Origin of the sequence: Microbacterium sp. HMH0099 (assembly GCF_049384025.1) — a bacterium.
In the GTDB taxonomy this organism is placed as follows: domain Bacteria; phylum Actinomycetota; class Actinomycetes; order Actinomycetales; family Microbacteriaceae; genus Microbacterium.
Genome location: NZ_JBMRJR010000003.1, coordinates 393,024 through 505,041 on the forward strand (window position 1 = coordinate 393,024; position 112,018 = coordinate 505,041).

Sequence of the window (112,018 nt, forward strand, 5' to 3'; positions counted from 1 at the left end):
TCGGCAACGCGATCGACTCGATCGTCTCGCTCGGGTCGGTGCTGTCGGGCACGCACCTGGAGCGCAGCGTCGTCGGACCGTGGGCGCTGGCCGGCGGCGGCTCGACGATCACCGACTCCGTCCTCTTCGACGGCGTCCAGGTCGGGGCGGGCGCGCGCATCCACCGCGCCATCCTCGACAAGAACGTCGAGCTCGCACCGGGCGCCACGATCGGTGTCGACCGAGAGCGCGACCTCGCCCGCGGCTTCACCGTGACCGACACCGGGATCACCGTCGTCGGCAAGGACGTGCGCGTCGACGCCTGACGAGGGATGCCACGAGGGCCGGTGATCCGTCGGGATCACCGGCCCTCGTCTGTCCGCGGCGGTGCGGCGGTGCGATCGGGTATCGCGGCGGTGCGTGCGCGGGTCAGACGCCGACCCGCTGGAACGCGTCCTGACTGATGCCCTGCTCGAGCACGAGCTTCGACCACTCGCGCGCCGTGTGCAGGCTGTGGTCGCGGTAGTTGCCGCAGCTGAAGGCGTCGGTCCCGGGGACGTCCTCCCACTCCACCTCGGTGGCGATCGCGCGCAGCGAGTCGGTCACGGCGGCGACGAGCGCGGCCACCTCCGGCTCGCCCCACATGATCACGTGGAAGCCGGTGCGGCATCCGAAGGGCGAGATGTCGATGAGACCGTCGATCCGGTCGCGCAGCAGGCTCGCGAGCAGGTGCTCGATGGTGTGGATGCCGGCCGTGGGGATCTCGCCCTGGTTGGGCTGCACGAGACGCAGGTCGAAGTTCGAGATCACGTCGCCGCGGGGGCCGGACTCGGTCCCGATCAGGCGGACGTAGGGCGCCAGAACGGCGGTGTGGTCCAGGGTGAAGCTCTCGATGTCGGCCATGGTGGCGGTCTCCCTCAGTTGGTGCGGCGGCGGAGAAAGCCTACGCGGCGCACGGCGGCAGGGGGCGGGGCGGCGACCACGGGCGTCACGCGGCCCGCGTGTCGTGCGGCGGCGCGCTAGGGTCGAGCGCGTGCCCGCGCCCGTCCGCTTCCTCGTCGTGCTCGACGCCGACTCCACCCTGATCCGCAACGAGGTCATCGAGCTGCTGGCCGACGAGGCCGGCCGCGGTGCCGAGGTCGCCGCCGCCACCGAGGCCGCGATGCGCGGGGAGGTCGACTTCGCCGCCAGCCTCCGCTCGCGAGTCCAGGCCCTCGCGGGGGTCCCGGTCTCCGCCTTCGACCGCGCCGTCGCGCGCATCGAGCCGACCCCGGGCGTCCGCGAGCTGATCGACGCCGTGCACGAGCGCGGCGGACGCGTCGGCGTCGTGTCCGGCGGCTTCCACGAGGTGCTCGACACGGTCGCGCCCGAGCTCGGGGTCGACGTCTGGCGCGCCAACCGCCTCGCCGTCGCGGACGGTCGGCTGACCGGCGAGGTCGAGGGCGACATCGTGGATGCCGCCGCGAAGGCGCGCACGCTGGGGGAATGGGCCGCGGAGGCCGACGTGCTCCCGTCGCAGACCTTCGCGATCGGCGACGGCGCGAACGACCTGCAGATGATGGCGGTCGCGGGGCTCGGACTGGCGTTCAACGCCAAGCCCGCCGTGCGCGAGCGCGCGGACCTCGTCATCGGCCCGGTCGACCTGCGCGAGGTCATCGCCCTGCTCCCCCGCTGACGCGGGGCCGGAAACCGAAGCCCGACGGCGTTCAGCGGCCGGTGGAGGCGGTCCTGTCGAGACGGGCCTGGTCGATGTCGGAGGCCGGCTCTACGCTCGGGCCATGGACGTCATCCTCATCCCGGGCCTGTGGCTCGACGCCTCCTCATGGGACGCCGTCGTCCCCACCCTGACCGCCGCGGGCCATCGCGCGCACCCGATCACCCTCCCCGGTGCCGACGCCGGCGACATCGGCATCGCCGACTGGGTCGCCGCGGTCGTCGCCGAGATCGACCGCACCGAGGGCCCCGTCGTGCTCGTCGGGCATTCCGGCGGCGGCAACGTCGCCTGGGGTGCGGCCGACGCCCGCGCCGACCGTGTCGCTCGGGTCGTGTTCGTCGACACCGTGCCGCCGCCTCCGGGGGCGATGATCTCGGAGTTCCCCGTCGTGGACGGGCGCGTCCCCTTCCCCGGCTGGGACGCGTTCGACGAGCCCGACATCGCGGACATCGACGACGAGACCCGTCGGCGGATCGCCGCGGGCGCGGTGGACGTACCCGGACGCGTGCCCACCGACGGCGTCGCCCTCACGGACGACCGTCGTCACGGCATCCCGGTGACGATCCTGTCGGGTCAGCTCGACGCGCAGACGCTCCCCGCGGTGCTCGCGGAATGGGGGCCGTTCGCCGAGGAGTTCGGCCGGGTCGCCGACGTCGAGGTCGTCCGGCTCGACTCGGGCCACTGGCCGCAGTTCTCGCAGCCCGAGAGCTTCGCCCGGACGCTCGCGGCAGCCGTGCGCTGACGCGCGCGGGAACCGCCGTCGGTCAGTGCCCCATCCCGAGGCCGCCGTCGACGGGGATGACGGCGCCGGAGATGTAGGCGGCGTCGTCGCCGGCCAGCCACGTCACGACGCCGGCCACCTCATCGGGCGAGGCGAAGCGCCCGGCGGGGATGTTCTTCTTGTACTCGGCCTGCGTCTCCGGGGCCAGCTCGGCCGTCATGTCGGTCTCGATGAACCCGGGCGCCACCACGTTCGCCGTGATGCCGCGTCCGCCGAGCTCGCGCGTGAGCGAGCGGGCGAACCCGACCAGCGCGCTCTTGGACGCGGCGTAGTTGATCTGCCCCGCCGACCCGTAGAGGCCCACGACGCTGGAGATGAGGATGACGCGGCCCCAGCGCGCCTTGAGCATGCCCTTCGAGGCGCGCTTGACGACGCGGAACGCGCCGCCGAGGTTCGTCGACACGACGCTGTCGAAGTCGTCCTCGCTCATGCGCAGCAGCAGGGTGTCCTTCGTGACGCCGGCGTTGGCGACGACGACGGCGATGGGACCGAGCTGCGCCTCCACCTCCGAGAACGCCGCGTCGACGGCGGCGGCGTCGGTGACGTCGGCGCGGACCGTCAGCGAGCCCGCGGGGCCCTCGCCCGAGCGCGCGGTCACGGCGACCTTCCACCCCTCGGCGACGAACCGTTCGGCGATGGCGCGGCCGATGCCGCGGTTACCTCCGGTGACGACGACGACACGGTCCTGTGACATGGGTGAGACTCCTGCGCTGCGAGGGACGGGACCGGCCCAGCCTACCGAGCCCGGCCGGCCCGCTTCGGGCCCCGGTGACCGGCCCGGCTCGCGCCCGCCCCGCCGTTTATCTCGATGGCGTCGGATTACGTCTTCCGTGAGACGCTGGGAGGCGCCCGGTCGGGATGCCGGGCGTACCCTGGAAGGACTGTGAAGTCATCGCACCGCGCTCAGTCTGCGACATCGCTCCCTCAAGCACCGAGGGAGGACGCCGACTCCCGTTTCACCAGGTACATGGTGATGATGGGCATCCGCATCGCGTGCTTCATCCTCATGGCGGTGGTGACCCCCTACGGCTGGTACACGTGGGTGTTCGCCGCCGGCGCGATCTTCCTGCCGTACCTGGCCGTGGTCACCGCGAGCGTCAGCCCCGACGCGCCCCGCGCGGCCGCCGAGAACCCCGAGCGGGTGCTCGAGGCCCCGTCGGCTGCACCGACGGCGCCGGTCTCGGACACGCCGACGGTCATCCGGATCTCCGAGACGCCGCGCGTGGAGCCGCCCCGGGACGAGCGCCCGTGAGCGACGCGACGGCCGAGTGCTCCCGCGCCGGCTGCCGCGACACCGCCGCCTGGGCGATCCTCTGGCGGAACCCCCGGATCCACACCCCCGACCGTCGCAAGACGTGGGTCGCCTGCGACGCGCACGTCGGCTACCTGCGGGAGTTCCTCGCGGCCCGCGACTTCCCTCTCGAGGTGCGCAGCCTGTCCTCGGACACGGATGCCGCCTCCTCCGGCACCGCCCCCGTCGCCCCCTCGCCCGCGGGGACCGTGTCATGAGTCGCCGCGATGCCCCCGCCGCCGTCCGGTGGAGCGCCTACATCGGGATCGCCGTGCTGTTCGCGATCGCCTGCGGCTTCCTCTCGCACTGGCAGTTCTCCCGGAACGAGGAGCGGTCCGCCGCCCTCCGCCTCGTCGCCGACAACTACGACCAGGAGCCCGTCGCCCTCGGCGACCTGCTCGCCCCCGGCGCGGAGCTGGACCCGCTCGACGAGTGGCGTCCCGTGCGTCTGAGCGGCCAGTACCTCGCCGACGAGGAGCTGCTCGTCCGCAACCGCGCCCACGGCGGGTCCGCGGCCTACGAGGTGCTCGTCCCCTTCCGCCAGGACGACGGCCGCGTCCTGCTCGTCGACCGCGGATGGCTGCCCCCCGGCGACCGCCAGTCCGAGCCGGACGCCATCCCGGCGCCGCCGTCCGGGAACGTCGACATCGTCGTGCGGGTGCGCCCGGGCGAGCCCGTGCCCGCCTCCGGCCGGACCGCCGAGGCGGGACAGGTCCCCACGATCAACCTGGGACTCGTGGCCGAGCAGACCGGTCCCCTCGAGCAGGGCGCTTACGGCCTGATCGTCTCGGAGGACCCCGCCGTCGCCGACATGCCGCTCACCATCGAGCCGCCCAGCGACGACCCCGGACCACACCTGTCGTACGCGATCCAGTGGATCCTCTTCGCCGCCATGGGCTTCGCGTTCATCGCCTACGTCATCGTCAGCGAGCGCCGCATCCGCCGCGAGGAGGCGGAGGAGGCGCGGGAGGCTCACGCCCGCGGCGAGGAGGCCGCCCCGAAGGGCGACGCCGTCGCCGCCCACCGCCGTCGCCGCCGCGTCCGCGACCGCGACGCGGACGACGAGGACGCCCTGCTCGACGCCCGCTGAGCCGACGCCCCGGGGCTTCGAAGGCGCGGGACTACGCCAGCGTGATCAGCTCGGCGTAGTCGCGACCCCAGATGTCTTCCACGCCGTCCGGCAGGATGAGCACGCGCTCGGGGTTCAGCGCCTCGACGGCGCCCTCGTCGTGCGAGACGAGCACGACCGCGCCCTCGTAGTGCGCGAGCGCCCCGAGGATCTCCTCGCGCGAGGCGGGGTCGAGGTTGTTCGTGGGCTCGTCGAGGAGCAGCATGTTCGCCGACGACACGACGAGCGTCGCGAGCGACAGACGCGTCTTCTCGCCGCCGGAGAGGACGCCGGCGGGCTTGAGCACGTCGTCGCCGACGAACAGGAATGAGCCGAGCACCTTGCGCGCCTCGGTCGCGGTGATGTGCGGGGCCGCCGACATCATGTTGTCGAGGACGGACCGGTCGACGTCGAGGTTCTCGTGCTCCTGTGCGTAGTAGCCGATCTTCAGGCCGTGGCCCGGCTCGAGCTGGCCGGTGTCGGGCTGGTCCACGCCGGCGAGGATGCGCAGCAGCGTGGTCTTGCCCGCGCCGTTCAGGCCCAGGATGACCACGCGCGAGCCGCGGTCGATGGCCAGGTCCACGTCGGTGAAGATCTCGAGCGACCCGTACGACTTGGACAGACCGGACGCCATGAGCGGCGTCTTGCCGCACGGAGCGGGCTTGGGGAACCGCAACTTGGCGACGCGCTCGTCCTGACGCACGTCGTCCAGGCCGGACAGCATCTTCTCGGCGCGCGCGACCATCTGGTGGGCGGCCGCCGCCTTGGACGCCTTCGCCCCGAACCGGGCGGCCTGCAGCTGCAGCGCAGAGGCCTTCTTCTCGACGTTGGCGCGCTCCTTCTTGCGGCGCTCCTCGTCGGCCACCCGCTGGCGCAGGTAGTTCTTCCAGTTCATGTTGTAGACGTCGATGATCTGCCGGTTGGCATCCAGGTAGAAGACCCGGTTGACGGTCTCGCCGACGAGCTCCACGTCGTGCGAGATGACGATGAGCCCGCCCTTGTAGCCCTTCAGGAACTCGCGCAGCCAGACGACGCTGTCGGCGTCGAGGTGGTTGGTCGGCTCGTCGAGGATCATCGTCTGCGCGTCCGAGAAGAGGATGCGCGCGAGCTCGATGCGTCGGCGCTGACCGCCCGAGAGGGTCTTGAGGGGCTGATCGAGGATCCGGTCCGGCAGCGAGAGGTTGTGGGCGATGGATGCCGCCTCCGCCTCGGCCGCGTACCCGCCCGCCGCTTCGAACTGCTCGGTGAGCCGGGCGTACTTCTTCATGGCCTTCGCGGCGACGGCGGGGTCGTCGTCCCCCATCGCCAGCGACGCCTCGTGCATGCCGAGCGCCAGGGAGCCCAGTCCGCGCGCGTCGAGGATGCGCGTGCGCGCGAGCATCTCGGGGTCTCCCGAGCGAGGGTCCTGCGGCAGGTAGCCGAGCTCGCCGCTCCGGTCGACGCCGCCGTTCGCGGGCAGCAGGTCGCCGGCGAGCACCTTGGTGAGGGTCGTCTTCCCGGCGCCGTTCCGGCCGACGAGACCGATCTTGTCGCCGTCCGAGACGCGGAAGGCGACGTCGGACATGAGGACGCGGGCGCCCACGCGGATCTCGAGGTCGTGCACGGAGAGCACAGCGAACGTCCGTTCTTGAGGCGGGAAGAGGGAGGTGGCCGATGGCCAATCACCCAGTATACGTCGCCGGTCGAACGCTTCCTGGGACCGTGTGCGGGTGCGCGCGACAGAAGCCGCCCGATGACTGCTTCACCGTCGAGACAACCACCCGGCGTCTCACCCGCCGGGTTTGCAAACCTCGCCTGGCCGTGATCTAAACTAAGCCTATCCTTACTTCACCTCACAGGAGGCTCTCCGTGTCCCGACTCCGCGCGCTGACGGCTCTGACCGTCGGCTCCGCCCTCGTCCTCACCGGCTGCGCCGGCTCCGCCGGCAGCTCCGAGGGCGGCTCGAACGCCGACGCGGGCGCGGGCTTCCCCGTCACCATCGAGCACGCCTTCGGCACGACCACGATCGAGGCCAAGCCCGAGCGCGTCGCCACGGTCGCGTGGTCCAACCAGGAGGTCCCCCTGGCGCTCGGCGTCGTGCCCGTCGGCATGGCGAAGGCGACGTGGGGCGACGACGACGGCGACGGCATCCTCCCCTGGGTCGAGGACAAGCTGGAGGAGCTGGGCGGCGAGACGCCGGTCCTGTTCGACGAGACCGACGGCATCGACTTCGAGGCCGTGGCGGACACGCAGCCCGACGTCATCCTCGCGGCCTACTCGGGCCTGACGCAGGAGGACTACGACACGCTGTCCAAGATCGCCCCCGTCGTGGCCTACCCCGAGGCGCCCTGGAACACGACCCTCGACCAGATGATCCGCCTCAACAGCGAGGGCCTGGGCATGGCGGACGAGGGCGAGGCCCTCATCGAGGAGATCAAGACCGAGTCGCAGGCGGCGTTCGACGCGCACCCGGAGCTCGCCGAGGTGGCGCCGGTGTTCGCGTTCACCGACCCGACCGACCTCAGCTCGATCACCTACTACACCGAGCACGACCCGCGCGCGGGCTACCTGTCCGAGTTCGGCATGCCGACCCCGGCGCAGGTCGAGACCGCGTCCGGCGAGACCGACGCGTTCTACACCGACATCAGCGCGGAGCAGGTCGACGCCTTCTCCGACGTGGGCCTGTGGATCACGTACGGCCCCGCGGACGGCTCGCTCCAGACCCAGCTGCAGGCCGACCCGCTGCTGTCGCAGGTCCCCGCCATCGCCGAAGGCCGCATCGCCGTCCTCGAGGACGGCACGCCGCTGGCCGCTTCCGCCAACCCGTCGCCCCTCTCCGTGAGCTGGGGCCTGAACGCCTACCTCGACGTCCTCAGCGCCGCGCTGCGCTGACCCGGACCGTCTCCGACCACGTCCCCGTGATGACCCGTACGCCCGTCGCCGACGCGCTCCCGGATGCCGCTGCCCTGCGGCGTCCGGCGGCCCGTCGACTCGTGTGGCTGCTGGTCCTCGCGGTGGGCGTGGTCCTGGCCGTCGTGGCATCCATCGCCTTCGGCACCCGCGACGTGTCGATCGGCGAGATCGTGTCGTCGTTCACCGGCGGGACCGGGGTCGGCGAGGCCGCGATCACCGCGCGTCTGCCGCGGACGGTCCTCGGTGTGCTCGTCGGGGCGGCGCTGGCCATGTCGGGGCTGACGCTGCAAGCGGTCACCCGCAATCCGCTCGCCGACCCGGGCATCCTCGGGGTGTCCGCCGGCGCGGCGTTGTTCGTCGTGTTCGGCATCGCCTTCTTCGGCGTCTCCAGCGCGCTCGGCTACATGGGCTTCGCGGTGGTGGGCGCCGCCGTCGCGGCGGTGTTCGTCTACACCGTCGGATCGCTCGGTCGCGGCGGGGCGACGCCGCTGAAGCTCGCGCTGGCCGGCGCGGCCACGACGGCGGCCTTCGGGTCCCTGTCCAGCGCCATCCTCCTCCCCCGCATCGACCTGCTCGAGGTCTTCCGCTTCTGGCAGATCGGCGGAATCGGCGGCGCGACCTGGGACCGCATCCAGATCGCGCTCCCCGTCCTGCTCGTCGGCACCGTGGTCGTCGTGCTGTGCGCGCGGGGCATGAACTCCCTCGCGCTCGGCGACGACGTCGCCACCGGGCTCGGCGAGCACGTCGCCCGCACGCGTCTGATCGCCACCGCCGGCGCCGTCGTCCTCGTCGGCGCCGCGACCGCGATCGCCGGCCCGATCGCCTTCGTCGGTCTCGTCATCCCGCACGTGTGCCGTCTGCTCATCGGGACGGACCACCGCTGGCTCGTGCCGTTCTCCGCCCTCGGCGGGGCGATCCTGCTGCTCGTCGCCGACGTCGTCGGTCGCGTCATCACGCGGCCGAGCGAGGTCGAGGTGGGCGTGCTGACCGCCGTCATCGGCGCCCCGTTCTTCATCTGGATCGTCCGCCGACAGAAGGTGCGCGAACTGTGACCGCCGTCCTCACCCCGCCGCCCGCCGCCGACGCCGCCCGTCCCGCCGCGGTGCACCGCCTCGTGCGCGGCCGTCGCGAGCGCGCGCGCCGCCGGATGCTGGTGTCCGCCGTACTCGGCGTCGTCGTGCTGGCCGTGTTCGTCGTCTCGCTCATGGTCGGTCAGACCTTCTACACCCCGGACGAGGTCGTCCGCGTGCTGTTCGGGCAGACCGTGCCCGGCGCCTCCTTCACGATCGGCGAGCTCCGCCTCCCGCGCGCCACGCTCGGCGTGCTCTCCGGCCTCGCGTTCGGCATGGCCGGCGTCACGTTCCAGACGATGCTGCGCAACCCGCTGGCCTCGCCCGACATCATCGGCATCTCCTCCGGCGCGAGCGCCGCCGCGGTCGTCGCCATCATCTTCTTCTCGCTGTCGGATGCCGCGGTCTCCGTCGCCGCGCTCCTCGGCGCCCTCGGCGCCGCCACCGCGATCTACCTGCTGTCCCGCCGCGGCGGCTTCGCGGGCGCCCGCCTCGTGCTCATCGGCATCGGCGTGGCCGCCATGCTCGACGCGGTCACGACGTACTCGCTCGCCCGGGCGGCGAACTGGAACCTGCAGACGGCGATGCAGTGGCTCACGGGGAGCCTGAACAACGCGTCCTGGGAACGGGTCCTGCCGCTCGCGCTGGCCGCCGCGGTCATCGTCCCGTTGATGATCGGCAACACCCGCGGCCTGGCCGTCCTGCGCCTCGGCGACGACTCCGCCGCGGCGCTCGGCGTGCGCGTGGAGCGCACGCGGGTCCTCCTCATCCTCGGGGCCGTCGTGCTGCTCGCCTTCGCCACCGCCGCCAGCGGCCCGATCGCGTTCGTCGCGTTCATGGCCGGACCGATCGCCGCGCGGCTCATCGGCCCCGGCGGCTCCCTGCTGCTCCCCGCGGGGCTCGTCGGCGCGGCGCTCGTGCTGGTGTCGGACCTCATCGGTCAGTTCGCCTTCGACAACCGCTACCCGGTGGGCGTCGTCACCGGCGTCCTCGGCGCTCCGTACCTCATCTACCTGCTCATCAGGACCAACCGCTCCGGAGGCTCCCTGTGATCTCGCCTGCCGCCCACGGCATCCATCCCGGCCTCTCCCCCGCGACCGCCCGCGGAGGTGCGCGATGACCGCCGACCGCTCGCTCACCGCCGAAGGACTCACCCTCGCCTACGGCGACCGGACCATCGTCGACGGCCTCGACCTCGTCCTCCCCCCGGGCCGGATCACCGCGATCGTCGGCGCCAACGGCTGCGGCAAGTCCACCCTTCTGCGCGCGTTCGCGCGTCTGCTCCCGCCCCGCGCCGGCCGCATCGTCCTCGACGGCAAGGCGCTGCACGAGCTCCCCTCCAAGGAGGTGGCCCGCATCCTGGGCCTGCTCCCCCAGAGCCCGCTCGCCCCCGAGGGCATCGCCGTGGCCGATCTCGTGGGTCGCGGCCGCCACCCGCACCAGCGCGCGCTCGCCCGCTGGAGCGCCCGCGACTACGAGGTCGTCTCCGAGTCCCTCGCCGCGACCGGCATCACCGACCTCGCCGACCGGTCGATCGACGAGCTGTCCGGCGGTCAGCGGCAGCGCGTGTGGATCGCCATGGCGCTGGCGCAGGAGACCGACATCCTGCTCCTCGACGAGCCCACCACCTTCCTCGACGTCGCCCACCAGGTCGAGGTGCTCGACCTGCTGACCGACCTCAACCACGAGCGCGGCACCACGACCGTCATGGTGCTCCACGACATGAACCTCGCCGCGCGCTACGCCGACCACATCGTCGCCCTTCGCGAGGGGCGCGTCGTCGCCGCGGGCACCCCGAACGAGGTCATGACCTCCGAGATGATCGCGGAGGTCTTCGGCCTCGACGCGCTCGTCGTCCCCGATCCCGTGTCGGGGTCGCCGCTGATCCTGCCCCGCGGCCGCCACCACGTCACCCCGCGGCTGCACGCCGCCGAGACCCCCCGGGAGACCCACGATGCCCTCCAGCCGTGAGACCTCGCGCTTCTTCCGCGTCCGCGTCGCCCGCATCACCGACCTGACCCCGAGCTTCCGCCGCTTCACGTTCACCGGCGACGACCTCGACGAGTACGGCGACCCCGGCTTCGACCAGCGCATCAAGATCGTCTTCCCCACCGACGGCGTCGGCATCGACGCCATGCCCACGGGCGACGACTGGTGGACCGCCTGGCGGGAGCTGCCCGACGACGGCCGTCCGCCGTTCCGCACCTACACGACCCGGGCCGTCCGCCGCGACGTGCGCGAGGTCGACGTCGACATGGTCGCGCACGAGGTCCTCGGACCGGCCTCCGCCTGGATCGAGAACGCCCGTCCCGGCGACGAGGTCCTCATCTTCGCCCCCACCGTCGCCCTGACCGAGGTGAGCTTCGGCGTAGACTTCGTCCCGCCCGCCCACACCGGCGACTTCCTCCTCGCCGGCGACGAGACCGCTGCCCCCGCGATCGCCGTCATCCTGGAGCAGCTCCCCCGCGACGCGACCGGGACCGTCGTCCTCGAGGTGCCCACCCCCGGTGACCTCGACTACCTGCCGCGGCATCCCGGCTTCCGGTTCCACCTCGCCCCCCGCACCGGCGCCGACCGGCACGCGCACCTCGTCGCCGCGACGCAGGCCGCCGCCGCCGTCCTCACCCCCGAGGGACACGGCGCAGAGGTGGAGGAGGTCGACATCGACGCCGGCATGCTGTGGGAGGTGCCCCGCACCGCGAAGGGCGGCGCCGCGCTGAAGAAGGCGCCGCTGTACGCCTGGCTCGCCGGGGAGGCGTCGGCCATCAAGGCGCTGCGGCGACACCTCGTCACCGAGCGCGGCGTCGACCGCCGTGCCGTCGCGTTCATGGGCTACTGGCGGACGGGGCGCGCCGAGGTCTGACGACGGACTCCGGATGCCACGGCCCCGAGGCCGCGGTCCGGTGTCGCGGTCCCGTCAGCGCCGGGCCAGCCGTCCGATGCGCTCGATCGCCTCGGTCAGCACCTCCGGCGCGCAGCCGACGTTGATGCGGACGTGTCCGATGCCCTCCACGCCGAACAACGGCCCGTGGTGCAGGGCGACGCCCGCCTCGCGGCGGATGTACGGCGCGGGGTTCTCGCCCCAGCCGTAGGCGGACACGTCGACCCAGGCGAGGAAGCCGGCATCCGGGATCCGATACCGCGCCAGCGGGAGGTGCTCCGCGAGCAGGTCGGCGAGCAGACGCCGGTTCTCGTCGAGCGCCGCGAGGAGGCCGTCCAGCCAGGCGTCGCTCTCGGCGCTGAACGCCGCACGATTCGCGATCACGCCGAAGAGCCCGGCGCGCCACTCCACCTCCCACGGCAGCGACCGGACGACCGCGGCGGTCTCGTCCGATCCCGTGACGATCACGGCGCACTTCAGCCCCGCGAGGTTGTAGGTCTTGCTCGCGCTGGTCACGGCGTAGCCCACCGCGGCGGCCTCGGGGGCGGCGTCGAGGAACGGCGTGAACACGGACGGCGCGTGGGTGAGCGGCGCGTGGATCTCGTCGCTGACGACGGTGGCACCGTACCGCGCGGCCAGGCGGGCCAGAGCGGCGAGGGACGCGCGGCTGTGGACGGTGCCCGTCGGGTTGTGGGGGTTGCACAGCAGGATCGAGCGCGCCCCCGCGGCCAGCGCCGCCTCGATGCCCGGCAGGTCCAGCTCCCAGCCGTCGCCGTGGTCGAGCAGCGGCACGAGCTCCACGACCGCGCCGGCCTCCTCGACGGTGTCGAAGAACGGCGGGTACACCGGCGGCGTGACCACGACCCGGTCCCCGGGCCGCGTGACCGCCCGCAGCACCTCCACGACGCCCATCATGACGTCACCCGTCCAGCGGATGCGCGCCGGATCCGGACGCCATCCCCAGCGCCGTTCCGCGTACGCGGCGAAGTCGAGGTCGATCCCCGGACGCGGCGGCGTGTACCCCGTGTCGCCGATCTCGACCGCCCGCGTCAGCGCCGCCGTGATGGCGGGCGCGAGCGGGAAGTCCGTCTCGGCCACGAACATCGGGATGACATCGTCCCCGTACGACTTCCATTTGGTGCTGGACCGCTGGCGCAGCAGCTCCAGCGGCAGGGCCTGCAGAGGGGGGACGCTCATCCTGCGAGCCTAACGAGGGACGATGGATGCCACCGGCCCCGACGTCAGACGGGGAAACACGAAAGCCCGTGTCCAGACGGGAAACACGAAAGCCCGCGTCGAACAGCGAACGCCCACCCCGTTGGGGTGGGCGTTCGCCAGAAGATCTCTCAGATCGCGAAGCCGAGGGCGCGCATCATGTCGCGGCCGTCGTCGGTGATCCGCTCGGGGCCCCACGGCGGCATCCACACCCAGTTGATGCGGAAGCGGTCCACGACGTTGTCGAGGGCCTGCGCCGTCTGCTCCTCGAGCACATCGGTCAGCGGGCAGCCGGCCGAGGTGAGGGTCATGTGGATGACGAGGGCGTCGTTCTCGTCGTCCCACGCGAGGTCGTAGATGAGCCCGAGGTCGACGACGTTGATCCCCAGCTCGGGGTCCATGACGTCCTTCAAGGCCTCGGTGACCTCGTCGTACTTCTCGGGAGCGAGTGTCGCGGTCATGGGACGATCCTACGCGTCGACCGGGGTACCGGCCTCGAGGAAGCGGTCGTAGCCCTCTTCCTCGAGTCGGTCGGCGAGCTCGGGGCCGCCCTCCTCGACGATCCGGCCCTTGACGACGACGTGGACGAAGTCGGGACGGATGTAGCGGAGGATGCGCGTGTAGTGCGTGATGAGCAGCACGCCCAGGTCGGTCTGCTCCTTGGCGCGGTTGACGCCCTCGGACACGATCTTCAGCGCGTCGACGTCGAGGCCGGAGTCGGTCTCGTCGAGCACGGCGATCTTCGGCTTGAGCAGCTCGAGCTGAAGGATCTCGTGGCGCTTCTTCTCGCCGCCGGAGAAGCCCTCGTTGACGTTGCGCTGCGCGAAGACGGGGTCCATGCGCAGGTTCGCCATCGACTCCTTGACGTCCTTGGTCCAGCCGCGGATCGCGGGGGCCTCGCCGTCGATCGCCGTCTTGGCGGTGCGGAGGAAGTTGGTGACGGTGACGCCGGGGATCTCGACCGGGTACTGCATCGCGAGGAAGAGGCCCGCGCGCGCCCGCTCGTCGACGCTCATCTCGAGGACGTCCTCACCGTCGAGGGTGATGGAGCCGCTCGTCACGGTGTACTTGGGGTGACCGGCGATCGTGTACGCCAGCGTGGACTTGCCGGAGCCGTTCGGGCCCATGATGGCGTGGGTCTCGCCGGTGCGCAGCGTCAGGGTGACGCCGTTGAGGATCGGGGTCGTGCCGTTATCCGTCTCGACCGTCACGTGGAGGTCGCGGATCTCGAGGACAGACATGGTGTTCCTTACTCGGTTGTTCGAAAAGCGTGGGGGGCGACCGTCAGGCCGTCGCCTTGGTGACGGCGGGATCGATGAGCACGTCGTCTCCGTCGATCACGACCTCGTACACGGGCACCGGCTCGAAGGCCGGGAGGTTCAGCGGACGGCCGGTGCGCAGCGAGAACGCGGAGCCGTGAGCCCAGCACTCCAGCGTGTCGCCCTCGACGAAGCCGTCCGAGAGCGAGATGTCGCCGTGCGTGCAGACGTCGCCGATCGCGTGGACGTCGCCGTCGCCGTCGAGGACGACGGCGATCGCGACGCCGTCCACCTCGACACGGCGGGCCTCGTCCTGGACCAGCTCGCTCAGACCGCAGACGCGGGACGCGCTCACGCCTCGGCTCCCTCGGCGAGCTCGCGCTCGATGGCCTCGACCAGCTCGGACTCCAGGTCCGGGATGCCGATGCGCTGCACGATCTCGCTCAGGAAGCCGAGCACGACCAGGCGACGGGCCTCGTCCTCGGCGATGCCGCGGGCCTGCAGGTAGAACAGCTGCTCGTCGTCGAAGCGCCCGGTGGCGCTGGCGTGACCCGCGCCCTGGATGTCGCCCGTCTCGATCTCGAGGTTCGGGATCGAGTCCGCGCGCGCGCCGTCGGTGAGGACGAGGTTGCGGTTCGCCTCGTACGAGTCGGTGCCCGTGGCATCCGGTCCGATGAGGACGTCGCCGATCCACACGCTCCGGGCGCTCTCGCCCTGCAGCGCGCCCTTGTAGAGGACGTCGCCGACCGTGTGCGGACCCTTGTGGTGCAGGTACACCTGCGACTCGAGGTGCTGGCCGGAGTCGGAGAACGACAGGCCGTACAGACGCCCCTCGCTGCCCGCGCCCGAGAGCTCGACCGACGGGTTCACGCGGACGACCCCGCCGCCGAAGCTGACGACGACGTGGGTGAGCTTCGCGTCGCGGTCGACGCGCGCCTGGTGGGCGGCGGCGTGGACGGCGTCGTCGTCCCAGCGCTGCACGGACACGACCGTGAGGTCCGCGCCGTCGCGCACGAGGATCTCGACGTTCTGCGCGTACTGCGCCGAACCGGAGTGGTACAGCACGATCGTGCCGCGGCTGTGGTTCTTCGCCTCGATGACGAGGTGGGCCGTGGCACGGTCGCCGGTGCCGACGAGGTCGATGCGCAGCGGCTCGACCAGCTCCTCCTCCGCCTTCAGCTGGACGTGCAGGGCGTCGCCGGCGTGCTTGTACGCGATGGCGCTCGGCAGGTCCTCGGGCTTGAAGTGCTCTCCGCGCACGTCCGATCCCGAGACCAGGTGCGCCTGGGCGGCTCCGAGCTCGTACCGGATGCCGCCGCCCGCCGCGTCCTCGAAGAGAGGCGCGATGCGGTCGAGCGGCGTGTGCTTCCAGTTGACCTCGCGGCCGGTCGGCACACCGAAGTCGGTGGGCTCGAACGACCACGGGCGGTCCGAACGGGTCTGGACCGGGACGACGGGCGCGCTGGCGTCGCCCCATCCTCCGTCGGTGTGCGCGGTGCTCCCCGGCAGGGGGGTGGTGGTGGACGACATCTAGCCGACGGATCCTTCCATGCCCATCTCGATGAGCTTGTTGAGCTCGAGCGCGTACTCCATGGGCAGCTCGCGGGCGATGGGCTCGATGAAGCCGCGCACGATCATGGCCATGGCCTCGTCCTCGGGAAGACCCCGGGACTGCAGGTAGAACAGCTGCTCCTCGCTGACCTTCGACACCGTCGCCTCGTGTCCGAGCTGCACGTCGTCGACACGGATGTCGATCGCCGGGTAGGTGTCGGAGCGGGAGATGGTGTCGACCAGGAGGGCGTCGCAGCGGACGGTGTTGGCGGAGTGGTGCGCATTGGCATCCACGCGCACCTCGCCGCGGTAGCCGGCGCGGCCGCCGCCGCGGGCGATCGACTTCGAGACGATCGACGACTGGGTGTAGGGCGCCATGTGGACCATCTTGGCTCCGGCGTCCTGGTGCTGGCCGGGGCCGGCGAAGGCGACCGAGAGCGTCTCGCCCTTGGCGTGCTCGCCCATCAGGTAGATCGAGGGGTACTTCATCGTCACCTTGGAGCCGATGTTGCCGTCGACCCACTCCATGGTCGCGCCCTCGTGGGCGACGGCGCGCTTGGTGACGAGGTTGTAGACGTTGTTCGACCAGTTCTGGATCGTCGTGTAGCGCACGCGGGCGTTCTTCTTCACGATGATCTCGACGACGGCCGAGTGCAGCGAGTCGCTCTTGTAGATCGGCGCGGTGCAGCCCTCGATGTAGTGGACGTAGCTGTCCTCGTCCGCGATGATCAGGGTCCGCTCGAACTGGCCCATGTTCTCGGTGTTGATGCGGAAGTAGGCCTGCAGCGGGATCTCGACGTGGACGCCCTTGGGGACGTAGACGAAGGAGCCGCCCGACCACACGGCGGTGTTCAGCGCGGCGAACTTGTTGTCGCCCGCGGGGATGACGGTGCCGAAGTACTCCTCGAAGAACTCGGGGTGCTCGCGCAGCGCCGTGTCGGTGTCCATGAAGATGACGCCCTGCTGCTCCAGGTCCTCGCGGATCTGGTGGTAGACGACCTCGGACTCGTACTGCGCGGCGACGCCGGCGACGAGGCGCTGACGCTCAGCCTCGGGGATGCCGAGCTTCTCGTACGTGTTGCGGATCTCTTCGGGGAGGTCCTCCCACGACTGCGCCTGCTTCTCGGTCGAGCGGACGAAGTACTTGATGTTGTCGAAGTCGATGTCGGAGAGGTCGGCGCCCCACGTCGGCATCGGCTTGCGACCGAAGAGCTGGTAGCCCTTCAGGCGGGTCTTGAGCATCCACTCGGGCTCGGACTTGAGAGCCGAGATCCCGCGGACCACGTCTTCATTGATGCCGCGCTGCGCGACGGCGCCGGCGGCATCAGTGTCGTGCCAGCCGAATTCGTAGACTCCCAGACCCTCGAGTTCTGGACGGTCGATGAGCACATCGGTCATGGTGGTCACTCTCCTTCTCGGGCCTCAACGGTGTCATCCGCCCCGGCATTCCGGACTCCGGTCGAAGTCCCAGGAATGTCGCTGGTGGGCCCGCTCGAAGACGCTGACGTCGCGCCTAGACTGTCACTGATGCGGAACGCGCGAGCGCCGCAGTTCCGGACCTTTCGATTCTACAGGCAACACCCGCCCCCGGCACGGCGACCATCCCCGCCGCGTGCCGGTCCGGGAGCCCGCCGCCAGGAGGCCGCGCGCATGTCCCCCGACACCTCCCCCACCCTCGCCGCCCGCGTCCGGGCGTGGCTCCCCGACCGGGTCGACCGCCGCGTCCGCGTCTTCGCCTGGCTCTCGTTCCTCGCCGAGGTCCTCATCATCGGCACCGGCGGCGCCGTCCGCCTGACCGGCTCCGGCCTGGGCTGCCCGACATGGCCGCGCTGCACCCCGGAGTCGATCGTCAACACCCCCGAGATGGGCATCCACGGGATCATCGAGTTCGGCAACCGCACCCTGACGGGTCTCGTCGGCATCCTCGCGCTCGCCGTCGTCGTGCTCGTGTGGCGGCTGCGGCGGGAGCGGCGCGCGCTCTTCGTCCTGGCGCTCGTCGTCCTCGGCGGCGTCGTCGCCCAGGCCCTCGTCGGCGGCGTCACCGTACTCACGGGGCTCAACCCGTTCATCGTCGGCTTCCACTACGTGGCATCCGTCTCGCTGGTCGCCGTGTGCGCCGCGTTCCTGACGCTCATGTACCTGCCCGCCGGCCGGCGCCACCTCGCCGTGCCGCGCTGGTTCGCCGGACTGACCCACGCCACCACCGCGGTCCTCGCGGTCACGATCGTGTTCGGCGTCCTCACCACCGGTGCGGGACCGCACTCCGGCGACGACGCCTCCGTCCGCAACGGCTTCGACGCGCAGCTGCTCGAGCACGTGCACGCGTGGCCCGGATACGCCCTGTTCGCCCTCACCCTGGCGCTCGTCGTCGCCGCGTGGCGCCTGCGCCTGCCGGTGCGTCGCTGGGCGACGGCCCTGCTGGCCGTCGAGGTCGTGCAGATCGCGGTGGGGCTCTACCAGGCGCGCAACGGCCTCCCCGAGCTCGCCGTGGGCACGCACATGGTCCTCGCCGCCCTCACGGCCGCCGCGATGACCGTCGTCGTGCTGCGCCTCAAGGAGCCGGCGGCCGTCGTGGTCGAGGCGTCCCGCGCCCGCGAGAGCGTCGCGCGCGGCTGAGCTCACGCGCTCGGGGCTTCATAGACGATTCATCGGGCTCACCGAGGAATCGTCCGGACCCGTGCGAGACTGTGGGACTTCCGGTGCGACCGCGCCGGCCCCCTGAAGGAGTATTCGCATGCGCACTCGTCCCCGCCTGATCACCAGCATCCCGTTCTGGGTGCTCGTCGCAGGCTCCCTCGCCGCGCTCGGCGCCGGCCTCTGGAACGTGTTCCGGGGCATCGGCGCCATGGAGCAGGTGCTGACCAACCCCAACGCGACGGTCGTCGAGGTGTACGTCGGCCAGACGTGGGCGTCGGTCGGTGCCGGGCTCCTCGCCGCCGGCGTCGTGGGACTGTTCATCGCCCTCGCCCTGGGCGCGGCCTCCGTGTTCGCGCACCGGAACGACGTCGCCGTCGAGACGATCGACTGGAACAGCGACGACGAGACCGCGGACGAGCCGGCCACCTCGGTCTTCACCCCGGCCGCCACGGGTGCCGCCGCCGGTACGGCCGCCGCCGGCACCGTCGCGACGCCGACCGCGTCCGCCGAGCCCGCCCCGGTCGCCGTCGAGGATGCCGACGTCGAGACCTCCTCCGACACCCCGGCTCCCCCGCAGGCCGCAGCCGCCGCCCGCGAGGACGCCGCCGAGGACCCCTCGCGTCGCTGAGACCCCCGCTGCACGATGAAGCCGCCCGCCCCCTTTCCGGGGCGGGCGGCTTCTCGTCGGTGACCTCGGCCCTCTGAGAAAGCCGCCCGTCCCCGTGCAGGGCGGGCGGCTTTTCGTCGGTGACCTCGGCCCTATGAGAAAGCCGCCCGTCCCCTTCCGGGGCGGGCGGCTTCTCGTCGTCTGGGCGGGAGGTCAGAACGGCAGCAGCGGGTCGACCGCGATGGCGACGAATAGGAGCGTGAGGTACGTGATCGACGCGTGGAAGACGCGCATCGGCCGCGGCTCGCCGCCGCGCACGGCCCGCGCGTAGAGACGGTGCGACTCGTAGACGAACCAGCCGCCGAAGACGAGGGCCGACACCGAGTAGACGAGACCCATGGATGCCACCGGGATCAGCAGCAGCGAGCAGGCCACGGTCGCCCACGCGTAGAGGATGACCTGCAGGCCGACCTGCGAGCCGCTGCGGGTCGCGCCCAGCATCGGTACGTCGACGTCGTCGTACTGCTGCGCGTACTTCATCGACAGCGGCCAGTAGTGCGGGGGCGTCCAGAGGAACACGAGCGCGAAGAGGATGAACGGCGCCCAGGCGAGCGAGCCCGTCACCGCCGACCAGCCGATGAGGACCGGGAAGCAGCCGGCGATGCCGCCCCACACGATGTTCTGCTCGGTGCGGCGCTTGAGGATCATCGTGTAGATGACCACGTAGAAGAAGATCGCTCCGGCGGACAGCGCGGCGGCTAGCGGGTTGGTGAACGCCCACAGCCACAGCGTGGAGATCACCGCGAGGGTCCAGGCGAAGATGAGCGCGTTGCGCGGGGTGACCTCGCCCGTCACGAGCGGACGGTTCTCGGTGCGCTGCATGTGCGCGTCGATGTCGCGGTCGAGGTACATGTTGAACGCGGCGGCCGAGCCGGCGCTCAGCGAGCCGCCGACGACCGTGGCGAGGATCAGCCAGAGGTCGGGCAGGCCGCCCTGGGCCAGGATCATGACCGGGACCGTCGTGACCAGCAGCAGCTCGAGGACGCGCGGCTTCGTCAGCGCGACGTAGGCGCGGAGGGTGCGTCCGACGGAGCGGCGATCGGTCGTCGCAGTCGCGTGCGACGTCGTCGAGATGTCCATCGTCCCCCGGGGTAGCGCGAGCAAATCCCTCCGATTCTATGCCATCGCCTCACCCGGCCCGGCCCGCTGCACCGACGTCGAGATACCGCCGACGCCGTCGCGCGACGGTTGCGGGGGTTCCGCGCGTGCGCCCGGACGGCAGCCCCGCGCGCACGAGACGGCGCCCACTTCGCGTTACCGCTCACATCCCCGGCGACACCACATCCTCCGCGACCTGTCCACCCCCCGTCACACGCGTGAAGCGCCCCCACCGATCTCGCTATGCTGGCCCTGAACGCGCGCCCTGCGCCGACCCCCTCCCCTCCCACCCCGACGGTGACGAGCGCGGGATTCGGACTCCTCCGGGCGCTGGCATCGAGAAAGGCGACCGTGTTGTCGGACTTCGAATGGGATGAGATCGATCGGCGCGCGGTGGACATTGCGCGCGTACTGGCCGCCGACGCGGTCGAGAAGGTGGGCAACGGCCACCCGGGGACCGCGATGTCCCTCGCGCCGGCCGCGTACCTGCTCTACCAGCGGGTGCTGCGCCACGACCCGGCCGACACCCACTGGCCCGGACGCGACCGCTTCATCCTCTCCGCCGGGCACTCGTCCCTCACGCAGTACGTGCAGCTCTACCTCGGCGGCTTCGGCCTCGAGCTGAAGGACCTCGAGGCGCTGCGCACGTGGGGATCCCTCACCCCCGGCCACCCCGAGTTCGGCCACACCGACGGCGTCGAGATCACGACCGGTCCGCTGGGCCAGGGCCTGGCCTCCTCCGTCGGCTTCGCCTACGCCGCCCGCTACGAGCGCGGCCTCTTCGACCCGGAGACCGCCGCGGGCGAGAGCCCCTTCGACCACTACGTCTATGTGATCGCGGGCGACGGCGACCTCCAGGAGGGCGTGACCTCCGAGGCGTCCTCCCTCGCCGGCCACCAGGAGCTCGGCAACCTCATCGCCATCTACGACTCCAACCAGATCTCCATCGAGGACGACACGAACGTCGCCTTCACCGAGGACGTCCAGAAGCGCTACGAGGCCTACGGCTGGCACGTGCAGACGGTCGACTGGAAGAAGACCGGCGAGTACGTCGAGGACGTCGCCGAGCTGCACCGCGCGATCGAGGCCGCCCAGGGCGAGACGAGCAAGCCCTCGCTCATCATCCTGAAGACAATCATCGGCTACCCCTCGCCCGGCAAGCAGAACACCGGCAAGATCCACGGCTCCGCCCTGGGCGCCGACGAGCTGCGCGCCACCAAGGAGGTGCTCGGCTTCGACCCCGAGAAGAGCTTCGACGTCGCCGAGGACGTGCTCTCGCACACCCGCGGGCTCGTCGAGCGCGGCGAGGCCGCGAAGGCCGCCTGGCAGGAGAAGTTCGACGCCTGGGCCGCCGCGCACCCGGAGCGCAAGCAGCTGTGGGACCGCATCCAGGCCCGCGAGCTCCCCGCCGACATCGCCGACGCGCTCCCCGCCTTCGAGGCCGGCAAGGACGTCTCGACCCGCGCCGCCTCGGGCACCGTCATCAACGCGCTGGCCGCGGAGCTCCCCGAGCTGTGGGGCGGATCGGCCGACCTGGCCGAGTCCAACCTGACGACGATCAAGGATGCCAAGTCCTTCATTCCCGCCGAGTGGTCGACCCACGAATGGTCGGGCGACCCCTACGGCCGCGTGCTCCACTTCGGCATCCGCGAGCACGCGATGGGCGCGATCCTGAACGGCATCGTCCTGCACGGACCGACCCGCCCCTTCGGCGGCACCTTCCTCATCTTCAGCGACTACATGCGCCCGCCGGTGCGTCTGGCCGCCCTGATGAACATCCCGACGATCTTCGTCTGGACGCACGACTCCGTTGCCCTCGGCGAGGACGGTCCCACGCACCAGCCGATCGAGCAGCTCGCGACCCTGCGCGCCATCCCGAACTTCGCCGTCGTCCGTCCCGCGGACGCGAACGAGACCTCGGTGGTCTGGCTCGAGATGCTGCGCCGCACCGCTGGCCCGGCCGGTATCGCGCTCACCCGCCAGAACATCCCCGTGTTCGCACGTGGCGACGGCGAGGCGTCCGGGGACGAGTTCGCCTCCGCCGCGGGCGCCGCGAAGGGCGCGTACGTGCTCGCCGAGGCCGCGAACGGCGAGCCCGACGTCATCCTCATCGCCACCGGCTCCGAGGTGCAGCTGGCCGTCGAGGCCCGCGAGACCCTGGCCGGCGAGGGCGTGCACGCCCGCGTCGTGTCGGCCCCCTCGCTGGAGTGGTTCGCCGAGCAGGACGAGGCGTACCGCGAGTCGGTTCTGCCCGCTGCGGTGAAGGCGCGCGTGTCGGTCGAGGCCGGTTCGGCGCTCAGCTGGCAGCGCATCGTCGGCGACGCCGGCCGCTCGGTGTCCATCGAGCACTTCGGCGCCTCCGCCGACTACAAGACCCTGTTCCAGAAGTTCGGCATCACGGCCGAGGCCGTCGTCGACGCTGCGCGCGACTCGATCGCGGCGGCGAAGTAATCCCGAGGAGATCCACGTCATGAGCACTCCCACCCAGCAGCTCTCCGCCGAGGGCGTCAGCATCTGGCTCGACGACCTGTCGCGTCAGCGCATCCAGTCCGGCAACCTCGCCGAGCTCATCGAGCAGCGCGACGTCACCGGTGTGACGACCAACCCGACGATCTTCGCCGGCGCGCTCTCGAAGGGCGAGGCCTACGAGGGCCAGGTCCGCGAGCTCGCCGCGCAGAACGCCGAGGTCGACGAGGCCATCTTCTCGATCACGACCGACGACGTCCGCGACGCGTGCGACATCTTCCTGCCCGTCTTCGACAAGACCGACGGCGTCGACGGCCGCGTCTCGATCGAGGTCTCCCCCGACCTCGCGCACGACACCGAGGGCACCGTCGCGCAGGCGAAGGACCTCGCCGCGCGCGTCGACCGCAAGAACGTCCTCATCAAGATCCCGGCGACGAAGGCCGGCCTGCCCGCCATCACCGAGGTCATCGGCGCCGGCATCTCGGTGAATGTGACGCTCATCTTCAGCCTCGAGCGCTACGCCGAGGTCATCGACGCCTACCTCGCGGGCGTCGAGAAGGCCCGTGACGCCGGGCACGACATCTCGACCCTGCAGTCGGTGGCGTCCTTCTTCGTGTCCCGCGTGGACACCGAGGTCGACAAGCGCCTCGCGGCGCTCGACTCCGAGGAGGCCGCCGCGCTCAAGGGCAAGGCGGGCATCGCCAACGCCCGCCTGGCGTACGAGCTCTTTGAGCAGAAGTTCGCCGAGGACCGCGCGAAGGAGCTGCTCGCCGCCGGTGCGACGGTGCAGCGTCCGCTGTGGGCCTCCACCGGCGTCAAGGACCCGGCGCTGCCCGACACCCTGTACGTCACCGAGCTCGTCGCGCCCGGCACCGTCAACACGATGCCGGAGAAGACCCTCGAGGCGACCTTCGACCACGCCGAGGTCGCGGGTGACACCATCACGGGCAACTACGCCGACGCGCACGAGGTGTTCGACCGCCTCGCCGCCGTGGGCGTCGACTTCGCCGACGTCACCCAGACGCTCGAGGACGAGGGCGTGGAGAAGTTCATCGCCTCGTGGCACGAGCTGCAGGACACCGTGAAGACCGCTCTGAACGCCGGAAGCGCACAGGCGGCGCAGTGAGCTTCGCCGTCAAGGTCACCGGCCACGTCAAGTCGGTCGTCGACGAGGAGTTGCCGGTCCTGACGGGCTCGCTCATCGCCTCCGGCATCACCGCGGGCGACGCCACGCTGTGGGGTCCCGCGGCCGAGGAGGAGGCGTCCCGCCGACTGGGGTGGGTGCAGGCGGTCTCCCTCTCGCGCCCCCTCGTCGCGGAGATCACCGCCCTGCGCGACGAGCTCGTCGCGCAGGGCGTGACCCGCGTCGTGCTCGCGGGCATGGGCGGCTCGTCGCTCGCCCCCGAGGTCATCGCGCAGACCGCGGGCGTCCCGCTCGTCATCCTCGACTCGACCGCCCCCGGGCAGGTGCTCGCCGCGATCGACGGCGACGCCGAGTCCGGCGGTCTCGCGCAGACCGTGCTCGTGGTCTCCAGCAAATCCGGCTCCACCCTCGAGACCGACTCGGCTCGCCGGGCGTTCGAGGCGGCCTACCGCGACGTCGGGATCGACCCGGCCGGGCGCATCGTGGTCGTCACCGACCCGGGCTCGCCGCTCGAGACGTCCGCCCGCGAGGCGGGCTACCGCGTCTTCACCGCCGACCCGAACGTGGGGGGCCGGTACTCCGCGCTGACCGCCTTCGGGCTCGTGCCGACGGGCCTGGCCGGCGTCGACATCGACGCGCTCCTCGACGAGGCCGACGCGACCCTGCTCGAGGTGGCCATCGACTCCCCCGAGAACCCGGCCCTGGTCCTGGCGGCCGCGATCGCCGGCGGCGGCGCCCTCCGGCGCGACAAGCTGGGACTCGTCACCGACGGCACGCACATCATCGGCCTGCCCGACTGGATCGAGCAGCTCGTCGCCGAGTCGACGGGCAAGAACGGCACCGGCATCCTTCCCGTCGTCCTGCTCCCGGTCTCCCCCGAGCTCGAGGACGTCCCCGACGACCTCCGCATCGTGCGCCTGGTCGACGACGCCGAGCAGTTCCACCTGTTCGAGCGTCACCACGACGAGGTGCTCGTGAGCGGCTCGCTCGGCGCGCAGTTCATCGTCTGGGAGTACGCGACGGCGATCGCCGGGCGCCTGCTCGGCATCGACCCGTTCGACCAGCCCGACGTCGAGTCGGCCAAGGTCGCCGCCCGGGGTCTGCTCGACGCCCGGCCCGAGCCTGCACCGCCCGCGTTCGCGCGCGACGGCGTCGAGGTCCGCGTGTCGGACCCGGCCCTCGCGGCCGGCGGGACGCTCGCCTCGGTGCTCGACGCCCTCTGGGCTCGCATCCCGGCCGACGGGTACGTGAGCATCCAGGCCTACGTGAACCGCCTCGAGGTCCCGCAGCTGGCGGGCCTGCGCGAGCTGGTCGCCGCCGACGCCGGTCGTCCGACCACGTTCGGCTGGGGTCCCCGCTTCCTGCACTCGACCGGGCAGTACCACAAGGGCGGTCCCGCGACCGGCGTCTTCCTGCAGATCGTCGAGCGCACGGACGTCGACCTGGAGATCCCGGGTCGCCCCTTCACCTTCGGACAACTCATCCAGGCACAGGCCGCGGGCGACGCCGGCGTGCTGGCGGACGGCCACGGCCGCCCCGTCGTCACGCTCACGCTCACCGACCCGCAGGTCGACGTGCTCTCACTCTTCGAGGCGGCACAGTAATGGTCGTAGACATCTCCCCCGGGCACAATCCGCTCCGCGACCCCGACGACCGGCGTCTCAGCCGCATCGCCGGGCCCAGCGCCCTGGTCATCTTCGGCGTGACGGGCGACCTGTCGCGCAAGAAGCTCATGCCGGCGGTGTACGACCTGGCCAACCGCGGGCTGCTGCCGCCCGGGTTCGCCCTCGTCGGCTTCGCCCGCCGCGACTGGGAGGACCAGGACTTCGCGGAGGTCGTGTACCGCTCCGTCAAGCAGTACGCCCGCACGGAGTTCCGCGACGAGACCTGGCAGGAGCTGCTGCAGGGCATCCGCTTCGTGCAGGGCGAGTTCGACGACCCCGAGGCCTTCCAGCGGCTGCGCGAGACCGTCGACAAGCTCGACACCGAGCGCGGCACGATGGGCAACCACGCCTACTACCTCTCGATCCCGCCGAAGGCGTTCCCGCTGGTGACCACGCAGCTCAAGGCGTCGGGTCTCGTCGGCGAGAACGCGGACGACACCACCGGCTGGCGCCGCGTCGTCATCGAGAAGCCGTTCGGTCACGACCTCGCCTCCGCGCGCGAGCTCAACGAGACCGTCGAGAGCGCGTTCCCGGCCGACTCGATCTTCCGCATCGACCACTACCTCGGCAAGGAGACGGTGCAGAACATCCTCGCGCTGCGCTTCGCCAACGAGCTGTACGAGCCGATCTGGAATCGCAACTACGTCGACCACGTGCAGATCACGATGGCCGAGGACATCGGCGTGGGCGGACGAGCCGGCTACTACGACGGCATCGGCGCGGCGCGCGACGTCATCCAGAACCATCTGCTCCAGCTGCTCGCGCTCACGGCGATGGAGGAGCCCATCAGCTTCAATGCCGCCGACCTGCGCGCCGAGAAGGAGAAGGTCCTCGCCGCGGTGCGGCTGCCCGAGAACCTGGCCGAGGCCACGGCCCGCGGCCAGTACGCCGGCGGCTGGCAGGGCGGCGAGAAGGTGAACGGCTTCCTCGACGAGGACGGGATGGACCCCGCCTCGTCGACCGAGACCTTCGCGGCCATCAAGCTCGAGATCAACACGCGCCGCTGGTCCGGGGTTCCGTTCTACCTGCGCACGGGCAAGCGCCTCGGCCGCCGCGTGACCGAGGTCGCCGTCGTCTTCAAGCGCGCGCCGCAGCAGCTGTTCTCGCGCAGCCAGACGCAGGAGCTCGGGCAGAACGCGCTCGTCATCCGCGTCCAGCCCGACGAGGGCGTCACGATCCGCTTCGGCTCGAAGGTGCCGGGCGACGGCACGCAGGTGCGCGACGTCACCATGGACTTCGGCTACGGCCACGCCTTCACCGAGGCGAGCCCGGAGGCCTATGAGCGCCTCATCCTCGACGTCCTCCTCGGCGACCCGCCGCTCTTCCCCCGCCACGAGGAGGTCGAGCTCAGCTGGAAGATCCTCGATCCGATCGAGGAGTTCTGGTCGGCCGAGGGCGGACCGCTCGAACAGTATTCGCCCGGGTCGTGGGGGCCGGCATCCGCCGACGAGCTCCTCGCCCGCGACGGCCGCACCTGGAGGCGCCCGTGATCATCGATCTGCCCGACACCACCGTCAGCGCCATCTCGAAGCGCCTTGTCAGCGTCCGGGAGGAGGGCGGCGCGGTCGCCCTCGGCCGCGTGCTGACCCTCATCATCGTCACCCGTCACGGTGCCGAGGAGGAGGTCATCGAGGCCGCGAACGACGCGTCCCGGGAGCACCCGATGCGCGTGATCGCCGTGCTGTTCGGCGACGACGACGAGGAGCCGCGCCTGGATGCGCAGATCCGCGTCGGCGGCGACGCCGGAGCCAGCGAGGTCATCGTCCTCCGCGCGCACGGCGCGGCCGGCTCGAACGCCGAGAGCCTCGTCACCGGACTCCTCCTGCCCGACGCCCCCGTCGTGGCCTGGTGGCCCGCCGAGGCGCCCGCCGACCCGGCGGCCTCCCCCATCGGCCGCATCGCGCAGCGTCGCATCACCGACGCGTCGTCGCAGGCCGACCCGGCCGCATGGGTGAGCGACCTCGCCGGGCACTACTCCCCCGGTGACACCGACTTCGCGTGGACGCGCGTCACCCGGTGGCGCGAGCAGCTCGCCGCGGTGCTGGACCAGCCGCCGTTCGAGCCGGTCACCGCGGTCGAGGTGCGCGGCGCCGGCGACTCGCCGTCGACGGTCCTGCTCGCCGCCTGGCTGGGCCTGAAGCTCGAGGTGCCGGTGGACTACGCCTACCTCCCCGCCGACGAGTGGAGCAGCGGCATCAAGTCCGTGCGTCTGACCCGCCCGAGCGGCGACACGCTGCTCGAGCGGCCGGCGCCGGGCGTGGCGGTGCTGACCCAGCCCGGTCAGCCCACCCACGATCTCGCCTTCCCCCGCCGCACGCTGCGGGAGTGCCTGGCCGAGGAGCTCCGCCGGCTGGACCCCGACCTGCTCTACGGGCGGGTCATCACCGAGGGTCACGACCTTCTGGCCGCGTCGGCCGACAGGAGCTCCGATGTCTGAGAACGGCAAGCAGGTCATCATCAAGAGCGACAACGCGTCGCTCGCCGAGTACGTCGCCACCCGGTTCATGAACCGCGTGGTCAAGCGGGTCGCCGAGGGCAAGCGCATGCACGTCTGCCTCACCGGCGGGACGATGGGCGGCGCCGTGCTGCGCGCCGCCGCCCAGGACCCGCGCGTGGGCGACATCGACTGGTCGCAGGTGCACTTCTGGTTCGGCGACGAGCGCTTCGTCGAGCGTTCCTCCCCGGATCGCAACGACACGCAGGCGCGCGAGGCGCTGCTCGACCATCTCGACATCCCCGCCGCGAACATCCACACCGTCGCCTCGACCGACGACGGCATCGACCTGGATGCCGCGGCGATCGCCTACGCCGACGAGCTGGCCCAGTTCGCCCCCGGCGACCGCAGCGAGACCGGCCCCTGGCCATCGTTCGACATCTGCTTCCTCGGCGTCGGCCCGGACGCGCACATCGCCTCGCTCTTCCCGGACCGTCCGGAGATCTCGGTGACGGACCGCGCGACGGTGCCCGTGCGCGAGTCGCCGAAACCGCCGAGCGAGCGCGTGTCCCTTACGCGGCCGGTCATCAACTCGTCCAGGCGCGTGTGGATGGTCATCGCCGGTGCCGACAAGGCCGCCGCCCTCGGGCTCGCCCTCGCCGGCGCGAGCTACCAGAGCGTTCCCGCGGCCGGGGCGAAGGGCCGCCGGCGCACGGCGTTCTTCGTCGACGAGGCCGCCGCGGACCAGGTGCCGCCGCAGCTCATCGACCGCGAGTACTGAACGCGCGACCGCGATCGAAGAGGGGGGATGGGTGCTGCGGCATCCATCCCCCCTTTTTTCCTTCCCCGGCCGTCATTGTGACCTTTTCGGCATTGTCGCCGCGCGACAGCCGACTTATCCTTCCCGCGGGGGGCATTTCCGGTCCGTCGGGATCACGGTTCCGACACCGACCGGCCGACGCAGTTGGGAGCGTTCGGATGCCATTTTTCGGTCGTCAACGAGAGATCTGGATCGCGCAGAGCATCATCGATTCGCGGGTGGGGGCCGCGTGCCTGTTCGTGGGAGGGCCCGGCGTCGGCAAGTCCGCACTGATGCGGCAGATCGCCGAGGAGCACGACACGGTCGTCGTGGTCGCCAGCCCGAACGAGCGGCTGTGGCCGTACTCCGGCCTGTCCGCGGTGGCCTCGGCGCTCGGCGGCGCACGCGGGGCGGCCGTCGACGGGCTGCTCGGCCGCGGGCGGGACTGGCCCGAGCATCTGCTCGCCGAGGAGCTCAGCCGCACGCTGCACCTCGTCCACGACGAGCCCTGCGTGCTGGTCGTCGACGACCTCGACGACATGGATGCCGCGAGCATCACGGTCCTGTCGTACGTCTTCGGCCGTCTGCGCGGCACCGGCATCAGCCTGCTGGCCACCGTCGGCCGGCTCGAGGGACGCCACGCCTTCACGGGACTCGCGCACGCGGAGATCGCGCCGTTGGCGTTCGAGGAGTCCGTCGACCTCGCCCGCTCGCTGCTCGGCCCGGGAGCGGTCCGAGCCGTGCTGCACATCGTCGCGGCCTTCACCGGCGGCAATCCGGGGGTGATCGGGCGCGTGCGGCTCACGCCGGACGAGGCGTCCGGCGCGGAGCCCCTCCCCCTGCCCCTCCGCCTGAGCGACGACGAGGGGGCGCGCGGGCGCCGCGGACGACGGTCGTCCCCCGCGGGCGTCGCGGGCGACGTGATGGACCTGCTGTCGATCGGGCCGGTGTTCGACCTCGATCGTCTGCGCGACGAGGCGGGCACGATGGACGCCGAGCTCGACGACCTCATCGAGAGCGGGGTCGTCGCGGTGCGGGGCGGCCTCGCGCGCATCGCCGACCCCGCCGAGAGGCTGCGGCTGCACGCCGCGCTGCCCGCGGAGGAGCGCAGGCGTCTGCACGCCCGGGCGGCGTCGGCCCACACGGTGGCGTCCCCCGCGACCCGCCGGTGGCACGAGAGCTTCCTCGCCCCCGCCGACGGCGCGGGGGTCGCCCTCCTGGAGGCCGCCGCGGACCTGGCCCGACTCGGGGACCCCTCGTCCGCGGTGGAGTTCGCCGAACGCGGCCTGCGGGACAGTCTGGACACGGACGGGCGGACCCGGTGCCTCGTCGACCTCGGCGACGCGCTGGTGCGGCACGGTCATTTCGTCCTCGGCCAGCACTACCTGCGGCGCGCCGACGACCCGGCCGACGCGCACGCCCGCGCCCGCGCGGCGCTCGCTCAGCTCCGGGCGACGGCCGTCGTGGACCACGTGGTGGACGACACCGTCGTCGACCACGCCCTCGGCGGCAGCAGCGCGGGGGACGCCGAGCGGATCCTCGCCGAGGCCGCCGGTCTGCGCATCGGCCGGGGCGAGCTCGACCAGGCCACCGAACGCGTCGCCGAGGCGCACGAACGCGGCGTCGCCTCGCTCGAGATCGCACTCCTGACCCGCATCCTCGAGGAGACGGGATGCCTCCCCCCGCCGACGGACGCCGCGGGCTCCGCCGCGATCGCCACCCCGGTCGGACCGGATGCGCCGATCGAGGAGGCGCACCTCATGATCACCGTCCACGAGCTGGCCGAGGACTACGCCGCCGCGCGCCACCTGGCATGGGCGCTGCTGGACCGGACGCCCCGGCTCCCCCCGCTCTGGCGCGAGCGCGTCCTGGCGAGGCTCGTGTCGACGGAGGTCCGCGCCGGCGACGCGTCCGCCGCCCGCGACGCCGTGTCCGCGTGGCGGCGCGAGTGGCTGCCGGGCCGTTCTCCCGACGCGGCGAGCGTGCTGCTGCTGGCGGGGGCCGCCGCGCTCGATCCGGACGGCGGCGACGTCGACGGCCTCGTCCGGCGCGGGCGGGCGCTGTGCCGACGGGAGGGGACGCCGGCCCTTCTCCCGGCCTTCGGGGTGATCGACGGCGGCCGGGCACTGGCCGACGGGCGGTACGCGGATGCGGTGCTCGCGCTGCAGGCCGCCCGCGACGCGTCGCCGTGCGACGACCCGTCGATGGTGCGCGTGGACGCGGATCTCATCGAGGCGCTGTGGCTCGACGGCCGCCGTGCGGAGGCCCGGGTCGAGCTGACGCGCTTCGAACGGGATGCCGCCCGCCACCCCCGCCGGTGGACCACCCTCGCCGTGGCTCGCGCCCGTGCCGTCTGCCGCTCCGCCGAGGCCGGATCGACCGCCTTCCGGGAGGCCGAGGACGTCTACCGCACGGACGACGCGCCCGACGAGCACCTGCGCCTGATCGCCGCGCGGGAGCGCTGCCTGCCGTCCGAGTCCCGCCGGCCCGCGCCCGCCGCCCGGGCGCCGCACACGCGCAGCCTCACCGCGCAGGAGCAGGAGGTCGTCATCCTCGTCGGCCGCGGCATGCGCAACCGCGAGATCGCCTCGACGCTCTTCGTGTCGCTGCGGACCGTCGAGCTGCGGCTGACGAACATCTACCGCAAGCTGGGGGTGTCGTCACGGGTGCAGCTCGTGTCGCGGGTGGGCCGCACGGCCGCCGAGGAGTGATCGGGCGCGGCGTCAGCGGGTCGGCACGGCGGGCGACGGTAGGGCGGGCGACGGCGCGGACGGCGACGGTGCGGCCGGTACGGCGGGCGATGGCACCGGGCCGCCGGACGGCGGCGGGGCCGGCGCGGCGTCCGCGACGGGGGCGCGCCGGTCGGGGCTCCGCCACCGGCCGTCGGAAGGACGCCCCAGCGCCGTGACCAGCGCCCGGAGGCACAGCACCGCATCCCACACCCGCATCGCGGGATAGAGCAGCATCGACGGCCGCGGCCGCTCGCGCGCGAGGACGCAGACGAAACCGGTCATCGTGAGGTCGACGAGCACGAAGCCCCCGGCGAGCGCCCCCGACGGGATCACCGCTGCGACGGCCGCCGCCCCCGCTCCCGCCGCGCCCGGCAGCATCGCCGCCGCGAGGGCGGCGAGAGCGTCGAACGCGATCACGGGGAGCACGGCTGCCAGCACGACGCTGGAGACGACGGTCTCGACGGCGAACACGCCCACGGACGCCCAGAACACCCCGCGGCGGAGCCCGTGACGCCGCACGGTCTGCCAGAACCCCAGGCTCCAGCGGCGCACCTGCGCCGAGTAGTCGCGGAGGACCGCGGGGTCCTGGGTCTCCGCGATCGCGCACTCCGGGTGGAAGGCGATCCGGCCGAGGCGCTTGGCGTGCACCTCGAACGTCATGTTGAAGTCCTCGATGGACAGGCCCGGCGCGTCGATGTCCACGCGGTCCAGGATGTCGGTGCGGTACAGGCTCGCGAACCCGGGCACGATAGCCACGGCATCCGTCGCCCGGGCCGCCTGGCCGAACTTGTGCAGATACTGGGTGCAGACGTACGTGCGCTCGCGGTACGCCGTGAGGAACGCGCCCATGCGGGTGGCGGGAGCGTCGGCCGCGGTGGTCGCGCGCCCCGCCACGGCCACGACGCCGTCGTCGGTGAACAGCGGCAGCCCGGTCCGCAGGTAGTCGGGGCGGGGCCGGGAGTCGGCGTCCAGCAGCATGAGCAGCGGGAAGCGCTCGGCGATGCGGAACTGCTGCAGGCCCGCGCGGATGGCGCCGGCCTTGCCGCGGTTGGGGAAGAGATCCCACGCGGTCGCCCCCGCCGCGCGGGCGACCTCGACCGTCGCATCGTTCGAGCCGTCCGACACGACGAACACGTTCCGGGCGGGCACCAGACGACGGGCGGCGGCGACGGCGTCGGCGATGACCAGCTCCTCGTCGTGCGCCGCGATGAGGATCGCGACCTCGTCGGCGCGGTAGTACATCGACGGGGTGAGCAGCCCCGGCTCCCGCCTCTCGCGCAGCAGCCGGCACACGGCGGCGACGCCCCACACCAGCGTCGACACGCCGACCGTGCAGACCGCGACGAGCAGGGCGAGGCCGGCGGTCATGGCATCCCTCCCTTCCGATCACGACGACGGTACGCGACGCCCGGCGCCGCGCGACCACAGAGGCGGTTGCGGTTTCACGCACGTCCGGATGCGGTCTTCGGCAACCCGCACGATGTGCCGGCGGACGTTGACCGCCGGCCGCTGACGGGATCAATGTGAGCGGCGGGCCGTCACCCGAATCGGACGGCCCCGCCGCATACCACCCGATCGTCCGAGGGGGCGCTGCTTTCCCCCGCGCTCCCTCGGACCCCGCCTGAAGGATGAGCATGTCCACTCTCGATGTCCGCGCCGACGTGTCGATCGACGCCCTGCCGCCCACCCTGACCGTCCGCGAGGCGTTCGACTTCGACGTCGCGATCGTCGGCCTCGGCTACGTCGGGCTCCCGACCGCCCTCGCGTACTTCGCGGCGGGGTCGCGTGTGCTCGCGCTGGACGCCTCCCCGAAGCGGCTCCGGGTCATCGCGTCGCGGGCGGCCGACCTCATCGACTCCGACCGGGGCCGGCTCGAGGACGCGCTCCGCACCCCCAAGGGGTTCCGCCTGACCACCGACGCGACGGAGCTGTCGCGCGCCGCGGCCGTCATCGTCTGCGTCCCCACCCCCGTCGACCACCAGCAGGTGCCCGACCTCGTGCCGCTGCGGGCGGCGTGCGCCACCGTCGTCGCCGCCGCCCGTCCCGGTCAGCTCATCATGCTGACCTCGACCACCTACGTCGGCTGCACCCACGACCTCGTCGAGGAGCCGCTGCGTGCCCGCGGGCTGCACATCGGCAGCGACGTGTTCGTCACCTTCAGCGCCGAGCGCATCGACCCCGGCAACATCGGCATCGCGCAGGAGGCCGTGCCCCGCGTGGTCGGCGGTGCCACGCCGCAGTGCGAGGAGGAGGGGGCCAGACTGCTGTCGCGGTACGCCGCCCGGGTGCACCGCGTGTCGAGCCTCGCGACGGCCGAGATGACCAAGCTGCTCGAGAACACCTTCCGCGCCGTGAACATCGCGCTCGCCAACGAGTTCGCCGACATCTGCGGCGCGCTGGACGTGCCCATCACCGAGGTGATCGAGGCGGCGAGCACGAAGCCGTACGGGTTCATGGCGTTCTATCCCGGCCCGGGGGTTGGCGGGCACTGCATCCCGTGCGACCCGCACTACCTGCTGTGGCAGCTGCGCGCGCTGCGCGTCGACGCGGGCGTCATCACGCAGGCCATGACCCGCATCGCCGCCCGGCCCGGCCGCGTGGTCGACCGGGTCCGGGACGTCCTCGGGCGGGCGGGCAAGGGCACGCTCGGCGCGCGGGTGCTCGTCGTCGGGGTGACCTACAAGCCCGACGTGGCCGACCTGCGCGAGTCGCCCGCGCTGGAGATCATCGACGGCCTCCTCGACCTCGGCGCGGAGGTGCAGTACGTCGACACCCACGCCCCGCATGTCGATCTCGCCTCCGGCCGCGCCCGGGACTCCCTCGCCGACCCGGGCGTCTTCCACCCGGACGTCGTGCTCGTGCACACCCGCCATCAGGACGCCGACCTCACCTGGATCGAGGCCGACGCCGTCGTCCTCGACGGCACGTACCGCAGCGACGACCTCGTGGGACGGGTGCTGCTGTGACCGACGACGTCCTTCCCCCCGACGCGGACCCGGCTCCCGCCACCGCGCCCATCCCCACCTCGGAGGAGATCCGCATGAGAACCCTCGTCACCGGAGGCGCCGGCTTCGTCGGCAGTCACCTCGTCGAGCACCTGCTGCACCTGGGCGACGACGTCGTCGTCCTCGACGACCTGTCCACCGGGTCCGCGCGCAACCTGGCCGCGGTCGCCGACCACCCCCGACTGCAGATGATCCACGGGTCGATCCTGAACCCGCAGACCGTGCGCTCGGCGATGGCGACGTGCGACCGCGTGTTCCACCTCGCCGCCGCCGTGGGCGTGAAGCTCATCGTCGAGCAGCCGCTGCGCGGCCTGCGCATCAACATCCACGGCACCGAGAACGTGCTGACCGCCGCGATCGAGCAGGAAGCGTCGGTCCTCCTGGTGTCCACGAGCGAGGTCTACGGCAAGAACACCGCGGACCGCCTGCGCGAGGACTCGGACCGGATCCTCGGGGACCCGCTGCTGTCGCGGTGGACGTACGCCGGCGCCAAGGGCATCGACGAGGCCTTCGCGAAGGCGTACTGCGACCAGGAGGACCTCGACGTGTCGATCGTCCGCCTTTTCAACACGGTCGGGCCGCGGCAGACCGGCCGCTACGGCATGGTCTTCCCGAACCTCGTCGGACAGGCCCTGCGCGGTCAGCCGCTGACGGTGTTCGGGGACGGACGCCAGACCCGCTGCTTCTCGGCCGTCGAGGACGTCGTGCCGGCGATGGTCCGGATCGAGCGCGACCCCCGCGCCCGCGGTGAGGCGTACAACCTCGGCGGGGCGCGGGAGATCTCGATCCTCGACCTGGCGCAGGAGATCGTCCGCACGCTCGACAGCCGCAGCGAGATCTCGCTCATCCCGTATGCACAGGCCTACGCGCCCGGTTTCGAGGACATGCGCCGCCGCGTGCCCGACAACAGCAAGGCGCACGCGCTCGTGGGGTACGAGCCGCACACGTCCCTCACGACGACGATCATGCGCGTCGCCGCCGACCTGCTCTCGCGGGAACGGCTCGGATCGGATGCCATGCCGTTGGCCGGCGCCGGCGCGTTCCGGGGAGTGATCTGATGAAACAGCGTTCCCCCCGGGCCCGGCTCGCCGCGTCCCGTTCGCCCCGCGCCCGGCTCGCCGCGGCGCTGGCCGCCATCGCCGCGCTCGCCCTGAGCGTCGGCGGGCTCACCGTCCTCGCCCCCGAGCCCGCCGCGGCGGCGACGCGGACCGTCGTCAGTCTCACGTTCGACGATGGCAACGCCTCGCAGCTGAACGCCCTGCCCGCCCTGCGGACCACCGGGCTGAAGGCGACGTTCTACGTCCCCTCGGGCTTCATCGGCGCCGCCGGGTACATGACCCGCGCGGACCTGACCGGGTTGAAGAACGCCGGGCACGAGATCGGCGGCCACACCGTCAACCACCCCGACCTCGCCCAGATCAGCGTCGACGAGGCGAGACGGCAGATCTGCACCGACCGCAAGAACCTCGCATCGTGGGGGTTCACGGTCCGCAGCTTCGCCTACCCCTTCGCCTCGAGCACGCCGCAGGTCGAGCAGGCGGTGGCCGATTGCGGCTACAGCAGCGGACGGCTGCTCGGCGACATCCGCAGCCGGTTCGGCTGCGACCAGTGCAGCTACGCGGAATCGATCCCGCCGGCCGATCCTCGCGCGCTCCGCGCCCTGGATCAGGTCGACAAGACCTGGACCCTCGCCGACCTGAAGCAGGGTGTGCTGAACGCCGAGCGCAACGGCGGCGGCTGGGTGCAGTACACCTTCCACGACGTCTGCGCGAACGCCTGCAGCGACCTGGCCGTCACCCCGACCGTGTTCGCCCAGTTCGCGGCGTGGTTGAAGGGCCGTCAAGCGGCGGGCACCGTGGTGCGGACCGTCGGCGACGTCGTCGGCGGGGCCGCGAAGCCGCTCGTCGACGGGCCGGCCGTGCCCGCCCCGACCGGATCGACCAACGGCGTCGTCAACCCCGGCCTGGAGACGCTCGGCGCCGACGGGCAGCCGAGCTGCTGGATGCGCGGCGGCTACGGGTCGAACTCCCCCGCCTTCTCCACCGGGGCGCCCGCCCACGGCGGCAGCGTCGCCAGCGGCATCACCATGACGGGGTACGCCGACGGGGACGCCAAGCTGCTGCCGCAGTTCGACCTGGGGCAGTGCTCCCCCACCGTCACCGCCGGCCGGACGTACGCCCTGCGCAGCTGGTACCAGTCCAGCGGGGTGACGCAATTCGCGGTGTACCTGCGGTCGAGCACCGGTGCGTGGTCGTACTGGACGTCGAGCCCCTGGTTCGCCGCGTCGGCGGGCTGGAGCCAGGCGGACTGGACCACACCGGCGATCCCGTCCGGCTCGACGGGGATCAGCTTCGCGCTCACCATCTTCGGCAACGGCACGCTGCGCACGGACGACCTGGCCCTCTACGACAGCGCGGGCGCGCCCCCCGTCGTCGCCGCCACGCAGACGGCGCCGCAGGCCCGGACGGCGGCGCCGGCCCCGAGCACGCAGGTGGAGGTCTTCCGACCCACCGAGAGCGACCTGACCGAGTGAGGAGGCGACTCGCCCGGACGGCGGCGGCATCCCTGGTGATGCTCGCCGCCGTTCCGGCGTCCGGGTGCGGGGCGACGCCGCGGGACCTCCCCGACACGGGCTACCCCTGGCACACGGACATCGTGGCCACCACCTTCTGGGTCGGCGAGGTGTTCGACCCGGCGGCCGACGACGGCAGCCAGCGCATCTCCGCGTACGACAGGGACTGGCTCGGCTCCTACGGCGGCTGCGACGGCGTCGAGGTCGACGGGGAGTGCCGCACGGAGCCGCGCACCGCCGAGGACGGCTTCTTCCCCACCCGCATGACCCCGCGCGAGAACCCGTTCTACCTCGACCTGCCGTTCGACGACGTCAACGACGACGAGGCGTTCGCTGCGCGTGGCGACGTCGTCCCCTGGGCGGGTGAGCCCGCGTACGCGGACGACGTCGACGACCGCTCCGTCAGCCTTATGAAGAACCGCTGGGTGGCGCTGCACAAGGACGGTCGGCTCTGCTACGCGCAGATCCAGGATGCCGGCCCCGGCGAGTACCGCGACGCGGCCTACGTCTTCGGCGACGACGACCGCCGCCCCGCCAACGCGCGCTACAACGGCGCGGGCCTGGACGTCTCCCCCGCGGTGAACGGCTGCCTCGGTTTCGCGGAGCTGAACGGCGAGGACGACCGGGTGGACTGGGCGTTCGTCGACGAGCGCGACGTCCCGCCCGGTCCGTGGACCCGTGTCGTCACCCGGACCCCGGTGCGCTGACGCCGGGGACGGCGAAGGGGCTGGATGCCATGGCATCCAGCCCCTTCGAGATAGGTCTTACTGGCCGCGGCGCTCGCGCAGCTGCTGCAGGGCGTCGTCCAGCAGGGACGCCGCCTCCTCGTCCGTGCGACGCTCCTTCACGTACGCAAGGTGCGTCTTGTACGGCTCGGTCTTGGACAGCGCCGGCGGGTTGTTCTTGTCGCGCCCGGCCGGAAGGCCCGAGTGCGGCGAGTCGATCGTCTCGGGGATCTCGTCGTCGGGGATGCCGGCGGCGAAGTAGCGGACGGTCTCGTTGCCGAGGGCGTCCCAGTACGACACGGCGACCCGGTCGGCGTGGAAGCCGTGGTCCTGCTCGCCCATCGGACCGGCACCGACGCGGGTGCCGCGGATCGCGTTGCCACCAGTAGCCATGTCAGATCCCCGCGAACTTGGTGATGAGGCCGAGGCCGACGATGGTGGTGAACCACACCAACGCGAGCACGATCGTGAACCGGTTGAGGTTGCGCTCGGCGAGACCGGACGACCCGAGGGCCGAGGTCATGCCGCCGCCGAACATGTCGGACAGACCGCCGCCGCGCCCCTTGTGGAGCAGGATGAGCAGGGTCAGCAGCAGGCTGGTGATGCCGAGGAACACCTGCAGCACGAACTCGAGAATCTGCACTTCGAAGCCTTTCGCAGCGGTTCCGTCGGAACCGCACAAGCGTCAAGTATACGGGGGATGCACAGGAACGCCCGCGGCGCGACGCCGCGGGCGTTCCGGATCGGGATCGGTCAGACCCGGACGTGCTTCTGGTAGCGGATGATCGCGGCGAACTCGTCGACCACGAGGCTCGCGCCGCCGACGAGCGCGCCGTCGACGTCGGGCTCCCGCATGAAGCCGGCGATGTTGCCCGACTTCACCGATCCGCCGTAGAGGACGCGCGTGCGCGCGGCCGCGTCGGCGCCGAGCTTGTCGGCGACGACGGCGCGGAGCTTCGCGCAGACCTCCTGCGCCTGGTCCGGCGTGGCCGCCTGACCCGAGCCGATGGCCCAGACCGGCTCGTACGCCACGACGACGTCGGCATCGGATGCCACGCCCTCGAGCGCGACCTCGAGCTGACCCACGGGCACGGCGCTGGCGCCGAACTTCTCGAGGTCCTCCGAGGTCTCGCCGACGCAGATCACCGGCACCAGACCGTGACGGAGGGCCGCCTGGGTCTTGGCGGCGACGACCTCGTCGGTCTCGTGGTGGAACTGACGACGCTCGGAGTGCCCGATGATGACGTACCGGGCGTCGAGCTTGGCCAGGAACTGACCCGAGATCTCACCGGTGTAGGCGCCGGAGTCGTGCGCCGACAGGTCCTGACCGCCGAGGGCGAACGGGATCTTGTCCGCGTCGACCAGCGTCTGGACGGTGCGCAGGTCGGTGAACGGCGGGAAGACCGCGACCTCGACGCTGTCGACGTCGTGCTGGGCCTCCTTCAGCGTCCAGTGCAGCTTCTGGACGAACGCGACCGCCTGCAGGTGGTCGAGGTTCATCTTCCAGTTGCCGGCGATGAGGGGGGTTCTGGTCACTGCCATCCGAGGACCTCCAGTCCGGGGAGCTTCTTGCCTTCGAGGAACTCCAGGCTCGCGCCGCCGCCGGTCGAGATGTGACCGAAGGCGTCGTCCGCGAAGCCGAGCTGGCGCACGGCCGCCGCGGAGTCGCCGCCGCCCACGACACTCAGGCCGTCGACCTCGGTCAGCGCCTGCGCCACCGTCTTGGTGCCGGCCGCGAAGGCCTCCATCTCGAACACGCCCATCGGGCCGTTCCAGAAGACCGTCCGCGAGCCGCGGATGGCCTCGGCGAACTGCTCCGCGGTGCGGGGGCCGATGTCCAGGCCGAGGCCGGACGCGCCGAAGGGGGTGTCCTCGAGGGCATCGGCGTCGGCGACGATGTGCTCGGCGTCCGCCGAGAACGAGGCCGCGACGACCGCGTCGACCGGGAGGACGATCTCGACGCCGCGCTCCTTCGCCGTGGCGATGTAGCCCTTCACGGTGTCGATCTGATCCTGCTCCAGCAGGCTCGCACCCACCTTGTGACCCTCGGCCACGAGGAAGGTGAACATCATGCCGCCGCCGACGAGGAGCTTGTCTACGCGCGGGAGCAGGTGCTCGATGACGCCCAGCTTGTCGCTGACCTTGGAGCCGCCGAGGACGACCGTGTACGGCCGCTCGGGGTTCTCGGTCAGGCGGTCGAGGACTTCGAGCTCCTTCTGGATGAGGAGGCCCGCGGCCGACGGCACGATCTGCGCGAGGTCGTAGACGCTGGCCTGCTTGCGGTGCACGACACCGAAGCCGTCGGACACGAGCGCGTCGCCGAGGGCCGCGAGCTCGCGGGCGAACGCCTGGCGCTCGGCCTGGTCCTTCGAGGTCTCCCCCGCGTTGAAGCGGAGGTTCTCGATGACGGCGATCTCGCCGTCCTCCAGCGCCGCGACCGCGTCGCGGGCCGACTCGCCGACCGTGTCGCGCGCGAACGCGACCGGCTGGCCGAGGAGCTCGGAGAGGCGCTGCGCGACCGGCTCGAGGGAGTACTTCGGGTCGGGCGCCCCGTCGGGGCGGCCCAGGTGCGAGCACACGACCACACGCGCGCCGGCGTTGATCAGTGCGTTGAGGGTCGGCAGCGACGCGCGCACGCGGCCATCGTCCGTGATGATCCCGTCCTTCAGGGGGACGTTGAGATCACAACGGACGATGACACGCGTGCCGGCGAGCGACCCCAGCGAATCGAGGGTGCGCAGAGCCATGAAGGGTTACAGGCGCTCGGCGACGTACTCGGTGAGGTCGACGAGGCGGTTCGAGTAGCCCCACTCGTTGTCGTACCAGGACGACAGCTTCACCTGGTTGCCGATGACGCGCAGCAGACCGGCGTCGAAGATCGACGAGTGCGGGTCGGTGACGATGTCGCTCGAGACGATCTCGTCCTCGGTGTACTTGAGGATGCCCTTGAGCGGGCCCTCTGCGGCGGCCTTGTACGCGGCCTTGACCTCGTCGAGGGTGACCTCGCGCGAGGCCTCGACCGTCAGGTCGGTGATCGAGCCGGTGGGGATCGGCACGCGCAGCGCGAAGCCGTCGAGCTTGCCCTTGAGCTCGGGCAGGACGAGGCCGATGGCCTTGGCCGCACCGGTCGAGGTGGGGACGATGTTGACCGCGGCGGCGCGGGCACGGCGCAGGTCGCTGTGCGGGCCGTCCTGCAGGTTCTGGTCGGCGGTGTACGCGTGGACCGTGGTCATCAGACCGCGCTCGATGCCGAAGGCGTCGTTGAAGACCTTGGCCAGGGGCGCGAGGCAGTTGGTGGTGCACGACGCGTTCGAGATGATGACGTCGGTCTCGGGATTGTACGTGTCCTCGTTCACGCCCATGACGATGGTGGCGTCGTCACCGGTCGCGGGGGCCGAGATGAGCACCTTCTTGGCGCCGCCGGCGATGTGCTTCTTCGCGTCCTCGGCCTTGGTGAAACGACCGGTCGACTCGATGACGATGTCGACGCCCAGCTCGCCCCAGGGGAGGTTGGCGGGGTCGCGCTCCTCGAAGACCTTGATGGTCTTGCCACCGACGGTGATCGAGTCCTCGTCGTACGAGACCTCCTGGTCGAGACGACCCGTGATGGAGTCGTACTTCAGCAGGTGGGCCAGCGTCTTGTTGTCGGTGAGGTCGTTGACCGCGACGATGTCGAGGTCAGCACCCTGCGCGAGAGCCGCGCGGAGGTAATTGCGTCCGATACGGCCGAAGCCGTTGATTCCGATCTTGACGGTCACGGAATTTCTCCTGAATCAGTCATGCGCGAGAGTGCGCGAGAGTGCGATATTCGCGGGAGGGAACGGCGTCCCGGCGGGGTGTCCACCGGGACGCCCAGCCGTTTACGACAGTACCAGCAGACCCGACGTCTTCTCGCGGGCGGCGGCGAAGCGCTCCTGCGCGTCGGCCCAGTTCGCGATGTTCCAGAACGCCTTCACGTAGTCGGCGCGGACGTTCTTGTAGTCGAGGTAGTAGGCGTGCTCCCAGACGTCCAGGAGGAGCAGCGGAACGGTGCCCGCGACGATCTGACCCTGCTGGTCGAAGAACTGCTGGATGACCAGGTTCTCGCCGATCGAGTCCCAGAACAGGCCGGCCCAGCCGGAGCCCTGGACGCCGAGCGCGGCGGCGGTGAACTGCGCGCGGAACGCGTCGAACGAGCCGAACTGGTCGTCGATGGCCGACTCGAGGTCGCCGGTCGGCTTGTCGCCGCCGTTGGGCGAGAGGTTCGTCCAGAAGATCGAGTGGTTGGTGTGACCGCCGAGGTTGAACGCGAGGTCCTTCTGCAGGCGGTTGATGTTGGCGAAATCGTTCTTCTCGCGGGCCTCGGCGAGGAGGTCGAGGGTGGTGTTCGCCCCGTTGACGTACGTCTGGTGGTGCTTGCTGTGGTGCAGCTCCATGATGGTCGCGCTGATGTGCGGCTCCAGCGCGGAGTAGTCGTAGGGCAGTTCGGGCAGCGTGTACTTCGCCATGTTCTCTACTTCCGAATCGGCGCTGCACCGAGACCTCGGCGCAGCGAGGGTGACGTGTTCATCCTAGTGAGGGCCAACGCACCGACCACGGGGTTGCTTCCCCGCATGACGGTGGTTAACGACGAATGGATGCCTCGGGCGGGAGGCATCCATTCGGGGAGGGCCGGGTCAGTCGGAGGCGCCGACGGGGACGGCCGCCTCGGTGCCGGGGATGCCCTCGACCTCCGCCTTCTTGTCGGCCATCGCCAGGAGTCGGCGGATGCGTCCGGCCACGGCGTCCTTGGTCAGGGGCGGGTCGGCGTGGTGGCCGAGCTCGTCGAGGCTCGCGTCGCGGTGCGCCAGGCGCAGCGCGCCGGCCTGCTGCAGGTGGTCGGGGACGTCGTCGCCGAGGATCTCCAGCGCCCGCTCGACGCGCGCGCACGCGGCGACGGCGGCCTGGGCGGAGCGGCGCAGGTTCGCGTCGTCGAAGTTGACGAGGCGGTTCACGCCCGCCCGCACCTCGCGGCGCTGACGCATCTGGTCCCACTCGCCGGCGGTGCGACGGGCGCCCATCTCGTACAGGGCGCCGCGGATGGCCTCGCCGTCGCGGACCACGACGCGCGGGACGCCGCGCACCTCGCGGGCCTTGGCCGGGATGCCGATGCGGTGGCCGGCGCCGACGAGGGCCATCGCCGCCTCGGACGACGGGCAGGAGATCTCGAGCGCGGCCGAGCGGCCCGGGTCGCTGAGGGAGCCGGTCGCGAGGAACGCGCCGCGCCAGATGGCGGCGAGGTCGGGGCGGGAGCCGGTGGTCAGCTTGTTCGGCAGGCCGCGGACGGGACGGCGACGCTGGTCGAGCAGACCGGTCTGGCGGGCCAGGGTCTCCCCCGCCTCGATGACGCGGACGGCGTAGTGGCCGCCGGTGCGTCCGCCCGACCCCTGCACGTGGTGCAGCTCGGGACGGACGCCGTAGAGCTCCATGAGGTCGCGGGCGACGCGGCGCGCGAGGATGTCGGAGTCCAGCTCGGCCTCGACGGCGACGCGGTTGGCGATGGAGTGCAGGCCCCCCGAGAAGCGCAGGATCGCGGTCAGCTCCGCCACGCGGGCCGTCGGACGCGGGTCGCGTACGGTGGTCAGCTCGGCCTTCACGTCGGCGGTCAGGGGCACGGTACTCCTCGGGTCGGGGGGTGCGGGGGCAAGGGTACAGCCTACTCGCGACCGAGGTCCCGGTGAGCCACCCGCACGGCCACGCCCGGCACGTCCTCCAGTCGCGCGGCCAGTTCCCGCGTCATCACGACGGAGCGGTGCTTGCCCCCCGTGCAGCCGATCGCGATGACCGAATGGCGCTTGTTCTCGCGCTGGTACCCCTCGAGCACGGGACGCAGCGCCGCCGCATACGCCTCGAGGAACGCCTCCGCGCCCTCCTGCCCCAGCACGTACTCGCGGACGCGCGGGTCCTCCCCCGTGAGCGGGCGCAGGTCCTCGCTCCAGAAGGGGTTCGGCAGGAAGCGCATGTCGGCCACGAGGTCGACGTCCGGCGGCAGCCCGTACTTGAAGCCGAAGCTCATCATGGTGACGGTGTGGCGCGCCGCGCCCTCGTCGCCGAAGAGCGCCACGGTGCGCAGCGACAGCTGGTGCACGTTCGAGGTGGACGTGTCGATCACGACGTCCGCCGCCTCGCGGAGCGGCGCGAGCCGTTCGCGCTCGCGTCGGATGCCGTCCAGGATCGTGCCCTCGCCCTGCAGCGGGTGCGGGCGACGCACGGCCTCGAAGCGTCGCACGAGCACGTCGTCGGCGGCATCCAGGAACACCACGCGCACCTGCCGACCGCCCTGCAGGGTCCGCACCGCCTCGGGGAGGTCGCCGAAGAGGGTCCGCCCGCGGACGTCGACGACGACGGCGACGCGCGGCACCGCCCCGGCCGCCATCTCGGACAGCTCGAGCAGCGGGCGCAGCATGCGCGGCGGGAGGTTGTCGACCACGTACCAGTCGAGGTCCTCGAGGGCGTTGGCGACGGTGGACCGGCCGGCCCCCGACATGCCCGTGACGATCAGCACCTCGCCGGGGTCGTCGTTCGCCGACTCCATGGTTCCGCTCCTCTGGTCGAGTGCGCCCGCTCGGCGCTCCGTCGGGTGCGCGGCGCCGCGTGCGCCGTTCCCGTCGTCGGAGTGCCCGTCGCGCGTGTCCGCGCCGTGTCAGCCTACCGAGACAGACGCTCGTGAATCGACTCGGCGAGCTTCGGTCCGATGCCGGGCAGGGCCGTGATCTCCTCGGGTGCGGCGTTCTTCAGCGCCGTGACCGAGCCGAAGTGGCGCAGCAGCGCCTTGATGCGGGCGTCGCCGAGGCCGGGCACCTCCGCCAGCACGCTGGAGATGTCGCGCTTGCGCTTCTTGCGCTGGTGGGTGATGGCGAACCGGTGCGCCTCGTCGCGGAGGCGTTGCAGCAGGTATAGCGCCTCCGACGTGCGCGGCAGGATGACGGGGTACTCCTCCCCCGGGAGCCAGACCTCCTCGAGGCGCTTCGCGATGCCGCAGAGGGCGATCTCCTCGTGTCCCGCGTCGGCGAGGGCGCGGGCGGCGGCGGCCACCTGCGGCTGCCCGCCGTCGACGACGAGCAGCTGCGGACGGTACGCGAAGCGGGGACGCTTGCGGGTCGTGACGACGTCGCCGTCGGCGGTGGCCGCGTCGCTCTCGGGGTCGGCGACGATGGCGCCGTGGATGGTCTCGGGCTCGTCCTCCTCATCCGGCCGGTCGAGGTACGCCAGCCGACGGGTGAGCACCTGGTAGAGCGAGTCCGTGTCGTCGGTCGTCTCGGCCACGCCGAACGAGCGGTACTGGTCCTTGCGCGGCAGACCGTCCTCGAACACGACCATGGATGCCACGACGTTGGTGCCCGCGAGATGGGAGACGTCGTAGCACTCGATGCGCAGCGGCGCCTCGGCGAGACCGAGCGCCTCCTGCAGGTCGGTGAGGGCCTGCGACCGGGCGACGTAGTCGCTGGTGCGACGGGTCTTGTGGAGCATGAGCGCCTGCTGCGCGTTGAGCGTCGCCGTCTTGAGCAGGTCCGCCTTGCGGCCGCGCTGGGCGACCTGCAGCGAGACGGGACGGCCGCGGCGCTCCCGCAGCCAGGCCTCGAGCTGCTCGGCGTCGTCGGGGAGCTCGGGGACGAGCACCTGCCGCGGGATGTCGGAGGCCGCGGCATCCCCGTAGGTGCGCTGCAGCACCTGATCGACGAGGTCGGCGCCGGAGATGTCGATCTCCTTCTCGATGGTCGTCGCCCGCACCCCGCGGACGCGGCCCCCGCGGACGACGAAGTGCTGCACCGTCGCGGCGAGCTCGTCCTCGGCGATGCCGAAGAGGTCGGCGTCGGTGTCGGAGGCCAGGACGAGCGCGCTCCGGCCCAGGACGGCGTCGATCGCCTGCAGCTTGTCGCGGTAGCGGGCGGCCGCCTCGTAGTCCATCGCGGCCGACGCCTCGTGCATGCGCGCGGTGAGGGCCTTGGCGAAGCGCTGGTCGCCCCCCGCCATGAACGCGACGAAGTCGTCGACGACCGCGCGGTGCTCCTCGATCGTGACCTTCATCGAGCACGGTCCACCGCAGCGGCCGATCTGGCCCGGGAAGCACGGCCGCCCGGACTGCATCGCCTTCTTGTAGGAGGAGTCGCTGCAGGTGCGGATGGGGAAGACCTTGATCATCAGGTCGATCGTGTCGTGCACCGCCCAGACCTTCGGGTACGGCCCGAAGTACTTGGCCCCCCGGATCTTGGGGTTACGCGTCACGATGACCCGCGGCGCCTCGTCGCCGAGGGTGATCGCCATGAAGGGGTAGGACTTGTCGTCGCGGTACTTGACGTTGAACGGCGGATCGAACTCCTTGATCCACATGTACTCCAGCTGCAGCGAGTCGACGTCGCTGGCCACGACGGTCCACTCGACCGACGCGGCCGTCGTCACCATGCGGCGGGTCCGCTCGTGCAGGGAATGCAGCGGCGCGAAGTAGTTCGACAGCCGCGCGCGGAGGTTCTTCGCCTTGCCGACGTACAGCACGCGCCCCTCCGCATCGCGGAACCGGTAGACCCCCGGATTGGTGGGGATCTCGCCCGGCGCCGGACGGTAGGAGAGGTGCGACAGACGTTCTCGCGTCGGCACGGCTCAGGCTCCCTGGCCGGCCAGCTCCGGCTCGCGCTCCGCGGCGATCGCGTCGAGGTTGCGCTGCGCGCCGGTCCGCCCGGTCTCGAGCAGCTCGGCGAGGAAGGCACCGGTGTGGCTCTCCTCGACGCGGGCGACCTGCTCGGGCGTGCCCGTGGCCACGATCGTGCCGCCCCCGGCGCCGCCCTCCGGTCCGAGGTCGATGACCCAGTCCGAGCTCTTGATGACGTCGAGGTTGTGCTCGATGACGATGACGGTGTTGCCCTTGTCGACGAGACCGTTCAGCACCTTCAGCAGCAGCGAGACGTCCTCGAAGTGCAGACCGGTGGTCGGCTCGTCGAGCACGTAGATCGACCGGCCGTTGCTCCGCCGCTGCAGCTCGGTCGCGAGCTTGACGCGCTGCGCCTCGCCGCCGGAGAGCGTGGTGGCCGACTGCCCGAGACGGACGTAGCCGAGACCCACGTCGACCAGCGTCTTGAGGTAGCGGTGGATCGCCTGGATGGGCTCGAAGAAGTCGGCGGCCTCCGAAATCGGCATCTCGAGCACCTCGGCGATGTTCTTGCCCTTGTAGTGCACCGACAGGGTGTCGCGGTTGTACCGCTTGCCGTGGCAGACCTCGCAGTCGACGTAGACGTCGGGGAGGAAGTTCATCTCGATCTTCAGCGTGCCGTCGCCGGAGCACGCCTCGCAGCGGCCGCCCTTGACGTTGAAGCTGAAGCGTCCGGCCTGGTAGCCGCGCACCTTCGCCTCGGGTGTCTCGCTGAAGAGGGTGCGGATGCGGTCGAACACGCCCGTGTACGTGGCGGGGTTCGAGCGCGGGGTGCGGCCGATGGGCGCCTGGTCGACGTGCACCACCTTGTCGAGGTTGTCGAGGCCGGTGACGCGCGTGTGCTTGCCGGGGACGCGACGGGCGCCGTTGAGCTTGGAGGCGAGCACCTCGTACAGGATGCCGTTGACGAGCGTGGACTTGCCGGAGCCGCTGACGCCGGTCACCGCCGTGAGCACGCCGAGCGGGAAGTCGACGGTCACGTTCTTGAGGTTGTTCTCGCGGGCGCCGACGACGGTCACCTGACGCTTCTTGTCGATCTTGCGGCGCTTCTCCGGCGCCTCGATCGAGCGACGACCGGAGAGGTAGGCGCCGGTGAGCGAGCGATCGTCCTCGAGCAGCTCCGACAGGGGGCCGGAGTGAACGACGTTGCCGCCGTCGACGCCCGCGCGGGGCCCGATGTCGACGACCCAGTCGGCGGCGTGGATGGTCTCCTCGTCGTGCTCGACGACGATGAGCGTGTTGCCCAGGTCGCGCAGGGTCACGAGGGTCTGGATGAGGCGGCGGTTGTCGCGCTGGTGCAGACCGATGGAGGGCTCGTCCAGCACGTAGAGCACGCCGGTCAGGCCGGAGCCGATCTGCGTCGCGAGACGGATGCGCTGCGCCTCGCCGCCGGAGAGCGTGCCCGCCGCGCGGCCCAGGCTGAGGTAGTTCAGCCCCACCTGGAGGAGGAAGTCCAGGCGGACGCGGATCTCGCGCAGCACGGCCGCGGCGATCTTGGCCTCACGGTCGGAGAGCTCGAGCTTCGAGAAGAACTCGCGGGCCTCGGCGAGGCTGAGCCGCGAGGCCGCCGCGATGGAGGTGTCGTGCACGAGCACCGCGAGCACCTCGGGCTTGAGGCGGTCGCCGTCGCAGACCGGGCAGGGCACCTCGCGCAGGTACTCCGACCAGCGCTGACGCTGCGTGTCGGACTCGGCCTGGAGGTACTGCCGCTCGATGTAGGGGACGACGCCCTCGAAGCCGGACGAGTAGCGCATCTCGCGGCCGTAGCGGTTCTTCCACTTGACCGTGACCTTGTAGTTCTCGCCGCGCAGGACCGCGTTCTGCACATCGCGCGAGAGCTTGTTCCACGGGGTGTCGAGCGAGAAGTCGAGATCGCGGGCGAGCCCCTCGAGCAGCCGCTCGTAGTACTGGAACAGCCCCTTGCCCTGGGTGGTCCACGGCAGGATCGCCCCCTCGCGGATGGACAGCTCCTCGTCGCCGAGCATCAGGTCGACGTCGACGGACATGCGGGTGCCGAGGCCCGAGCACGCGGGGCAGGCGCCGAACGGCGCGTTGAAGGAGAAGGTGCGCGGCTCGATCTCGGTGAGCTGCAGCGGGTGCCCGTTGGGGCAGGCGAGCTTCTCGGAGAAGGACTGCCAGGCGGCATCCCCCTCCTCGTCGACGAAGTTGACCTGCATGATCCCGCCGGCCAGCCCGAGCGCGGTCTCGACCGAGTCGGTCACGCGGGACAGGTTGTCGCCGGTGGCGACGAGGCGGTCGACCACCACGGCGATGTCGTGCTTGTAGCTCTTCTTCAGGGTGGGCGGCTCGGCCAGCTGGATGAGCTCGCCGTCGACGACCGCGCGCGCGTAGCCCTTGGCGCTCAGCTCCTTGAAGAGGTCGACGAACTCGCCCTTCTTCTGCGTGACGACCGGCGCGACGATCTGGTAGCGGGTGCGCTCGGGCAGCTCCATGAGCTGGTCGGCGATCTGCTGGACCGTCTGGCGCTGGATGCGGGCGCCGCACTCCGGGCAGTGGGGCACGCCGATGCGCGCCCACAGCAGACGCATGTAGTCGTGGATCTCGGTGATGGTGCCGACCGTCGAGCGGGGGTTGCGGTTCGTCGACTTCTGGTCGATGGACACCGCCGGGCTGAGGCCCTCGATGAAGTCGACGTCGGGTCGGTCGACCTGTCCGAGGAACTGCCGGGCGTAGGCGCTGAGGGACTCGACGTACCGGCGCTGACCCTCGGCGAAGATCGTGTCGAAGGCGAGGCTGGACTTGCCCGAGCCCGACAGACCCGTGAACACGACGAGCGAGTCGCGCGGGATGTCGAGGTCGACGTTCTTCAGGTTGTGTACGCGGGCACCGCGGACGCTGAGCTTTCCGCTGGTATTTCCGGGCGAGGAGACAGGAACGATGGGCACCCGTCAAGTCTAGGTCGGGCCTCCGACATCGGCCCCGGGTTCGCCCCGGGCGCACGAATGTGCGACGGCACGGGGCTGGAGGGAGGAGATGAAGCGACCGGAGGGCCATGACCCCCGCGGAAATCCTCCCCTCCCGGCATCCCCTCCCCCGACCGCCAACGCGAACCGCGACCCGGCGTCGCCGGAGGGAGGAGAAGTCGCCACGGGAGGGCCATGACCCCCGCGGAAATCCTCCCCTCCCGGCATCCCCTCCCCCGACCGCCAACGCGAACCGCGACCCGGCGTCGCCGGAGGGAGGAGAAGTCGCCACGGGAGGGCCATAACCCCCGCGGATCTCCTCCCCTCCCGGCATCCCCTCCCCCGACCGCCAACGCAAACTGCGACCCGGCGTCGCCGGAGGGAGGAGAAGTCGCCACGGGAGGGCGAGAACCCGTGCGGGGCTCCTCCCCTCCCGGCATCCCCTCCCCCGACCGACGTGTGGTCAGTCCCGCGGAGCGGCGAAGGGGGCGAGGCCGTCGCGCAGGGCGGCGAGGGCGGCGGCGTCCAGACCCGTGCGCTGCATGATCTGGGCGGGCACGGACAGCGCCTGCGCGCGGAGCGCCCGCCCGTCCTCGGTCAGCGCGATGTCGAGCACGCGCTCGTCGTCGGCGCGACGGCGGCGGACGACGCGGCCCTGCGCCTCCAACCGCTTGACCAGCGGCGACAGCGTCGCCGGCTCCATCGCCAGCGCCGCGGCGAGCGCGCCCAGCGACCGCGGCGACTCCTCCCACAGCGCGAGCATGACGAGGTACTGGGGGTGCGTGAGCCCGAGCGGCTCGAGCACGGGCCGGTAGACGCCCACCACGTTGCGCGCCGCCGTGACCAGCGCGAAGCACACTTGGCTCTCGAGAGCGAGCGGGTCGTCCACAACGCCACCTCCGTAAATCATTAGTACACTAATCATCATGACACGAAGGGATGCCGACCGGCCGCCGCTGCGCGACCGTGTCCGCGAGGCCGGCGGGTGGTACCAGTACCTCAACACGCGGCTCATCCGCGTGGCGGGACCCGCCTCGGTGGGTCCGTACGAGACCACACCGGAGCCGGCGCGCGCCGGCCGCCCCTGTCCCCTGTGCGGTCACGCCATGACCGAGCACGAGGTGGACCGGTCGGGTCCGAAGCCGCTGCTGCACTGCCCGTGAGACGCGACGCCGCGGGCATCAGCCGAGTACGGGTCTGTTCTGCGCATCGAGGGGCCACCCGGGATTGACCGCGACCTCCCACGGGTGTCCGTCCGGATCGACGAACACGCCGGAGTAACCGCCCCACGGCGTCTCCGCTCCGGCCCGCGCGAGCCGCGCACCGGCGGACTCCGCCTGCGCGAGGATCCGATCGACCTGGGCAGCGTCGCCGACGTTGTGCGCGAGCGTGATCCCGCCCCATCCCCCGGCGTCCGCGACACCGGAGTCCGCGGCGAGCGCCGCGCGGTCCCACAGGGCGACGACCATTCCCCCGGCGTCGAAGAACGCGACCTCCCCCGCGACCGATGACGGGTGCGCTCGCCACCCCAGCGCGCCGTAGAAGGCGATGGCGCGTTCGAGGTTCGCGACACCGAGGGTCATGAGCATGACGCGTTGACCCATGGCGGCTTCTGCGGTCAGGCGTGTCCGGCGCGCTCCATGGCGCGCAGCTCCTTCTTGAGGTCCTGGACCTCGTCGCGCAGCCGACCGGCGAGTTCGAACTTCAGCTCCCCCGCCGCCGCGAGCATCTGCTGCGTGAGGTCGGCGATCGTCGACTCGAGCTGGTCCGCGCCCTCGGCCGCGATGCCCGTGCGACGCAGCTGCGGTGTCGGCGACTTGCCCTTGCCCGCCTTGTCGTTGCGCGACAGCAGGTTCTTGGTGTCGGTGGCCTCCCGAGCCAGCACCTCGGTGATGTCGGCGATCTTCTTGCGCAAGGGCTGCGGGTCGATGCCGCGCTCCTTGTTGTAGGCGATCTGCTTCTCACGGCGACGCTCGGTCTCGTCGATGGCGTTGCGCATCGAGTCGGTGATCTTGTCGGCGTACATGTGCACCTCGCCCGAGACGTTTCGGGCGGCGCGGCCGATCGTCTGGATGAGGGAGGTGCCGCTGCGCAGGAACCCCTCCTTGTCGGCATCCAGGATCGCCACCAGCGACACCTCGGGCAGGTCGAGGCCCTCGCGGAGGAGGTTGATGCCGACGAGGACGTCGTACGTGCCCGCGCGGAGCTCCGTCAGCAGTTCGACGCGGCGCAGGGTGTCGACGTCGGAATGCAGGTAGCGCACCCGCACGCCGTGCTCGCCCAGGAAGTCTGTGAGCTCCTCGGCCATCTTCTTCGTGAGCGTCGTGACGAGCACGCGCTCGTCGCGGTCGACGCGCACCCGGATCTGCTCGAGCAGGTCGTCGATCTGCCCCTTGGACGGCTTGACGACGATCTCGGGGTCGACGAGACCGGTCGGGCGGATGATCTGCTCCACCACCCCGTCGGCGATGCCCATCTCGTACCGGCCGGGGGTCGCGGAGAGGTACACCGTCTGACCGACGCGGTCCTTGAACTCGTCCCACCGGAGCGGCCGGTTGTCCATGGCGCTCGGGAGCCGGAAGCCGTGGTCGACGAGCGTGCGCTTGCGCGACGCGTCACCCTCGTACATCGCTCCGATCTGGGGCACGGTCACGTGCGACTCGTCGATCACCAGGAGGAAGTCGTCGGGGAAGAAGTCCAGCAGGGTGTGCGGCGGGTCGCCGGGCATGCGCCCGTCGATGTGCCGCGAGTAGTTCTCGATGCCGGAGCAGAAGCCCAGCTGCTGGAGCATCTCGAGGTCGAACGTGGTGCGCATGCGCAGACGCTGCGCCTCGAGCAGCTTGTTCTGCGACTCGAACTCCTTCAGACGCTCCTCGAGCTCGTGCTCGATGGTCCCGATCGCCCGCTGCACCGTCTCGGTGCCCGCCACGTAGTGCGATGCGGGGAAGATCGGCACGGACGCCATCTTCTGGATCACGTCGCCCGTCAACGGGTGCAGCGTGTACAGCGCCTCGATCTCGTCGCCGAACATCTCGATGCGGATGGCGTACTCCTCGTACACCGGGATGATCTCGATCGTGTCGCCCCGGACACGGAAGTTGCCGCGCGAGAAGTCGACGTCGTTGCGGTTGTACTGCATGGAGATGAACTTGCGGATGAGCTGGTCGCGGTCGTACCGCTCCCCCACCTGCAGCGCCACCATCGCCCGTAGGTACTCCTCGGGAGCACCCAGGCCGTAGATGCAGGACACCGTCGAGACCACCACGACGTCGCGACGCGACAGCAGCGAGTTGGTCGTCGAGTGGCGTAGGCGCTCGACCTCGGCGTTGATCGACGAGTCCTTCTCGATGAAGGTGTCCGTCTGCGGGACGTAGGCCTCCGGCTGGTAGTAGTCGTAATAGGACACGAAGTACTCGACCGCGTTGTTCGGCATGAGCTCGCGGAACTCGTTGGCGAGCTGCGCCGCCAGCGTCTTGTTGTGGGCGAGCACGAGCGTCGGACGCTGCACGGCCTCGACGAGCCAGGCGGTCGTCGCCGATTTGCCCGTTCCCGTGGCGCCGAGGAGGACGACGTCGGTCTCACCGGCGTTGACGCGGGCGGCGAGGTCGGCGATGGCCTGCGGCTGGTCGCCCGACGGCGAGTATTCGCTGATGACCTCGAAGGGGCGGACGGAGCGAGTGGCCTGCATGCTTCCAGCGTAGGCGGGGCCTCCGACATCGGGGTCGGGTTGCGTTCGCCGTGCGCGAGCGTGGGACAACGGCGGCCCCCACGGGGCGCGTGGACGCGACACCCGCACGACGGCGGCGCGCGCGGCGAGGTGCTCAGGCAGGACCGACGCGGGCCCAGAGCTCGTCGACCTGCCGACGGGTGGCATCCATCGTCCCGTCCGTGTCGATGACGACATCGGCGAGGGCCAGGCGCTCCTCGTCGGAGGCCTGCGAGGCGATGCGCGAACGCGCCTCGTCCTCCGTCATCCCGCGTCCCTCGACGAGCCGGCGGGCGCGCACCTCCGCCGGGGCGTGCACGACCACGACCAGGTCCCACGCGTCGCCGCTCCGCGCCTCGGCCAGGAGCGGGACGTCGTAGACGACGACCGCGGCGGGGTCCTCCGCGAACGCCGCGGCGAACCGGCGGGCGGACTCCGCGCGGACGGCCGGGTGCACGAGGGCGTTCAGGGCCGCGAGCCGTTCCGGGTGCCCGAAGACGCGCGCGCCGAGCGCGGGCCGGTCCAGCGACCCGTCGGGCCGCAGCACCTCCGCACCGAACTCCTCGGCGATCGACCGCAGGACGGGCGAGCCCGCCGCCTGCACGTCGCGGACGATCGCGTCCGCGTCGACCACGACGGCGCCGTGCGCGGCGAGCATGGCCGAGATCGTGGACTTTCCGGATGCGATTCCGCCGGTCAGCGCGAGAAGGGGCACGAACCGAGGATGCCACAGGGTTCGCGGGCGCGCCCGGGGAAGTGGTCTACGCTGTACCGGATCGCGCGCGCCGCGTGCGACGGAGAACGGACCCATGACCCAGTCGAACGTCGCGGTCGTCGTCGAGGACGACGTCGACATCCGGGGACTCATCTCGGCGGTGCTCGAGCAGATCGGCCTCGAGGTCCGGACCGCGCCGGACGGCCTGCGGGGCGTCGAGCTCGTCCGCGAGTCCGACCCCGTCCTGACGACGCTCGATGTGAGCATGCCCGGCATCGACGGGTTCGAGGCCACGCGGCGCATCCGCGGGTTCAGCGCGACCCGCATCATGATCATCAGCGCCCGGGCCACCCCGGTCGAGCAGGGGCAGGGCCTCGCGTGCGGCGCGGACGCCTACCTCACCAAGCCGTTCCGTCCGCGCGAGCTGCGCGAGCGGGTCCAGGAGCTCATCGGCGCGACCGCCGGCTGAGCCCGCCGGCGCCTGAGCGCGGGCCCGCGGCTCACCGTCGGGGCACACCGCCCGCGGCTCACCGTCCGGCCGCCCGCGGCTCACCGTCGGGGCACACCGCCCGCGGCTCACCGTCCGGCCGCCCGCGGCTCACCGCCCGGGCACACCGCCCGCGGCTCACCGTCCGGCCGCCCGCGGCTCACCGCCCGGGCACACCGCCCGCGGTCGCCGCGACCGCGGCATCCCGCGCGCGATCCCGCAGCGCCTCGGCGTCGTACCCGACCTCGGCAGTCGTCGCGACCCCCACCCCGACGACCGGCACGATCGACATCCCCAGCGCGGCGAGGTCGTCGACGACGCGGTCGTGCAGGTCGACGGCGATGCGGCCCGCGTCCGCGTCGGCGGACGGGGTGAACGCGAACGTCAGGGTGGTGGCATCCATCTCCCCCAACGGCGCGGTCGCCGGGATGTGGCGGCGCACCGACTCGCGGAAGGCGCGGACGATGGTCTCGGCCTCCTCAGGTCCGAAGGCGCGAGCCACCGCGCCGGCGTCGGACATCTGGGCCACCGCCACGACGAGCGGCTCCCCCGACACCGACGCGCGGGCGGTGAAGGCCCCGAGGGCGAAGCGGAAGGACTCCGGCTGCAGGACCCCGCGCTCGTCGACCACGAGCGTGCGCGTGTCCGCCTGCCCGCGCAGGGCGGACTCGCTCGCCCGCAGGACCGACGTCACGACGACCGTCGCGACGACGAGGATGATCGTGAGGAAGCTCGACGTCGCGGTGTCGAACGCCGCGCGCCACAGCTCGCTCTCGGGCCCGGCCGTCACGAACACGACGGTCCGTCCGAGGAACCACACGGTCTCGATCCAGAGCACGACGGTGAGCCCGGCCGCGCTCCACCGCTGCCCGATCGCGCCCCGCCGCGTCTCGAGCGCCCCCAGGACCGCGAAGACCGCGTTGCCGAGGAACAGCCCGACCCCTCCCGCCCAGTCGCCGCCGTCCGGCCCCTCGGCCAGCGCGGCGACGATCACGGCGGCGACGACGGCCGCCGCGAAGATCGCGGGGGTGCGCAGCGACCGGCCGTTGAAGGCGACGCAGCCGAGCCAGATGAACGCCGTCGCCGCGACGAAGGCGCCGTTGCCGATGGCGACCGCGACGAACGGCTGCGGCAAGAGGACCCACACCAGGTAGCACAACGCCGAGAAGACCCCGGCCAGGAACGTCGCCGACCAGAGGCGGCCCGCTGCGCCGTCACGACGCAGCAGCGTCTCGAGCAGGTACAGGCAGGCGGCGATGAGGATCACCGTCGACGTCATCAGCTGGAGGCTGAACAGATCCAGGGTCATGGGGTCTCTTCTCGCGGGGCGGGGAGGCGCACGACGAACGACGCCCCCTCACCGGGATGACTGCGGACGCTGATGTCGCCGCCGTGGGCGCGGACGATGTCCCGGCTGATCGCCAGGCCGAGCCCGCTGCCGTGGGTGGCCGAGTTGCGCACCGCGTCCGACCGGAAGAACCGCTCGAACAGCCGGGCCTGCTCGGCGGCCGGGATCCCCGCCCCGTCGTCGCGCACCGTCACCGTCACGGCGGAGGCGCCGCGCTCGACCGAGACGAACACGGTCCCTCCCCGCGCGTTGTACTTCACGGCGTTCGAGAGGAGGTTGTCGACGACCTGGCGCAGGCGGTGCGGGTCCACGGGCGCGACGGCGGAGCGGACCCCGGATGCCTCGACGGCGATGGCCTGCTCCGCGGCGCGGGGCGCCACGGCCTCGATCGCGGCGCGGACGATGACCGCCACATCGGTCGGCACGGGCGCGAGCGCGAAGTCGACGCCGTGCGCCGAGGCCGCGGAGACCGCGAGGATGTCGGCGACGAGCTCGCGCAGGCGCGCGGCGTTGCGTGCGGCGACCTCGAGCTGGGAGCGCGTCTCGGGCGGGAGGCCGGGGTCGTCGAGCGCGAGCTCCAGGTAGCCCATGATCGACGTCATCGGCGTGCGCAGCTCGTGCGAGACGCTCGCCACGAGATCGTCACGGGCGCGGAGGGCGAGCTGCTCCACGGTGACGTCTCGCGACACGACGACGCTCCCGGGGTTCCCGGCGCCGCCGTCCGGCAGCCGTTTCGCGGTGATGCTGAGCGCCCGCCGGTCCGTGCCGGGTGCGCCGAACCACATGAGCTCGCCGTCGAAGGTCATGCCGGCGCGCGCCCGCGCCAGCGGGTTCTCGGACCTGCCGAGCGGGGTCAGACCGTCCGCGGCGTAGACCTCGCCGGCCTCCCCGTCCGGGCACGGTGCGCCGAGCAGCCGGGCGTGCGCCTCGTTCGCGACGGCCGACTCGCCGTGCGCGTCGATCCGGATGACGCCGAAGTCGACGGCATCCAGGACCTGGGTGACGAGGTCCTCCTGCCGGCGGGCGCGCGTGAGGGAGCGACGGAGCTCGGCGGACTGCTTCTGCAGGAGCACACGCTGCGCCTGCGCGCGCCGCTCGGAGAGGTGCGCGATCGCCGACAGCGCCGCCACGATGAACGGCATCAGCAGGCTCGAGGCCGACAGCACCGCTCCCGGCGTCACGGCGAGCTGCAGCGCGATCACGCCGAAGACGCTCACCGAGACGGTGATCACCCCGACGACCCCGTACACGCTGCCGATCCACATCGCGGGGAAGGCCCACAGCAGGCCGAGCCCGGCGGTCGGGGCGCTCTCGCGCAGCAGGCCGACCGCGACGACGTCGGCGATCGGGATGAGGCCGCTCACCCAGACGGGGAAACGGCTCCACGGCAGGAGGATGGCCGCGGCCGCCCCCGCGAAGACGATGCCGCTGCCGAGGACGAAGGTGGAGGCGTGCTGCACCTGACCGAGGAGCACGGCGGCGACCGTGCCGAGCAGAGCGCCGGCGGCCAGCAGCGTCTGATTGACCAGGATCGTGCGGCGGGTTCCCGCTCGTTCGCTCGGGAGGAGGCCGGGCATGGCTCGACATTAGCGGTCGCACCGGGTCGCTCCGGACGCGTGCGGCGACGGCGCGCCGGGGAGCGCCGCCTCACCCCGCCGCGTGCGGCGCCGGACGGGTGCGGTACCCCCGCCGCATCCCCGCTGCGCGAGCTCCGGACGCGTGCGCCGACGGCGCGCCGGGGAGCGCCGCCTCACCCGCCGCGTGCGGCCTCGGCCGGGTGCGGTACCCCCGCCTCACCCCCGCCGCGCGATCTCCTCGCTCGTCCAGCGCGCGAACCGCTGCCAGGGGTCGTCGACCCCGTCCGCCAGCGCGGCGACGTGCGCCCGCAGCGTCTCCGAGGCGCGGAACCACTCCGTGCGGGCGAAGCGGTCCTCGGCGAACTGCGCGTGACGACGACGCTCCACGAGGCGGTCGCCGCGCTCGAACGCGAGGAGCTCGTCGTGCCAGATCGCGCCGAGGCGCTGCCGCGGGTTGGCCGTCGTGCCGATCTTGATGCGGTCGTCGAAGCGCAGGTAGTACACGACGTCGACGCGCGGGGGCGGCAGCTCCGCGTCGACGGGGTCGCCTAGACGCCACTCGCACACCGCGCACAGCCACCCGCTCGGCCACCGGACGCCGAGACGCGACCCGCACAGCACGCACGGGGACGGCAGCACGTCGGTCACCCCCGTCGTCGCGGACCCCCAGTCCGACGCCACCGCGAGGTGCCAGTCGCAGAGCGGCACCGGGGCGAGCGGATCCGCGAGCGCGCGGCATCCCTCCAGGCAGCAGACGGGGCCGGGGATCATGCCCGCAGGCTATCCCCGGCCCCCGACATCGGGCTCCGCGCTCAGTCCTCCGGGACCGGCGGCTCGAGCAGCAGGAACAGGCCCGCGTACGGCCCGAGCTCGAGCGCGAAGCTCTGCAGCTCGTCGACCCGGCCCACCACGTCGCCGGTCGCGGCGTCGACCGCGGTGCTCTGCGGCACGAGGAACTCCGAGCGCACCGTGCCCTCGATCGTCTCGCCCGAGAAGTTCAGCACCGTGATCTGCAGAGGGGCGTCCTCAATGCGCCTGTCGCCGCCGTCCAGGCGGTGGACCATGACAAGCATGCTCGGGTGGCCCACCTGGGGGATGTCGACCTGGGATGCCACGGCGATCGCGTTCTCTCCGCGGATGCGCAGCACTTCGCGCAGGCCCGACAGGAACGACCGCGGGTCCCGCTGCTGGTCGCCGAGCGAGCCGTACAGCGACCGCGCGCGCGGCATGCCCGACGCCGACCCTGCGGCCTCCGGGGCCACGTCGAGCAGGTCGTGCGCCCCGCGCTCGATCCAGCGGGTGTCGCCCGAGGAGATGAGGTGGCGGACGTCGTCCGCCGGAAGGGTGAGCGATCCCGTCAGGTCCCATCCCGACAGGGCGAAGACGCCCGGCTGCCACGAGTTGTACTTGGCCAGCAGAAGGTGCGCGTCGCGGATCGCGGGCACGTCCTCCTCAGCGATGTCGCCCAGGGTCGCCTTGCCCTGCGTCGCCGCGATCAGCGACGCGGTCGTGCAGGCGATGCCGTTCTGCGTGAACACGAGGTTGTAGTCCGCGTCGACGGTGAGCTTCTGGGTCAGATCGGCCCGCACCGCCTCCGCGATCTCCGCGCCGGTGTGCTCTCCGTGACGGAACGGGTACACCGTGTCGCGGTGCGTCGTGGCCCAGTGCACGAGCTCGTAGGTGAGCTCGTCGTGGTTCTGCATCCCGTGCACGAGCTGCACCGGCTCGACGCCAGTCTCGAGGGCCGTATTCAGCGCGAGGCGCAGGAACTCGGTGTTCGCCGTCGCGAGCGCGTGGTGGTAGCCCGGTCGCGTGACGAAGTCGTAGGACAGGTCCGCGCCGACGGCGCCCGTGTCACGGATGTCCTCCATCGTCAGGTTCAGCTCCTGGAACGTGAAGCCGCCGACCTTGCGGACCATGCCCGCGATGATGTGGTTCGCCGCGTGCGAGAGCGGGTGCCCCTCCGACCATGCCGGGAGTCCCTCCGCGCTCTTCTCCACCCCGAGGAAGCCGTTCGCGTCGAGGCGGAGCGCGCTCGTCCCGAGGTCGCCGAGGGAGTGCAGGGCGTCCCCGATGACGAGCCGCATGCCCGCGAACGTGGGGTCGAGCCAGTTGATCGAGGGCTGGCCCTCCTTGAAGTAGTGCAGGTAGACCCAGCGGCGCTCCACGCCGTCGACGCCGATGACGGGCGCGGTGGCGCTCCAGTTGGTCTCCTTCACGCCCGGCGTGTAGAAGATGACGCGCTGCAGCTCGCCGATGATGTAGCCGCGGGCGCTGAGCTCGCGCTCGGTGTCGGCGTCGAGGTTGATGGAGTCGCGGCCGGCGGGCACCTCGGGCAGCAGGTCCCAGTCCTCCCCCGGGATCTCGACCATGTGGTAGATGCCCGGGTAGTCCTTGAACGCCATCTCGGCGAGGCGGAAGTCCGCGCCCTTGCCGGTGTGACCCGGGACGATGTCGTCGATGACGCTGCCGCCGTGCGCGTCGGCCACGTCGGCGACGCGGCGGAAGGCGTGCTCGTCACCGAAGTCCGGGTCGATCTGGGTGCTGATGCGGTCGAAATGACCGTCGACGCTGGGGGTCTCCTGCCATCCGGTGATGCCCCCGGCGCGCTTGACGGGACCGGTGTGGATGCCGTTGATCCCGACCCACTCGAAGGCCTCCCACAGCGCCTCGTCACCGAGTGCGTCGAGGAAGGACTCCCCCGCTCGGGTGATCAGCGAGATGGGGTAGGCGGTGAACCACACGTCCGTCGACTCGATCGCGCGACGCGCATCGGGACGGGCGTAGGGGTTGCGCCACATCGACGGCTGCCCGGACAGCTGGCGGCTCAGCACGTCGGCGTCCTTCAGCATCGACTGGCGGACCAGCCACTCGATGTAAGAGGGATTGGTGCCGTTTGCGCTGCGCGGGTCGCTGAGGAACCGGCGCAGGGTCCCGCCGCGGAACTGGTCGCGCGGCCGGAGGCGACGCGGGCGGGCCGGGTATCGCTGCTCGTCGTAGCTGATCTCGACGACCGGGTCGGCCGGTTCGTCGATCTCCGTGCCGTCGTCTGCGACGGGACGGGCGTCCTCGTCTGCGGTCACGGTCCGCTCGTCGGCATCGTCCACTCCGACCTCCTCTTGTCGTTCTTCGACGCTAGTCGGCCCCGACGAGTTGTCCGCGGGGGATTGACCTCGACGCGCCGGGACGCCAGTGGCATCCCGAGTCCGAGGACCCCGCGCGGCAGCCGGACGGGGCCGAGTGCCTTGCCCGTCGCCGGCGGACGGGATCACGGGGGCGGGTCAGGCGATGAGCGAGAACGCGTCCGTCGCGGGCAGGGCGTCGGTGTGACCGCCGGTGAACTCCATGCCGCCCAGGAACATCGCCTGCAGCACGAGCGCGAAGACGAACGCGATGGAGAGGAAGAGCACGGCGACACCGGCCAGGGTGATCAGGAGGGGAAGTCGAGAAGCCATGCCCCCATCCTCCCCGACGGGACGACGGATGCCAAAGCCTTGCGCCCCGGCGGGCTGCCGCCCGGGAAAGCCGAAGGCCGGCCCCTCCGAAGAGGGACCGGCCTTCAGGAAAGGGTGGTTCAGCGACCGGAGAGCTTCTCGCGAAGCGCCGCCAGCGACTCGTCGTCGGCGAGGGTGCCCTGGGCGGGCGACTCCGACGAGAAGGAACCGCCGAACGAGCCCGAGTCGGTCGGGTTCGCAGCCTCGGCCTCGAGGGCCTTGGTGACGGCGGCCTTGTGAGCCTCCCAGCGACCCTGGGCCGCGGCGTACTCCTGCTCCCACTGCTCGCGCTGAGCGTCGAAGCCCTCGAGCCAGGCACCCGACTCGGGGTCGAAGCCCTCGGGGTACTTGTACTCGCCGCGCTCGTCGTACTCGGTGACCATGCCGTACAGCGCCGGGTCGAACTCGGTGCCGTTGGGGTCGACCGACTCGTTCGCCTGCTTGAGCGAGAGCGAGATGCGGCGACGCTCGAGGTCGATGTCGATGATCTTGACGAAGACCTCTTCGCCGACCGACACGACCTGCTCGGCGAGCTCGACGTGCTTGCCGGAGAGCTCCGAGATGTGCACGAGACCCTCGATGCCGTCGGCCACGCGGACGAACGCACCGAACGGAACGAGCTTGGTGACCTTGCCCGGAGCGATCTGGCCGATCGCGTGGGTGCGGGCGAAGACCTGCCAGGGGTCCTCCTGCGTCGCCTTGAGCGAGAGCGACACGCGCTCGCGGTCGAGGTCGACCTCGAGGATCTCGACGGTGACCTCCTGGCCCACCTCGACGACCTCGGAGGCGTGCTCGATGTGCTTCCAGGACAGCTCGGAGACGTGCACGAGGCCGTCCACGCCGCCCAGGTCGACGAACGCACCGAAGTTGACGATCGACGAGACCGTGCCCTTGCGGACCTGGCCCTTGTGCAGGTTGTTGAGGAACGTGGTGCGCGACTCGGACTGCGTCTGCTCGAGCAGGGCGCGGCGCGAGAGCACGACGTTGTTGCGGTTCTTGTCGAGCTCGAGGATCTTGGCCTCGATCTCCTGGCCGAGGTACGGCGTCAGGTCGCGGACGCGGCGCAGCTCGATGAGCGAGGCCGGGAGGAAGCCGCGGAGGCCGATGTCGACGATGAGGCCACCCTTGACGACCTCGATCACGGAGCCGGTGACGACACCGTCGTTCTCCTTGATCTTCTCCACGTCGCCCCAGGCGCGCTCGTACTGGGCGCGCTTCTTGGACAGGATGAGACGGCCTTCCTTGTCCTCCTTCTGGAGAACGAGGGCCTCGACGTGGTCGCCGACGTTGACGACCTCGTTGGGGTCGACGTCGTGCTTGATCGAGAGCTCGCGCGAGGGGATGACGCCCTCGGTCTTGTAGCCGACGTCGAGGAGGACCTCGTCGCGGTCGATCTTCACGACGGTGCCTTCGATGAGGTCGCCGTCGTTGAAGAACTTCAGGGTCTTCTCGACCGCGGCCAGGAAGTCCTCAGCAGAGCCGATGTCGTTGATCGCGACCTGCTTGGTGGCCGGGGCGGTCGTTGCGGTAGTCATGTAGTGGGTTGTCCTAGAGGGTTGTGGTGTCGGGCTCCGGCTCCCGCGGCGCGATCCGGAGATGGACCACGCTGTCGGAGCAGCCTCCCGTCGAAAGGACGGACGGATGCCACGGCCGAAGCGAAGCGGATTGTGTCGTGCGATGCCACTCGGGGGGACCCCCGGAAGTGCGGAACGGGCCACACGCGTGACAATCAAGAATACCAGAGTTCCCCGCTGTTCCCGGGGTCCGTCCGACCTCCGAATAACGGATGGATCACGGTTACGTCCAGGAATCGTCCAGGCGGAGCAGGCAGGGTATGTGACTTGTGTCCGCGAACAGCGGACTGACGGGCCTTCCCGAGGGCCTCGTCCCTCGACCCGGAACTGGTTCATGCGCTCCACTTCGACGCCCCCGTCCAACCGTCGTACCCGCCGTCTGGCCTCTCGCCGCTCCCGCCGTCGCCCCGTCCTCCTCGCGGGCGGACTGGTGGTCGGCGTGCTCGCCGCGGCCGCCCTGACCGGCACCGCCGCCTCCCCCTCCGTCGCGGCGACCACCCCCTCGCTGCTGACCGGCGCCTCCTTCCAGCTGGCCGCGTACACGACGCCCGTCGCCTCCGCCCCCGAGGTCGCCGAGGCGCGCTCCGCGGTGGCCGCGGCCGTCTCCTCGGCGCAGGCCGCCGACACCGTCGAGGGCGACATCGCCGCCTCCGGCCTGGACATCGGCCAGCCCGTCACCACCGTCGACACGGCTGCGCTGGAGCAGGCCGCCGAGCGCCTCGACGCCGCTGCCCAGCAGCTGCCCGCCACCTTCCTGCCCGAGATCACCGACTCGGTCACCGAGCTCTCGGCATCCGTCGACGCCCAGGTCTCGCAGCTGCGCGGCTCGCTCGACGGCGCCCTCGCCAAGAAGGCCGAGGAGGAGGCCGCCGCCGCCGAGAAGGCGCGCCTGGAGGCCGAGGCCGCCGCCGCGGCGAAGGCGAAGGCCGAGGAGGAGGCCGCCCAGGCCGAGGCCCAGGCCGCCACCCGGACGACCACCACCACGACGACGCGCTCCAGCGGGTCCACCGCCGCCCCCTCCGCCCCGCTCCCCGTGACCGGCAGCAGCGGCGACAACAGCCCGGCCGGCGCCCAGGCCTCCGCCCGCGGCATGCTCGGCAACTACGGCTGGGGCGAGGACCAGATGTCGTGCCTCGTGTCGCTGTGGAACAAGGAGTCCGGCTGGAACTACCAGGCCTACAACTCGGGCAGCGGCGCCTTCGGCATCCCGCAGGCCCTCCCGGGCAGCAAGATGGCCTCCGCCGGTGCCGACTGGCAGACCAACGCGGCGACGCAGGTCGCCTGGGGCCTCGGCTATATCTCGGGCCGCTACGGCAGCCCGTGCAGCGCCTGGTCGCACTCCCAGTCGGTCGGCTGGTACTGACCCGCACCCCGCACGACACGCGCGCCGCTCCGGAGGACACTCCGGGGCGGCGCGCGTCGTCGTCGACGCAGCTGCGGCAGGGTGGGAGGACGTCCGCCGACCGGTGGGCGCGCTGACGTCCGAGCACGAGGAGCAGGCGTGGACCTCCGATGGCTGGACGCCCCCGCGGCCGATGTCGCCGCCGCCCTCGCCGTCGCGGGCGAACGGCCGCGGCCGGCGTGGCGCCCGACCCGGCGCCAGGTGCTGCTGCACGTCAACAACGCCCTGGTGCTGTGGTTCGCCTCGATCGGGTTCCTGACCATCGGCATCCAGGTCGACGGGGTCCAGGACGGCCGCGTGCTCCCGGCGGACGCGCTCGCGTTCACGGTGGTGTCGCTCGTGCTGGTGGTCTGGCTCGCCGGGACGTTCCTGCTGTGGCGCTGGGCGCGCCGACCGCTCGCGACGCGCGCGCCGCGGCCGCTCATCGGCCCCGACGGACGTCGCCTGGACGCCCGGACGCCGCAGACCGGGATCGGGCCGGTCGTCGAGCGACTGGCGTGGGTCGGCTTCCGTGCCGGGCTCTACCTCGTGCCGCTGCTGTTCGCCTTCGCCGGGTTCATGTCGATCGTCGACGGGCGGTAGCCCGCGGCGGTAGCGCCGGCCCGGTCGGAGGGAGCCGCGCAGGCGGCGCCGCGTCCCGGCCGTCGCGAGCCGGTGACCGGCGCCGGACCGTCTCAGGCGCTGCCGTTGCGCCGCGCGATGAACCCGGCGAGCACGGCGTGCGACAGCGGGACCACCGAGGCGATGGCCAGCAGCGTCCCGAGCACGGCCTGCTCGGCCTGCAACAGGATGCCGCCGATCAGCAGCCCCGTGAACAGCACCGCCGACACCACCCGGCGCACCATGCGCTCGAGGTCGCGGATGCGACGCTCGATGCGCGGGGTCTGGACCGAGACGGACCCGTCCTCGAACCGGTCGACGAGGGAGTCGATGCGCCGCGGCAGTCGCGCGGTCACCGCGGCGACGGCGCCGACCTCGCGGGCGAGCGCCTGGACCGTGTTGCCGCTCTCCTCGCGGATGAGGCGCTGGGCGTACGGCTCGACGGCGTCCCAGATGTTGAAGCGCGGGTCCAGCGCGCTGCACATCCCGCTCGTCAGCGACATGGCGCGCACGATGAGCAGGAAGTTCTCGGGCAGCTGGAACGGCAGCGAGCGCACGACGTCGCCGAACTCGACGGCGAAGGCGCGGAACTCGCGCGGGTCGACCTCCTGCAGCTCCGCGAAGCCCATCCCGCCGAAGCGCGAGAAGAGCTGCGTCATCGCGCGCTCCAGCTGGATCGTGTCCGCCGTCGGGAGCAGCACGCCGATGTCCCGGATGCCGTCGACGAGTCCCTTGCCGTCCCGGGATGCCGCCGCGATCAGCACGCGCCGCAGACCGCGACGGAGCGTCGGGGGCACCTCGCCCATCATCCCGAAGTCGATGAACGTGAACGTCCACGCCGGGGAGGTGGCATCCGGAGCCGCCGGGAGCGGCGTGACGAACACGTTCCCCGGGTGCGGGTCGGCGTGGAAGAACCCGTCCTCGAACAGCTGGTCGAACATGACCGCGGCGAACCGGGCCGCGACCTCGGACGGGTCGATGCCGGCCGCCCGCAGCGCGTCGATATCGCTGATCTTGATGGCCGTGACGTCCTGGAGGGTGAGCACGCGCCGGGTCGTCCGCTCCCACACCACCTCGGGCACGGCGACGAGCCCGTCGACGGCGAAGTCCGCGGCGAACCGCTCCGAGTTCGCGGCCTCCTGGAGGTAGTCGATCTCCTCGAGGCTCGTGACCGCGAACTCCTCCACGAGCGAGGGCATGTCGACGCGGTCGGACACGAGCGTCACCTTGCTGAGCCAGCGCCCGACCTTGCGCAGCGCGCGCAGGTCGACGTCGACGATGCGGTCGATCCCGGGCCGCTGGATCTTCAGCACGACGTTGCGCATGCCGGTGTCCGCCGCGAGGGCGTCCGTGAGCGTGGCGCGATGGGCTTGACCCAGGGATGCCGCCGCGAGCGGGCGCTCGTCGACCGAGGCGAAGGCCGCGGTCAGCGGCATCCCGAGCTCCTCCTCCGCCCGCGCGCGGATGGCCGCGAAGGGAACGGCGGGGACCTCGTCCTGCAGGCCCTCGAGCTCTTTGGTGATGATGGGCGGCAGCACGTCCAGGCGCGAGGACATGTACTGGCCGACCTTGATCATCAGGCCGCCGAGGTCCAGCGCCAGGACGTGGAAGCGCCGAGCGAGCTTCTGCAACCGGCGGGTGCGCCCGCGGGCCGACAGGGCACCGAGGCCGAAGCGCGGGAGGAACAGCTCCCACCACCAGGCCTGCACCAGATAACGGGCGGCGAAGCGCGTGATGCGCCGGTAGCGGGCGCGCATGAGGGCGTCGTCGGACATCGTGTCTCCTTGATGCCGACGTGCCGCGCGCCCGCTGTCGGAGGGCGGCAACCTCAGCTCTGAGCGAGGATGGAGTAGAGCTTACGGCGCGCCTCTTCGAGGATCTCGACGGCGTGCGCGACCTGCTCCTTGTCCCCCGTGCGCGCGACCTGCGCCGCGGCCTGGGCCAGCTCGACGCCCGCCTTGGGCAGCGCCGTCATGCGGCCGCTGTCGCGCGAGCCCGCGGTCTCCCACGGGGCGGCGGAGCGTTCGGTGGTCTCGTCGCCCGCGGCGGCGCGGCCCTCCTCGGTGAGCGAATAGGTCTTGCGGCCGCCGGACTCCTCGGCCCGCACGAGGCCCTCGTCGGTGAGCAGCTGCAGCGTGGGGTACACCGAGCCCGGGCTGGGCTTCCAGGTGCCGTTGCTGCGCTCCTCGATCTCGCGGATGATCTGGTAGCCGTGCATCGGCTGCTCCAGCAGGAGCGAGAGGACGGCCGAACGGACGTCGCCCTTGTTCATGCGGGGCGTGCCGCCGGTCTTCTGCTCGAACTGCGTGCGCAGCTGTTCCATGGCGTCGAGGATGTTCGACATCGGCCAGCCGGCGCCGTTGTGCCCGCCGCGTCCGCCGAACGCGTCTCCCAGGAATGAACCACTCATGACGACCTCCTTCGCGCGGACCCGACCTGGGTCAGCGATATACAACGATATATCGCTGAGGGTGGGTGCGGGCTGGGAATCCGGGGAGGGATGCCGACAGGTCCGGGGGCTGGCGCGGTGCCGTGACGTGGCGCGCGGGCTGGCGCTGAGCGGTGAGTTGGCGGAGATGTACGCGCGGCGCGGGCTGGCGCGTGCATTCGCGACAAGTCAGCGCCCAGGGGCGCGGCGCGGTGCCGTGACTTGGCACAGATGTACACGCCGCGCGGGCTGGCGCGTGCATTCGCGACAAGTCAGCGCGGCGCGGGCTGGCGCGTGCATTCGCGACAAGTCAGCGCCCGGGGGCTGAATCTGTGCCGTGACGCGGCGCAGATGTACGCGCGGGCGCGGGCTGGCGCGGTGACTTGGCACAGATGTACGCGCCGCGCGGGCTGGCGCGTGCATTCGCGACAAGTCAGCGCCCGGGGGGGGGGGCGGGACTGCGAGCGGGAGCGGGTTCAGTACCAGTTGACGGCCTGCGAGTGAGACCAGGCGCTGCAGGGCGTGCCGTAGGCGCGGTCGATGTAGTCGAGCCCCCACGCGATCTGCGTCGCCGCGTTCGTCTGCCAGTCGGAGCCGGCGGACGCCATCTTGCTGCCGGGGAGGGACTGCGGGATGCCGGTGGCCCCACTCGGGTTGTAGGCCTGGTAGTTCCAGCCCGACTCCTTCTGCCAGAGCGACGACAGGCAGGAGAACTGGTCGCTCCCCCAGCCGTAGCGCTCCGCCGCCATCTGAGCGGCGACGGCGCGGGCGCCGTCGGGCGTGTTAACGCGGGCGAGGGCGGCGGCGGCCTCGGCCTCACGCTGCGCCTCGGCTGCGGCGGCGGCCTCGGCCTGGCGCTGCGCCTCCGCGGCGGCCGCGGCGGCGGCCTCTTCGGCGGCCTTCTGCGCGAGCGCCGCGTCCAGACTGCCGCGCAGTTCCTCGACGCGGTCGGAGACGCGCTCCGTCTCGACCTCGGCGTTCTGCGCGAGCGCCGGCAGCATGAGCACGGGCAGCAGCGTGGAGGTCGAGAGGCGATCCGCCGCGTCCTGCAGGTCGGACGTGTCGACGGTGGTGTCGGCTCCGACCGACAGGGGCAGACCGGCGGCGGCGATGTCCGCCTGGACCGCGGCCGCGTCCGCGAGGGCGGTGTCGACGCCGGACTGGGCATCCGCGGCACCGGACGTGATCGCCCCCAGCGTCGGAGACGTGATGAGCGGCGCGGTGCCGAGCGTCGAGGTCCCCGCCGGGGCGACCGCGCCGACCGTCGGCGTCGGGGACGGCGAGGCGGACGGGGCGGCGAACGCCGAACCGGCGACATCGGACATCGAGACGGGCGCGGCGACCGCGACCCCCGTGGTGGCCATCATGCCGAGCGCCACTCCGGCGCAGGTGGCCGCGGTCGCGAGGGTGCGGCGGGCACGGTGGACGTGGTGGAGCTTCACATCAGAACGCAGCAAAAGGAGCACTTTCGTCGGGGCACGCACCCGTCGGGTCGGGCGCGGAATCGTGCCGTCGGGTCGGCACAAGTCCCCGAGTGTGGTCGGCTCTTCTGGACGTTATCTTTTCGTTACCTGGGAGGACGATGGGAGCGCGCGCACGGAAAGACCCCGGTGGGAGGGGTGCGACGGACCTCTCGGGGCCCCTCGCGACGGTGGGGTCCGGTCCGCCGCCGACGCGACCACGGTTCGCCCCGGGGCTCCGCGGGCCGAGCGAGGCGACGTCCGCCCTGCCCGGCCCGCGAGGCGCCGACGTCAGGCGCGGTGCGCGCGGTAGTAGGCCAGAAGTGCCGCGGTCGAGGCGTCCTGAGACTGCGCCGCCTCCTCGTCGCCCTCGAGCGCGGGAGCGATCTGCAGCGCCAGCTGCTTGCCGAGCTCCACGCCCCACTGATCGAAGCTGTTGATGCCCCAGATGGTCCCCTGCGTGAAGGTGATGTGCTCGTACAGGGCGATGAGCTGACCGAGCACGGACGGCGTCAGCGACGGCGCGAAGATCGAGGTCGTGGGGCGGTTCCCGGGGAAGGTACGCGCGGCGACGAGCGCCCCGGTGGTGCCCTCGGCCTCGACCTCTTCCGCGGTCTTGCCGAACGCGAGCGCCTTGGTCTGCGCGAGGAAGTTGGCGAGGAACAGGCCGTGCACGTCGCGCCCGCCGTCGGCGAGCGGATAGGCCGGGTTCACCATTGCGATGAAGTCCGCCGGGATCAGTCGAGTGCCCTGGTGGATGAGCTGGTAGAACGCGTGCTGGCCGTTCGTGCCGGGCTCGCCCCAGAACACCTCGCCGGTGTCGGTCGTCACCGGGGAGCCGTCCCAGCGCACCGACTTTCCGTTCGACTCCATCGTGAGCTGCTGCAGGTAGGCCGGGAACCGGTGGAGCTGCTGCGCGTAGGGCAGCACCGCATGCGACTGCGCGCCGAGGAAGTTCGTGTACCAGACGTTCAGCAGACCCATGAGGACGGGCACGTTCCGGTCGACCGGCGTGGACGCGACATGTTCGTCGACCGTGTGGAACCCGGCGAGGAGCTCGCGGAAGACGCCGGGACCGAGCGTGATGGCAAGCGACAGGCCGATCGCCGAGTCGACCGAGTAACGGCCGCCGACCCAGTCCCAGAAGCCGAAGGCGTTCGCCGGGTCGATGCCGAAGTCGGCGACCTTGTCCAGTGCCGTCGACACGGCGACGAAGTGGTGGGCCACCGCGTCCGTGCGGGCGTCGTCGGAGTCCTCCAGCGCGCCGGCCGTGGCCAGCCGCTCCCACAGCCAGTCGCGGGCCAGGCGCGCGTTGGTCAGCGTCTCGAGTGTCGTGAAGGTCTTCGAAGCGACGATGAACAGCGTCGTCTCGGGGTCCAGGTCGCCCGTCTTCTGCGCGAGGTCGGTCGGGTCGATGTTCGAGACGAAGCGCGCGTGGATGCCGGCGTCGGCGTACGGCAGCAGGGCCTCGTAGACCATGACCGGACCGAGGTCGCTGCCCCCGATCCCGATGTTGACGACGTGGGTGACCTTCTTGCCGGTCACGCCGCGCCACTCCCCCGAACGGACGCGGTCCGCGAAGGCGGACAGGCGGTCGAGCACCTCGTGCACGTCGGCGTCGATGTCCTGCCCGTCGACCTCGAGAGTCGGAGCGGCACCGGCCGGACGGCGAAGAGCGGTGTGCAGGACGGCGCGGTCCTCGCTCGTGTTGAGGTGGGCTCCGGCCAGCATCTGCGAGAAGCGCTCGAGCACGCCCGTCTCCTCGGCGAGTGCGACGAGGGCCTCGAGGATCTCGGGAGTGACGAGGTTCTTCGACAGGTCGACGTGCAGGTCGCCGACGGTGCGGGTGAGGTTCTCGGCGCGGTGCGCGTCGGCGGCGAACCAGCCGCGCAGGTCGGGTTCGAAACCGTCCCGCAGGGCGGTCAGACGGGACCAGGCGGAGGTGATGGTGGGATCGACGGGTGCAGTCACGGACCCCACCGTAGCGATCCGGGTCGCGTTGCGGGGGGAGGATGACGAACCCGTGGACAACAGCTAGGAGGCGCCCGTCTGGGGAGGAACGGTGCCCCCGCCGGCGACCGCGTCGGGCAGCGGCACCTCCCGGGTGGCATCCCACGGCTCCGTCCAGCCCAGCCGGTCGAAGAGCCCGTCCAGCAGCATCGCCGTGAAGCCCCAGACGAGGTGGCTCCCGCCCGGGTGCGGGACGACGAACGCCGGGCCGCGCCACTCGCGCCCGTCGCGGTGCAGGACGGTCACGCCGCGGTGGGCGGGAGCGAGCAGGTCGGCGACCGGGGCGCGGAACACGGCCGCGGACTCCGCGGCATCCACGACTCCCACGCGCGACGGACGGCGCCACCAGCCGATCACGGGGGTCACCAGGTGTCGCGAATAGGCGAGAAGGACCCGTTCCAGCGTTCCGAGGACGTCCACGCCGGAGGGATCGAGCCCGGTCTCCTCCTCCGCCTCGCGCAGCGCGGCCGCCACGGGGCCGTCGTCGCCCGGGTCGAGACGTCCGCCGGGGAACGCGACCTGGCCGGGGTGCGCGCGCAGCGTCGCCGCACGGGCGAGCAGGAGGACGTCGAGCTCGCGCGGCACCGCGCCCACGCGGGCCTCGTGCGTGCTCGGCATCCCGTCGAGCATGCCGAACAGGATGAGCACCGCCGCCTCCCGCGCTCCCGCGTCGACGGGAAGCGCCTGCAGCGCCGGGAAGCCGTCGCCGTGCGCATTCGCGACGAGGGCGACGAGGTCGTCGCGAGCGGAGGCGAGGGGCATCCCTCGAGAGTACGTCGCGGGCGGGTGGTTGCGTGGGCGGGTGGAGATCGTGGAGTGCGCGGGAGACGTGCTGTCGGACCTGCGCGAGTTCCTTTCGGCGGCCGACCTCACACTCAGTGGACTGGGCGCTCCCGGCGTGCGCCTCTGGGTCGCCCTGGACGAGGGCGACCGCATCATCGGCAGCACCGGCTTCGAGCTCAGCGACGACGGACGACACGCCCTCATCCGCAGCGTCGCCGTGGATCCCGCTCATCGCTCACGCGGCATGGGCGGCGACCTGGCGCGCTTCGCTCTGGCCCGGGCCACCGATGCCGGCGCCCGGACCGCCTGGCTGTTCAGCCGACGCTCCGGACCCTTCTGGCGATCGCTCGGCTTCTCCCCCGCGGAGCGCGACACGCTGGCCGAGGTCCTCGCCGACACGCAGCAGGTCCGCCTCTTCCAGCGGACGGCGCAGCTCGCGACCGAGATCGCATGGTCACGCACGCTGTGACGCGCGTTGTGACGCACGCGGTGACGCGCGTTGGGGGTGTGGACGAGGAACGGGATGCCGCGGGCTTCGCGTGGGAACAGATGAGGACCGCAGGCTCGAATTGAGGGCGTGGATGCCGCGAGCTCGGGGCCGGGTGAATTCGCGGGTGGACGCGGGTGAATCGACCGCACCGCTCCAGGGTCCATCTCTAACATTAGAACATGCGTTCGACATCCGCGATGTACACCGACGAGCAAGCCGGCGCCGTGCGGTCGGCCGTCGAGCGCATCCGCCGGGCTGACGCGGAGCTGGCGGCTGCGGAGATCGCACGTGAACGCGCCCTCGCCGACGCGGGCGAGGTGGCGCGAGAGGTCGCCGCCGCCCAGCGGTCGTCCGTCCGGGTCCACGACATGGTCCTACGGAGCATCGCCGCCGAGATCGGCGCGGCCACCGGTGTCTCCGACCGCACCATCCAGCGGCAGATCGGCCACGCCGTGACGCTCGTCGAAGACTTCCCCGTGAGCACCGCCGCCCGTGAGGCGGGCGCCATCAGCGCCCGGCACCTCCGCGACATCGTCGACGCCGCCGCACCGCTCCCGCCGCAGGCGCGAGGGGAGTTCGACATCCTCGCGGCGGCCGAGGCCACGACCGACACCCCGGCGCGCGTGCGACCGCGCCTGCTGCGCCTGGCTTGCCGGCTGCATCCCCGGACGCCGACCGAGCGCCACCGGACTGCACGCGAAGACCGCCGCGTGCGGGTGATCCCTCTCTCGGACGGGATGTCCGAGCTCATCGCGGTGCTGCCCACGACTCTCGCTGTCGCGGTGCAGGACCGGCTCGTGCAGATGGGACGCGCGATCGCCGATGTCGAACGCCGTTCCCCCTCCGACCGGCGGACGCCGCCGGGTGGAGGCGATGCGGGAGGCGACGGCGGTGACCACGCCAGCGGAAACGGTGCGGGGCGCGGGACGGTCTCCGGCAGGGCGGTCGCTGACGTACCCGGCGAGGGCGGCGGTGGTAGCTCCCGCGGGGGCGCCGACGGGGGTGCGGACTTACGAACAGCCGACCAGATCCAGGCGGACGTCCTGACCGACCTCCTCCTGACGGGCGCGCCGATGGCGGATCCCGTCGCGGCGGGCGGCGGCAGCACGCTGGGAGCCATCCGCGCGAAGGTTCAGATCACCGTCCCGGCGATGACGATCCTCGATCCGCGCCGAGAGCGGGACGACCCGGCCGAGCTCGTCGGCCACGGCCCGATCGACGGTGAGACGGCTCGTCGGCTCGCGGAGGCGACCCTGGTGCCGTGGGACCGGGTGATCACGCACCCGATCACCGGAGCGGTCCTCTTCGCCGACACCTACGAGCGCACCGCCGCGATCGACCGACACATCCGCGCCCGGGACAGACACTGCCGGTGGCCCGGATGCGCGCTGCCCGCGGTCCGGTGCGAGATCGACCACACGGTGGACTGGGCCCGGGGAGGTCCGACGGCGAGCACGAACCTCAGCTGCCTGTGCCAGCGCCATCACTCCATGAAGCAGTTCGCCGGGTGGTCCGTGCGGCAGGTCGACGGCGGCGTCCTGGAATGGACGTCTCCGCTCGGGGCGGTCTACGTTGACGAGCCCGCCGCCTATCCCCCGGCGGTGCGTTTCATCGAGTCGGAAACGGAGGAGCAGGGCGAGCCGGACGAGAACCGCCGCCGAGGCGAGTCGGGCGAGAACCGCGCTCCAGGCGGGCCGGGCGAGAATCACGACCGGGGCGGACCGGGCGGGAATCACGACCGAGGCGAGCCGCGGGCACACCGTGACCAGAACAGCCTCGGGCGGGGATCCCCGCCGTCCACAGATGCGCCATTCTGAGCTGCCAGCGAGTAGCCGCGGCGGGTTGCGGCGCCTGGCGGAAGGGTGGCGGAGGGTTCCAGAGCCTGGCGGAAGGGAGGCGGAGGGCTCCAGAGCCTGGCGGAAGGGCGGCGGAGGGTTGCGGCGCCTGGCGAAAGGGTGGCGGCGGATTGCGGCGCCTGGCGGAAGGGTGGCGGAGGGTTCCAGAGCCTGGCGAAAGGGTGGCGAGCTGGAGGAGACCCTCCAGAAGGGCGGCGGACGCCGGCAGAGGGGCGGCGGACGCCGGCAGCGGGGCGGCGGACGCCGGCAGCGGGGCGGCGGACGCCGGCAGCGGGGCGGCGGACGCCGGCAGCGGGGTGGCGGAGGCCGGCAGCGGGGTGGCGGAGGCCGGCAGCGGGGTGGCGGAGCCGTGCCACCCGACCCGGCGATCCGCCGTCGGCAATCGGGCCGATCGCGGGGATCCGCGGCATCCGACGCCGCTCTCCGACGCGCCCGTCAGCCCCGCGGCATCCGACCCCGCCATCCCCGGCCCCGTTCACTGACGCCGTGTCAGGATGAAACGGGAGGTGCGCGATGTCCGAGGAGTTGCACGCGGTCACCATCGTCGTCGACATGCCGGTCACCAAGATCGACGCGCTCGACACCATCGCGTTCGCCGCGGACGGCTCGGTCGACGACGCCCGCACCGCGCGACCACGGGTCTGGCTTGCCCCGAACGCGTGGGCCGAAGTGGAGATCCCCAAGTTCGCCGACCCGCCGCCGCTGGCCATCGACGTCTACTCGGACAAGTCCGGTGCCATCGCATGGGCCGAGGCCCGCCGCCTCTTCGACGCGCTGGAGCGACTGGGCTGGAACGTCGCACCGCCCCGGGCCGGCGTCCGCTGAGCACCCTCTCTCGAGGTCACTCCGCTCGAACCAGGGCCGACAGAAAGCCGCGGCTACCGACAGAGCCGCGGACGACGCCCGAACCGGCGCCGAAGTCAGCGACCGAGCCGCCGCCACAGCTCAGCCCACCGGCGCCGCCCTCAGGAGCTCAGACCTACCGGTGCCGCCCTCCGGAGCTCAGACCTACCGGTGCCGCCCTCAGGAGCTCAGACCCACCAGCTCCGCGCTGCGGTCCCACAGCAGCCGCGCGGGCGCGGGATCGTCCGCGATCTTGTTCGTCCGCGCCGGCTTGTTGTTCGAGTAGAACCCACCGGGCTCCCAGTCGACCCCGGGCTTGCCCAACGCCAGCCACGTCAGCCGCGCCCCACCGACGTCGGTCGACGTCATGAGCTTCTGCGCCAGCGGTCCCCCGTAGAGGAACTTCATCGGACCGTCCGAGGTCGACCCGAAGCTCGACGCGATGACCCCCGGATGGAACGCCACCGCCGACAGCCCGGCGTCGCCGTACCGGCGGTGCAGCTCCTTCGTGGACAGCACGTTCGCGAGCTTGGCGTTCCCGTAGGCCGTCGTCGAGGAGTACCGGCGCTCCCCCTGCAGGTCATCGCCGTCGAAACGCGCCATCAGCCGCGCCGCGGCACTGGAGGTCTGAATGACGGATGCCGCTGAGCCGATCAGACGCTCCAGGAGGAGGTTGGTCAGCAGGAACGGCGCGAGATGGTTCACCTGGAACGTCAGCTCGTAGCCGTCGCCGGTCACCGTGCGGTCCCCGAAGATGCCGCCGGCGTTGTTCGCCAGCACGTCGATACGCGGATACCGCTCGAGCAGGCCCGCCGCGAGCTCGCGCACCTGGGCCAGGTCGCTGAAGTCCGCGACGAACGAGTCCGCGCCGATCGCATCCGCGACCCGCGCCGTCTTGTCGGGGTTGCGACCGACGACCACGACGTTCTCGCCGATGTCGTGCAGCTGACGCGCCGACGCGGCGCCGATCCCGTCGCTGGCGCCGGTGATGACGATGGTGCGGGGCATGGCTCGACCTCCCATGATCGTCCGGGCGGGGCCCGAAGCTCGGTGGACTGCCCGGGCAGGGCCCGAAGCACGTGAAGGGATACCGTAACGACCGCCCCTCCCCGGCCACGGGGGCTTGCCCGCGGCATCCCGAACCGTGAAGAGACACCGCAACGACCGCGCCTCCCCGCCCACGGGGGCTTGCCCGCGGCATCCCGAACCGTCACAGCCCGGAGAATCAGCGAGGTCCCCGGACCCCCCGACAACGCCATCCATCCCCGCCCGCCCGCACAACTCACAGCCCGCTCCCAGCCCCCACGGCCGGAAACGGGACCAAAACACGGACGTCCGACGTTCCACCCTGTGTCGCCCGCACCGGGCGTCGATGACGAAGGGATGCACACCGTGAGCACGGAGTACCGGAAGACGTCGCAGGCGCTCAGCCGTCTGACCGACCGCCAGTTCGCCGTCACGCAGGACGACGCCACCGAGCCGCCGTTCCGCAACGAGTACTGGGACAACCACGAGGACGGCATCTACGTCGATGTCGTGTCGGGACAGCCGCTGTTCTCCTCGACCGACAAGTTCGAGAGCGGCTCGGGCTGGCCGAGCTTCACCCGCCCCATCGACGACGCCGCCGTCGTCGAGAAGACCGACCGCTCGCTCTGGATGACGCGCACCGAGGTCCGCTCCTCGGGGGCCGACAGCCACCTGGGCCACGTCTTCGACGACGGCCCACGCCAGGCCGGCGGACTGAGATACTGCATGAACTCGGCCGCCCTGCGGTTCGTGCCCGTCAGCGAGCTGGAGGCGCAGGGATACGGCGCCTACCTGTCGCTCTTCCCCCAGAGCCAGGCGTCATGAGCTTTCTCACGAACCTTTCCGGCAAGATCGTCCGCAGCCTCTTCGGCAGCACCCCCGGCACAACCCACGGCAGAAGGAGCCACACCATGACCAGCGGACCCACCGACACCGGCGCCGTCACGCGCCGCCCCGGCACCGAGACCGCCGTCCTCGCGGGCGGCTGCTTCTGGGGCGTCGAGGACCTCATCCGCCGCCAGCCCGGCGTGCTCGACACGCGCGTCGGCTACACCGGCGGTCAGAACGACCACGCCACCTACCGCAACCACCCCGGCCACGCCGAGGCGGTCGAGATCGTCTTCGACCCCGCCAAGACGACCTACCGCGACATCCTGGCGTTCTTCTTCCAGATCCACGACCCGTCCACCCTGAACCGTCAGGGCAACGACATCGGCACCAGCTACCGGTCCGCGATCTTCCCGCTCTCCCCCGAGCAGGAGCAGGTCGCCCGCGACACCATCGCCGACGTCGACGCGTCCGGCATCTGGCCCGCCAAGGTCGTCACCACCATCGAACCGGAGGCCCCCTTCTGGGAGGCCGAGCCCGAGCACCAGGACTACCTCCTGCGCATCCCGAACGGCTACACGTGCCACTTCGTGCGCCCGGGCTGGGTGCTCCCCAAGCGCGAGGAAGCCTCGGCCTGATCACGACGGGACCTGGATGCCACGGCATCCGGGTCCCGCCCTTTCCCCTCATGCACCTCACCCTGGATCCCGCCTCGCCCCTGCCGCCGTTCGCGCAGGTGCGTTCGCGCATCATCGCGATGATCGAGAGCGGCGAACTCGCCCCGGGAACGCGGCTGCCCGCCGTGCGGGCGCTCGCCGCCGACCTCGACCTGGCCGCCAACACCGTCGCGCGCGCGTACAAGGAGCTCGAGGAGGCGGGGTTCGTCGAGACGCGCGGCCGCGCGGGGACGATCGTCTCCGCGGGCTCGGACCCCGTCGCCGTCCGCGCGGCCGAGGCGGCCCGCACGTTCGCGCAGACGATGCGCACCCTGGGCGTCGCGCCCGACACCGCCCTCGACCTCGCGCGGGGCGCGCTCAGCGACACCTGAGCGACGGCTCCGCGGGACGGTCGACAACCCCACCGTCGCCCCCGGGCAGACCGCGCGGCGCCGCCGAGGCAACCCCTGCTGTGACCTGATGCGGCTTTTCTAGGCTCGGGGCGTGAGCTCGCACGACACCATCGTCATCGGCGCCGGTCTGGCCGGCCTCCGTTGCGCAACGCGCCTCGCGGACGCCGGTCGCGACGTCGTCGTCCTCGAGGCCGGAGACGCCGTCGGCGGACGCGAACGCACCGACCTCGTCGACGGCTTCCGCCTGGACCGCGGCTTCCACGTGCTCAACCCCGCCTACCCCGCCGTGCAGCGCGCCGTCGACATCGACGCCCTCGACCTGCGGCGCTTCCCCGTCGCCGTCGGCGTCCGCCTCGGCGGCTCCACGGACCGGGCTGAGCAGGGACCGTCACGGTCCCGGGACCCCCGAACCCCCGCCGGCCCCACCGACGCGGCTGAGCAGGAACCGTCACGGTCCCGGGATCCCCGAACCCCCGCCGGCTCCACCGACGCGGCTGAGCAGGAACCGTCACGGTCCCGGGACCCCCGAGCCCCCGCCCGCCCCACCGACGCGGCTGAGCAGGAACCGTCGTCCGGGACCCCCCCGACCCGGGCCACCGTCGCGCATCTCGCCCACCCCCTCCGCCACCCCGGCCGCATCATCGAGACCCTGCGGAGCGGCCTCGTGTGCCCGGGCGATCTCGTCGCGCTCGCCCGCTGGGCGGCCCCCGCGATCCTCGCGCCGCAGGCCGCCACCCGCGGCCCGGACCGTCCCCTCTCCGAAGGATGGGACCGCGCAGGACTCCGCGGCCCCCTCCGCGAGAGCGTCCTCGAGCCGTTCCTCGCGGGGGTCATCGCGGACGACCGGCAGCAGACATCGGACGCGTTCGTGCGCCTCCTCATCCGCAGCTTCGCCCTCGGGCGCCCCGGCCTGCCCGCGGACGGCATCGGCGCGCTGCCCGCACAGCTCGCCGCCACGGCCCGACGCGCCGGAGCCGGCATCCGTCTGTCGCACCGGGTCACGGAAGTCCACCGCACGGGACGCTCCTGGCGCGTCGAGATCGAGGGAGGGGATGCCGTCTCCGCCCGCACCGTCGTGTTCGCCACCGGCCTCGCCGCCCCGATCGCGGGCCTCGACCTCGCACCCCCGCGCACGCGCGGCCTCCAGACGTGGTGGTTCGCCACGGACGAGGCCCCCTCCGACGACGCCGCGCTGCGCGTGGACGGACGACCCCTCCCGGCCGGGGGGACGGGGCGACGCCCCGGACCCGTCGTCAACACGTCCGTGCTCACCCGCACGGTCCCCTCCTACGCCCCGGCCGGACAGCACCTCGTCCACGCGACGTGCCTCCTCCCTGGGACGGACGGCCCCGCGACCGAGGCCGACGTCCGCCGCCAGCTCGCCGACCTGTGGGACGCCGACGTCGCCGCCTGGCGTCTCCTGCGTCGCGACGACATCCCCGACGCGCTCCCCGCGCAGGACCCGCCGCTGCGCGCGCGCCGGCCGGTCCGCCTCGGCGACGGACGCTACGTCGCCGGGGACCATCGCGACACGGCATCGATCCAGGGCGCACTCGTCTCCGGCGAGCGCACCGCGCGTGCCGTGCTCGCCGACCCGGTGCGGTGAACCCCCGTCCGTGCCCGTCCGGCACACTGGACCGATGCCCGGTCTGCACCACCTCGACGTCTGGATCTCCCACCCCGACCAGCTCTCGACGTGGACGTGGCTCTTCGAGCGACTGGGGTGGACGATGGATGCCACCTGGCCCGGCGGCGCGACCTGGGCCCCTGCCCCGGCGGGAACCCCCTACATCACCGTCACGACCACCCCCACCGTCGTCGACGCGGCGCACGACCGCCGCCGTCCCGGGGTGAATCACCTCGCGTTCGACGGCGGACCACGCTCGTCCGTCGACGCCGTCATGGTCGACGCGCCGGCACACGGCTGGACGCCGCTGTACGCCGACCGCTATCCGCACGCGGGCGGGCCGCAGCACTACGCCGGCTGGCTGGGGAACGCGAACGGGTTCAAGGTCGAGATCGTCGCCGAGGACTGAGCCGGGGTCCGCGGTGGGGTCGATCCTCCGTCACGCGCCGGGTCGACCGACCATCACACCCGCGCAGCCAGCTCCCGCAGCTTGTCTCCGGTCACGCGCCGGGTCGTCCAGCCATCACACCCGCGCAGCCAGCTCCCGCAGCTTCTCTCCGGTCACGCGCCGCGTCGTCCAGTCATCCATCGCCTCCGCGCCGAGCGCGCGGTAGAAGCCGATGGCCGGCTCGTTCCAGTCCAGGACCGTCCACTCCAGACGCGGATACCCCTGCGCGACGCACTCCCCGGCGAGCGCGGACAGGAGCGCGACGCCGTAGCCGCGCGACCGGTCCTCCGCCGACACGAAGAGGTCCTCGAGCCAGATCCCGTGTCGCCCCGTCCACGTCGAGTAGGTCAGGAACCACACGGCGATGCCCCGGATGCCACCCTCCCGCTCGACCACGAACGTGAACGCCCGCGGGTCGGCGCCGAACAGCGTCTCCGTGATCATCTCGGCGGTGTTCTCCACGGCATCCGGTTCCCGCTCGTAGTCCGCGAGAGCCTGGATGCACGCGAGGATGCCCTCCTCGTCGCCACGGCGAGCGCGGCGCACCACGGCGCCGTCGGCCAGCGTCGCGAGCACGGAGAGGTCAGGATTCGGACTGTCGGCACCGGCGGAAGCCTCACCGTCCACAGCCTCCGCACCGGCGGGGACGTGACCGTCCTGAGCGGCGGCAGCGGTAAGCGCGTCGTCGCGGGCGGGCGAGGCGGCGGGGATCGGGTCCGTCATACGCCCAGGCTAGCCGCGGCGCGGCGCGCACATGGGGCTCCGGACCGGCGAGCAATGGTCCTCAGCGCGCGACGGCGGGCGCGAGAGCCGGGGTCAGCGCCTCGCGGCCGTCGAACACGAAACAGTCGCCGTCCCAGTGCGCGTCGCCCTGCTCGGCGAACCAGCCGAGGACGCCGCCGTCGAGCTGGTAGGCGTCCACGCCCTCCGCCCGCAGCTGCAACGCCGCCTTCTCGCAGCGGATGCCGCCCGTGCAGAAGCTCACGACCGTCTTCCCGACGAGGGCGTCGCGGTGCGCGCTCACCGCCGCGGGGAACTGTGTGAACCGCTCGATCCCCCAGTCCAGGGCACCCGAGAACGTGCCGTACGCGACCTCGAAGGCGTTGCGGGTGTCGACGAGCACGACCTCGCGTCCCTCGTCGTCCGACCCGGTGTCCAGCCACCGGCGCAACGTCTCGGGCGACACCGCGGGAGCGCGGCCGTCCTGGGGGCGCACCTCCGGACGGTCCATGCGGATGATCTCGCGTTTCACCTTCACGAGCAGACGGGCGAACGGCACGTCGTCCGACCAGCTCTCCTTCGTCTGCAGCGCCGCGAACCGATCGTCCGCGCGCAACGCGTCCACGAAGCCCCGCACCGACGCCGGGGCGCCCGCGAGGAACAGATTGACGCCTTCGGGGGCGAGGAGGATCGTGCCGCGCAGGCTGGCGTCCTCCGCGCGCTCCCGCAGCGGGTCCCGGAGCGCGACCGGGTCCGCGATCGCCGTGAAGAGGTAGGCCGCCACGTTCAGGACTCCCTCCGGCGCCTCCACCCGCGGGGACGCGTCGGCCGGGAAAGCGGAGCTCGAGGAGGCGGGCGTCGGAGTGGGAAAGGGCTGGGGGGACACGGCATCCAGGGTATGCAATCCGCCCGCGCGCCCGGACCGGCGCGTGTCCGGTCGCGCACTCTTCCCGTCGCATTTCCGCGGACGCACCGTCAAGGCGCCTCGGCACCCGATCCTCCATCGCCTAGCGTGACAGGACCGCTCACCTGGAGGACCCCGTGCTCGTAGGCCCCACCGTCTCGGTCGTCATCCCCGTCCGTGACGACGCCGAGCACCTCCGCCGGTGCCTCGACGCCCTGACCGCGCAGACCCGTCGCGCCGACGAGATCGTCGTCGTCGACAACGGGTCCCGTGACGGCAGCGCGGACGTGGCCCGTGCCGCCGGGGCGCGCGTCGTCCCCTGCGCGGAGCCCGGCATCCCCGCCGCCGCCGCGACCGGCTACGACGCCGCCCGCAGCGACCTCATCCTCCGGCTCGACGCCGACAGCATCCCCGAGCCCACCTGGATCGCGAGCACGGTCACCGCCTTCGGGGAGGAGGACGTGGATGCCGTCACCGCCGGCGCCGTCTTCCACGACGGGCCCGCGTGGGGGCGTGTGCTGCTCGCCGTGGCGTTCCTCACCGTCTACACCGCCTTCGCCGCTCCGGCCCTCGGTCACGCCCCGCTCTGGGGGTCGAACCTCGCGTTCCGTCGCTCCGCGTGGCTCGCCGTGCGCGACCAGGTCCACCGCGACCCGGAGCTGCACGACGACCTCGACCTGGCGTACCACCTCGGCGAGCGCCACCGCATCCGTGTCGGCTCGTCGCGGCTCATGCGCGTGTCGTGGCGGACCGTCCGCCCCGGCCGGTTCGCCAAGAGCTTCTCGCGCGGCATGGGCACCGTCTTCGCCCACTGGCCGGAGGACATCCCACCCGCCCGGTGGGCGCGTCTCGCGCGTGCCCGCCTCACGCGGACGGACCGTCCGGTCCCGCACGCCGCGATCCGGGGGTCCCGCTGATGCGCACCGATCATCCCGCTTTTCAAGCGACCCCGCGACTCGCGACGGTCTCCGCCCTCGCCCGGGAGTGCCGCTGATGCGCACCGATCATCCCGCTGTCCTACCGGCCCCGCGACTCGCGACGGTCTCCGCCCTTGCCCGGGAGTCCCGCTGATGTCCGCCGTTCTTTTTCCCAACGTGACCGCGCCCGACATGCTCGTCATGTCCTTCAACATCCGCCGGCGGTTCGACCGGCTCACCTGGCCCGCCGCCGACCGGTGGGGGCTGCGCAAGCAGCGGCTGCGGACCTTCCTCGGAGCGAACCACCCGCACATCGTGGGCTCGCAGGAGGCGATGCCCGACCAGGCCCGCTGGGTGCAGGACGCCCTCGGCTCCGAGTTCGGACGCATCGGGCTCGGCCGGGGCAAGGACCTCGACGGCGAGGGCACGCCCATCTTCTACGACCGGGACCGCCTCGAGGTCGAGGACTGGACGCAGGTCGCCCTCTCCGACAGCCCGGAGGTGCCCGGCTCCACCGGGTGGGGCAACACGATCCCCCGTATCGCCGTCATCGCCCATTTCCGCGACCGCGACACGGACGCGCGCTTCACCGTCGTCAACAGCCACTTCGACGCGTTCTCGCGGCGCGCCCGCCGACGATCCGCGCAATGGCTGCACGACCTCGCCGCCGTGGAGACCCGTCCACTGCTGTTCACGGCGGACATCAACGCGCACGTCCGCTCCCCCGAGCTGGCCGAGATGTTCGCCGACGGGCACCTCGTCGACACCTGGTCGTACACCCCCGTCCGGCGCACCGCGGAATGGGGCACGTTCAACAACTACCGCCGTCCGCGCCGCGGCACGCGACGCATCGACGCGGTCCTGGCCTCCCCCGACGTGGGCGTCCGCGCCGTCGGCATCGACCCCCGTCCCACCGGGACCAACTGGCCGTCCGACCATCTGCCGGTGCAGGCGGTCGTGCGCATCCCGACGGGGTCGGCATCATGACCGGGAGACTCTTCCCCGGGTGGGGCCGACGACGATGATCCGCGCGCTCTACGCCAACCTGAAGCGTCCGCCGCGCAGCGTCACCGACTGGCTCGCGGACGCCGTGCGAGCCGTCGCCATCGTCATCGTCGCCGTGTCCGCCGTCACCCTGCCGGGCACCGACACGGCCGTCCTCTCCATGGCGCTGCCCGCGGTCATGCTCTCGCGCATGATCGGCCTGCGCTCCGGCCTGGACCTCATCACCTGCGTGACCGTGTTCGTCGCGGCCGGAAGCAACGTCCTGGAGCTGTACCGCGCATGGACGGGCTGGGACCTCATCGTCCACCTGGCGTGCACCGGCGTGCTCGCCGCGGTCGCCCTCATTCTCCTGCAGGACTCCGGGGTCGTCCCCGCCACCGGGCGGCGGCGCACGCCCATCGTGCTCGCGACGCTCTCCGGCCTCGCCCTCAGCGCGGTGTGGGAGATGGTGGAGTGGTTCGGCTACCGCTTCATCACCGACGCGATCTTCGTCACCTACGACGACACCATCGGCGACATGATGGCCGGTGGTCTCGGTGCCCTGATCGTCGGGGTCGTGGCATCCCGGGTCCGTCTCACCCGCGAGGACCGCGCCCCGCTCTGACGGAATCGGCGGCGCATGCGCTGTGCCGCGGGTGGAGCAGGCCCGGCCGCGCGGGATCAGGCCACGCCACGCGCGGGTCGGGCGGCGTGCGCCGCCTCCTCCGCGTCCAGACACGCCGAGAGCCCGTCCAGCGACACCCCGAGCGCACCGGCCACCGCGGCGACGGTCGCGAACGACGGCGTCACCAGTCGGCCGGTCTCGATCTTGCGCAGCGTCTCCGGGGACACCGCGGCGGCCGCCGCCACCTCGGCGAGAGAGCGCGGACCGCGGGCGTCCCGGAGGAGGGCCCCGAGCCGACGTCCGCGCGCGACGACCTCGGGGGTGTGCGGCAGGCGAACCATCATGACCCTATCCTACCGGTATTGTTTGACCGGTATTCTTTGACCGGTATTCTTCGACCGGTAGAGCTCTTCGCCCTACCGCCACCCCCCCTCACCGAGGACGAGCCCATGATCGAGATTTTGAACGCCACCCAGCTCGCCGCGGCGGGAGAGACGGGCGCCATCGTGGGCGACACGTTGGCCGAGCTCCGCGAACGGGCCACGGTCGGCGTCAACCTCCTCGAGATCGACGCCTGGGCGCGGGAACTCATCCTGGCCGCGGGCGCGGAGTCCTGCTACGTCGACTACGCCCCCTCGTTCGGGAACGGCCCGTTCGGACATTACATCTGCACCGCGGTCAACGACGCCGTTCTCCACGGCCTCCCCCACGACTACGTGCTGCGATCGGGCGACCTCCTCACCCTCGATCTCGCGGTCATCAAGAACGGCATTGCCGCCGACGCGGCCGTCAGCTTCCTCGTGGGACCGGCGCGCCCCGCGGGCAGCGCCGAGCTCATCCGCGCGACCGAGGACGCCCTCGCCGCCGCGATCGACGTGGCCCGGCCGGGCAACCGCATCGGCGACATCTCGCACGCCATCGGGAGCGTGCTCACCGCCGCCGGGTACGCGGTCAACACCGAGTTCGGCGGGCACGGGATCGGCTCGACCCTGCACGGCGACCCGCACGTGCCCAACATCGGCCGCCCGGGGCGCGGGTTCCGGCTGCGTCCCGGACTGCTCCTGGCCCTGGAGCCCTGGGTGATGGCCGACACCGACGTGCTCGTCACCGACCCGGACGGGTGGACGCTGCGCAGCGCGACCGGCGCCCGCACCGCGCACAGCGAGCACACCGTCGCGATCACCGACGGCGCCGCCGAGATCCTCACGCTGCCGCGCTGACGGAACGCTCTTCAACGCGCCCCGCGGACAACACGAGGCCGGGAAGGCCGTGACGACCCTCCCGGCCCTTTGCCGTCAGATCCGGCCGGCGACGTCCGTGCCCACGAGGTCCCCGTCGGGGTTGGGCTCGCTCAGCTGCTCACCCGGCGCCGAAGAGTCCTCCAGCGGAGGCAGCGCCTGCTCCACGCGCGCGCCGATCTCGGCATCCACGTTCTTCCAATACTGCACCGCACGGTCGCGGACGTCCTTGCGGGTCACCCCGCCGACGTGCCCGGAGATCGTCTCGACGAGACGGTCGCGCTCCTCGGCGGACATGACGTCGCGCACGAGTGCGCCGGCCTGGCCCCAGTCGTCGTCCTCCGGGTGCAGCGTCGCCGCGGAACGCACCAGCTCGCCGTCGCTCTGCCAGCCGCCATCCCCCGCGCGACGCGGGTCCGCCGCCGGGCCGCCCACCGAGTTCGGGGCGTACACGGGCACCTCGGGCGGGTTGTACTCGTAGCGCATCGCGCCCTCCTTGGAGTACGAGTGCACCTCCGTGTGCGGCCGGTTGACGGGCAGCTGCTGGTAGTTCGTCCCCACGCGGTACCGGTGCGCGTCGGCGTAGCTGAAGATGCGGGCCTGCAGCATCTTGTCGGGGCTGCCGTCGATGCCGGGGACGAAGTTCGACGGCTCGAACGCCGCCTGCTCGATCTCCGCGAAGTAGTTGCCCGGGTTGCGGTTCAACTCCATCGTGCCGACCTCGATCTCGGGGTAGTCGCTGTGCGGCCACACCTTCGTCAGGTCGAACGGGTTGAAGCGGTACGTCTTGGCATCCTCGTACGGCATGACCTGCACCTTGAGCGTCCACGTGGGGAACTCGCCGCGCTCGATCGCCGCGTACAGGTCGCGGATGTGGAAGTCCGCGTCCTGACCGGCGATCTGGTCGGCCTCGTCCTGCGTGAGCGTCTTGTGCCCGAGGTCGGTGTGGAAGTGGTACTTCACCCAGAACCGCTCGCCCTCGGCGTTGATCCACTGATAGGTGTGCGAGCCGTAGCCGTTCATGTGGCGCCAGGATGCCGGGATGCCGCGGTCCCCCATCAGCCACGTCACCTGGTGCGCGCTCTCCGGAGACAGCGTCCAGAAGTCCCACTGCATCGTGTTGTCCCGCAGGTGGCTGCCGGGCAGACGCTTCTGCGAGCGGATGAAGTCGGGGAACTTGATGCCGTCCTTCACGAAGAAGACGGGCGTGTTGTTGCCGACGAGGTCGTAGTTGCCCTCGGTCGTGTAGAACTTCAGCGAGAACCCGCGCGGGTCGCGCCACGTATCGGGGCTGCCCTGCTCGCCGGCGACCGAGGAGAAGCGGGCGAGCATCTCGGTCTCGACGCCCGGCTGGAACAGCGCCGCGCGCGTGTACGCCGAGACGTCCCCAGTGGTGCGGAACGTGCCGAACGCGCCGCCGCCCTTCGCGTGGACGACGCGCTCCGGGACGCGCTCGCGGTTGAACTGGGCGAGCTTCTCGATGAGGTAGTGGTCGGTGAGGGCGATGGAGCCGTCGGCTCCGACGCTCTGGGAGTGCTCGTCGCTGGCGACGGGCGCTCCGTTGTTGGAGGTGGTGGGGGTGCTCATGAGCTCTCCTCGCGGTCGAAGGTCCGGTGGGGTGACCTTCTCCGACCCTAGGCAGGCCCGGTCGCGCAATCGAGCTGTTGCGCATCCGGTCCCGAGCACGTACCGTCGCCGCCTCCCCTCCCCGCCGTCGAGCCGCCCTGTCAATCCCCCGCGGCGGGTTCCCGGCCCTGGCGAGCATGGCGGGACAGGGTTACCGGATCGAGAAGGACACGACGCCACGGGTGGGCGTCCGGATCGGTCGGGTTCCCGGGTGAAACGGACCACAAGCAAGACCGACCGAGCACGACCGACCGGGCAAGACCGACCGGGCGAGACCGACCGGGCAAGACCGACCGAGCAAGACCGACGAAGAGAAAGAGGGACACCATGTCGAAGGATCTGTCGAAGGGCGACCGGGTCAGCTGGGACACCCCGCAGGGACGCACCCAGGGCGAGATCGTGGAGAAGAAGACGAGCGACTTCCAGCACGACGGGCAGAAGTTCACGGCATCCGACGACGACCCGGCCTACATCGTCGAGTCGGAGAAGTCCGGGTCGAAGGCCGCCCACAAGGGATCGGCGCTGAACAAGCTTAAGAGCTGAGCACGCGGAACCACGACTCGATGCCCGGGATGGGCTCGGCTGGCCATCCCGGGCATCGCGCTGCTCCCCCACCATCCGGCGGGGCGGGAACGGGCCGTCAGCCATCCCGGGCATCGCGCTGCTCCCCCACCATCCGGCGGGGCGGGAACGGGCCGTCAGCCATCCCGGGCGTCGCGCTGCTCCCCCGCCACCCGGCGGGGCGGGAACGGGCCGTCAGCCATCCCGGGCATCGCGTCGCTTGCGCATCTGCGCCAGGGCGAGACCGAGCCGGTGGTTGCCGGCGAGCACATCCTCGTTGCGTTCGAGGAACTCCCAGTACGCGTCCGTGAACACCGAGTCCTTGGCATCCTGCGCCGACGGCCACCACGAGCCCATCTTCTGCAGATAGGCCCCACCGGAGACGTACGGCTTCGTCGCGACAAAACCGCCGTCGGCGAACTGGCTCATGCCCATCACGTTGGGGATCATCACCCAGTCGTACGCGTCGACGAACAGCGCGAGGAACCACGCGTTCACCTGGCGGGGCGCGTACCCCTGAAGCAGGAACCAGTTGCCGAGCACCATGAGCCGCTCGATGTGGTGCGCATAGCCCCAGCGGTGCACGCGCTCCAGCACCGTGCGCACCGGGACCGGCAGATCCGACGGCATCCGTGTCGCGGTGTACCAGTACTTCTCTATGCGCTTCTCGTTATGGAGGGCGTTGACGTGCTCCAGCTTCGGGTGGGCCCGGTACATCCCCCGCATGTACTCGCGCCAGCCGACCACCTGACGGAGGAACCCCTCGACGGATGCCAACGGGGCATCGGTCCGCGTGGCGGCGGCGACCACCTCTTCGACCGTCAGCAGCCCGATGTTCAGCATCGGCGAGATGATCGCGTGGAAGAGGAACGGCTCGTCGGCTTTCATCGCGTCCTCGTAGCGTCCGAAGTCGGTGAGCCGTTCCGCGACGAACACGTCGAGCCAGTCCCGTGCCTGCTCCGGCGTCACCGGCAGCCAAAACTCCTCCGCGGCGCCCGGATGCTCGGGGAAGCGCTCGTCGACCTCCGCGATGACCTGCGCGGTGATCTCGTCCGGCTCCAGCTGCGGGAGCGCGGGGATGTCCACGCCCTTCTTCGGCAGCGGCTTGCGATTCTCCGCGTCGAAGTTCCACCGCCGGCCCACGGGCGTGCCGCCGTCCATCAGGATGCCGGTGCGCCGGCGCTGCCAGTGGTAGAAGTCCTCCATGAGGGGGGTCGGATGCTCCGCGAACCAGCCGTCGACCTCCTCCTCCGGCGTGAGGAACAGCCCGTCCGACAGCACGTCGGTGTCCACGTCGTGGTCCGCGCAGATCCGGGCGATGCGCTCGTCCACGGGACGGTTCGGGTCGCTCATCCACACCAGCTCGGCCACGTGGCGGGTCGTCAGGAGGCGCTCGAGACCGGCCTTGAAGCCGAGGTCGTCGTCCAGCGTGATCCGGCGGACCGTCTTCCCCTCGGCTTCGAGCCGGGCGGCCGTGTGCCGCATCGCCGACACGAGCAGCACGATCTTGTGCCGGTGGTAGGGCAGCTTCGCGAACCGCGGGGCGGACTCGACGAAGAAGAACTCGTCCACGTCGTCGTCGGCGTACGCGGGGTGCTCCGCGAACTGCTGCGTGGCCAGGATGAGCGCGGCCTTGATCTTCCGTGCGCTCATGCGCGTCGCTCCTCTCCGCGACCGGGCGTCGCGCCGGTGTGCGTGTCGTCGACCGTCGTCATGAGCGCCTCCGGGCCGAGATCGGTACTGACAGCCAGGGATCCGCTCTCCGCGCTCATGCCCGCCTCCGGGCCGCCGCCGCCTTGGCTCGGCAGCCGCGGGAGCAGTACTTCACGTCATCCCACTGGTCGCGTCCGTTCCAGCGTTTGCGGTCGGAGAAGGGGCGGCCGCAGAACGCGCACGGCTTCTCGCGGAGCGGTGGTCGAGACATGCCGACATCGTTCCAGCCGGTCCGGACCGCGATCGGGGGCTTGCGCGTGACACGGACCACCCTTCGACGCAAGGGCCGTGCGGCCGCGGCAGGCGCCGTGGTCGGGTGGATCCATGACCTCGACACCTGACGACACGACCGACGGACGCGACACCACCAGCGCGAGCGACACCGCGGACCAGCGCGACGAGCTCGAGACCGCCGACGCCCCGATTCCCCGCCCCACCTCGGGCGACGTCCCGGGCGACACCGACGGCTCCGACGACGCTCCCGTGGACAACCCGTCCGGCGGCTGAGCGGCCGACTGTCGGAGGGGCGGCTGTCCAACGGTCTCGCCTCACTACCCCTCCCGCGGCGGGGGCGCCAGGCCGTCCAGCGCTTCCAGCGCCTCGTCAGCGCGCGCCCGCCGAGCGGCGACATCGTCCTCCCACCACCGCGGGCCGCGCTCGCCGAGACCGTGCTTGGCGAGGTCGACCCGGCGGCGCGCCGCCGCGACCGCGTCGTCGTCGTCCGCGCGCTTCGCCGTCCGCACGGCCGACCGTGCACGGCCCAGGTGGGAGCGCAGCCGGTCGGCCGCCTCTTCGGACAGCTCGGGGTCCGTACGCCGCCACCGACGCCCGTCGATCACGAGCCAGTGGTCGTCGTCGGCGGCATCCGTCATCCGCCTACTGCACACCCTGGTGACGGGATCCGCATTCCCCGGTGACGTTCAGCACATCCGTGGTACCGTGGAGTATTCATTCCGGGACCGTCTTCGCCTCCGCCCGCCTCATCGTCGAGATGCCGGGTGCGCAGCACCGAGCCGCGACTGTCGAAGTCCCTTCAACTTCTTGTGCGATCTCGCACCTCCGTCCGACGCGATCCGCGTCCCTCCGAAAGTCTTCGTGTTCTCCCCCTCTCTTCCGCCGGCACCGCCGCGCGACCTCCCTTTCGCTGACGTCGTCAGCGCCCTCGACTGGCGTCAGGCCGACCTCGACGTCTACGTCGCCATGTCCGGTGTCGGCTTCACCGACTACGCCGGGTTCGTCGGCGCCCGCGACGGCCGCTTCGAGGCCCACGGCGCGCGCGGCGAGGACCTCGGCCTGCACGACTCGCTCGACGCGGCCCGCTCCGCCGTCGGGCGTCACCGTGCGCTCGCGGCCCTTCCCGTCGCTCCCCACCGCTCGCGTGCGACCCTCCCGGTCGCGCGTCACCCCCGTCCGCTCCGCGCTTGTCGGAACGGCGCCCACGGTCGCACCTGCGGCCCGAGAAGAAAAAGGAAGAACACGATGGCCACTGGCACCGTGAAATGGTTCAACTCCGAGAAGGGCTACGGGTTCATCGCACCCGACGACGGCTCGGCCGACCTGTTCGCGCACTTCAGCGCGATCCAGGGCAATGGCTTCAAGGAGCTGCAGGAGGCGCAGAAGGTCGAATTCGACGCTGAGCAGGGCCCCAAGGGCATGCAGGCGGCGAACATCCGCCCCCTCTGAGCATCAGCTCCCCCGCAGCCGGGGTGCACCGCGTTTCGCGGGCACCCCGGCTGCGTCTGTTCCCGGGGGATTCGGGAGCCGTCCGTCCGCCTGCGCCGGACGGGACAGGCTCCCCGCTGGGAGTTCGCCCGACGTCTCCGGGCCGCCGATAGGGCTAGCGCGAGCGTTGGACGTGCACACCGCGCGCCCGCCCCTGGGAGTTCGCCTGACGTATACCGCCGGGCCCATACGACCGCACGTAATGTGGGCCCCAGCCCGGGTAGCCACCTCGGCTCCACACCCCCGGAACCCCCAGGAGCTCTTCATCGCCTCCACTGTCGTCGAGTCGCGACTCGGCCCCGTCCGTCAGACGTACTCCGGCACCACCGAGTTCCCCCCGATCGCCAAGGCCTACACGGAGCTGTCGCAGGTCGTGCGCGAGAGCGGATACCTCGTCCGCACCCCCCTCTTCTACTCCGTGGTCGCCGGCGCGGTCGTCCTCGGCTTCGGCGGGGCCATCACCGGCTTCGTCCTGCTCGGCGACAGCTGGTTCCAGCTGCTGATCGCCGCCGCCCTCGGCATCCTGTTCACCCAGGTCGCCTTCCTCGCCCACGAGGCCAACCACCGGCAGATCCTCGCCTCCGGCCCGGGCAACGACCGGCTGGCCCTCTGGATCGGCAACGGCGTCGTCGGCATGAGCCAGTCGTGGTGGGCGACCAAGCACACGCGTCACCACGCCAACCCGAACCGGGTGGGCAAGGACCCCGACATCGAGATCGACACCATCTCGTTCCTCGACGTGGATGCCGCCAGCGCGCGCGGCCTGCGCCGCTGGATCACGAAGCGACAGGGCTGGCTCTTCTTCCCGCTGCTGACGCTGGAGGGTCTGAACCTCCACTTCCTCGCCATCCGTCACCTGCTCTCGCGCGGCGAGGTCAAGGGCCGCTGGACCGAGCTGGGGCTCCTCGCCCTGCGTTTCGCCGTGTTCGTCGCACCGGTGTTCATCTTCCTGCCGATCGGGATGGCGTTCGCGTTCCTCGGCGTGCAGCTCGCCGTGTTCGGCGTCTACATGGGCGCGTCGTTCGCCCCCAACCACAAGGGCATGGCCGTCATCGCGCCGGGCGCGAAGCTGGACTTCTTCAGCAAGCAGGTGCGCACGTCGCGCAACATCTCCGGCGGCTGGTGGGCGACCTGGCTCATGGGCGGACTGAACTACCAGATCGAGCACCACCTCTTCCCCAACATGCCCCGCCCGCACCTCAGCCGTGCACGGGCCATCGTCCGGGAGCACTGCCGCACCCTCGACGTGCCCTACGTGGAGACCACGCTGTGGCAGTCCTACGGCATCGTCATCGCGTACCTGAACCGCGTCGGCCTCGCCGCGCGCGACCCGTTCGAGTGCCCGCTGACGTCGGCGTCGCGCCGCGTCTGACACCCGCCGGCACCGTCGCGCCCGTCGCGTCGCCACTGTTCACTCAGGTCGGCGATGCGGCGGGCGTTTCGCGTGGAGAGCCACCCCGCCGTCTCGCCGGCTCCGCCATCACACGCGCGGGACCTCGTGCAGCCGGACGTCGCGGATGTCCCCGCGGGTCAGGCTCGCCGGCTCCGCCATCACGCCCGCTGGACCTCGTGCAGCCGGACGTCGCGGATCTCTCCGCGGGTCAGGCTCACCGTGATCATCGTGCACACCGGCTGGCGGCGACGGTCCGTCGGGGACCCGGGGTTCAGCAGGCGCAGACCGCCGGGGGTGACGGTGTCCCACGGGATGTGGCTGTGGCCGAACACCAGCAGATCCGTGTGCGGGTAGGCGGCATCCATCCGTCCCTCCCGTCCCGTCGCGGCACCGGTCTCGTGCGCGACCGCGACGCGGACGCCCTCGATCTCGGCCCGGGCGACCTCGGGCAGCCGCGCGCGCAGGTCGTCGCCGTCGTTGTTGCCCCAGACGCCGAGGACGGGCGCGAGCGCCGTCAGCTCGTCGAGCACGTCGACCGTGACCCAGTCGCCGGCGTGGACCACCAGATCGACGGTGGATGCCGCGGCCCGCACGGCCGGAGGCAGTTGCCGGGCCCGCCGGGGAACGTGGGTGTCCGCAAGAAGGAGGAGCCGGGTCGCCATCGCTCCACGGTAACCGCGACCCCGCTCTGCGAGATGGCGGCGCACGCGCGCCGGGCGACGCGGGACCCGCGGCATCCCTCCCCCGTCGGTCCCGGCGCACCGCGCGGCCGACGCGCGCTCGCAGACGCGCGATACGTGGACGATACGCGCCGCGATCTACCATCGTGCTCATGCGCGTGCTGATCGTCGAGGACGAGCCCTACCTCGCCGAGGCCATCCGCGACGGACTGCGCCTCGACGCCATCGCCGCCGACATGGCGGGCGACGGCGACACGGCCCTCGAGATGCTCGCGGTGACCCCGTACGACGTCGTGGTGCTGGACCGCGACATCCCGGGCCCGAACGGCGACGAGATCGCCCGCCGGCTCTCGACCCGGGCGGAGGCGCCGCGCGTGCTCATGCTCACCGCCGCCGACCGTCTCGACGACAAGGCGAGCGGGTTCGAGAACGGCGCCGACGACTACCTGACGAAGCCGTTCGCGCTGCGGGAGCTCGTCCTGCGCCTGCGCGCGCTCGCCCGTCGCCCCGCCGCGACCGCCCCGCCGGTCGTCGAGCGGCACGGCCTGCGGCTCGATCCGTTCCGCCGGGAGGTGTATCGGGACGGCCGGTACGTCTCGCTCACCCGGAAGCAGTTCGCCGTGCTGGAGGTGCTGATGGCCGCCGACGGCGGAGTGGTCAGCGCCGAGAACCTCCTCGAGCGCGCCTGGGACGAGAACGCCGACCCCTTCACCAACGCCGTCCGCATCACGATCTCGACCCTGCGCAAGCGTCTCGGCGAGCCGTGGCTGATCCAGACGGTCGCGGGCGTCGGCTACCGCATCGGCCCCGCGGATGGCTGAGCCGGACGCCGGGTCCCACCCCGCCGGGCGTGCGTCCGGGCTGCGCGACGCGCGTCCTGCCGGGCCCGGGCCCGCCGGCCCGCATCCCGCTCCCCCGACTCCCGGGCTCACCGGCAGGCGTCCCCTTCCCCCGACTTCCTTACCCGCCGGCACGCGTCCCGCCGGGCTGAGCGTCCGCGTGAAGCTCACGCTGAGCTACGCCCTGTTCGTCCTTATCGTCGGGGTGGCCGTCTTCGCCCTCGGCTTCCTCCTGCTGCGCTTCGTCCCCGAGGGCAACCTGTACGCCGACAGCGGCGCGTTCGCCCCGCGACGGACGGACCTCGTCGAGGTGTTCGTCCGCTACGCCACGTGGACGCTCCTCGGCCTGGCCGTGGTGGGTCTCGGCGGCGGCTGGATCGTCGCGGGGGTCATGCTGCGCCCGCTGCGGCGCATCACCGACGCCGCCCGCGCCGCCCGCGACGGCGCCTTCGACCAACGCGTCGCCCTGCCCGGCCGCCGCGACGAGCTCACCGACCTCGCCGACACCTTCGACGGGATGCTCGCCCGCGTCACCGAGACCCTGGACGAGCAGCGACGTTTCGCCGCGAACGCCTCTCACGAGCTGCGCACCCCGCACGCGACGATGCGGACCATGCTCGAGGTCGCCCGCTCCGACCCCGCGGGCGCCGACGTCCCGCGGCTGCTGCAGCGGCTGGACGACACCAACGAACGCGCGATCCGCCTGACCGAGGCGCTCCTCGCGCTCGCTCGCGCCTCCCGCGGCGGCGCGATCGAACGGCGCCCGGTGGACGTCGACGCCGTCGTGACGCAGCTCATCGCCGAGCTCGCCGAGGAGCTCACTGGGGAGTCTGCCGTCGAGACCCCGATCGGGGCGAGCGCCCTCGTCGCGCCGGGCGTACGGATCCTGCGCGACCGGGTGGTGACCGTCGCCGTCACCGCGGGCGACGAGATCCTGATTCGCCAGGCGGTCGGCAATCTCCTGCGAAACGCGATGCTCTACAACGTCCCCGACGGATGGGTGCGCGTGTCCGTGCACGTCGACGGACGGCACGTGATCGTCGACATCCTCAACACCGGACCCCTCCTGGATGCCGCCACGGTGGCGACCCTGCCGGAGCCGTTCGTCCGCGCCGCCGCACGCCAACGCGGGCGGGGCGACGGTACCGGACTGGGGCTGGCCATCGTGGCATCCATCGTCCGTGCCCATGCGGGGAGGCTGGAGCTGTGGCCGCGCGGCGGCGGCGGCCTGCACGCGCGGCTTCGACTGCCGCGCACCTGAACGCCTCTCGCGTGGGTGCTGCGCCGGCGCCCTGTCGGTGCGATTGGGTCCTGCGTAGCTGCCGAGCCGGTGCGGTGCGGGTCACGCGTGGCTGCCGTGCCCTCCGGCTCTCAGCCCCGCGAGCGCGACAGCGCCGCCGCGGTCCGGGCCACGAGGCGGACCAGGATCACCACGGCGGTTCCGAGGATCGCCCCGGCCGTGTTCGCCAGGACGTCGTCCACGTCGGGCACCCGGCCGGGGATGGCCGCCTGCGCCGTCTCGATCACGATCGACAGCACCGCACCGAACCCCGCGGCGAGCCACGCCCACCGCAACGGGAGCAGGGCGGCGACGGCCGACCCGACGGGCACGAACAACGCGACGTTGAGCGTCGTCTCGGCGCCCGCGACGAAGAGGGCGTCCATGACCTCGACCGGCAGGACGTCCACCACGTCGAACCCGGCGGCGCGCAGGGGCCGGGCGAGGGCGCGCGGGGCGAGGGTGAGCGCCCCGACGACGGCGAGGACCGCCGCCGCGATCAGAACGCGGGCGGGCGTCGGGAACGCGGCCGCCGGAGACGGGGCAGGCGCCGGGCGGGCCGACGCGGCGGAACGCGGGGAGACGGCGGGACGCTGGGAGACCGCGGGACGCGGGGAGACCGCGGGACGCGGGGAGACCGCGGGGCGCGGGGACACCGCGGGGCGCGGGGGGAGAGAGCTGCGGGACACGTGGGACCTTTCGCTGGGCGGACGCCCATTCCACCGGGCGCGGTGTTGCCGCAGCGTTCGCGGGAACGCATACATCCGCGATATCCGGTCCAGTCCGGTCGGGCGGGGGCAGGAACGGAAGGCCCGCTCCCCGTGCTGCGGGAGAATGGCCTCCATGGCTCTCCGACCCGTCGTCCCCCTCCTCGTCGACGTCGCCCTCGTCGTCGTCTTCGCCGCGATCGGCCGGGCGACCCACGACGGCGACGTGCTGGGCGCCGGCGGCGCGGGTCTGCTCACCACGGCGTGGCCGTTCGTCGTCGCCCTGCTGCTCGGATGGGCGGTCGCGCGGGCCTGGCGGCATCCGCTCGCCGTGCGACGCACGGGCCTGCCCGTCTGGGTCGTCACCGTCGTCGTCGGCATGCTGCTGCGCGCCGTCAGCGGGCAGGGCGTCGCCGTCGCGTTCGTCATCGTCGCGACGCTGACCCTCGGACTGCTCCTGGTGGGCTGGCGGCTCGTCGCCGCACTGGTCGGCCGCCGGAGCCGCGCAGCACGCTGAGAACCCTCCACCGCGCCCGCCCGTCGCCGGGACCCGCGCTGAGAACCCCCGTCGGGACCGTCAGTCGCCGGAGCCGCGCCGCGCGCTGAGAACCCCCGTCGCGCCCGTCAGCCGTGCGAGCCCACGGGGACCGCGCTGCCGTCCCACCGGTTCGCGAACGCCGCGTTGACGCCCGCCATCGCGAGCAGAAGCACCGCGGCGAGCGCGGGGAAGACGAGAGCCGTCTCGACCGACACGCTCTCCGCGACCGCGCCGGTCACGGCGGACGACAGCGCCTGGGCCAGCGTGAGCGCGGACGAGAGGATCGTCATGGTCGACGCCGTCCGGCCGCGCGGGGCGCGGGCGCCCGCCAGGCTGAACAGCGTCACGAGCGACGGACCGATGCCGATGCCCATCAGGCACAGCACGACCGTCACGGTCTCGACCGATCCGCCGGCCGAGTACGCCGCCGCGGATGCCGTGAGGATCACGGCGAACGTCAGCAGCCGTGCCCGCAGGGTGAATCGGGCCGGGAGCACCGCGACCGCCAGCGCGAGCACCGCCGAGCCGACGCCCATCACGCCGTAGAGCAGCGCGCCGGCCTCGGGGGCGCCACGCGCCACCATGAAGGCGGTCAGCGACGTGAGCGTCGACCCGAAGAACAGGCCGACGGCGAACACGGCGGCGACGAGGACCAGCAGCCGCGGGTGGACCAGCGCGCGGGCCGGAGCCATCGCGGCGCGGTCGGCGCGGGCCGGGACCGCCCGTCCCGTCGGGTGCAGGGCGAACGCGGTGACGAACAGGAAGCTCAGCAGCGCGGCCGCGACGATCGGCGCCCACGGCGCGATCAGGGCCGCCAGCACGCCGACGACGAACGGACCGATGACGAACGCCGTCTCGTCCGCGGCGGACTCGTACGACATGGCGCGTGAGAAAGTGCGTTCCCGGCGCTCCGGCGCGACACGCAGCGCGATGAGCGCCATGATCCGGCTGCGCGACATCGCCGCCGTCTGCGGACCGGTGACGCCGATCGCGACCGCGGTCGCGAGCAGGAGACCGTCGGGCGCGGATGCCGCCACGACCAGCGGGAAGACCGCGAGCAGCACGCCATTGGCCAGTCCGACGGGCACGAGCACGCGCCGCTGCCCGTACCGGTCGGCGAGGTCGCCCAGCACCGGGCCGGCCAGGACGACGCCCAGCCCGACCGCGGCCGAGGTCAGCCCGCCCAGGGCCACCGACCCGCGGATCGCCACGACGAGCGCGAGGACGCCGACGGTCATCATCGCGAACGGCAATCGCGCGACGAAAGCGATCGGGAAGTACCCCGCACCGGTGTGGTGGATCAGGGAACGGTGCTTCACGGGCGCGGGCGAGGTCATACATCTCCGGGGTGGGGCGGCGGAACGTGCCGCCTTGCCTGTCCGGTAGGTAGATGCACCGCCGCCCCTCAAGGGGCGGCATGCCGGGGTCCGTCGAACGGACGCCACCAGTCTACGAGGCGTCCGGCCGGCCGAGTCCGCGGCGCCCCGTGCCCGGTCCGCGCTCGGTCTTCCCGACGACCCGGGTCAGGCGCCCAGGGCCGCGATGGCGGCGATGACGGATGCCACGGCCAGCACGAGCGCGAGACCGATGAGCACCGCGTGCACGATGAGGAAGGTCGTGAACTTGCCGGCGGCATCCCGCGCTCGCGGGTCCTTCGCGACGCGGACGTAGAAGCGCGGCCAGACGAGGACGTTGAAGGCGGCGTTGGCGAAGAGCAGCGCGATGAGAACGGGTTCCACGCCTCGACCCTAACGAGCCGCGCGCGGCGGACCGTGCAGGTGATCCACCGCCGAGCGAACGATCTCGCTCGGCGCCGTCACACGGGCACCCTCACATGGGCACCGGCACACGGGCACCGGCACACGGGCACCCTCACCCAGGCACCATGACACCGCGCCGTCACACCGCGCAGGCGATGCACCGCCGGGCGAACGGCCGTGCGCCGAGGCGCGCCGCGGCGATCGGCTCGCCGCACACCTCGCACACCCCGTAGGACCCGGCGGCCGCTCGCTCCCGCGCGGCGCGGATCTCGTCCCGCTCCGCCAGCGCCACCCGGCGCAACGCGTCGACCTGCTGCCACTCCCCCGACAGGGTCGAGCCCTCCGGGTCGTGCTCGTCGTCGGCCGTGGCATCCGCCCGGTCCCGCAGCAGTCCGGCCTCGTCGTCGCTCAACCGTGCCAAACGCCGGTCGACGTCGCGCTCGAGCGCGTCGAGCCGGTGCGTCGCCTCGGTGGCATCCATCCCCCGACCATAACCCCGGCCTGCGCACCGGGCGCGGGACGGTGCGCCCCGCGTCCCGGTCCGCGTCCCCGGTGCGTTCGAGCGGCATCGGCCCCTCCCGGCGCCGGAGCGCGACAGGATATCCCGCATGAGCACGCGAACCGGCGCCTGGCGGCGCGACTGGACCCCGACGGCCGTGGCGTTCGCCTTCCTGGCGATCGCCGGGCTGATCGGGACGTGGACCTTCAACGCCCTCGCCATCGTGCAGATGCGCGACTTCCTCGGCGACCTCGTCACGAGCGGACCGGCGGTGTCGTCCATCATGGTCGACCTGCTCGTCGTTGCGATCGCCGGCTGCATCCTCATCATCGTGGAGGCCCGCCGCCTCGGGATGCGGCATGCGTGGGTGTACATCGTGCTGTCGGGGGTGACGGCGTTCGCGTTCACGTTCCCGCTCTTCCTCGCGATGCGCGAGCGTCGGCTGACGGCCCGGGCGCGCGAGACGCGCTGACCCGGACCCGACCCCCGCTCGGGGTCTCACGACCGGCCCGGCAGGGCGCGGGACGCACACGTCCGCGCCCCGCTCTCCTCCGTGAGGCGCGAGCGTCGGCTGAGGGCCCGGGCGCGCGAGACGCGTCGACCCGGACCGCCGCGGGTCCGCGCCCCGCTCCCTCACCGGGCCGCGAGACCCGCGCGCAGACCCTCGCGCAGAGGGGTCGTCGGACGGCCGAGCAGACGTGCCAGCGTCCCGTCGGTCTTCGACAGCGCACCCCGGGCGATCGCGTCGTCGATCCCCGCCACGAACGCCGCGGTCCCGGCATCCAGGCCCGCCTCCTGCAGACCCGCGGTCAGCTGCTCGACCGACACCGGAACGTACGCCACCGGGCGCCCGTGGATCTCGGAGGCCGCCGTGGCGAGGTCGTCGTAGGTCCACGCGACGTCGCCGCCCAGCTCGAGCGTCCCGCCGATCGTGTCGTCCGAGGCGAGGGCGATGGCCGCCGCCTCGGCGTAGTCGGCGCGGCTCGCGCTCGCGACGCGGGCGTCGCCGGTCGCCGCGACGATCTCCCCCGTCTGCGCGGACCGGGCCACCGCGTCGAGGTAGTTCTCGGTGTACCAGTTGTTGCGCAGGACGGTCGCGGTCAGCCCGGACGCCGCGATGGCCTCCTCCGTCGCCTTGTGGTCGGCGCCGAGGGCGTAGTCGATCTCGTCCACCCGCGGGGCGCTGGTGTAGACGAGGCGCTCGACGCCGGCCGTGCGAGCCGCGTCGATCACGGTGCGGTGGCCGCTGACGCGGTCGGCATCCGTCCCCGAGATCAGCAGGACGCGCGAGACACCGTCCAGGGCGGCGGTGACGGTCTCGGGGCGCGCGTAGTCGAGCTCGACCACCCGGATGCCGCGGGCGGCGAGGTCCGCGGCCTTGTCGGGGGTGCGTGCGCCGGCGCTGATGTCGGCGGGCGCGACGCCGCGGGCGAGGAGGCTGTCGACGACGAGACGGCCGAGGTGGCCGGTGGCGGCGGTGACGAGGAGGGTCATGGGGTGTCCTTTCGACGGTGGTGCGGTGACCTGCACGGCCGGACGGAGTCGCCGCGTGCGATGATCCGAACGCCCCCTCGTCCCACACATTCCTCCGGGAGGGTACCCACTTTCAGGTAAGCTACTGACACCATGGTGAGTCTTGCGGAACTGCGCGCCGAACGTCCCGGGATCTTCGCCGACGGCTGCCCGACGCGAACGGTGCTGGACCACGTGATGGGCAAGTGGGGCGTCCTCGTCCTCGTCGCCCTGTCGGAGGGCACGCTGCGGTGGGGGGAGCTCCGTCGCGCCGTCGACGGGATCAGCGAGAAGATGCTCGCGAGCACCTTGCGGACCCTGGATGCCGACGGCCTCGTCGCCCGTCTCGCCCATCCCGAGGTGCCCCCTCGAGTCGAGTACTCGCTCACCCCCCGCGGTCGGGAGCTGATGCAGCGGGTCCTGCCGCTCATGGAATGGATCGCGGACAACGCGGACGACATGCTCTCGCCCACGGCCGCGTCGACCCCCCGGGCGTGACCGTGCGGGCGGCCTACGCTCGTCTCATGCGAGAGAGCCTCACGTTCCGCTCGCCGCGTCGCGCTCCGCTGCTGCAGGTGACCAAGTCGGCGATCGCCACCATCGCCGCGTGGCTCGTCGCGGGCTGGCTCGTGCAGGGGCCGCCGCCGATCTTCGCCGCGATCGCCGCGCTGCTGGTGGTGCAGCCCAGCATCAACCAGTCCTTCACCCGCGCGATCGAGCGCAGCGTCGGCGTCATCGTCGGCGTCCTCATCGCGTCGCTGCTGGGCATCGCCCTCGGCGAACTGACCTGGGTGATCCTGCTCTCCGCGGGCGTCGCGCTCGTCGTCGCCTGGGCGCTGCGCATGTCGCCCGGCACGACGAACCAGGTGGCGATCAGCGCCGTCCTCGTGCTCGCCCTCGGCACGGCGACACCCAACTACGCCCTGGACCGCGTCCTCGAGACGCTCATCGGCGCCGTCATCGGGGTGATCGTGAACACCGCGCTCGTGCCGCCGGTCCTCGTCCCCGCCGCGCGCGCGAAGCTCGACGTCCTGGGCCGCGAGCTCGCGGGCGCCCTCGAACGCCTGGCCGACGCGCTCGAGCAGCCGCAGACGTCGCAGACCCTGGAGGGACTGCTCCTGGAAGCGCGTCTGCTGCGCCCGGTGCGGGACGCGGCGTCCGACGCCATCAACGACGCCGCCGACTCCCTCTCCCTCAACCCGCGGAGCCGCCGCCATCGATCGGACCTCGCGACGATGCAACGCCTCCTCGACCGTTTCTCCCCCGTCGTCACGCAGGTCATCGGCATGACCCGGGCCGCCTACGACGGCTACGAGCAGAGCATCGCCGACGAGCCGTCCGTCCGAGCGATCGCCGAGCAGCTGCACCGCGCCGCCCACGACGTGCGCCTGGAGTTCGCGCTGCCGACGGGCGACCGCGACCAGCCCGTCGTCGAGGAGCCCGCGCTGACCCGGCCGCTGCAGATCCAGACGCCCTCCGCGGAGCACTGGGTGCTCGTCGGTTCCCTGCTCATGGACCTGCACCGCATCCACGAGACGCTGCGGGAGCCGCAGGGCTGAGAACCCGACGGCGCCTCCTCCGCCGTATCGTTCTCGCCCGATCCCGCGCCCACCCCCGAGAACGCTGCTTGACTGGGGGGCATGGGTACCGCGATGTTCCCGCTGGGCGCCGTCCTCTTCCCGCACACGCCGCTGGCGCTGCGCATCTTCGAGGAGCGCTACCTCGTGATGCTCGGCCGGCTGCTCGATGAGACGGACCCCGCCTTCGGCGTCGTCCTCATCGAACGGGGCGTCGAGACCGGAGGCGGCGATCAGCGCTTCGCGCTCGGCACGATCGCCCGCCTCAGCCACGTGGTGCCGCAGGCGGGGCAGATCCAGGTCGTCGCGCGCGGCGCGGAACGCTTCGAGATCGTCGAGTGGCTCGACGACGCGCCCTACCCGCGAGCCGACGTCCGCGCGCTCCCCGACCTGGAGTGGAACGAGGCGCTCGCGCCCCTGCTCGACGAGGCCGAGCGGATCGTACGTCGCGTCCTCGGACGCGCCCGCCAGTTCGGCGGCACGCGCTGGGACCCGGACGTCGAGCTCTCGGAGGAGCCGCTGGAACGGGCCTGGCAGGTCGCGGCGATCGCCCCGCTCGGCGAGCTCGACCAGATGGACCTGCTGCGCTCCGCCACCATGGGCGGGCTGCTGCGCGCGACCATCGATCTCACACTCGCGGCCGAGCCGCTGCTGGGCGACCCGGTCCCCGACGGCATCATCCTCACGGACGATCTCGACGATCCCGACGACGAGGACTGACGGCCCTCCCCGGACCCGGGGCACCGTGCCCGCCGGGTCCGGGGTCTCCCTCAGTTCAGGGCGCGGACCGTCGACGGGATGACACCGTCGGCGTAGAGGTCCTTCGCCAGGTCCTGCAGCGCCGTCAGGGCGACGCGCTGGGTCTGCGGGCCGTAGGAGATGCGCGCCACACCCAGGGCCTCGTACTCGGCGGCCGTCAGCGCCCCGGGGACGCCGATGACGCTGAGCTTCCGCTCCCCGAGCCCGTCGACGAGCCGGCGCGTGACATCGGCGTCGAGCAGGCCGGGCACGAAGACCGTCGTCGCACCGGCGGCGAGGAAGGCGCGACCTCGCTCGATGGCATCCGCCACCTTCTCGTCCATGGGCCGGTCGCCGCCCTTCAGGACCGCATCGGTCCGCGCGTTGAGGACGAAGGGGACGCCCTCCGCCTCACCGGCGGCGATGACCGCCTCCACTGCGGCGACCGACTCGGCGAACGGCTTCATCCGGTCCTCGACGTTCGCGCCGACGACGCCGACCCCGATGGCGCGCCGGGTCGTCTCACCCGGGTCGCCGTAGCCGGAGTCCAGGTCGGCCGTCACCGGCACGTCGACCGCGGCGACGATGCGCCCCACCATGTCGAGCATCGTGTCGAGCGGGATGTTCTCGCCGTCCTCGTACCCGAAGGTCGCGGCGATCGAGTGGCCCGCCGTGGCGAGCGCGCGGGTCTCGGGAAGAGCGGCCACCGCGCGGGCGGAGACGACGTCCCACACGTTCACGACGCGCAGGATCTCCGGGGCGGTGTGCAGCCGGGCGAAGGCCTCGGCCGTGTCGTTCAGAGCGTTCATGCGTCCACCGTAGAGCCGGAGCCGGCCTCGCTCGCCAGGGCTTCCGCGATGAGCGTCCCCCCCTGTCCGAACCGGATGAACCGGCCGATCGTCGCAGACTGCACGAGGCTGCCGGCGGCCACCGCCGCGACATCGGCCCGGCTGACGTCGCCCGATCCCTCCGGCGCCGTCGTGATCCGGCCGGTGGGCGGGTCGAGGGTGAGCGTCCCCGGTCCCAGGATCGTCCAGTCCAGGTCGCTCTGCCGCAGGTGATCGTCCGCGGCGAGCTTCGCGTCGGCGTAGGCGAAGAAGTCGTCGTCGGGCGAGATGCCGTGGTCGGGCGTCGAGCCGATCCACGACACCATCACGAAGCGTCGGACACCCGCTTTCGCCGCCGCGTCGATCGCGCGGATCGCCGCGTCCCGGTCGACCGCGTAGGTGCGCTCGGCACTGCCCCCACCGGCACCCGCCGACCAGACGACCGCATCGGCGCCGGCGAACGCGTCCGCCATGGCATCCAGGTCCGCCTTCTCGACGTCGAGTTCGAGGGGCTCGCCGCCGGCCTGGCGCACGTCGGACGCGTGGTCCGGGTTGCGGATGACCGAGGTCGCCTCGTCCCCCCGCTCCGCCAGCAGGCGCGCCAGGTGCAGCGCCACCTTTCCGTGTCCTCCGATGATCACGATGCGTTCCATGTCGTCCGTCCTCCCGGGTCGCGGTGTCGTCATCGACGCTACGCAGGCGGCCCGCGGCGGCCGCCGGGGGTTGACGCGCACCCCGCCCCGGCCGACGGACCCCCTTCCCCCTCCGCCGCCTCCACGCTGACTTGTCGCAAATGCACGCGCCCAAGCCCTCCCCGCGTACATCTGCGCCCACTCACGGCAGGGCTCACTCCCCGGCCCCCTCCCCCGTCACGCTGACTTGTCACAAATGCACGCGCCCGCGCCCTTCGCGCGTACATCTGCGCCACCTCACGGCAGGGCTCACTCCCCACGCTGACTTGTCGCAAATGCACGCGCCCAAGCCCTCCCCGCGTACATCTGCGCCACCTCACGGCAGGGCTCACTCCCCACGCTGACTTGTCACATATGCACGCGCCCAAGCCCTCCCCGCGTACATCTGCGCCACCTCACGGCCTCACGGGACGTGCGCGCCCGCCGTCAGCGCTCTTCGACGTCGCCGTCGACGTACACCCAGCGGCCGCCGCGCCGCACGAAACGGCTCGTCTCCGACAGCGCACCGCGCTCCCCGCCCTGTCGCCAGCGGGCGGTGAACGACACGGTCGCCGCGTCGCCGTCCTCGGCGGAGCGATGGACCTCCAGGCCGGTCCAGGTGGTCGCGGCATCCAGGTCCAGCGTCTCGGGGCGGGACCGGGGATGCCAGGACCGTCGCAGGTGCGGCTCGTCTCCGACCACGAAGGCGGTGTACCGCGACCGCATCAGCCGTTCCGCGGTCGGCGCGGGCGTCCCGTCCAGGATCGGACGGCAGCAGTCCCCGAACGCTCCCCCGCCGCACGGACAGGGCTCCCCCGCCGACGGACGGCGGAACCGGGCGGACGCGTGGCCGAACGACATCGTCCCAGCCTAGGTCCGGAGCTCACCGGGACCATCGTGGGAGACTGTGGCCGTGACCGACCGCCTCATGCTCCTCGACACCGCGTCGCTGTACTCGCCCTAACGCACGTTCTCGTTATCTCCACCGGCGAGGAGATCACCGGGGACACGCACTCGGCACAGTGGGCGCGGCTCCCAGAAGCCATGCTCGATCTCGTAAGCGCACTCCCCGCATCCGCCGATCTCTTCGGCGTAGCCTGCGGCACCGAGGTGCTCACTCCAAGGGTGTCCGCACTCGACGCACAACTCGCCCATCGCACGGCGCTGGGATCGCTTCGCGACGCGGTCCGCTCGGCGTTGCACCCCCTTGCCCACCCGGAAAGAATAGCGGGCGGACATCAAAGCCCTCTCGGCGTGAGCGGGTCACCCGAAACGGACAGGACGTGAAGAAGCAATGCAAGAACGGGTCATGTTGCTGGACACCGCGTCGCTGTACTTCCGCGCCTTCTACGGGGTGCCCGACAAGGTGCGCGCGGACGACGGCACGTCCGTCAATGCCGTCCGCGGCCTGCTCGACATGATCGCCAAGCTCGTCACCACCTACGAGCCGACCCGGCTCGTCGCATGCTGGGACGACGACTGGCGGCCCGCCTGGCGGGTCGAGCTGCTTCCCAGCTACAAGACGCATCGCGTCGCCGAGGCGGTCGCGACCGCGCCCGACGTGGAGGTCGTGCCCGACCCGTTGGAGGCGCAGATCCCGCTCATCCGCGAGGCGCTCGGCGTCCTCGGCATCCCCGTCGTCGGCGCGGCCGAGCACGAGGCCGACGATGTCATCGGCACCCTGGCCACCCGCGCGACCGTGCCCGTCGACATCGTCACCGGCGACCGCGACCTCTTCCAGCTCGTCGACGACGAGCGCGACGTCCGCATCGTCTATACCGCCCGCGGCATGAGCAATCTCGAAGTGGTGACCGACGCGACCGTCGTCGCCAAGTACGGCGTGCACGCGGCCCAGTACGCCGACTTCGCGGTGCTGCGCGGCGACCCGTCGGACGGCCTGCCCGGCGTGTCCGGCATCGGGGAGAAGTCCGCCGCGACGCTCCTCACCGCGCACGGCGACCTCGCCGGCATCGCCTCCGCCGTCGAGGATGGCACGGGCGGCACCCCCGCCCAGCGGTCGAAGATCCTCGCCGCCGCCGACTACCTCGCCAAGGCCCCGGCCGTGGTGCGGGTCGTCCGCGACCTCGCCCTCCCGGACCACGACGACGTCCTCCGTCCCCTCGACGAGGATGCGGCCGCCCGCGCCACCGACCTCGCCGGACGATGGAACCTCGGCTCGTCGATGACCCGCGCCGTGGCCGCCCTCGCGCGCTGACCCCGGCACCGACCCGAACCGTCCCGCCCTCTCAGCGTTCGCGGGTGAGCCACTCCCGCAGACGCGGCAGGTCCCACGTCGTCACGATGCGCTCGGCGGGGACACCCGCGGCATCGGCCCGAGCCGCCCCGTAGTCGAGCAGCGAGAGCTGTCCGGGCGCGTGCGCGTCGGAGTCGATGGAGAAGAGGCATCCCTCCTCCAGCGCGATGGCGAGCAGGTCGTCCGGCGGGTCCTGACGCTCCGGCCGCGAATTGATCTCGACCGCCACCCCCGAGGCCGCGCAGGCGGCGAAGACCGCCCGGGCGTCGAACTCCGACGGCGGACGGGTTCCCCGCGACCCTTCGACCAGGCGTCCGGTGACGTGTCCGAGCACGTCGACGCGGGGGTCCTGGGCGGCGGCCACCAGACGCCTCGTCATCGGCCCGCGCTCCATACGCAGCTTGGAATGGACGGATGCCACGACCACGTCGAGCGCATGGAGCAGCTCGTCCTCCTGGTCGAGCGCGCCGTCGTCGAGGATGTCGACCTCGATCCCCGTGAGGAGCGTGAACCCGTCGGACGACAGGCCGCGGACGACCTCCATCTGCGTGCGCAGCCGCTCCGGCGACAGCCCGTTCGCGACCGTCAGGCGCGGCGAGTGGTCGGTCAGCGCGAGGTAGTCGTGACCGAGCCGTCGCGCCGCGTCGACCATCGTCTCGATCGGGGTGAGACCGTCGGACCACTCGCTATGGCTGTGGAGGTCGCCGCGCAGACGCCCGCGGAGCTCGCCCCCCGCGGTGAGACCCGCCTCTACCCGCAGCGTCGCCAGTCGTTCGGGGACCTCGCCCGCCAGCGCCTGCTGGATGACCGCGAAGGTGGAGGCGCCGATCCCCGGCCGCCGCTGCAGCGCCGGGTCGCGCAGCGCGGCGTCGTCGAGCCCCTCGATCGCGGCGGCCGCCGTGCGGAACGCCTTCGACTTGTAGCGCGAGGACCGCTCTCGCTCGAGCAGGTACGCGATCTCGGTGAGCGCGTCGAGCGGGTGCACGGGTCAGCCCGCCAGCGCGCGGGTGGTGTCCACCCAGTCGTCGAGCTTGGCCGCGGCGCGGCCGTCGTCCACCGCCGCCGCGGCATCCGTCATCGCCTCGGCGAGACGTTCGAGAATCGGCCGCTGGACCTCGCCGGCGTCCTGGAACAGGCGGTACGACACGAGGCCGGCGGCGGCGTTCAGCAGCACGATGTCGCGGACCGGTCCCTCCTCGCCGGCGAGCATCCGGCGGACGACCGCCGCGTTGTGGTCGGGCTGGCCGCCCAGCAGGTCGTCGATGTCGGCGAGGGGGATGCCGAGATCGCGGGGGTCCAGGTCGTGCTCGTGCACATCGCCGCGGCTGATCTCCCACAGCCTGCTGTGACCGGTCGTGGTGAGCTCGTCGAGTCCGTCGTCGCCGCGGAAGACCAGCGCCGTCGCCCCGCGGGTGCGGAACACGCCCGTGATGAGGGGGACGCGGTCGAGGTGCGCGACGCCCACGGCGTTCGCCTCGGCCCGGGCCGGGTTGCACAGCGGGCCGAGGAAGTTGAAGACGGTCGGCACCCCCAGCTCGGCGCGCGTGGGACCCGCGTGCCGGAACCCCGGGTGGAAGGCGGCGGCGAACGCGAAGGTGATGCCCGTGCGCGCCAGGGTCTCCGCCACCTGGTCGGGGTCGAGGGTCAGCGCGATCCCGAGGGACGACAGGACGTCCGAGGACCCGGACGACGAGCTGGCCGCCTTGTTGCCGTGCTTCACGACCGGCACGCCCGTGGATGCCGCGACGACGGCTGCCATCGTGGAGACGTTCACGGTGCCGTATCGGTCCCCGCCGGTGCCCACGATGTCGAGGACGTCCGCCTGCACGGGGAGCGGCAGGGCCGCCTCCAGGATGGCGTCGCGGAACCCGACGATCTCCTCGACGGTCTCCCCCTTGGCGCGCAGCGCGACGAGGAAGCCGGCCAGCTGGGAGGGGGTCGCCTCGCCCGCCATCACCTGGCGCATCGCCCAGGTGGACTCCGACACGCTGAGGTCGCGCCCGGCGAGGAGCGAGGTGAGCAGATCGGGCCAGGTGAAGCGTTCCGCCATGCCCACGATCCTTCCACACCGTGTCGTGCGAACATGTGCGCGGATTCGCCGGAGGGGGGCCGACCGGGAACACCGGGCGCACCGGGGATTCCTTGGGGACTCTGAGGTTTCCCTAAGTCTCGACGTTGGAATATCGACAGGTTCGGATGGGAATATCCGTCCCGGGGATCGCGCATAATGGGATGGTGACGACCCCAGCGACGTATTCCCAGGCCGTGCGTGCCGTCAAGCGGCCCGATCCGGTCGCTGTCGGCACCATCGTGTGGCTGGGCAGCGAAGTCATGTTCTTCGCCGGCCTCTTCGCCATCTACTTCACGCTGCGCAGCACCTCCGCGGGGCTGTGGGCGGAGGAGACGCAGCTGCTGAACGTGCCGTTCGCGCTCGTCAACACGATCATCCTCGTGCTCTCCTCGGTCACCTGCCAGATGGGCGTGTTCGCCGCCGAGCGGTACCAGCCGTACCGCACCGGTCGCGGCATCCGCCGGTGGGGCATGGTCGAGTGGTTCTACGTGAGCTTCTTCCTCGGCGCCATCTTCGTGTCGGGCCAGGTCTGGGAGTACGCGACGCTCGTCGCGGAGGGCCTGTCGATCTCCACCAACCCCTACGCGTCCGCGTTCTACCTGACGACCGGCTTCCACGCCCTGCACGTCACCGGTGGACTCATCGCCTTCCTCCTGGTGATCGGCCGCGCCTACGCCGTGAAGAACTTCGGCCGCAAAGAGATGACCACCGCCATCGTCGTGTCCTACTACTGGCACTTCGTCGACGTCGTGTGGATCGCCCTCTTCGCCGTCATCTACTTCCTCAAGTAAGAGAGCTGCACCATGGCACGAGAGAAGAACAAGCGCCGCGCATCCGGACGCCGCAGTCCCCTGGCCGCCGCCGCCCTCATCGGTATCGGCCTGCTGCTGACCGGTGGCATCTACGCCGGCGCGACGGCCGCGATGGCGGCATCCGATGTCCCCGAGTCGCAGTCCACCTCCGCCACGGCGGTCGAGGACGGCGAGAAGCTGTTCCAGGCGAACTGCGCCACCTGCCACGGTCTCGACCTGCAGGGCTCCGACCAGGGCCCGTCGCTCTTCGGCGTCGGTGAGCTGTCGGTGCACTTCCAGGTGTCGACCGGGCGCATGCCGCTGCAGGCGCAGGGACCCCAGGCCCCCGTCAAGCCGGTGCAGTTCACCGAGGAGCAGATCAACGCCCTCGCCGCTTACGTCCAGGCGTCGGCCCCCGGCCCCGCTTACCCGTCGGCCGAGCTGCTCGACGGCGAAGGCGACGTCTCGCACGGCGCCGAGCTGTTCCGCATCAACTGCGCGATGTGCCACAACGTCGCCGGCGCCGGCGGCGCGCTCACCGAGGGCAAGTGGGCCCCCGGGCTGCACGAGACGAGCGGTCTCAACATCTACGCCGCGATGGTCACCGGCCCCCAGAACATGCCGGTCTTCAACGACCTGAACCTGACGCCCGAAGACAAGCGCGACGTCATCTCCTACCTGATGTTCCTCCAGAAGTCCGAGTCCCCCGGCGGGTTCTCGCTCGGATCTCTCGGACCGGTTTCTGAGGGTCTTTTCATCTGGATCTTCGGCATCGGGGCACTGATCGCCCTCACCGTGTGGATCACGGCGAAGTCCAACTGATCGTCGTCACCGACGCAACGTAAACGTACGAGGAGCACCATGGCACACGAGGAAGACGCACTCGAGCACGGAAGGGCTTCGTGGAAGCCCTCCGCCGGGCTCGCCGTCGCGGTTCCCGACTCCGTGGAGAACCCGGGCCTGCCGCCGCACCGTCACCGTGCGACGGACCAGGACCCGCAGACGATGAAGCGCGCCGTTCGCACGGTCTACACGCTGTTCTACGTCTCGGTCGCCGCGAGCATCTGGGCGAGCATCGCCTACATGATCTTCCCGATCGAGTCGGGCGCGCTGATCGACATCCGCTACAACAACCTGTTCATCGGACTCGGCATCGCCTTCGCGCTGCTGGCCATCGGCATCGGCGCGATCCACTGGTCGAAGTCGGTCATGTCCGACAAGGAGTACATCGAGGACCGCCACGCCACGCGTGGGCAGGACACGACCCGCGAAGCCGCGGTGAACGTGTTCGTCGAGGCCGACAAGGACTCCGGCTTCGGTCGTCGCGAGATCATCCGCAACTCGCTCTTCGCCGCCCTGGCCGCCTCGGTCATCCCCGGCATCACGCTGTTCCGCGGCCTCGCACCGCAGGACCAGAACCCGGTCGCGCTCCTCAGCCACACCATGTGGGAGGAGGGCATGCGCCTGGCGCACGACCCCTCGGGCCGTGCCATCCGCGCCGCGGACGTCACCCTCGGCTCGGCCTTCCACGTGATCCCCGAGGAGCTCGCGGGCCTCGGCCACGACGAGGGCTACCTCGAGGAGAAGGCCAAGGCGATCGTGCTGCTCATGCGTCTGCAGCCCGAGCAGCTCAACCCCGAAACCAACAACCTCGACTGGTCGTACGACGGCATCGTCGCGTACTCCAAGGTCTGCACGCACGTCGGGTGCCCCGTCGCCCTGTACGAGCAGCAGACCCACCACCTTCTGTGCCCGTGCCACCAGTCGCAGTTCGACGTCGCGAATGGTGCGGCCGTCATCTTCGGCCCGGCCGCCCGTCCCCTGCCGCAGCTCCCCATCACCGTCGACGCCGAGGGCTACCTCGTCGCGAAGGGTGACTTCCAGGAGCCCGTCGGCCCCAGCTTCTGGGAGCGCTCATGAGTACCGGTACTCACCCCACCGAGAACGTCACCACCGAGCCGGCCGTCTACTCCGGTCCCCCGGCTGCCGGTCGTGACGGCAAGCCGCTCGGCGGCCGCTTCGTCGGCGCGGCGGCGAACTACCTCGACGAGCGCACGAGCCTCTCGGGCATCGTCAAGGAGATGGGTCGCAAGATCTTCCCGGACCACTGGTCCTTCATGCTCGGTGAGATCGCGCTCTGGAGCTTCGTCGTCGTGCTCCTCTCGGGTACGTTCCTGACGTTCTTCTTCCAGGCGTCCATGGTCGAGACGCACTACGACGGCGCGTACGAGCCCATGCGCGGCATCGCGATGTCCGCGGCGATGGAGTCGGCGCTGCACATCTCGTTCGACCTCCGCGGCGGCCTGCTGGTCCGTCAGATCCACCACTGGGCCGCGCTGGTCTTCGTGGCCGGCATCGGCGTGCACATGCTCCGCGTGTTCTTCACGGGCGCGTTCCGCAAGCCGCGCGAGCTCAACTGGGTGGTCGGCTTCATCCTCTTCATCCTCGCGATGGCCGAGGGCTTCACCGGCTACTCGCTCCCCGACGACCTGCTCTCGGGCAACGGTCTGCGCATCATCGACGGCATGATCAAGGGCCTCCCGCTGATCGGCACCTGGACCTCGTTCCTGCTCTTCGGCGGCGAGTTCCCGGGCACGGCGATCGTCGGACGTCTCTACACGCTGCACATCCTCCTGCTGCCGGCGATCCTCGTCGCGCTGCTGGCCGTGCACCTGATGCTGATGATCATCAACAAGCACACGCAGTTCGCCGGCCCGGCCCGCACGAACAGCAACGTCGTGGGCTACCCGATCCTCCCGGTGTACGCATCGAAGATGGGTGGCTTCTTCTTCATCACGTTCGGTGTCATCGTCCTCATCGCGGCGCTGTTCACGATCAACCCGATCTGGAACTACGGCCCGTACGACCCGTCCCCGGTGTCCGCGGGTACGCAGCCCGACTGGTACATCGGCTTCGCCGACGGCATGCTCCGTCTCATTCCGCCGCACCTCGAGTTCGTGCTGTTCGACCACACCTTCTCGTGGAACATCATCATCCCGGTCGGCATCCTGGGCCTGTTCATCGTCCTGGTGCTCATCTACCCCTTCATCGAGGCGTGGATCACCGGCGACAAGCGCGAGCACCACATCGCCCAGCGTCCCCGCAACGCGGCGACCCGCACCGCCATCGGTGCGGCCGGCGTCACCTTCTACGCGGTCATGTGGGCGGCGGCCTCGTCGGACATCATGGCGACCCACTTCCACCTCACGATGGAAGGCGTCATCCACACGCTGCAGGCCCTGCTGATCCTCGGTCCGATCCTCGCCTACTTCGTCACCAAGCGCATCTGTCTCGCGCTGCAGAAGAAGGACCGCGAGATCGCCCTGCACGGCTACGAGTCCGGTCGCATCGTCCGCCTCCCCGGCGGCGAGTACATCGAGGTGCACCAGCCGGTGGACGAGTTCGAGCGCTGGAAGCTCGTCGACAACGAGACCTACGAGCCGCTCGTCGTGCGTCCCAACGCCAAGGGTCAGATCTCCCCGCTCCAGCACCTGCGTGCGGCCGCCTCGCGGTGGTTCTTCGAGGACCGTCTCACCCCGCTGACGCAGGCGGAGCTGGATGCCGCTGTCGCACACCAGCACCACTCGCTCGACCACATCGACCGCGAGGAGGCCGACGAGATCGCCGGTGCGAACGCGCGGGCCGCGGAGGACGGACGTCTGCCGATGTCGCCGACGCACGAGAAGGCCGAGGTCGAGCTGCGTCAGCCGCGCGGTCTGGAAGAGCGCAACCGTCGCGACGACACGGGCGAGTAACACCCGTCGTCCCTTTCGAAGCCCCCGGCGCCTCATGCGCCGGGGGCTTCGTCGTCCCCGTCCGCCCGCGGCGCTC

The 112,018-nt window shown here is 71.8% G+C and carries 111 protein-coding genes (1 of these 111 running past the window's edge); 56 read left to right on the plus strand and 55 right to left on the minus strand.

Annotation, left to right across the window (positions count from 1 at the left end; genetic code table 11):
• Window positions 1-305: the 3' end of a glucose-1-phosphate adenylyltransferase gene (gene glgC, locus ACO03V_RS09030; RefSeq protein WP_367727013.1), read on the plus strand. 940 nt of this gene lie to the left of the window's left edge; 305 of the gene's 1,245 nt are visible here — the last part of the coding sequence; the start codon falls outside the window, past its left edge; the stop codon is at window positions 303-305.
• A gap of 103 nt (window positions 306-408) precedes the next feature.
• On the opposite strand, the gene ACO03V_RS09035 is transcribed toward glgC, so the two are convergent.
• Complete coding sequence (locus tag ACO03V_RS09035) at window positions 409-882, minus strand: S-ribosylhomocysteine lyase (RefSeq protein ID WP_423137360.1); 474 nt, start codon at window positions 880-882, stop codon at window positions 409-411.
• 130 nt (window positions 883-1,012) lie between these two features.
• Between ACO03V_RS09035 and serB the strand changes: the two genes are divergently transcribed.
• Both serB and ACO03V_RS09045 read left to right on the plus strand, forming a co-directional pair.
• Window positions 1,013-1,654 carry a phosphoserine phosphatase SerB gene (serB, locus tag ACO03V_RS09040; protein ID WP_367727019.1) on the plus strand — a complete coding sequence of 214 codons (642 nt, stop codon included), beginning with the start codon at window positions 1,013-1,015 and terminating at the stop codon, window positions 1,652-1,654.
• A 103-nt stretch (window positions 1,655-1,757) separates the two neighbouring features.
• Window positions 1,758-2,435 (plus strand): alpha/beta fold hydrolase, encoded by a 678-nt coding sequence (locus ACO03V_RS09045; RefSeq protein WP_367727025.1) that lies wholly within the window; start codon window positions 1,758-1,760, stop codon window positions 2,433-2,435.
• 22 nt (window positions 2,436-2,457) lie between these two features.
• Here the strand turns inward: ACO03V_RS09045 and fabG are convergent, their stop codons facing one another.
• Window positions 2,458-3,168: a 3-oxoacyl-ACP reductase FabG gene (fabG, locus tag ACO03V_RS09050; protein ID WP_367727026.1), complete on the minus strand. Its 711-nt coding sequence runs from the start codon at window positions 3,166-3,168 to the stop codon at window positions 2,458-2,460.
• A 279-nt stretch (window positions 3,169-3,447) separates the two neighbouring features.
• Here fabG and ACO03V_RS09055 point away from each other — a divergent pair, with 279 nt between their 5' ends.
• From ACO03V_RS09055 to ACO03V_RS09065, 3 genes are read left to right on the plus strand one after another with little or no spacing between them, the layout of a single operon-like run.
• The gene (locus ACO03V_RS09055) at window positions 3,448-3,726 is read left to right on the plus strand and encodes a DUF3099 domain-containing protein (RefSeq protein ID WP_387054593.1); all 279 of its coding nucleotides are present in this window, start codon (window positions 3,448-3,450) and stop codon (window positions 3,724-3,726) included.
• Window positions 3,723-3,983, plus strand: a complete 261-nt coding sequence (locus ACO03V_RS09060) for a hypothetical protein (protein ID WP_367727028.1) — start codon at window positions 3,723-3,725, stop codon at window positions 3,981-3,983. Before ACO03V_RS09055 ends, ACO03V_RS09060 begins: the two co-directional genes overlap by 4 nt.
• The gene (locus ACO03V_RS09065) at window positions 3,980-4,855 is read left to right on the plus strand and encodes an SURF1 family protein (RefSeq protein WP_367727029.1); all 876 of its coding nucleotides are present in this window, start codon (window positions 3,980-3,982) and stop codon (window positions 4,853-4,855) included. Before ACO03V_RS09060 ends, ACO03V_RS09065 begins: the two co-directional genes overlap by 4 nt.
• A 31-nt stretch (window positions 4,856-4,886) precedes the next feature.
• On the opposite strand, the gene ACO03V_RS09070 is transcribed toward ACO03V_RS09065, so the two are convergent.
• Window positions 4,887-6,485 (minus strand): ABC-F family ATP-binding cassette domain-containing protein, encoded by a 1,599-nt coding sequence (locus ACO03V_RS09070; protein ID WP_423137361.1) that lies wholly within the window; start codon window positions 6,483-6,485, stop codon window positions 4,887-4,889.
• 236 nt (window positions 6,486-6,721) lie between these two features.
• On the opposite strand from ACO03V_RS09070, the gene ACO03V_RS09075 reads away from it, so the two are divergent.
• The 5 genes from ACO03V_RS09075 to ACO03V_RS09095 all read left to right on the plus strand — a co-directional run bounded on the left by ACO03V_RS09075 (window position 6,722) and on the right by ACO03V_RS09095 (window position 11,698).
• Complete coding sequence (locus ACO03V_RS09075) at window positions 6,722-7,744, plus strand: iron-siderophore ABC transporter substrate-binding protein (protein WP_423137362.1); 1,023 nt, start codon at window positions 6,722-6,724, stop codon at window positions 7,742-7,744.
• 29 nt (window positions 7,745-7,773) lie between these two features.
• A complete protein-coding gene (locus ACO03V_RS09080) occupies window positions 7,774-8,817 on the plus strand; it encodes a FecCD family ABC transporter permease (protein WP_423137363.1) in 1,044 nt (347 codons plus the stop codon).
• Complete coding sequence (locus ACO03V_RS09085; RefSeq protein WP_423137364.1) at window positions 8,814-9,887, plus strand: FecCD family ABC transporter permease; 1,074 nt, start codon at window positions 8,814-8,816, stop codon at window positions 9,885-9,887. Before ACO03V_RS09080 ends, ACO03V_RS09085 begins: the two co-directional genes overlap by 4 nt.
• Window positions 9,888-9,951: 64 nt before the next feature.
• Complete coding sequence (locus tag ACO03V_RS09090; RefSeq protein WP_423137365.1) at window positions 9,952-10,806, plus strand: ABC transporter ATP-binding protein; 855 nt, start codon at window positions 9,952-9,954, stop codon at window positions 10,804-10,806.
• A complete protein-coding gene (locus tag ACO03V_RS09095) occupies window positions 10,790-11,698 on the plus strand; it encodes a siderophore-interacting protein (RefSeq protein ID WP_423137366.1) in 909 nt (302 codons plus the stop codon). The genes ACO03V_RS09090 and ACO03V_RS09095 overlap by 17 nt, the downstream gene beginning before the upstream one ends.
• A gap of 54 nt (window positions 11,699-11,752) precedes the next feature.
• On the opposite strand, the gene ACO03V_RS09100 is transcribed toward ACO03V_RS09095, so the two are convergent.
• From ACO03V_RS09100 to sufB, 6 genes are all read right to left on the minus strand, one after another.
• A complete protein-coding gene (locus ACO03V_RS09100; protein WP_367727036.1) occupies window positions 11,753-12,913 on the minus strand; it encodes a MalY/PatB family protein in 1,161 nt (386 codons plus the stop codon).
• Between the two features lie 149 nt (window positions 12,914-13,062).
• Complete coding sequence (locus ACO03V_RS09105; protein ID WP_013586729.1) at window positions 13,063-13,392, minus strand: metal-sulfur cluster assembly factor; 330 nt, start codon at window positions 13,390-13,392, stop codon at window positions 13,063-13,065.
• 9 nt (window positions 13,393-13,401) lie between these two features.
• Window positions 13,402-14,172: a Fe-S cluster assembly ATPase SufC gene (sufC, locus tag ACO03V_RS09110; protein WP_367727037.1), complete on the minus strand. Its 771-nt coding sequence runs from the start codon at window positions 14,170-14,172 to the stop codon at window positions 13,402-13,404.
• A gap of 43 nt (window positions 14,173-14,215) precedes the next feature.
• Window positions 14,216-14,545 carry a non-heme iron oxygenase ferredoxin subunit gene (locus ACO03V_RS09115; protein ID WP_387054574.1) on the minus strand — a complete coding sequence of 110 codons (330 nt, stop codon included), beginning with the start codon at window positions 14,543-14,545 and terminating at the stop codon, window positions 14,216-14,218.
• Window positions 14,542-15,720: a Fe-S cluster assembly protein SufD gene (sufD, locus tag ACO03V_RS09120; RefSeq protein ID WP_423137367.1), complete on the minus strand. Its 1,179-nt coding sequence runs from the start codon at window positions 15,718-15,720 to the stop codon at window positions 14,542-14,544. The genes ACO03V_RS09115 and sufD overlap by 4 nt, the downstream gene beginning before the upstream one ends.
• Window positions 15,721-17,139: a Fe-S cluster assembly protein SufB gene (gene sufB / locus ACO03V_RS09125; RefSeq protein ID WP_367727041.1), complete on the minus strand. Its 1,419-nt coding sequence runs from the start codon at window positions 17,137-17,139 to the stop codon at window positions 15,721-15,723. It lies immediately after the preceding gene.
• Between the two features lie 252 nt (window positions 17,140-17,391).
• On the opposite strand from sufB, the gene ACO03V_RS09130 reads away from it, so the two are divergent.
• Entirely contained in the window at window positions 17,392-18,357 is a 966-nt protein-coding gene (locus ACO03V_RS09130) for a COX15/CtaA family protein (protein WP_423137368.1), read from the plus strand.
• Window positions 18,358-18,475: 118 nt separating this feature from the next.
• Window positions 18,476-19,006 carry a dinucleotide-utilizing enzyme gene (locus ACO03V_RS09135; protein WP_367727043.1) on the plus strand — a complete coding sequence of 177 codons (531 nt, stop codon included), beginning with the start codon at window positions 18,476-18,478 and terminating at the stop codon, window positions 19,004-19,006.
• A gap of 192 nt (window positions 19,007-19,198) precedes the next feature.
• Here ACO03V_RS09135 and ACO03V_RS09140 read toward each other — a convergent pair whose 3' ends face one another.
• Window positions 19,199-20,125 carry a heme o synthase gene (locus tag ACO03V_RS09140; protein WP_423137369.1) on the minus strand — a complete coding sequence of 309 codons (927 nt, stop codon included), beginning with the start codon at window positions 20,123-20,125 and terminating at the stop codon, window positions 19,199-19,201.
• Window positions 20,126-20,497: 372 nt separating this feature from the next.
• Here ACO03V_RS09140 and tkt point away from each other — a divergent pair, with 372 nt between their 5' ends.
• From tkt to ACO03V_RS09175, 7 genes are all read left to right on the plus strand, one after another.
• Window positions 20,498-22,594 carry a transketolase gene (tkt, locus tag ACO03V_RS09145; RefSeq protein ID WP_423137370.1) on the plus strand — a complete coding sequence of 699 codons (2,097 nt, stop codon included), beginning with the start codon at window positions 20,498-20,500 and terminating at the stop codon, window positions 22,592-22,594.
• Between the two features lie 19 nt (window positions 22,595-22,613).
• Complete coding sequence (tal, locus tag ACO03V_RS09150; protein WP_423137371.1) at window positions 22,614-23,735, plus strand: transaldolase; 1,122 nt, start codon at window positions 22,614-22,616, stop codon at window positions 23,733-23,735.
• Window positions 23,732-25,357, plus strand: a complete 1,626-nt coding sequence (locus ACO03V_RS09155; RefSeq protein ID WP_423137372.1) for a glucose-6-phosphate isomerase — start codon at window positions 23,732-23,734, stop codon at window positions 25,355-25,357. The genes tal and ACO03V_RS09155 overlap by 4 nt, the downstream gene beginning before the upstream one ends.
• Window positions 25,357-26,907: a glucose-6-phosphate dehydrogenase gene (zwf, locus tag ACO03V_RS09160; protein ID WP_367727047.1), complete on the plus strand. Its 1,551-nt coding sequence runs from the start codon at window positions 25,357-25,359 to the stop codon at window positions 26,905-26,907. The genes ACO03V_RS09155 and zwf overlap by 1 nt, the downstream gene beginning before the upstream one ends.
• On the plus strand, window positions 26,904-27,854 hold the full coding sequence (locus ACO03V_RS09165) for a glucose-6-phosphate dehydrogenase assembly protein OpcA (RefSeq protein ID WP_367727049.1): 951 nt from the start codon (window positions 26,904-26,906) through the stop codon (window positions 27,852-27,854). Before zwf ends, ACO03V_RS09165 begins: the two co-directional genes overlap by 4 nt.
• Complete coding sequence (gene pgl / locus ACO03V_RS09170; protein ID WP_423137373.1) at window positions 27,847-28,632, plus strand: 6-phosphogluconolactonase; 786 nt, start codon at window positions 27,847-27,849, stop codon at window positions 28,630-28,632. The genes ACO03V_RS09165 and pgl overlap by 8 nt, the downstream gene beginning before the upstream one ends.
• A 197-nt stretch (window positions 28,633-28,829) precedes the next feature.
• Window positions 28,830-31,361, plus strand: coding sequence for a LuxR C-terminal-related transcriptional regulator (locus ACO03V_RS09175; RefSeq protein WP_423137374.1), 2,532 nt, complete (start codon window positions 28,830-28,832; stop codon window positions 31,359-31,361).
• 12 nt (window positions 31,362-31,373) lie between these two features.
• On the opposite strand, the gene ACO03V_RS09180 is transcribed toward ACO03V_RS09175, so the two are convergent.
• Complete coding sequence (locus ACO03V_RS09180; RefSeq protein WP_423137375.1) at window positions 31,374-32,750, minus strand: glycosyltransferase family 2 protein; 1,377 nt, start codon at window positions 32,748-32,750, stop codon at window positions 31,374-31,376.
• A gap of 266 nt (window positions 32,751-33,016) precedes the next feature.
• Here ACO03V_RS09180 and ACO03V_RS09185 point away from each other — a divergent pair, with 266 nt between their 5' ends.
• From ACO03V_RS09185 to ACO03V_RS09200, 4 genes are all read left to right on the plus strand, one after another.
• Complete coding sequence (locus tag ACO03V_RS09185; protein ID WP_423137376.1) at window positions 33,017-34,348, plus strand: nucleotide sugar dehydrogenase; 1,332 nt, start codon at window positions 33,017-33,019, stop codon at window positions 34,346-34,348.
• Window positions 34,349-34,422: 74 nt separating this feature from the next.
• Window positions 34,423-35,445, plus strand: coding sequence for an NAD-dependent epimerase/dehydratase family protein (locus tag ACO03V_RS09190; protein WP_387054546.1), 1,023 nt, complete (start codon window positions 34,423-34,425; stop codon window positions 35,443-35,445).
• On the plus strand, window positions 35,445-36,920 hold the full coding sequence (locus ACO03V_RS09195) for a polysaccharide deacetylase family protein (protein ID WP_423137377.1): 1,476 nt from the start codon (window positions 35,445-35,447) through the stop codon (window positions 36,918-36,920). The genes ACO03V_RS09190 and ACO03V_RS09195 overlap by 1 nt, the downstream gene beginning before the upstream one ends.
• Window positions 36,917-37,666, plus strand: a complete 750-nt coding sequence (locus ACO03V_RS09200; RefSeq protein WP_423137378.1) for a hypothetical protein — start codon at window positions 36,917-36,919, stop codon at window positions 37,664-37,666. The genes ACO03V_RS09195 and ACO03V_RS09200 overlap by 4 nt, the downstream gene beginning before the upstream one ends.
• A 57-nt stretch (window positions 37,667-37,723) precedes the next feature.
• Here ACO03V_RS09200 and ACO03V_RS09205 read toward each other — a convergent pair whose 3' ends face one another.
• From ACO03V_RS09205 to ACO03V_RS09255, 11 genes are all read right to left on the minus strand, one after another.
• A complete protein-coding gene (locus ACO03V_RS09205) occupies window positions 37,724-38,077 on the minus strand; it encodes an RNA polymerase-binding protein RbpA (protein WP_138172458.1) in 354 nt (117 codons plus the stop codon).
• Window position 38,078: 1 nt separating this feature from the next.
• The gene (gene secG, locus ACO03V_RS09210) at window positions 38,079-38,327 is read right to left on the minus strand and encodes a preprotein translocase subunit SecG (RefSeq protein WP_367727062.1); all 249 of its coding nucleotides are present in this window, start codon (window positions 38,325-38,327) and stop codon (window positions 38,079-38,081) included.
• Between the two features lie 110 nt (window positions 38,328-38,437).
• Window positions 38,438-39,226: a triose-phosphate isomerase gene (tpiA, locus tag ACO03V_RS09215; protein WP_423137379.1), complete on the minus strand. Its 789-nt coding sequence runs from the start codon at window positions 39,224-39,226 to the stop codon at window positions 38,438-38,440.
• A complete protein-coding gene (locus tag ACO03V_RS09220; RefSeq protein ID WP_423137380.1) occupies window positions 39,217-40,431 on the minus strand; it encodes a phosphoglycerate kinase in 1,215 nt (404 codons plus the stop codon). Before ACO03V_RS09220 ends, tpiA begins: the two co-directional genes overlap by 10 nt.
• Before the next feature lie 6 nt (window positions 40,432-40,437).
• Window positions 40,438-41,442, minus strand: coding sequence for a type I glyceraldehyde-3-phosphate dehydrogenase (gene gap / locus ACO03V_RS09225; protein ID WP_367727066.1), 1,005 nt, complete (start codon window positions 41,440-41,442; stop codon window positions 40,438-40,440).
• A gap of 102 nt (window positions 41,443-41,544) precedes the next feature.
• Window positions 41,545-42,171: a superoxide dismutase gene (locus ACO03V_RS09230; RefSeq protein ID WP_367727067.1), complete on the minus strand. Its 627-nt coding sequence runs from the start codon at window positions 42,169-42,171 to the stop codon at window positions 41,545-41,547.
• 168 nt (window positions 42,172-42,339) lie between these two features.
• Complete coding sequence (gene whiA, locus ACO03V_RS09235) at window positions 42,340-43,317, minus strand: DNA-binding protein WhiA (RefSeq protein ID WP_367727068.1); 978 nt, start codon at window positions 43,315-43,317, stop codon at window positions 42,340-42,342.
• Between the two features lie 41 nt (window positions 43,318-43,358).
• Window positions 43,359-44,237 (minus strand): RNase adapter RapZ, encoded by an 879-nt coding sequence (rapZ, locus tag ACO03V_RS09240; RefSeq protein WP_367727069.1) that lies wholly within the window; start codon window positions 44,235-44,237, stop codon window positions 43,359-43,361.
• Window positions 44,238-44,350: 113 nt separating this feature from the next.
• Window positions 44,351-46,297 (minus strand): excinuclease ABC subunit UvrC, encoded by a 1,947-nt coding sequence (gene uvrC / locus ACO03V_RS09245; protein WP_367727070.1) that lies wholly within the window; start codon window positions 46,295-46,297, stop codon window positions 44,351-44,353.
• A gap of 3 nt (window positions 46,298-46,300) precedes the next feature.
• Window positions 46,301-49,252, minus strand: coding sequence for an excinuclease ABC subunit UvrA (uvrA, locus tag ACO03V_RS09250; protein ID WP_367727071.1), 2,952 nt, complete (start codon window positions 49,250-49,252; stop codon window positions 46,301-46,303).
• Between the two features lie 481 nt (window positions 49,253-49,733).
• Window positions 49,734-50,180 carry a MarR family winged helix-turn-helix transcriptional regulator gene (locus ACO03V_RS09255; RefSeq protein WP_423137381.1) on the minus strand — a complete coding sequence of 149 codons (447 nt, stop codon included), beginning with the start codon at window positions 50,178-50,180 and terminating at the stop codon, window positions 49,734-49,736.
• Window positions 50,181-50,196: 16 nt separating this feature from the next.
• Here ACO03V_RS09255 and ACO03V_RS09260 point away from each other — a divergent pair, with 16 nt between their 5' ends.
• A complete protein-coding gene (locus tag ACO03V_RS09260) occupies window positions 50,197-50,433 on the plus strand; it encodes a hypothetical protein (protein WP_367727074.1) in 237 nt (78 codons plus the stop codon).
• An 18-nt stretch (window positions 50,434-50,451) separates the two neighbouring features.
• Here ACO03V_RS09260 and ACO03V_RS09265 read toward each other — a convergent pair whose 3' ends face one another.
• The 3 genes from ACO03V_RS09265 to coaE form a co-directional block, all read right to left on the minus strand.
• On the minus strand, window positions 50,452-50,874 hold the full coding sequence (locus tag ACO03V_RS09265; protein WP_423137382.1) for a VOC family protein: 423 nt from the start codon (window positions 50,872-50,874) through the stop codon (window positions 50,452-50,454).
• 14 nt (window positions 50,875-50,888) lie between these two features.
• Window positions 50,889-52,958, minus strand: coding sequence for an excinuclease ABC subunit UvrB (uvrB, locus tag ACO03V_RS09270; protein ID WP_367727077.1), 2,070 nt, complete (start codon window positions 52,956-52,958; stop codon window positions 50,889-50,891).
• Window positions 52,959-53,091: 133 nt separating this feature from the next.
• On the minus strand, window positions 53,092-53,691 hold the full coding sequence (gene coaE / locus ACO03V_RS09275; protein ID WP_423137383.1) for a dephospho-CoA kinase: 600 nt from the start codon (window positions 53,689-53,691) through the stop codon (window positions 53,092-53,094).
• A 94-nt stretch (window positions 53,692-53,785) separates the two neighbouring features.
• On the opposite strand from coaE, the gene ACO03V_RS09280 reads away from it, so the two are divergent.
• Entirely contained in the window at window positions 53,786-54,160 is a 375-nt protein-coding gene (locus ACO03V_RS09280) for a response regulator transcription factor (protein WP_367727079.1), read from the plus strand.
• A 178-nt stretch (window positions 54,161-54,338) separates the two neighbouring features.
• Here ACO03V_RS09280 and ACO03V_RS09285 read toward each other — a convergent pair whose 3' ends face one another.
• The 6 genes from ACO03V_RS09285 to rpsA form a co-directional block, all read right to left on the minus strand.
• Window positions 54,339-55,487, minus strand: coding sequence for a hypothetical protein (locus ACO03V_RS09285; RefSeq protein ID WP_423137384.1), 1,149 nt, complete (start codon window positions 55,485-55,487; stop codon window positions 54,339-54,341).
• On the minus strand, window positions 55,484-57,103 hold the full coding sequence (locus ACO03V_RS09290) for a sensor histidine kinase (RefSeq protein WP_367727081.1): 1,620 nt from the start codon (window positions 57,101-57,103) through the stop codon (window positions 55,484-55,486). The genes ACO03V_RS09285 and ACO03V_RS09290 overlap by 4 nt, the downstream gene beginning before the upstream one ends.
• 216 nt (window positions 57,104-57,319) lie before the next feature.
• The gene (locus ACO03V_RS09295) at window positions 57,320-57,874 is read right to left on the minus strand and encodes a GIY-YIG nuclease family protein (RefSeq protein WP_423137385.1); all 555 of its coding nucleotides are present in this window, start codon (window positions 57,872-57,874) and stop codon (window positions 57,320-57,322) included.
• A gap of 41 nt (window positions 57,875-57,915) precedes the next feature.
• Window positions 57,916-60,210, minus strand: coding sequence for a maltose alpha-D-glucosyltransferase (gene treS, locus ACO03V_RS09300; RefSeq protein ID WP_423137386.1), 2,295 nt, complete (start codon window positions 60,208-60,210; stop codon window positions 57,916-57,918).
• 174 nt (window positions 60,211-60,384) lie between these two features.
• The gene (locus ACO03V_RS09305) at window positions 60,385-60,558 is read right to left on the minus strand and encodes a hypothetical protein (RefSeq protein ID WP_423137387.1); all 174 of its coding nucleotides are present in this window, start codon (window positions 60,556-60,558) and stop codon (window positions 60,385-60,387) included.
• Window positions 60,559-60,677: 119 nt separating this feature from the next.
• On the minus strand, window positions 60,678-62,132 hold the full coding sequence (rpsA, locus tag ACO03V_RS09310) for a 30S ribosomal protein S1 (protein ID WP_367727093.1): 1,455 nt from the start codon (window positions 62,130-62,132) through the stop codon (window positions 60,678-60,680).
• A gap of 373 nt (window positions 62,133-62,505) precedes the next feature.
• Between rpsA and ACO03V_RS09315 the strand changes: the two genes are divergently transcribed.
• Both ACO03V_RS09315 and ACO03V_RS09320 read left to right on the plus strand, forming a co-directional pair.
• A complete protein-coding gene (locus tag ACO03V_RS09315) occupies window positions 62,506-63,534 on the plus strand; it encodes a lytic transglycosylase domain-containing protein (RefSeq protein WP_423137388.1) in 1,029 nt (342 codons plus the stop codon).
• 138 nt (window positions 63,535-63,672) lie between these two features.
• Window positions 63,673-64,155, plus strand: coding sequence for a hypothetical protein (locus ACO03V_RS09320; RefSeq protein WP_423137389.1), 483 nt, complete (start codon window positions 63,673-63,675; stop codon window positions 64,153-64,155).
• A gap of 92 nt (window positions 64,156-64,247) precedes the next feature.
• On the opposite strand, the gene ACO03V_RS09325 is transcribed toward ACO03V_RS09320, so the two are convergent.
• The 5 genes from ACO03V_RS09325 to ACO03V_RS09345 form a co-directional block, all read right to left on the minus strand.
• Window positions 64,248-65,948 (minus strand): ABC1 kinase family protein, encoded by a 1,701-nt coding sequence (locus ACO03V_RS09325; protein ID WP_423137390.1) that lies wholly within the window; start codon window positions 65,946-65,948, stop codon window positions 64,248-64,250.
• A gap of 53 nt (window positions 65,949-66,001) precedes the next feature.
• The gene (locus ACO03V_RS09330; RefSeq protein ID WP_367727116.1) at window positions 66,002-66,583 is read right to left on the minus strand and encodes a PadR family transcriptional regulator; all 582 of its coding nucleotides are present in this window, start codon (window positions 66,581-66,583) and stop codon (window positions 66,002-66,004) included.
• A 494-nt stretch (window positions 66,584-67,077) separates the two neighbouring features.
• The gene (locus ACO03V_RS09335) at window positions 67,078-68,058 is read right to left on the minus strand and encodes a phospholipase (RefSeq protein WP_423137391.1); all 981 of its coding nucleotides are present in this window, start codon (window positions 68,056-68,058) and stop codon (window positions 67,078-67,080) included.
• Between the two features lie 294 nt (window positions 68,059-68,352).
• Window positions 68,353-70,032, minus strand: coding sequence for a glucose-6-phosphate isomerase (pgi, locus tag ACO03V_RS09340; protein ID WP_423137392.1), 1,680 nt, complete (start codon window positions 70,030-70,032; stop codon window positions 68,353-68,355).
• A 63-nt stretch (window positions 70,033-70,095) separates the two neighbouring features.
• Window positions 70,096-70,833 (minus strand): NUDIX hydrolase, encoded by a 738-nt coding sequence (locus ACO03V_RS09345; RefSeq protein ID WP_423137393.1) that lies wholly within the window; start codon window positions 70,831-70,833, stop codon window positions 70,096-70,098.
• Window positions 70,834-70,873: 40 nt separating this feature from the next.
• On the opposite strand from ACO03V_RS09345, the gene ACO03V_RS09350 reads away from it, so the two are divergent.
• From ACO03V_RS09350 to ACO03V_RS09360, 3 genes are all read left to right on the plus strand, one after another.
• Window positions 70,874-71,323: a GNAT family N-acetyltransferase gene (locus ACO03V_RS09350; RefSeq protein WP_423137394.1), complete on the plus strand. Its 450-nt coding sequence runs from the start codon at window positions 70,874-70,876 to the stop codon at window positions 71,321-71,323.
• Window positions 71,324-71,523: 200 nt separating this feature from the next.
• A complete protein-coding gene (locus ACO03V_RS09355) occupies window positions 71,524-73,161 on the plus strand; it encodes a DUF222 domain-containing protein (RefSeq protein ID WP_423137395.1) in 1,638 nt (545 codons plus the stop codon).
• A gap of 552 nt (window positions 73,162-73,713) precedes the next feature.
• Window positions 73,714-74,025, plus strand: a complete 312-nt coding sequence (locus ACO03V_RS09360; protein WP_367727169.1) for a hypothetical protein — start codon at window positions 73,714-73,716, stop codon at window positions 74,023-74,025.
• 198 nt (window positions 74,026-74,223) lie between these two features.
• Here ACO03V_RS09360 and ACO03V_RS09365 read toward each other — a convergent pair whose 3' ends face one another.
• The gene (locus ACO03V_RS09365) at window positions 74,224-75,051 is read right to left on the minus strand and encodes an SDR family NAD(P)-dependent oxidoreductase (protein WP_423137396.1); all 828 of its coding nucleotides are present in this window, start codon (window positions 75,049-75,051) and stop codon (window positions 74,224-74,226) included.
• A 384-nt stretch (window positions 75,052-75,435) separates the two neighbouring features.
• Here ACO03V_RS09365 and msrB point away from each other — a divergent pair, with 384 nt between their 5' ends.
• The 5 genes from msrB to ACO03V_RS09390 all read left to right on the plus strand — a co-directional run bounded on the left by msrB (window position 75,436) and on the right by ACO03V_RS09390 (window position 79,002).
• The gene (gene msrB / locus ACO03V_RS09370; RefSeq protein ID WP_367727215.1) at window positions 75,436-75,894 is read left to right on the plus strand and encodes a peptide-methionine (R)-S-oxide reductase MsrB; all 459 of its coding nucleotides are present in this window, start codon (window positions 75,436-75,438) and stop codon (window positions 75,892-75,894) included.
• Between the two features lie 86 nt (window positions 75,895-75,980).
• A complete protein-coding gene (gene msrA / locus ACO03V_RS09375) occupies window positions 75,981-76,535 on the plus strand; it encodes a peptide-methionine (S)-S-oxide reductase MsrA (protein ID WP_367727630.1) in 555 nt (184 codons plus the stop codon).
• A 50-nt stretch (window positions 76,536-76,585) separates the two neighbouring features.
• Window positions 76,586-76,945: a GntR family transcriptional regulator gene (locus ACO03V_RS09380; protein WP_387054490.1), complete on the plus strand. Its 360-nt coding sequence runs from the start codon at window positions 76,586-76,588 to the stop codon at window positions 76,943-76,945.
• A 112-nt stretch (window positions 76,946-77,057) separates the two neighbouring features.
• Window positions 77,058-78,572, plus strand: a complete 1,515-nt coding sequence (locus ACO03V_RS09385; RefSeq protein ID WP_423137397.1) for an FAD-dependent oxidoreductase — start codon at window positions 77,058-77,060, stop codon at window positions 78,570-78,572.
• Between the two features lie 34 nt (window positions 78,573-78,606).
• Window positions 78,607-79,002: a glyoxalase gene (locus ACO03V_RS09390; protein ID WP_423137398.1), complete on the plus strand. Its 396-nt coding sequence runs from the start codon at window positions 78,607-78,609 to the stop codon at window positions 79,000-79,002.
• A gap of 114 nt (window positions 79,003-79,116) precedes the next feature.
• Here ACO03V_RS09390 and ACO03V_RS09395 read toward each other — a convergent pair whose 3' ends face one another.
• Window positions 79,117-79,590: a GNAT family N-acetyltransferase gene (locus tag ACO03V_RS09395; RefSeq protein ID WP_423137502.1), complete on the minus strand. Its 474-nt coding sequence runs from the start codon at window positions 79,588-79,590 to the stop codon at window positions 79,117-79,119.
• 235 nt (window positions 79,591-79,825) lie between these two features.
• On the minus strand, window positions 79,826-80,647 hold the full coding sequence (locus ACO03V_RS09400; protein WP_423137399.1) for a sulfurtransferase: 822 nt from the start codon (window positions 80,645-80,647) through the stop codon (window positions 79,826-79,828).
• A gap of 155 nt (window positions 80,648-80,802) precedes the next feature.
• On the opposite strand from ACO03V_RS09400, the gene ACO03V_RS09405 reads away from it, so the two are divergent.
• The 3 genes from ACO03V_RS09405 to ACO03V_RS09415 all read left to right on the plus strand — a co-directional run bounded on the left by ACO03V_RS09405 (window position 80,803) and on the right by ACO03V_RS09415 (window position 83,191).
• Window positions 80,803-81,582, plus strand: a complete 780-nt coding sequence (locus tag ACO03V_RS09405) for a glycosyltransferase family 2 protein (protein WP_423137401.1) — start codon at window positions 80,803-80,805, stop codon at window positions 81,580-81,582.
• Between the two features lie 177 nt (window positions 81,583-81,759).
• On the plus strand, window positions 81,760-82,569 hold the full coding sequence (locus tag ACO03V_RS09410) for an endonuclease/exonuclease/phosphatase family protein (protein ID WP_367727230.1): 810 nt from the start codon (window positions 81,760-81,762) through the stop codon (window positions 82,567-82,569).
• A gap of 19 nt (window positions 82,570-82,588) precedes the next feature.
• Window positions 82,589-83,191: a hypothetical protein gene (locus ACO03V_RS09415; protein ID WP_423137402.1), complete on the plus strand. Its 603-nt coding sequence runs from the start codon at window positions 82,589-82,591 to the stop codon at window positions 83,189-83,191.
• A gap of 56 nt (window positions 83,192-83,247) precedes the next feature.
• Here the strand turns inward: ACO03V_RS09415 and ACO03V_RS09420 are convergent, their stop codons facing one another.
• The gene (locus tag ACO03V_RS09420) at window positions 83,248-83,532 is read right to left on the minus strand and encodes a helix-turn-helix domain-containing protein (RefSeq protein WP_423137503.1); all 285 of its coding nucleotides are present in this window, start codon (window positions 83,530-83,532) and stop codon (window positions 83,248-83,250) included.
• Between the two features lie 108 nt (window positions 83,533-83,640).
• Here ACO03V_RS09420 and map point away from each other — a divergent pair, with 108 nt between their 5' ends.
• Window positions 83,641-84,411 carry a type I methionyl aminopeptidase gene (gene map / locus ACO03V_RS09425; RefSeq protein ID WP_423137403.1) on the plus strand — a complete coding sequence of 257 codons (771 nt, stop codon included), beginning with the start codon at window positions 83,641-83,643 and terminating at the stop codon, window positions 84,409-84,411.
• A 75-nt stretch (window positions 84,412-84,486) separates the two neighbouring features.
• Here the strand turns inward: map and ACO03V_RS09430 are convergent, their stop codons facing one another.
• Window positions 84,487-86,016 carry a catalase gene (locus tag ACO03V_RS09430; RefSeq protein WP_423137404.1) on the minus strand — a complete coding sequence of 510 codons (1,530 nt, stop codon included), beginning with the start codon at window positions 86,014-86,016 and terminating at the stop codon, window positions 84,487-84,489.
• A gap of 366 nt (window positions 86,017-86,382) precedes the next feature.
• Here ACO03V_RS09430 and ACO03V_RS09435 point away from each other — a divergent pair, with 366 nt between their 5' ends.
• A complete protein-coding gene (locus ACO03V_RS09435) occupies window positions 86,383-86,598 on the plus strand; it encodes a DUF2945 domain-containing protein (protein WP_367727234.1) in 216 nt (71 codons plus the stop codon).
• 213 nt (window positions 86,599-86,811) lie between these two features.
• Here ACO03V_RS09435 and ACO03V_RS09440 read toward each other — a convergent pair whose 3' ends face one another.
• A complete protein-coding gene (locus tag ACO03V_RS09440) occupies window positions 86,812-88,269 on the minus strand; it encodes a cryptochrome/photolyase family protein (RefSeq protein WP_423137405.1) in 1,458 nt (485 codons plus the stop codon).
• 115 nt (window positions 88,270-88,384) lie between these two features.
• Complete coding sequence (locus ACO03V_RS09445; RefSeq protein ID WP_423137406.1) at window positions 88,385-88,540, minus strand: DUF2256 domain-containing protein; 156 nt, start codon at window positions 88,538-88,540, stop codon at window positions 88,385-88,387.
• A 113-nt stretch (window positions 88,541-88,653) separates the two neighbouring features.
• On the opposite strand from ACO03V_RS09445, the gene ACO03V_RS09450 reads away from it, so the two are divergent.
• On the plus strand, window positions 88,654-88,836 hold the full coding sequence (locus ACO03V_RS09450) for a hypothetical protein (RefSeq protein WP_423137407.1): 183 nt from the start codon (window positions 88,654-88,656) through the stop codon (window positions 88,834-88,836).
• Between the two features lie 44 nt (window positions 88,837-88,880).
• Here the strand turns inward: ACO03V_RS09450 and ACO03V_RS09455 are convergent, their stop codons facing one another.
• Entirely contained in the window at window positions 88,881-89,201 is a 321-nt protein-coding gene (locus tag ACO03V_RS09455; protein ID WP_423137408.1) for a biopolymer transporter Tol, read from the minus strand.
• A 607-nt stretch (window positions 89,202-89,808) separates the two neighbouring features.
• Here ACO03V_RS09455 and ACO03V_RS09460 point away from each other — a divergent pair.
• The gene (locus ACO03V_RS09460; RefSeq protein ID WP_026095524.1) at window positions 89,809-90,012 is read left to right on the plus strand and encodes a cold-shock protein; all 204 of its coding nucleotides are present in this window, start codon (window positions 89,809-89,811) and stop codon (window positions 90,010-90,012) included.
• Window positions 90,013-90,253: 241 nt separating this feature from the next.
• Window positions 90,254-91,423: a fatty acid desaturase family protein gene (locus tag ACO03V_RS09465; protein WP_423137409.1), complete on the plus strand. Its 1,170-nt coding sequence runs from the start codon at window positions 90,254-90,256 to the stop codon at window positions 91,421-91,423.
• Window positions 91,424-91,602: 179 nt separating this feature from the next.
• On the opposite strand, the gene ACO03V_RS09470 is transcribed toward ACO03V_RS09465, so the two are convergent.
• Complete coding sequence (locus tag ACO03V_RS09470; RefSeq protein ID WP_423137410.1) at window positions 91,603-92,106, minus strand: metallophosphoesterase family protein; 504 nt, start codon at window positions 92,104-92,106, stop codon at window positions 91,603-91,605.
• Between the two features lie 170 nt (window positions 92,107-92,276).
• On the opposite strand from ACO03V_RS09470, the gene ACO03V_RS09475 reads away from it, so the two are divergent.
• Both ACO03V_RS09475 and ACO03V_RS09480 read left to right on the plus strand, forming a co-directional pair.
• Window positions 92,277-92,945: a response regulator transcription factor gene (locus ACO03V_RS09475; RefSeq protein ID WP_387054463.1), complete on the plus strand. Its 669-nt coding sequence runs from the start codon at window positions 92,277-92,279 to the stop codon at window positions 92,943-92,945.
• 178 nt (window positions 92,946-93,123) lie between these two features.
• Window positions 93,124-94,224 (plus strand): sensor histidine kinase, encoded by a 1,101-nt coding sequence (locus ACO03V_RS09480; protein WP_423137411.1) that lies wholly within the window; start codon window positions 93,124-93,126, stop codon window positions 94,222-94,224.
• Between the two features lie 110 nt (window positions 94,225-94,334).
• On the opposite strand, the gene ACO03V_RS09485 is transcribed toward ACO03V_RS09480, so the two are convergent.
• A complete protein-coding gene (locus ACO03V_RS09485) occupies window positions 94,335-94,931 on the minus strand; it encodes a VanZ family protein (protein WP_423137412.1) in 597 nt (198 codons plus the stop codon).
• 145 nt (window positions 94,932-95,076) lie between these two features.
• Between ACO03V_RS09485 and ACO03V_RS09490 the strand changes: the two genes are divergently transcribed.
• Window positions 95,077-95,466, plus strand: a complete 390-nt coding sequence (locus ACO03V_RS09490) for a DUF3054 domain-containing protein (RefSeq protein ID WP_423137413.1) — start codon at window positions 95,077-95,079, stop codon at window positions 95,464-95,466.
• Window positions 95,467-95,573: 107 nt separating this feature from the next.
• Here ACO03V_RS09490 and ACO03V_RS09495 read toward each other — a convergent pair whose 3' ends face one another.
• From ACO03V_RS09495 to ACO03V_RS09505, 3 genes are all read right to left on the minus strand, one after another.
• Window positions 95,574-96,824 (minus strand): MFS transporter, encoded by a 1,251-nt coding sequence (locus ACO03V_RS09495; RefSeq protein ID WP_423137414.1) that lies wholly within the window; start codon window positions 96,822-96,824, stop codon window positions 95,574-95,576.
• A 186-nt stretch (window positions 96,825-97,010) separates the two neighbouring features.
• The gene (locus ACO03V_RS09500; protein ID WP_423137415.1) at window positions 97,011-97,226 is read right to left on the minus strand and encodes an SCO4848 family membrane protein; all 216 of its coding nucleotides are present in this window, start codon (window positions 97,224-97,226) and stop codon (window positions 97,011-97,013) included.
• A gap of 160 nt (window positions 97,227-97,386) precedes the next feature.
• The gene (locus tag ACO03V_RS09505) at window positions 97,387-97,728 is read right to left on the minus strand and encodes a TraR/DksA family transcriptional regulator (RefSeq protein ID WP_423137416.1); all 342 of its coding nucleotides are present in this window, start codon (window positions 97,726-97,728) and stop codon (window positions 97,387-97,389) included.
• A gap of 127 nt (window positions 97,729-97,855) precedes the next feature.
• Between ACO03V_RS09505 and ACO03V_RS09510 the strand changes: the two genes are divergently transcribed.
• Window positions 97,856-98,218: a DUF2834 domain-containing protein gene (locus ACO03V_RS09510; RefSeq protein ID WP_423137417.1), complete on the plus strand. Its 363-nt coding sequence runs from the start codon at window positions 97,856-97,858 to the stop codon at window positions 98,216-98,218.
• Between the two features lie 161 nt (window positions 98,219-98,379).
• Here ACO03V_RS09510 and ACO03V_RS09515 read toward each other — a convergent pair whose 3' ends face one another.
• Window positions 98,380-99,240, minus strand: coding sequence for an SDR family oxidoreductase (locus ACO03V_RS09515; protein ID WP_423137418.1), 861 nt, complete (start codon window positions 99,238-99,240; stop codon window positions 98,380-98,382).
• A gap of 132 nt (window positions 99,241-99,372) precedes the next feature.
• Here ACO03V_RS09515 and ACO03V_RS09520 point away from each other — a divergent pair, with 132 nt between their 5' ends.
• From ACO03V_RS09520 to ACO03V_RS09530, 3 genes are all read left to right on the plus strand, one after another.
• Window positions 99,373-99,756 carry a winged helix-turn-helix transcriptional regulator gene (locus tag ACO03V_RS09520; protein ID WP_423137419.1) on the plus strand — a complete coding sequence of 128 codons (384 nt, stop codon included), beginning with the start codon at window positions 99,373-99,375 and terminating at the stop codon, window positions 99,754-99,756.
• A gap of 26 nt (window positions 99,757-99,782) precedes the next feature.
• A complete protein-coding gene (locus ACO03V_RS09525; RefSeq protein WP_423137420.1) occupies window positions 99,783-100,817 on the plus strand; it encodes an FUSC family protein in 1,035 nt (344 codons plus the stop codon).
• Between the two features lie 81 nt (window positions 100,818-100,898).
• Window positions 100,899-101,555 (plus strand): LON peptidase substrate-binding domain-containing protein, encoded by a 657-nt coding sequence (locus ACO03V_RS09530; RefSeq protein WP_367727253.1) that lies wholly within the window; start codon window positions 100,899-100,901, stop codon window positions 101,553-101,555.
• A 50-nt stretch (window positions 101,556-101,605) separates the two neighbouring features.
• Here the strand turns inward: ACO03V_RS09530 and ACO03V_RS09535 are convergent, their stop codons facing one another.
• The 3 genes from ACO03V_RS09535 to ACO03V_RS09545 all read right to left on the minus strand — a co-directional run bounded on the left by ACO03V_RS09535 (window position 101,606) and on the right by ACO03V_RS09545 (window position 103,932).
• Complete coding sequence (locus ACO03V_RS09535) at window positions 101,606-102,382, minus strand: isocitrate lyase/PEP mutase family protein (protein ID WP_367727254.1); 777 nt, start codon at window positions 102,380-102,382, stop codon at window positions 101,606-101,608.
• A complete protein-coding gene (locus ACO03V_RS09540) occupies window positions 102,379-103,053 on the minus strand; it encodes an SDR family oxidoreductase (protein ID WP_423137421.1) in 675 nt (224 codons plus the stop codon). Before ACO03V_RS09540 ends, ACO03V_RS09535 begins: the two co-directional genes overlap by 4 nt.
• Before the next feature lie 465 nt (window positions 103,054-103,518).
• Window positions 103,519-103,932, minus strand: a complete 414-nt coding sequence (locus tag ACO03V_RS09545; RefSeq protein WP_423137422.1) for a YchJ family protein — start codon at window positions 103,930-103,932, stop codon at window positions 103,519-103,521.
• Window positions 103,933-104,365: 433 nt separating this feature from the next.
• Between ACO03V_RS09545 and ACO03V_RS09550 the strand changes: the two genes are divergently transcribed.
• A complete protein-coding gene (locus ACO03V_RS09550) occupies window positions 104,366-105,286 on the plus strand; it encodes a 5'-3' exonuclease (RefSeq protein ID WP_423137423.1) in 921 nt (306 codons plus the stop codon).
• A gap of 31 nt (window positions 105,287-105,317) precedes the next feature.
• Here ACO03V_RS09550 and ACO03V_RS09555 read toward each other — a convergent pair whose 3' ends face one another.
• Window positions 105,318-106,310 carry a PHP domain-containing protein gene (locus tag ACO03V_RS09555; RefSeq protein ID WP_423137424.1) on the minus strand — a complete coding sequence of 331 codons (993 nt, stop codon included), beginning with the start codon at window positions 106,308-106,310 and terminating at the stop codon, window positions 105,318-105,320.
• Window positions 106,311-106,313: 3 nt separating this feature from the next.
• Window positions 106,314-107,375 (minus strand): anthranilate phosphoribosyltransferase, encoded by a 1,062-nt coding sequence (trpD, locus tag ACO03V_RS09560; RefSeq protein WP_423137425.1) that lies wholly within the window; start codon window positions 107,373-107,375, stop codon window positions 106,314-106,316.
• A 182-nt stretch (window positions 107,376-107,557) separates the two neighbouring features.
• Here trpD and ACO03V_RS09565 point away from each other — a divergent pair, with 182 nt between their 5' ends.
• From ACO03V_RS09565 to ACO03V_RS09580, 4 genes are read left to right on the plus strand one after another with little or no spacing between them, the layout of a single operon-like run.
• Window positions 107,558-108,187 (plus strand): cytochrome c oxidase subunit 3, encoded by a 630-nt coding sequence (locus tag ACO03V_RS09565; RefSeq protein WP_367727260.1) that lies wholly within the window; start codon window positions 107,558-107,560, stop codon window positions 108,185-108,187.
• 12 nt (window positions 108,188-108,199) lie between these two features.
• Complete coding sequence (locus ACO03V_RS09570) at window positions 108,200-109,009, plus strand: c-type cytochrome (protein ID WP_367727261.1); 810 nt, start codon at window positions 108,200-108,202, stop codon at window positions 109,007-109,009.
• A gap of 39 nt (window positions 109,010-109,048) precedes the next feature.
• Window positions 109,049-110,107 (plus strand): ubiquinol-cytochrome c reductase iron-sulfur subunit, encoded by a 1,059-nt coding sequence (locus ACO03V_RS09575; protein WP_367727270.1) that lies wholly within the window; start codon window positions 109,049-109,051, stop codon window positions 110,105-110,107.
• A complete protein-coding gene (locus ACO03V_RS09580; RefSeq protein WP_423137426.1) occupies window positions 110,104-111,942 on the plus strand; it encodes a cytochrome b in 1,839 nt (612 codons plus the stop codon). The genes ACO03V_RS09575 and ACO03V_RS09580 overlap by 4 nt, the downstream gene beginning before the upstream one ends.
• Window positions 111,943-112,018: the final 76 nt, after the last annotated feature.

Bases quoted from the DNA above. Each gene is read 5' to 3' on its own strand.
- ACO03V_RS09035 (WP_423137360.1), bottom strand. From the start codon at position 882: ATGGCCGACATCGAGAGCTTCACCCTGGACCACACCGCCGTTCTGGCG.
- ACO03V_RS09045 (WP_367727025.1), top strand. From the start codon at position 1,758: ATGGACGTCATCCTCATCCCGGGCCTGTGGCTCGACGCCTCCTCATGG.
- fabG (WP_367727026.1), bottom strand. From the start codon at position 3,168: ATGTCACAGGACCGTGTCGTCGTCGTCACCGGAGGTAACCGCGGCATC.
- ACO03V_RS09055 (WP_387054593.1), top strand. From the start codon at position 3,448: ATGATGGGCATCCGCATCGCGTGCTTCATCCTCATGGCGGTGGTGACC.
- ACO03V_RS09065 (WP_367727029.1), top strand. From the start codon at position 3,980: ATGAGTCGCCGCGATGCCCCCGCCGCCGTCCGGTGGAGCGCCTACATC.
- ACO03V_RS09080 (WP_423137363.1), top strand. From the start codon at position 7,774: ATGACCCGTACGCCCGTCGCCGACGCGCTCCCGGATGCCGCTGCCCTG.
- ACO03V_RS09090 (WP_423137365.1), top strand. From the start codon at position 9,952: ATGACCGCCGACCGCTCGCTCACCGCCGAAGGACTCACCCTCGCCTAC.
- ACO03V_RS09095 (WP_423137366.1), top strand. From the start codon at position 10,790: ATGCCCTCCAGCCGTGAGACCTCGCGCTTCTTCCGCGTCCGCGTCGCC.
- ACO03V_RS09100 (WP_367727036.1), bottom strand. From the start codon at position 12,913: ATGAGCGTCCCCCCTCTGCAGGCCCTGCCGCTGGAGCTGCTGCGCCAG.
- ACO03V_RS09105 (WP_013586729.1), bottom strand. From the start codon at position 13,392: ATGACCGCGACACTCGCTCCCGAGAAGTACGACGAGGTCACCGAGGCC.
- sufC (WP_367727037.1), bottom strand. From the start codon at position 14,172: ATGTCTGTCCTCGAGATCCGCGACCTCCACGTGACGGTCGAGACGGAT.
- sufD (WP_423137367.1), bottom strand. From the start codon at position 15,720: ATGTCGTCCACCACCACCCCCCTGCCGGGGAGCACCGCGCACACCGAC.
- sufB (WP_367727041.1), bottom strand. From the start codon at position 17,139: ATGACCGATGTGCTCATCGACCGTCCAGAACTCGAGGGTCTGGGAGTC.
- ACO03V_RS09130 (WP_423137368.1), top strand. From the start codon at position 17,392: ATGTCCCCCGACACCTCCCCCACCCTCGCCGCCCGCGTCCGGGCGTGG.
- ACO03V_RS09135 (WP_367727043.1), top strand. From the start codon at position 18,476: ATGCGCACTCGTCCCCGCCTGATCACCAGCATCCCGTTCTGGGTGCTC.
- ACO03V_RS09140 (WP_423137369.1), bottom strand. From the start codon at position 20,125: ATGGACATCTCGACGACGTCGCACGCGACTGCGACGACCGATCGCCGC.
- tal (WP_423137371.1), top strand. From the start codon at position 22,614: ATGAGCACTCCCACCCAGCAGCTCTCCGCCGAGGGCGTCAGCATCTGG.
- zwf (WP_367727047.1), top strand. From the start codon at position 25,357: ATGGTCGTAGACATCTCCCCCGGGCACAATCCGCTCCGCGACCCCGAC.
- pgl (WP_423137373.1), top strand. From the start codon at position 27,847: ATGTCTGAGAACGGCAAGCAGGTCATCATCAAGAGCGACAACGCGTCG.
- ACO03V_RS09175 (WP_423137374.1), top strand. From the start codon at position 28,830: ATGCCATTTTTCGGTCGTCAACGAGAGATCTGGATCGCGCAGAGCATC.
- ACO03V_RS09180 (WP_423137375.1), bottom strand. From the start codon at position 32,750: ATGACCGCCGGCCTCGCCCTGCTCGTCGCGGTCTGCACGGTCGGCGTG.
- ACO03V_RS09185 (WP_423137376.1), top strand. From the start codon at position 33,017: ATGTCCACTCTCGATGTCCGCGCCGACGTGTCGATCGACGCCCTGCCG.
- ACO03V_RS09190 (WP_387054546.1), top strand. From the start codon at position 34,423: ATGAGAACCCTCGTCACCGGAGGCGCCGGCTTCGTCGGCAGTCACCTC.
- ACO03V_RS09195 (WP_423137377.1), top strand. From the start codon at position 35,445: ATGAAACAGCGTTCCCCCCGGGCCCGGCTCGCCGCGTCCCGTTCGCCC.
- ACO03V_RS09205 (WP_138172458.1), bottom strand. From the start codon at position 38,077: ATGGCTACTGGTGGCAACGCGATCCGCGGCACCCGCGTCGGTGCCGGT.
- tpiA (WP_423137379.1), bottom strand. From the start codon at position 39,226: ATGGCAGTGACCAGAACCCCCCTCATCGCCGGCAACTGGAAGATGAAC.
- ACO03V_RS09220 (WP_423137380.1), bottom strand. From the start codon at position 40,431: ATGGCTCTGCGCACCCTCGATTCGCTGGGGTCGCTCGCCGGCACGCGT.
- ACO03V_RS09230 (WP_367727067.1), bottom strand. From the start codon at position 42,171: ATGGCGAAGTACACGCTGCCCGAACTGCCCTACGACTACTCCGCGCTG.
- rapZ (WP_367727069.1), bottom strand. From the start codon at position 44,237: ATGGAGTCGGCGAACGACGACCCCGGCGAGGTGCTGATCGTCACGGGC.
- ACO03V_RS09255 (WP_423137381.1), bottom strand. From the start codon at position 50,180: ATGATTTACGGAGGTGGCGTTGTGGACGACCCGCTCGCTCTCGAGAGC.
- ACO03V_RS09260 (WP_367727074.1), top strand. From the start codon at position 50,197: ATGACACGAAGGGATGCCGACCGGCCGCCGCTGCGCGACCGTGTCCGC.
- ACO03V_RS09265 (WP_423137382.1), bottom strand. From the start codon at position 50,874: ATGGGTCAACGCGTCATGCTCATGACCCTCGGTGTCGCGAACCTCGAA.
- uvrB (WP_367727077.1), bottom strand. From the start codon at position 52,958: ATGCAGGCCACTCGCTCCGTCCGCCCCTTCGAGGTCATCAGCGAATAC.
- ACO03V_RS09280 (WP_367727079.1), top strand. From the start codon at position 53,786: ATGACCCAGTCGAACGTCGCGGTCGTCGTCGAGGACGACGTCGACATC.
- ACO03V_RS09285 (WP_423137384.1), bottom strand. From the start codon at position 55,487: ATGACCCTGGATCTGTTCAGCCTCCAGCTGATGACGTCGACGGTGATC.
- ACO03V_RS09290 (WP_367727081.1), bottom strand. From the start codon at position 57,103: ATGCCCGGCCTCCTCCCGAGCGAACGAGCGGGAACCCGCCGCACGATC.
- ACO03V_RS09295 (WP_423137385.1), bottom strand. From the start codon at position 57,874: ATGATCCCCGGCCCCGTCTGCTGCCTGGAGGGATGCCGCGCGCTCGCG.
- ACO03V_RS09305 (WP_423137387.1), bottom strand. From the start codon at position 60,558: ATGGCTTCTCGACTTCCCCTCCTGATCACCCTGGCCGGTGTCGCCGTG.
- rpsA (WP_367727093.1), bottom strand. From the start codon at position 62,132: ATGACTACCGCAACGACCGCCCCGGCCACCAAGCAGGTCGCGATCAAC.
- ACO03V_RS09315 (WP_423137388.1), top strand. From the start codon at position 62,506: ATGCGCTCCACTTCGACGCCCCCGTCCAACCGTCGTACCCGCCGTCTG.
- ACO03V_RS09325 (WP_423137390.1), bottom strand. From the start codon at position 65,948: ATGTCCGACGACGCCCTCATGCGCGCCCGCTACCGGCGCATCACGCGC.
- ACO03V_RS09330 (WP_367727116.1), bottom strand. From the start codon at position 66,583: ATGAGTGGTTCATTCCTGGGAGACGCGTTCGGCGGACGCGGCGGGCAC.
- ACO03V_RS09345 (WP_423137393.1), bottom strand. From the start codon at position 70,833: ATGCCCCTCGCCTCCGCTCGCGACGACCTCGTCGCCCTCGTCGCGAAT.
- ACO03V_RS09355 (WP_423137395.1), top strand. From the start codon at position 71,524: ATGCGTTCGACATCCGCGATGTACACCGACGAGCAAGCCGGCGCCGTG.
- ACO03V_RS09360 (WP_367727169.1), top strand. From the start codon at position 73,714: ATGTCCGAGGAGTTGCACGCGGTCACCATCGTCGTCGACATGCCGGTC.
- ACO03V_RS09365 (WP_423137396.1), bottom strand. From the start codon at position 75,051: ATGCCCCGCACCATCGTCATCACCGGCGCCAGCGACGGGATCGGCGCC.
- msrA (WP_367727630.1), top strand. From the start codon at position 75,981: ATGACCAGCGGACCCACCGACACCGGCGCCGTCACGCGCCGCCCCGGC.
- ACO03V_RS09380 (WP_387054490.1), top strand. From the start codon at position 76,586: ATGCACCTCACCCTGGATCCCGCCTCGCCCCTGCCGCCGTTCGCGCAG.
- ACO03V_RS09390 (WP_423137398.1), top strand. From the start codon at position 78,607: ATGCCCGGTCTGCACCACCTCGACGTCTGGATCTCCCACCCCGACCAG.
- ACO03V_RS09420 (WP_423137503.1), bottom strand. From the start codon at position 83,532: ATGGTTCGCCTGCCGCACACCCCCGAGGTCGTCGCGCGCGGACGTCGG.
- map (WP_423137403.1), top strand. From the start codon at position 83,641: ATGATCGAGATTTTGAACGCCACCCAGCTCGCCGCGGCGGGAGAGACG.
- ACO03V_RS09430 (WP_423137404.1), bottom strand. From the start codon at position 86,016: ATGAGCACCCCCACCACCTCCAACAACGGAGCGCCCGTCGCCAGCGAC.
- ACO03V_RS09435 (WP_367727234.1), top strand. From the start codon at position 86,383: ATGTCGAAGGATCTGTCGAAGGGCGACCGGGTCAGCTGGGACACCCCG.
- ACO03V_RS09440 (WP_423137405.1), bottom strand. From the start codon at position 88,269: ATGAGCGCACGGAAGATCAAGGCCGCGCTCATCCTGGCCACGCAGCAG.
- ACO03V_RS09445 (WP_423137406.1), bottom strand. From the start codon at position 88,540: ATGTCTCGACCACCGCTCCGCGAGAAGCCGTGCGCGTTCTGCGGCCGC.
- ACO03V_RS09450 (WP_423137407.1), top strand. From the start codon at position 88,654: ATGACCTCGACACCTGACGACACGACCGACGGACGCGACACCACCAGC.
- ACO03V_RS09455 (WP_423137408.1), bottom strand. From the start codon at position 89,201: ATGACGGATGCCGCCGACGACGACCACTGGCTCGTGATCGACGGGCGT.
- ACO03V_RS09460 (WP_026095524.1), top strand. From the start codon at position 89,809: ATGGCCACTGGCACCGTGAAATGGTTCAACTCCGAGAAGGGCTACGGG.
- ACO03V_RS09465 (WP_423137409.1), top strand. From the start codon at position 90,254: ATGTGGGCCCCAGCCCGGGTAGCCACCTCGGCTCCACACCCCCGGAAC.
- ACO03V_RS09470 (WP_423137410.1), bottom strand. From the start codon at position 92,106: ATGGCGACCCGGCTCCTCCTTCTTGCGGACACCCACGTTCCCCGGCGG.
- ACO03V_RS09475 (WP_387054463.1), top strand. From the start codon at position 92,277: ATGCGCGTGCTGATCGTCGAGGACGAGCCCTACCTCGCCGAGGCCATC.
- ACO03V_RS09490 (WP_423137413.1), top strand. From the start codon at position 95,077: ATGGCCTCCATGGCTCTCCGACCCGTCGTCCCCCTCCTCGTCGACGTC.
- ACO03V_RS09495 (WP_423137414.1), bottom strand. From the start codon at position 96,824: ATGACCTCGCCCGCGCCCGTGAAGCACCGTTCCCTGATCCACCACACC.
- ACO03V_RS09505 (WP_423137416.1), bottom strand. From the start codon at position 97,728: ATGGATGCCACCGAGGCGACGCACCGGCTCGACGCGCTCGAGCGCGAC.
- ACO03V_RS09510 (WP_423137417.1), top strand. From the start codon at position 97,856: ATGAGCACGCGAACCGGCGCCTGGCGGCGCGACTGGACCCCGACGGCC.
- ACO03V_RS09515 (WP_423137418.1), bottom strand. From the start codon at position 99,240: ATGACCCTCCTCGTCACCGCCGCCACCGGCCACCTCGGCCGTCTCGTC.
- ACO03V_RS09520 (WP_423137419.1), top strand. From the start codon at position 99,373: ATGGTGAGTCTTGCGGAACTGCGCGCCGAACGTCCCGGGATCTTCGCC.
- ACO03V_RS09525 (WP_423137420.1), top strand. From the start codon at position 99,783: ATGCGAGAGAGCCTCACGTTCCGCTCGCCGCGTCGCGCTCCGCTGCTG.
- ACO03V_RS09530 (WP_367727253.1), top strand. From the start codon at position 100,899: ATGGGTACCGCGATGTTCCCGCTGGGCGCCGTCCTCTTCCCGCACACG.
- ACO03V_RS09535 (WP_367727254.1), bottom strand. From the start codon at position 102,382: ATGAACGCTCTGAACGACACGGCCGAGGCCTTCGCCCGGCTGCACACC.
- ACO03V_RS09540 (WP_423137421.1), bottom strand. From the start codon at position 103,053: ATGGAACGCATCGTGATCATCGGAGGACACGGAAAGGTGGCGCTGCAC.
- ACO03V_RS09545 (WP_423137422.1), bottom strand. From the start codon at position 103,932: ATGTCGTTCGGCCACGCGTCCGCCCGGTTCCGCCGTCCGTCGGCGGGG.
- ACO03V_RS09550 (WP_423137423.1), top strand. From the start codon at position 104,366: ATGCAAGAACGGGTCATGTTGCTGGACACCGCGTCGCTGTACTTCCGC.
- trpD (WP_423137425.1), bottom strand. From the start codon at position 107,375: ATGGCGGAACGCTTCACCTGGCCCGATCTGCTCACCTCGCTCCTCGCC.
- ACO03V_RS09565 (WP_367727260.1), top strand. From the start codon at position 107,558: ATGGTGACGACCCCAGCGACGTATTCCCAGGCCGTGCGTGCCGTCAAG.
- ACO03V_RS09570 (WP_367727261.1), top strand. From the start codon at position 108,200: ATGGCACGAGAGAAGAACAAGCGCCGCGCATCCGGACGCCGCAGTCCC.
- ACO03V_RS09575 (WP_367727270.1), top strand. From the start codon at position 109,049: ATGGCACACGAGGAAGACGCACTCGAGCACGGAAGGGCTTCGTGGAAG.
- ACO03V_RS09580 (WP_423137426.1), top strand. From the start codon at position 110,104: ATGAGTACCGGTACTCACCCCACCGAGAACGTCACCACCGAGCCGGCC.